This is a genomic window from Paenibacillus hemerocallicola, assembly GCF_006265175.1.
GTDB classification, from domain to species: Bacteria; Bacillota; Bacilli; order Paenibacillales; family NBRC-103111; genus Paenibacillus_AB; species Paenibacillus_AB hemerocallicola.
In genome coordinates this window covers 1-115,343 of sequence record NZ_VDCQ01000008.1, presented here as the reverse complement: position 1 = coordinate 115,343, position 115,343 = coordinate 1, and the positions used below count along the sequence as shown (strand labels likewise).

Annotated in this window: 101 protein-coding genes and 2 pseudogenes (1 of these 103 running past the window's edge); 69 read left to right on the top strand and 34 right to left on the bottom strand. The window is 53.4% G+C overall.

Translation table 11 applies throughout. The features are described 5' to 3' along the window. The 4 genes in view from FE784_RS08125 to FE784_RS08110 are tightly spaced (at most 1 nt apart) and all read left to right on the top strand, a layout consistent with a single transcriptional unit that may run on beyond the window. Positions 1 to 1,111, top strand: partial view of a cyclic di-GMP-binding domain-containing protein, MshE-related gene (locus FE784_RS08125; protein WP_139601638.1) — the 3' end only. The gene continues 1,244 nt to the left of window position 1, outside the view; only the last 1,111 of its 2,355 coding nucleotides appear in the window; its start codon lies off the left edge, out of view; it ends in the stop codon at positions 1,109 to 1,111. Between the two features lies 1 nt (position 1,112). Next, positions 1,113 to 2,795: an ArnT family glycosyltransferase gene (locus FE784_RS08120; protein ID WP_342779081.1), complete on the top strand. Its 1,683-nt coding sequence runs from the start codon at positions 1,113 to 1,115 to the stop codon at positions 2,793 to 2,795. Position 2,796: 1 nt separating this feature from the next. Next, the gene (locus tag FE784_RS08115) at positions 2,797 to 3,789 is read left to right on the top strand and encodes a glycosyltransferase family 2 protein (RefSeq protein WP_139601637.1); all 993 of its coding nucleotides are present in this window, start codon (positions 2,797 to 2,799) and stop codon (positions 3,787 to 3,789) included. Next, a complete protein-coding gene (locus tag FE784_RS08110; protein WP_246131944.1) occupies positions 3,758 to 4,195 on the top strand; it encodes a GtrA family protein in 438 nt (145 codons plus the stop codon). Before FE784_RS08115 ends, FE784_RS08110 begins: the two co-directional genes overlap by 32 nt. 76 nt (positions 4,196 to 4,271) lie before the next feature. Here FE784_RS08110 and FE784_RS08105 read toward each other — a convergent pair whose 3' ends face one another. Both FE784_RS08105 and FE784_RS08100 read right to left on the bottom strand, forming a co-directional pair. Continuing rightward, positions 4,272 to 6,029: an ABC transporter ATP-binding protein gene (locus FE784_RS08105; RefSeq protein WP_139601636.1), complete on the bottom strand. Its 1,758-nt coding sequence runs from the start codon at positions 6,027 to 6,029 to the stop codon at positions 4,272 to 4,274. Continuing rightward, positions 6,026 to 7,780, bottom strand: a complete 1,755-nt coding sequence (locus tag FE784_RS08100; protein WP_139601635.1) for an ABC transporter ATP-binding protein — start codon at positions 7,778 to 7,780, stop codon at positions 6,026 to 6,028. Before FE784_RS08100 ends, FE784_RS08105 begins: the two co-directional genes overlap by 4 nt. Before the next feature lie 248 nt (positions 7,781 to 8,028). Here FE784_RS08100 and FE784_RS08095 point away from each other — a divergent pair, with 248 nt between their 5' ends. From FE784_RS08095 to FE784_RS08075, 5 genes are all read left to right on the top strand, one after another. Beyond that, the gene (locus tag FE784_RS08095; protein WP_139601634.1) at positions 8,029 to 9,849 is read left to right on the top strand and encodes a putative bifunctional diguanylate cyclase/phosphodiesterase; all 1,821 of its coding nucleotides are present in this window, start codon (positions 8,029 to 8,031) and stop codon (positions 9,847 to 9,849) included. Between the two features lie 149 nt (positions 9,850 to 9,998). Then, positions 9,999 to 10,670 carry a GNAT family N-acetyltransferase gene (locus tag FE784_RS08090; protein ID WP_139601633.1) on the top strand — a complete coding sequence of 224 codons (672 nt, stop codon included), beginning with the start codon at positions 9,999 to 10,001 and terminating at the stop codon, positions 10,668 to 10,670. Positions 10,671 to 10,712: 42 nt separating this feature from the next. After that, positions 10,713 to 11,912, top strand: a complete 1,200-nt coding sequence (locus FE784_RS08085) for an acyltransferase domain-containing protein (protein WP_139601632.1) — start codon at positions 10,713 to 10,715, stop codon at positions 11,910 to 11,912. A gap of 72 nt (positions 11,913 to 11,984) precedes the next feature. After that, the gene (locus FE784_RS08080) at positions 11,985 to 12,170 is read left to right on the top strand and encodes a hypothetical protein (protein WP_139601631.1); all 186 of its coding nucleotides are present in this window, start codon (positions 11,985 to 11,987) and stop codon (positions 12,168 to 12,170) included. A gap of 843 nt (positions 12,171 to 13,013) precedes the next feature. Continuing rightward, the gene (locus FE784_RS08075) at positions 13,014 to 13,619 is read left to right on the top strand and encodes an HD-GYP domain-containing protein (protein WP_246131955.1); all 606 of its coding nucleotides are present in this window, start codon (positions 13,014 to 13,016) and stop codon (positions 13,617 to 13,619) included. 146 nt (positions 13,620 to 13,765) lie between these two features. On the opposite strand, the gene FE784_RS08070 is transcribed toward FE784_RS08075, so the two are convergent. Then, positions 13,766 to 14,038 carry a transposase gene (locus FE784_RS08070; protein WP_139601629.1) on the bottom strand — a complete coding sequence of 91 codons (273 nt, stop codon included), beginning with the start codon at positions 14,036 to 14,038 and terminating at the stop codon, positions 13,766 to 13,768. A 249-nt stretch (positions 14,039 to 14,287) separates the two neighbouring features. Between FE784_RS08070 and FE784_RS08065 the strand changes: the two genes are divergently transcribed. Then, the gene (locus FE784_RS08065; RefSeq protein ID WP_139601628.1) at positions 14,288 to 16,087 is read left to right on the top strand and encodes an NHL repeat-containing protein; all 1,800 of its coding nucleotides are present in this window, start codon (positions 14,288 to 14,290) and stop codon (positions 16,085 to 16,087) included. 119 nt (positions 16,088 to 16,206) lie between these two features. On the opposite strand, the gene FE784_RS08060 is transcribed toward FE784_RS08065, so the two are convergent. Then, positions 16,207 to 17,481, bottom strand: a complete 1,275-nt coding sequence (locus tag FE784_RS08060) for an ABC transporter substrate-binding protein (RefSeq protein ID WP_176706047.1) — start codon at positions 17,479 to 17,481, stop codon at positions 16,207 to 16,209. 196 nt (positions 17,482 to 17,677) lie between these two features. After that, positions 17,678 to 19,228 (bottom strand): FAD-dependent oxidoreductase, encoded by a 1,551-nt coding sequence (locus FE784_RS08055; RefSeq protein WP_139601626.1) that lies wholly within the window; start codon positions 19,226 to 19,228, stop codon positions 17,678 to 17,680. A 242-nt stretch (positions 19,229 to 19,470) separates the two neighbouring features. Between FE784_RS08055 and FE784_RS08050 the strand changes: the two genes are divergently transcribed. The 4 genes from FE784_RS08050 to FE784_RS08035 all read left to right on the top strand — a co-directional run bounded on the left by FE784_RS08050 (position 19,471) and on the right by FE784_RS08035 (position 26,065). Then, on the top strand, positions 19,471 to 20,286 hold the full coding sequence (locus FE784_RS08050; protein ID WP_176706046.1) for a helix-turn-helix transcriptional regulator: 816 nt from the start codon (positions 19,471 to 19,473) through the stop codon (positions 20,284 to 20,286). A 406-nt stretch (positions 20,287 to 20,692) separates the two neighbouring features. After that, the gene (locus FE784_RS08045; RefSeq protein WP_139601624.1) at positions 20,693 to 21,988 is read left to right on the top strand and encodes an extracellular solute-binding protein; all 1,296 of its coding nucleotides are present in this window, start codon (positions 20,693 to 20,695) and stop codon (positions 21,986 to 21,988) included. 787 nt (positions 21,989 to 22,775) lie between these two features. Next, complete coding sequence (locus FE784_RS08040; protein ID WP_176706045.1) at positions 22,776 to 24,290, top strand: CAP-associated domain-containing protein; 1,515 nt, start codon at positions 22,776 to 22,778, stop codon at positions 24,288 to 24,290. A 392-nt stretch (positions 24,291 to 24,682) separates the two neighbouring features. Further along, a complete protein-coding gene (locus FE784_RS08035) occupies positions 24,683 to 26,065 on the top strand; it encodes a glycine--tRNA ligase (RefSeq protein ID WP_139601622.1) in 1,383 nt (460 codons plus the stop codon). Between the two features lie 273 nt (positions 26,066 to 26,338). Here FE784_RS08035 and FE784_RS08030 read toward each other — a convergent pair whose 3' ends face one another. Further along, on the bottom strand, positions 26,339 to 27,991 hold the full coding sequence (locus tag FE784_RS08030) for a stalk domain-containing protein (protein WP_139601621.1): 1,653 nt from the start codon (positions 27,989 to 27,991) through the stop codon (positions 26,339 to 26,341). Positions 27,992 to 28,800: 809 nt separating this feature from the next. Between FE784_RS08030 and FE784_RS08025 the strand changes: the two genes are divergently transcribed. Together FE784_RS08025 and FE784_RS08020 are read left to right on the top strand one after the other, a co-directional pair. Continuing rightward, the gene (locus tag FE784_RS08025) at positions 28,801 to 30,279 is read left to right on the top strand and encodes an extracellular solute-binding protein (protein WP_139601620.1); all 1,479 of its coding nucleotides are present in this window, start codon (positions 28,801 to 28,803) and stop codon (positions 30,277 to 30,279) included. Positions 30,280 to 30,315: 36 nt separating this feature from the next. After that, positions 30,316 to 31,857, top strand: coding sequence for a glycoside hydrolase family 3 protein (locus FE784_RS08020; RefSeq protein ID WP_139601619.1), 1,542 nt, complete (start codon positions 30,316 to 30,318; stop codon positions 31,855 to 31,857). Here the strand turns inward: FE784_RS08020 and FE784_RS08015 are convergent. The 4 genes from FE784_RS08015 to FE784_RS08000 all read right to left on the bottom strand — a co-directional run bounded on the left by FE784_RS08015 (position 31,854) and on the right by FE784_RS08000 (position 34,685). After that, positions 31,854 to 32,339: a DinB family protein gene (locus FE784_RS08015; RefSeq protein ID WP_139601618.1), complete on the bottom strand. Its 486-nt coding sequence runs from the start codon at positions 32,337 to 32,339 to the stop codon at positions 31,854 to 31,856. The genes FE784_RS08020 and FE784_RS08015 overlap by 4 nt on opposite strands. 30 nt (positions 32,340 to 32,369) lie before the next feature. Beyond that, entirely contained in the window at positions 32,370 to 33,248 is an 879-nt protein-coding gene (locus FE784_RS08010; RefSeq protein ID WP_139601617.1) for an AraC family transcriptional regulator, read from the bottom strand. A 31-nt stretch (positions 33,249 to 33,279) separates the two neighbouring features. Beyond that, a complete protein-coding gene (locus FE784_RS08005; RefSeq protein WP_139601616.1) occupies positions 33,280 to 33,858 on the bottom strand; it encodes a thymidine kinase in 579 nt (192 codons plus the stop codon). An 83-nt stretch (positions 33,859 to 33,941) separates the two neighbouring features. Continuing rightward, positions 33,942 to 34,685: an EcsC family protein gene (locus FE784_RS08000; protein ID WP_139601705.1), complete on the bottom strand. Its 744-nt coding sequence runs from the start codon at positions 34,683 to 34,685 to the stop codon at positions 33,942 to 33,944. Positions 34,686 to 34,889: 204 nt separating this feature from the next. On the opposite strand from FE784_RS08000, the gene FE784_RS07995 reads away from it, so the two are divergent. Continuing rightward, the gene (locus tag FE784_RS07995; protein WP_139601615.1) at positions 34,890 to 35,255 is read left to right on the top strand and encodes a hypothetical protein; all 366 of its coding nucleotides are present in this window, start codon (positions 34,890 to 34,892) and stop codon (positions 35,253 to 35,255) included. A 46-nt stretch (positions 35,256 to 35,301) separates the two neighbouring features. Here the strand turns inward: FE784_RS07995 and FE784_RS07990 are convergent, their stop codons facing one another. Further along, positions 35,302 to 36,717: an ABC transporter substrate-binding protein gene (locus tag FE784_RS07990; protein ID WP_139601614.1), complete on the bottom strand. Its 1,416-nt coding sequence runs from the start codon at positions 36,715 to 36,717 to the stop codon at positions 35,302 to 35,304. A 173-nt stretch (positions 36,718 to 36,890) separates the two neighbouring features. Between FE784_RS07990 and FE784_RS07985 the strand changes: the two genes are divergently transcribed. Then, entirely contained in the window at positions 36,891 to 37,745 is an 855-nt protein-coding gene (locus tag FE784_RS07985; RefSeq protein ID WP_218103757.1) for a helix-turn-helix transcriptional regulator, read from the top strand. Between the two features lie 60 nt (positions 37,746 to 37,805). On the opposite strand, the gene FE784_RS07980 is transcribed toward FE784_RS07985, so the two are convergent. Genes FE784_RS07980 through FE784_RS07970 form a run of 3 tightly spaced genes read right to left on the bottom strand, consistent with a single transcriptional unit; the run spans position 37,806 to position 40,483 of the window. After that, positions 37,806 to 38,552: an ABC transporter ATP-binding protein gene (locus tag FE784_RS07980; protein ID WP_139601612.1), complete on the bottom strand. Its 747-nt coding sequence runs from the start codon at positions 38,550 to 38,552 to the stop codon at positions 37,806 to 37,808. Continuing rightward, positions 38,552 to 39,370, bottom strand: a complete 819-nt coding sequence (locus FE784_RS07975; protein ID WP_246131943.1) for an ABC transporter permease — start codon at positions 39,368 to 39,370, stop codon at positions 38,552 to 38,554. Before FE784_RS07975 ends, FE784_RS07980 begins: the two co-directional genes overlap by 1 nt. Before the next feature lie 27 nt (positions 39,371 to 39,397). Continuing rightward, a complete protein-coding gene (locus FE784_RS07970) occupies positions 39,398 to 40,483 on the bottom strand; it encodes an ABC transporter substrate-binding protein (protein WP_246131942.1) in 1,086 nt (361 codons plus the stop codon). Positions 40,484 to 40,705: 222 nt separating this feature from the next. Here FE784_RS07970 and FE784_RS07965 point away from each other — a divergent pair, with 222 nt between their 5' ends. Beyond that, a complete protein-coding gene (locus FE784_RS07965) occupies positions 40,706 to 41,209 on the top strand; it encodes a ferritin (protein WP_139601611.1) in 504 nt (167 codons plus the stop codon). 97 nt (positions 41,210 to 41,306) lie between these two features. Here FE784_RS07965 and FE784_RS07960 read toward each other — a convergent pair whose 3' ends face one another. Continuing rightward, positions 41,307 to 42,140: a M23 family metallopeptidase gene (locus tag FE784_RS07960; RefSeq protein WP_176706044.1), complete on the bottom strand. Its 834-nt coding sequence runs from the start codon at positions 42,138 to 42,140 to the stop codon at positions 41,307 to 41,309. A 91-nt stretch (positions 42,141 to 42,231) separates the two neighbouring features. Continuing rightward, entirely contained in the window at positions 42,232 to 43,158 is a 927-nt protein-coding gene (locus tag FE784_RS07955) for a S66 peptidase family protein (protein ID WP_139601609.1), read from the bottom strand. 129 nt (positions 43,159 to 43,287) lie between these two features. Here FE784_RS07955 and FE784_RS07950 point away from each other — a divergent pair, with 129 nt between their 5' ends. From FE784_RS07950 to FE784_RS07900, 11 genes are all read left to right on the top strand, one after another. Then, positions 43,288 to 43,830, top strand: coding sequence for an RNA polymerase sigma factor (locus tag FE784_RS07950; protein WP_342779080.1), 543 nt, complete (start codon positions 43,288 to 43,290; stop codon positions 43,828 to 43,830). Continuing rightward, complete coding sequence (locus tag FE784_RS07945) at positions 43,827 to 44,861, top strand: DUF4871 domain-containing protein (RefSeq protein ID WP_139601608.1); 1,035 nt, start codon at positions 43,827 to 43,829, stop codon at positions 44,859 to 44,861. Before FE784_RS07950 ends, FE784_RS07945 begins: the two co-directional genes overlap by 4 nt. A gap of 117 nt (positions 44,862 to 44,978) precedes the next feature. Further along, complete coding sequence (locus tag FE784_RS07940) at positions 44,979 to 46,220, top strand: class I SAM-dependent methyltransferase (protein ID WP_139601607.1); 1,242 nt, start codon at positions 44,979 to 44,981, stop codon at positions 46,218 to 46,220. A 140-nt stretch (positions 46,221 to 46,360) separates the two neighbouring features. After that, positions 46,361 to 46,615 (top strand): hypothetical protein, encoded by a 255-nt coding sequence (locus FE784_RS07935; RefSeq protein ID WP_139601606.1) that lies wholly within the window; start codon positions 46,361 to 46,363, stop codon positions 46,613 to 46,615. A 255-nt stretch (positions 46,616 to 46,870) separates the two neighbouring features. Beyond that, the gene (locus FE784_RS07930) at positions 46,871 to 47,950 is read left to right on the top strand and encodes a D-alanine--D-alanine ligase (RefSeq protein ID WP_139601605.1); all 1,080 of its coding nucleotides are present in this window, start codon (positions 46,871 to 46,873) and stop codon (positions 47,948 to 47,950) included. After that, positions 47,947 to 49,335, top strand: coding sequence for a UDP-N-acetylmuramoyl-tripeptide--D-alanyl-D-alanine ligase (locus FE784_RS07925; RefSeq protein ID WP_139601604.1), 1,389 nt, complete (start codon positions 47,947 to 47,949; stop codon positions 49,333 to 49,335). The genes FE784_RS07930 and FE784_RS07925 overlap by 4 nt, the downstream gene beginning before the upstream one ends. Further along, positions 49,332 to 50,483, top strand: a complete 1,152-nt coding sequence (alr, locus tag FE784_RS07920; RefSeq protein WP_246131941.1) for an alanine racemase — start codon at positions 49,332 to 49,334, stop codon at positions 50,481 to 50,483. The genes FE784_RS07925 and alr overlap by 4 nt, the downstream gene beginning before the upstream one ends. Positions 50,484 to 50,504: 21 nt before the next feature. Further along, positions 50,505 to 50,600 (top strand): hypothetical protein, encoded by a 96-nt coding sequence (locus FE784_RS42790; protein ID WP_425465534.1) that lies wholly within the window; start codon positions 50,505 to 50,507, stop codon positions 50,598 to 50,600. A 1,002-nt stretch (positions 50,601 to 51,602) separates the two neighbouring features. Then, entirely contained in the window at positions 51,603 to 52,529 is a 927-nt protein-coding gene (locus FE784_RS07910) for an ABC transporter permease (RefSeq protein ID WP_139601699.1), read from the top strand. A gap of 14 nt (positions 52,530 to 52,543) precedes the next feature. Then, the gene (locus FE784_RS07905) at positions 52,544 to 53,428 is read left to right on the top strand and encodes a carbohydrate ABC transporter permease (RefSeq protein ID WP_139601603.1); all 885 of its coding nucleotides are present in this window, start codon (positions 52,544 to 52,546) and stop codon (positions 53,426 to 53,428) included. A 98-nt stretch (positions 53,429 to 53,526) separates the two neighbouring features. Beyond that, positions 53,527 to 55,164, top strand: coding sequence for a type 2 periplasmic-binding domain-containing protein (locus FE784_RS07900; protein ID WP_139601602.1), 1,638 nt, complete (start codon positions 53,527 to 53,529; stop codon positions 55,162 to 55,164). Positions 55,165 to 55,243: 79 nt separating this feature from the next. Here the strand turns inward: FE784_RS07900 and FE784_RS07895 are convergent, their stop codons facing one another. Both FE784_RS07895 and FE784_RS07890 read right to left on the bottom strand, forming a co-directional pair. Further along, positions 55,244 to 56,278: an anthranilate phosphoribosyltransferase gene (locus FE784_RS07895; RefSeq protein ID WP_425465532.1), complete on the bottom strand. Its 1,035-nt coding sequence runs from the start codon at positions 56,276 to 56,278 to the stop codon at positions 55,244 to 55,246. 2 nt (positions 56,279 to 56,280) lie between these two features. Further along, positions 56,281 to 56,907 carry an ANTAR domain-containing response regulator gene (locus FE784_RS07890; protein WP_139601600.1) on the bottom strand — a complete coding sequence of 209 codons (627 nt, stop codon included), beginning with the start codon at positions 56,905 to 56,907 and terminating at the stop codon, positions 56,281 to 56,283. 280 nt (positions 56,908 to 57,187) lie between these two features. Between FE784_RS07890 and FE784_RS41820 the strand changes: the two are divergent. After that, a pseudogene (locus FE784_RS41820) lies at positions 57,188 to 57,514 on the top strand (formate/nitrite transporter family protein); the annotation flags it as partial. A gap of 78 nt (positions 57,515 to 57,592) precedes the next feature. Next, the gene (gene cobA, locus FE784_RS07885) at positions 57,593 to 58,375 is read left to right on the top strand and encodes a uroporphyrinogen-III C-methyltransferase (RefSeq protein ID WP_246131953.1); all 783 of its coding nucleotides are present in this window, start codon (positions 57,593 to 57,595) and stop codon (positions 58,373 to 58,375) included. A 71-nt stretch (positions 58,376 to 58,446) separates the two neighbouring features. Here cobA and FE784_RS07880 read toward each other — a convergent pair whose 3' ends face one another. The 7 genes from FE784_RS07880 to FE784_RS42345 all read right to left on the bottom strand — a co-directional run bounded on the left by FE784_RS07880 (position 58,447) and on the right by FE784_RS42345 (position 64,057). After that, positions 58,447 to 58,893, bottom strand: a complete 447-nt coding sequence (locus FE784_RS07880; protein ID WP_139601598.1) for a carboxymuconolactone decarboxylase family protein — start codon at positions 58,891 to 58,893, stop codon at positions 58,447 to 58,449. An 82-nt stretch (positions 58,894 to 58,975) separates the two neighbouring features. Next, entirely contained in the window at positions 58,976 to 59,857 is an 882-nt protein-coding gene (gene sigJ, locus FE784_RS07875; RefSeq protein WP_176706042.1) for an RNA polymerase sigma factor SigJ, read from the bottom strand. 35 nt (positions 59,858 to 59,892) lie between these two features. After that, positions 59,893 to 61,221, bottom strand: coding sequence for a DUF4129 domain-containing protein (locus FE784_RS07870; RefSeq protein ID WP_139601596.1), 1,329 nt, complete (start codon positions 61,219 to 61,221; stop codon positions 59,893 to 59,895). Positions 61,222 to 61,229: 8 nt separating this feature from the next. Further along, complete coding sequence (locus FE784_RS07865) at positions 61,230 to 62,408, bottom strand: DUF58 domain-containing protein (RefSeq protein WP_176706041.1); 1,179 nt, start codon at positions 62,406 to 62,408, stop codon at positions 61,230 to 61,232. A 7-nt stretch (positions 62,409 to 62,415) separates the two neighbouring features. Continuing rightward, complete coding sequence (locus FE784_RS07860) at positions 62,416 to 63,378, bottom strand: AAA family ATPase (protein WP_139601594.1); 963 nt, start codon at positions 63,376 to 63,378, stop codon at positions 62,416 to 62,418. A 327-nt stretch (positions 63,379 to 63,705) separates the two neighbouring features. Beyond that, complete coding sequence (locus FE784_RS07855) at positions 63,706 to 63,903, bottom strand: DUF4177 domain-containing protein (RefSeq protein ID WP_139601593.1); 198 nt, start codon at positions 63,901 to 63,903, stop codon at positions 63,706 to 63,708. A 28-nt stretch (positions 63,904 to 63,931) separates the two neighbouring features. Then, the gene (locus FE784_RS42345; RefSeq protein ID WP_281287042.1) at positions 63,932 to 64,057 is read right to left on the bottom strand and encodes a hypothetical protein; all 126 of its coding nucleotides are present in this window, start codon (positions 64,055 to 64,057) and stop codon (positions 63,932 to 63,934) included. A 144-nt stretch (positions 64,058 to 64,201) separates the two neighbouring features. On the opposite strand from FE784_RS42345, the gene FE784_RS07845 reads away from it, so the two are divergent. The 3 genes from FE784_RS07845 (at position 64,202) to FE784_RS07835 (ending at position 67,733) form a co-directional block, all read left to right on the top strand. After that, positions 64,202 to 65,083 (top strand): CPBP family intramembrane glutamic endopeptidase, encoded by an 882-nt coding sequence (locus FE784_RS07845; RefSeq protein WP_139601592.1) that lies wholly within the window; start codon positions 64,202 to 64,204, stop codon positions 65,081 to 65,083. A gap of 93 nt (positions 65,084 to 65,176) precedes the next feature. Then, the gene (gene cls, locus FE784_RS07840; protein WP_139601591.1) at positions 65,177 to 66,607 is read left to right on the top strand and encodes a cardiolipin synthase; all 1,431 of its coding nucleotides are present in this window, start codon (positions 65,177 to 65,179) and stop codon (positions 66,605 to 66,607) included. A gap of 115 nt (positions 66,608 to 66,722) precedes the next feature. After that, positions 66,723 to 67,733: a globin-coupled sensor protein gene (locus tag FE784_RS07835; protein ID WP_139601590.1), complete on the top strand. Its 1,011-nt coding sequence runs from the start codon at positions 66,723 to 66,725 to the stop codon at positions 67,731 to 67,733. A gap of 138 nt (positions 67,734 to 67,871) precedes the next feature. On the opposite strand, the gene FE784_RS07830 is transcribed toward FE784_RS07835, so the two are convergent. From FE784_RS07830 to FE784_RS07815, 4 genes are all read right to left on the bottom strand, one after another. After that, the gene (locus tag FE784_RS07830; RefSeq protein WP_139601589.1) at positions 67,872 to 68,762 is read right to left on the bottom strand and encodes a DNA polymerase domain-containing protein; all 891 of its coding nucleotides are present in this window, start codon (positions 68,760 to 68,762) and stop codon (positions 67,872 to 67,874) included. A 35-nt stretch (positions 68,763 to 68,797) separates the two neighbouring features. Further along, positions 68,798 to 69,748 (bottom strand): ATP-dependent DNA ligase, encoded by a 951-nt coding sequence (locus FE784_RS07825; RefSeq protein ID WP_139601588.1) that lies wholly within the window; start codon positions 69,746 to 69,748, stop codon positions 68,798 to 68,800. An 88-nt stretch (positions 69,749 to 69,836) separates the two neighbouring features. Further along, positions 69,837 to 70,121: a helix-turn-helix domain-containing protein gene (locus FE784_RS40715; protein ID WP_281287048.1), complete on the bottom strand. Its 285-nt coding sequence runs from the start codon at positions 70,119 to 70,121 to the stop codon at positions 69,837 to 69,839. A 135-nt stretch (positions 70,122 to 70,256) separates the two neighbouring features. Then, positions 70,257 to 70,592, bottom strand: coding sequence for an AraC family ligand binding domain-containing protein (locus FE784_RS07815; RefSeq protein ID WP_139601586.1), 336 nt, complete (start codon positions 70,590 to 70,592; stop codon positions 70,257 to 70,259). 265 nt (positions 70,593 to 70,857) lie between these two features. Between FE784_RS07815 and FE784_RS07810 the strand changes: the two genes are divergently transcribed. After that, on the top strand, positions 70,858 to 71,691 hold the full coding sequence (locus tag FE784_RS07810; RefSeq protein WP_139601585.1) for an AraC family transcriptional regulator: 834 nt from the start codon (positions 70,858 to 70,860) through the stop codon (positions 71,689 to 71,691). Positions 71,692 to 72,146: 455 nt separating this feature from the next. Here the strand turns inward: FE784_RS07810 and FE784_RS07805 are convergent, their stop codons facing one another. Together FE784_RS07805 and ku are read right to left on the bottom strand one after the other, a co-directional pair. Beyond that, positions 72,147 to 73,496 (bottom strand): ABC transporter substrate-binding protein, encoded by a 1,350-nt coding sequence (locus FE784_RS07805; protein WP_176706039.1) that lies wholly within the window; start codon positions 73,494 to 73,496, stop codon positions 72,147 to 72,149. A 335-nt stretch (positions 73,497 to 73,831) separates the two neighbouring features. Next, a complete protein-coding gene (gene ku / locus FE784_RS07800; RefSeq protein WP_139601583.1) occupies positions 73,832 to 74,680 on the bottom strand; it encodes a non-homologous end joining protein Ku in 849 nt (282 codons plus the stop codon). 168 nt (positions 74,681 to 74,848) lie between these two features. On the opposite strand from ku, the gene FE784_RS40710 reads away from it, so the two are divergent. Further along, positions 74,849 to 75,019 carry a hypothetical protein gene (locus tag FE784_RS40710; protein ID WP_176706031.1) on the top strand — a complete coding sequence of 57 codons (171 nt, stop codon included), beginning with the start codon at positions 74,849 to 74,851 and terminating at the stop codon, positions 75,017 to 75,019. A gap of 19 nt (positions 75,020 to 75,038) precedes the next feature. Continuing rightward, entirely contained in the window at positions 75,039 to 75,242 is a 204-nt protein-coding gene (locus FE784_RS07795; protein ID WP_139601582.1) for an H-type small acid-soluble spore protein, read from the top strand. A 62-nt stretch (positions 75,243 to 75,304) separates the two neighbouring features. On the opposite strand, the gene FE784_RS07790 is transcribed toward FE784_RS07795, so the two are convergent. Together FE784_RS07790 and FE784_RS07785 are read right to left on the bottom strand one after the other, a co-directional pair. Next, complete coding sequence (locus FE784_RS07790; RefSeq protein WP_139601581.1) at positions 75,305 to 76,012, bottom strand: AIM24 family protein; 708 nt, start codon at positions 76,010 to 76,012, stop codon at positions 75,305 to 75,307. 16 nt (positions 76,013 to 76,028) lie between these two features. Beyond that, a complete protein-coding gene (locus tag FE784_RS07785) occupies positions 76,029 to 76,532 on the bottom strand; it encodes a coiled-coil domain-containing protein (RefSeq protein ID WP_139601580.1) in 504 nt (167 codons plus the stop codon). Positions 76,533 to 76,812: 280 nt separating this feature from the next. On the opposite strand from FE784_RS07785, the gene thiL reads away from it, so the two are divergent. The 7 genes from thiL (at position 76,813) to FE784_RS07750 (ending at position 86,074) form a co-directional block, all read left to right on the top strand. Further along, positions 76,813 to 77,865, top strand: coding sequence for a thiamine-phosphate kinase (gene thiL / locus FE784_RS07780; RefSeq protein ID WP_139601698.1), 1,053 nt, complete (start codon positions 76,813 to 76,815; stop codon positions 77,863 to 77,865). Then, on the top strand, positions 77,862 to 78,359 hold the full coding sequence (gene tsaE / locus FE784_RS07775; RefSeq protein ID WP_246131940.1) for a tRNA (adenosine(37)-N6)-threonylcarbamoyltransferase complex ATPase subunit type 1 TsaE: 498 nt from the start codon (positions 77,862 to 77,864) through the stop codon (positions 78,357 to 78,359). Before thiL ends, tsaE begins: the two co-directional genes overlap by 4 nt. Beyond that, the gene (tsaB, locus tag FE784_RS07770; protein ID WP_176706038.1) at positions 78,353 to 79,180 is read left to right on the top strand and encodes a tRNA (adenosine(37)-N6)-threonylcarbamoyltransferase complex dimerization subunit type 1 TsaB; all 828 of its coding nucleotides are present in this window, start codon (positions 78,353 to 78,355) and stop codon (positions 79,178 to 79,180) included. Before tsaE ends, tsaB begins: the two co-directional genes overlap by 7 nt. Beyond that, positions 79,167 to 79,664, top strand: a complete 498-nt coding sequence (rimI, locus tag FE784_RS07765) for a ribosomal protein S18-alanine N-acetyltransferase (protein WP_342779079.1) — start codon at positions 79,167 to 79,169, stop codon at positions 79,662 to 79,664. Before tsaB ends, rimI begins: the two co-directional genes overlap by 14 nt. 4 nt (positions 79,665 to 79,668) lie before the next feature. Next, positions 79,669 to 80,745: a tRNA (adenosine(37)-N6)-threonylcarbamoyltransferase complex transferase subunit TsaD gene (tsaD, locus tag FE784_RS07760; protein ID WP_139601577.1), complete on the top strand. Its 1,077-nt coding sequence runs from the start codon at positions 79,669 to 79,671 to the stop codon at positions 80,743 to 80,745. 916 nt (positions 80,746 to 81,661) lie between these two features. Continuing rightward, complete coding sequence (locus FE784_RS07755; RefSeq protein ID WP_176706037.1) at positions 81,662 to 83,005, top strand: ABC transporter substrate-binding protein; 1,344 nt, start codon at positions 81,662 to 81,664, stop codon at positions 83,003 to 83,005. 759 nt (positions 83,006 to 83,764) lie between these two features. Next, entirely contained in the window at positions 83,765 to 86,074 is a 2,310-nt protein-coding gene (locus FE784_RS07750) for a hypothetical protein (protein WP_139601575.1), read from the top strand. Here FE784_RS07750 and FE784_RS07745 read toward each other — a convergent pair. Continuing rightward, on the bottom strand, positions 86,044 to 88,050 hold the full coding sequence (locus FE784_RS07745; RefSeq protein ID WP_139601574.1) for an ABC-F family ATP-binding cassette domain-containing protein: 2,007 nt from the start codon (positions 88,048 to 88,050) through the stop codon (positions 86,044 to 86,046). The genes FE784_RS07750 and FE784_RS07745 overlap by 31 nt on opposite strands. A 205-nt stretch (positions 88,051 to 88,255) precedes the next feature. Between FE784_RS07745 and FE784_RS07740 the strand changes: the two genes are divergently transcribed. The 24 genes and pseudogenes from FE784_RS07740 (at position 88,256) to FE784_RS07625 (ending at position 115,260) form a co-directional block, all read left to right on the top strand. Continuing rightward, the gene (locus FE784_RS07740) at positions 88,256 to 88,873 is read left to right on the top strand and encodes a 5-formyltetrahydrofolate cyclo-ligase (RefSeq protein WP_139601573.1); all 618 of its coding nucleotides are present in this window, start codon (positions 88,256 to 88,258) and stop codon (positions 88,871 to 88,873) included. Positions 88,874 to 89,170: 297 nt separating this feature from the next. Continuing rightward, positions 89,171 to 89,650 (top strand): cyclic pyranopterin monophosphate synthase MoaC, encoded by a 480-nt coding sequence (moaC, locus tag FE784_RS07735; RefSeq protein WP_281287040.1) that lies wholly within the window; start codon positions 89,171 to 89,173, stop codon positions 89,648 to 89,650. Between the two features lie 98 nt (positions 89,651 to 89,748). Further along, complete coding sequence (locus tag FE784_RS07730) at positions 89,749 to 90,237, top strand: MogA/MoaB family molybdenum cofactor biosynthesis protein (protein ID WP_139601572.1); 489 nt, start codon at positions 89,749 to 89,751, stop codon at positions 90,235 to 90,237. Between the two features lie 3 nt (positions 90,238 to 90,240). Continuing rightward, a complete protein-coding gene (locus tag FE784_RS07725) occupies positions 90,241 to 91,263 on the top strand; it encodes a molybdopterin-binding protein (RefSeq protein WP_139601571.1) in 1,023 nt (340 codons plus the stop codon). A 53-nt stretch (positions 91,264 to 91,316) separates the two neighbouring features. Then, positions 91,317 to 91,601 carry a twin-arginine translocase TatA/TatE family subunit gene (locus tag FE784_RS07720; protein WP_139601570.1) on the top strand — a complete coding sequence of 95 codons (285 nt, stop codon included), beginning with the start codon at positions 91,317 to 91,319 and terminating at the stop codon, positions 91,599 to 91,601. Positions 91,602 to 91,737: 136 nt separating this feature from the next. Continuing rightward, the gene (tatC, locus tag FE784_RS07715; protein WP_139601695.1) at positions 91,738 to 92,496 is read left to right on the top strand and encodes a twin-arginine translocase subunit TatC; all 759 of its coding nucleotides are present in this window, start codon (positions 91,738 to 91,740) and stop codon (positions 92,494 to 92,496) included. A 282-nt stretch (positions 92,497 to 92,778) separates the two neighbouring features. Then, entirely contained in the window at positions 92,779 to 93,060 is a 282-nt protein-coding gene (groES, locus tag FE784_RS07710; RefSeq protein ID WP_139601569.1) for a co-chaperone GroES, read from the top strand. Positions 93,061 to 93,169: 109 nt separating this feature from the next. Beyond that, the gene (gene groL, locus FE784_RS07705) at positions 93,170 to 94,801 is read left to right on the top strand and encodes a chaperonin GroEL (RefSeq protein WP_139601568.1); all 1,632 of its coding nucleotides are present in this window, start codon (positions 93,170 to 93,172) and stop codon (positions 94,799 to 94,801) included. A gap of 1,490 nt (positions 94,802 to 96,291) precedes the next feature. Next, positions 96,292 to 97,059 (top strand): tyrosine-protein phosphatase, encoded by a 768-nt coding sequence (locus FE784_RS07700; protein ID WP_139601567.1) that lies wholly within the window; start codon positions 96,292 to 96,294, stop codon positions 97,057 to 97,059. 101 nt (positions 97,060 to 97,160) lie between these two features. After that, positions 97,161 to 99,554: an S-layer homology domain-containing protein gene (locus tag FE784_RS07695; RefSeq protein WP_176706036.1), complete on the top strand. Its 2,394-nt coding sequence runs from the start codon at positions 97,161 to 97,163 to the stop codon at positions 99,552 to 99,554. 105 nt (positions 99,555 to 99,659) lie between these two features. Then, positions 99,660 to 100,421: a YveK family protein gene (locus FE784_RS07690; RefSeq protein WP_176706035.1), complete on the top strand. Its 762-nt coding sequence runs from the start codon at positions 99,660 to 99,662 to the stop codon at positions 100,419 to 100,421. Further along, positions 100,396 to 101,097 carry a CpsD/CapB family tyrosine-protein kinase gene (locus FE784_RS07685; protein WP_139601565.1) on the top strand — a complete coding sequence of 234 codons (702 nt, stop codon included), beginning with the start codon at positions 100,396 to 100,398 and terminating at the stop codon, positions 101,095 to 101,097. The genes FE784_RS07690 and FE784_RS07685 overlap by 26 nt, the downstream gene beginning before the upstream one ends. A gap of 44 nt (positions 101,098 to 101,141) precedes the next feature. Then, a complete protein-coding gene (locus FE784_RS07680) occupies positions 101,142 to 102,962 on the top strand; it encodes a polysaccharide biosynthesis protein (RefSeq protein WP_139601564.1) in 1,821 nt (606 codons plus the stop codon). 847 nt (positions 102,963 to 103,809) lie between these two features. Beyond that, positions 103,810 to 104,115, top strand: coding sequence for a helix-turn-helix domain-containing protein (locus tag FE784_RS07675; RefSeq protein WP_176706034.1), 306 nt, complete (start codon positions 103,810 to 103,812; stop codon positions 104,113 to 104,115). Positions 104,116 to 104,378: 263 nt separating this feature from the next. Next, complete coding sequence (locus tag FE784_RS07670) at positions 104,379 to 104,864, top strand: transposase (RefSeq protein ID WP_139601562.1); 486 nt, start codon at positions 104,379 to 104,381, stop codon at positions 104,862 to 104,864. Positions 104,865 to 105,059: 195 nt separating this feature from the next. Then, positions 105,060 to 106,283 (top strand): DegT/DnrJ/EryC1/StrS family aminotransferase, encoded by a 1,224-nt coding sequence (locus tag FE784_RS07665; RefSeq protein WP_139601561.1) that lies wholly within the window; start codon positions 105,060 to 105,062, stop codon positions 106,281 to 106,283. Between the two features lie 20 nt (positions 106,284 to 106,303). Further along, entirely contained in the window at positions 106,304 to 106,933 is a 630-nt protein-coding gene (locus FE784_RS07660) for a sugar transferase (protein WP_139601560.1), read from the top strand. 12 nt (positions 106,934 to 106,945) lie between these two features. Then, on the top strand, positions 106,946 to 107,689 hold the full coding sequence (locus tag FE784_RS07655) for a GNAT family N-acetyltransferase (RefSeq protein WP_139601559.1): 744 nt from the start codon (positions 106,946 to 106,948) through the stop codon (positions 107,687 to 107,689). Positions 107,690 to 107,721: 32 nt separating this feature from the next. After that, positions 107,722 to 108,951: a glycosyltransferase family 4 protein gene (locus FE784_RS07650; RefSeq protein WP_139601558.1), complete on the top strand. Its 1,230-nt coding sequence runs from the start codon at positions 107,722 to 107,724 to the stop codon at positions 108,949 to 108,951. A 334-nt stretch (positions 108,952 to 109,285) separates the two neighbouring features. Further along, positions 109,286 to 110,283, top strand: a pseudogene (locus FE784_RS07645) (IS630 family transposase). Positions 110,284 to 110,327: 44 nt separating this feature from the next. Continuing rightward, positions 110,328 to 111,482: a glycosyltransferase family 4 protein gene (locus tag FE784_RS07640; RefSeq protein WP_176706033.1), complete on the top strand. Its 1,155-nt coding sequence runs from the start codon at positions 110,328 to 110,330 to the stop codon at positions 111,480 to 111,482. Between the two features lies 1 nt (position 111,483). Next, positions 111,484 to 112,407, top strand: coding sequence for a glycosyltransferase (locus tag FE784_RS07635; protein WP_139601556.1), 924 nt, complete (start codon positions 111,484 to 111,486; stop codon positions 112,405 to 112,407). A gap of 95 nt (positions 112,408 to 112,502) precedes the next feature. Then, positions 112,503 to 113,606 carry an EpsG family protein gene (locus FE784_RS07630; protein ID WP_176706032.1) on the top strand — a complete coding sequence of 368 codons (1,104 nt, stop codon included), beginning with the start codon at positions 112,503 to 112,505 and terminating at the stop codon, positions 113,604 to 113,606. Positions 113,607 to 113,820: 214 nt separating this feature from the next. Then, on the top strand, positions 113,821 to 115,260 hold the full coding sequence (locus FE784_RS07625; RefSeq protein ID WP_139601554.1) for a lipopolysaccharide biosynthesis protein: 1,440 nt from the start codon (positions 113,821 to 113,823) through the stop codon (positions 115,258 to 115,260). Positions 115,261 to 115,343 lie beyond the last annotated feature (83 nt).

The window sequence follows — 115,343 nt, the reverse complement described above, 5'->3', positions numbered from 1 at the left end:
TCTCGATTATCCGAAAGCGAAGCTCGACGTCCGTCTGTTGATCGAGGAAGACGATGTGGATGCCCAGCGGATATTGAAGGAAATGAAGCTGCCGCCCTATTATACGACGATCGTAGTGCCGAACAGCTTGCCGAAGACGAAGCCGAAGGCGTGCAATTACGGGTTGATCCGCGCGCGCGGCGAATATGTGGTCATTTTCGACGCGGAGGATCGTCCGGACCCGGATCAGCTGAAGAAGGTGCACGCGGCTTTCATGAGAAGCCCGGACAACTGTGCCTGTATCCAGGCGAAGCTGAACTATTTCAATAGCGGACAAAATATGCTGACGCGATGGTTTACGCAAGAATACAGCATGTGGTTCGAGCTGCTGCTCCCCGGCGTCATGCAGTTGGATATCCCGATACCGCTCGGCGGAACCTCCAATCATTTCAAAATGTCGGTTCTTAACGAAATGGGCGCTTGGGACCCGTACAATGTGACGGAAGATGCGGATCTCGGCATCCGGCTGTACAAATCGGGCTACACGACGGCCATCGTCGATTCCCGGACGTGGGAAGAGGCGAACAGCCGCACCGGCAACTGGATCAGGCAGCGCTCGCGTTGGATCAAGGGGTATATGCAGACATGGCTCGTGCATATGCGCAATCCGTTCCGGTTGTATCGGGAGCTCGGTACGAAAGGCTTTCTGGGGTTTCAGGTCATGGTGCTGGCCACTCCGATGCTGCCGCTGCTCAATCCGATTTTCTGGCTTATGCTCGTATTGTGGTACGGCTGGAAGCTGGCTATCATCCCGCAGTTTTTTCCGGGAATCATTTACTACTTTTCCGCCATCGAGTTTTTGCTTGGCAATTTTTTGTTCGTGTTCACGAATATCGCCGGCGTCTACTGGGTCATCCGCGAGCTGGAAATGCAGCGCAAGTACGATCTTTCATACGGGTTGGTCAAATACGCGCTGCTCACCCCCATCTATTGGGCACTGATGAGCATCGCCGCGTTCAAGGCGGCCTGGCAGTTGATCACCAAGCCCTTTTATTGGGAGAAAACGGTTCACGGCCTCGCTTCGGGCCCGACTCCTCACGATACGACCAAGACTGCCGAAGGAGGAATGTGAGGTGGCACAATTGGAAACGGCGTTGTCCGCACCCAACAAGCCGTCCGGTCCCGCCCCTTCCGCTCCCGTTGTGACCAAGCGCAGGCTGCTGCTTGCCGTTTTGTTTTTGTTCGTGTTGGCTGCGGAGTTCGCACTGGGATTTTACTACGCCTACACGCTGGAATATACGCATTCCGATGCGATGAGCCGGGTAGCCAACGCGTTTTACGTGCTCTACAGCCGGGATCCGCATCTGGCGGCGATCGGCTTCGTATGGAACCCGCTGCCGAGCCTCGTGAATCTGGCGGTTCTGCTGCTGTACCCGATCTTCCCGGCAGTGGCTTCATACGGCCTGGCCGGCATTCTGATGAGCTCGCTGTTCGCGGCCGGTACGGCTGTCCTGCTGGCCTCCGAGGGGCTTCGCTACCGGCTGGGGACAGTGACGAGCTTGCTGCTGGCTCTGCTCTACAGCTTGAATCCGTTCGTGTTTCTATTCGGCTCCAACGGACTCAGCGACGCGCCGTTTAATTTCTTCACGATGTGGACGGTCATCGCGTTCGCACGCTGGCTCCATGACGAGAAGCCGTTCGGGATGGTCGCGGCCAGCTTTACGCTGTCGCTGGCGTTCTGGACGCGCTACGAAGCGGTACCGTTCGGCGCGGCGCTGTTTGCCGCCGTCATTGTCGCAACGCTGCTGAAGCAGCGTCGTTCCGTTATAAAGCCGATCGAGCAGCGCCGCTGGAAGTACCAGTGGATTCGCGGGGAAGGCACGCTCGTGCTGATGATGACACCCGTCATCTACTCGGGGCTGCTATGGATTATGTGGAACTATTTGATTATGGGAAATCCGTTTTACTTTTTAAATTCGGAATACTCGAACGTGGCCCAGGCCGGCAGTCTCATGGAGAACGAGGAATACGTCCGCATGCTGGGCAATCCGTGGCTGGCGTTCGTTACGGTCGCGAAGAAAACGGCATATTATGCGATTCCGCTCGGCGTCATCGTGCTGATTCGCCTTTTTTCCGGTCGCTTGTTCAAATGGGACCTGCTTATCCTGATTATGCTGTTCGCCTCCATTCCGGCACTTCAGTACGTCATGCTGCTCAAGGGAACGACATTCGCCTGGTTTCGTTATTTCATGTACGGCTTCCCGATTACGGTAGCATGGCTTCCTTACGAGCTGAGCCAAATGAAACGGAAGGAGGTCGGGAAGCTCCTCGTGTTCGCGGGACTGCTGGGCAGCGCGGTTCTCCTGACCTATGCGATGACGAATCCCAAGATTGCGCCCGACGAGCATACTTACATCACGCTCGGCAGTCATTACGAGGATATGAAGCTGGAACAATCGATAGCCGAATATTTTAACGAAGAGCTGTCGGATGCGGTCGTCATGATGGATTCTTACTCGGCCTACCGAATCATCGTCAAATCCCGCAATCCGCAAAGATTCGTGATCACGAGCGACCGCATATTCCGGGATGCGATGAGCGAGCCGAAAAATTTCGGCATCGAGTACATCCTGATTCCCCGGCCGACGACCGAATCTATAGGGAGCGCGATTATTGTCACTTATCCGAATTTGTATGCGAACGGTGCGGAGTGGTGCGAGTTGTATAAGGATTTCGGCGATGGCGCTTGGAGATTGTACAAAATAACCGACTATGCTTTAAAGCACAAATCCGAAGGAGCGGAAGGAGTGAGCTGAGATGCCGGAAGAAAAGCTGGGCGTGGAGCTGTCCATTGTCATACCCGCATTCAATGAAGAAAGGCAGCTGCCGTATACGTTGGAAACCGTCGCTTATTATGCCGGCAAAGCGAGTCCTCGCTTCGAGATCGTCGTCGTGGACGACGGCTCCTCCGACGCCACCTGGAGCGTGCTGCAGCAATGCGCCAAAACGATCAAAGGGCTGAGGGCGCTTCGGTTAAGCCGCAATTTCGGTAAAGAAACGGCGCTGTGCGCGGGGCTCGAGGCTGTTGCCGGCGCTGCCGTAATCGTCATGGATGCCGATCTGCAGCATCCTCCGGAGCTCATCCCCGCGATGATGGACATTTGGAGAACGGACGCCAAGGCGGATATCGTCGAAGGCTTGAAGCGGCAGCGGGGAACCGAGCAATGGACGAAGCGGATCGGAGCGAGAATGTTCTACAGTGCGTTGACTCGTCTGACCGGACATCAGTTCGAGGGGGCGAGCGATTACAAGCTGCTGGACCGCAAAGTGGTCGAGGCGTGGAAACGTCTGCCGGAACGGACCACTTTTTTCCGGGGCATGATCGTATGGCTCGGCTTCCGGTCCGTAAGCGTCGAATTCGACGTTCCCCCTCGCGCGGGCGGGGAAACGCGATGGAGCTTTATCGGGCTCGCGAAGCTTGCCTTGAATGCGATAATCGCGTATTCCGCGGTTCCTTTGCGCATCGTGGGAGTCGTCGGCTTGCTATTTCTGCTAGGCGCATTCGTGCTGGGCGTCCAAACCGTTTATCACAAATGGATCGGGGAGGCTGTAACCGGATTTACGACGGTCATCCTGTTGCTGCTGATCATCGGCAGTGCGGTCATGATTTCGCTGGGCACGATCGGCGAATATATCGCCGCCATCTACAACGAGGTGAAGGGCCGGCCGCGTTATTTAATCCGGGAACAAGTGACCTACGAAGCGGAGGAGAATCAGCTTGCGGCTTATATCGGCAGCCATGCGCAGTAAATTGCTGAAGTACGGGATCGTCGGAATGTTCGGCGCGTTTATTCACTTTATCGCTTTAATCTTGTTGGTCGAAGCTGCGGGAATCGCTCCCGTACCCGCCTCGATCGCCGGATTCGTCCTGACCGTGATAGCCCAGTACGGCTTGAACCGGAGGTGGACCTTTCGCTCGAACGCCCGCCGATCTACCGAATTTCTCCGATACGCGATCGTATCGGTATCCGGATTGCTGTTGAACGCGCTCGTCATGTACGTCTGTATCGAATGGTTATCCTTGCACTATGTCATCGGGCAGGCGCTTGTCATGACGATTATTCCATTGTCGAATTATTGGTGGAATCGGGCTTGGACATTTCGGATCGGCGACGCGGTAGAGGTTATGACGCCCCGAACCGATGCGAAATCGTGATCGGAACTTGTATAGACAGAACGGGGCCAAGTTTCCGCAGGCGGAAACTTGCCCCGTTCTTTGCTATCCCCAATCTTTAGTCCAGCTCGCGGTTCCACAGCCGGCGCATCTCCTCGCTGTCTGCCAGCAGCTCCTGCAGCGTCCCCTCGGCCACAAGCCTTCCGTCCTTCAGCACGAGAATGCGGTCGGCGTAGGCAAGCGCGGCTTTGCGATGCGAGACGACGAGACAGGTGGCCGAGCGGCGCTCGAACAGCCGCTCCCACAGCTTCCGCTCCGTCTCTACGTCGAGCGCGCTCGACAAGTCGTCGAAGACGAGCAGCTCGGCGCCCCGGGCGAACATGCGGGCAGCCGCCGTCCGCTGCGCCTGTCCGCCGGACAGCTTGACGCCGCGCGGGCCTATGACGGTGTCGAGACCTGCCGGAAGCCCGGCGATATCGGGCTCGAGTACGGCGGCGCGGATCGCCGCTTCGAGAGCGTCCGGATCGTCGGTAGCGCCGAGCAAAATGTTGCGCTTCAGCGTGTCGCTGTACAGTCGCGGCACCTGCGGCGTGTAGGCGCTGCGCGGCGGCACGAAGAAGCTGCCGGGATCTTCGACGGTGCGGCCGTTCCAGCGGACAACGCCGCTCTCCTTGGGCAGCAGCCCGAGCAGTGTGCGCACGAGCGTCGTCTTGCCCGAGCCGATGCGACCGGTGACGACCGTGAACGAGTGGCGGGGCAGACGCAAGTTGATGCCCTCGATGCCACGCCCCGTTTCCGGGTATCGGTAGGCAAGATCCGTTACTTCAAGCACGTCGAGACGGTCCTCCGCCGTCTTAACCGGAGTGGCCGGCTCGGGGAGAGGTCCGCGCAAATAGAGCGGATTCGGTTCGACGAGCAGCTCCGGCGGCGCGTTCTGCAGCAAGCTTTCCATCCGCTGCTTGGCCACCTCGGTTTGTTTGAAATAGGTCAGAAATTTGCCGAAGTTTTGGATAAACTGCGTGACGAACGTCAAGTAGTAGACGAACAGCGCGAAGTCGCCGACGGTAAAGCTGCCTTCCCGCATCGCCTGGGCGCCGAGCAGCAGGATGAGGCCGGTGCCGAGGTTGACGGTGTTGGAAAACACCGAGTCTAGCGTCTGATTCAGCAGCTTGTCTTTCAGCATCGCACTGCGCCGCTGGTCGTTCAGCGACTTGAACCGCCCGATGACGCGGTCCTCCGCCCCGGCGACCTGAATCGCCTGCACGGCGCCGAACATTTCGCTGATCGCCTCCGTCACTTGGCCGGTCGCTTCCCGGCTCGCCGCCCGGTATTTTTGCAGCCGCGCGGTCGACAGCTGGGCCAGCGTCACGACAAGAACGAGCGGTACGAAGACGAGCAGCGTCAGCTGCGTGTCGATACGCATCAAAATCGCGAACGAGACGATGGCGAATACCGTCATGCCGAGCGCGTCGACGGACCAGCTGATCGCTTCCTCGGTCTGCTCCACGTCGTCCCGGAAGTTGCTGATCGCTTCGCCGGGAGATACCGGAATCGCCTTCGCGCCCGGCTCCTTCAAAATATGGTGCAGCATGTTCCGTCGGAGCAGTCCCCCGATGCGCATCCGGAAATGGACGTCGGTGATGAAGCCGAAGACGATAAGAACGGCACGAACGGCCGTCGATGCGAGCAGAAGCGCGATAATCGTCCATATGCCGAACGAAGCCGCCGCTGAATCGGTCATAACGTCGAAGAACGCTTTCGTCACAAGCCCGGGCAGGATGGGAGCGAGATAAATAAGCGTCCACATCGTCGCATTGGCCGTATACCAGAGCGGACGATAGCGGATCAGACGCCATAACAGCTGAAAGGTCGTCATGCGAGCACCTCCTCCATGCCGACCTCGAGCATCCGGCTGAAGCGGGATTCCGGATCGGCGGCGAGCGTTTCGCGGTTGCCGAACTCGGCGATTCGACCGTTGTCGAGAATGAGAATGCAGTCGGCCCGTTGGACGGTGGCGAGCCGGTGGGCGATTATGATGCATGTTCTGCCGTGCAGCAGCTTCGTTACCGCCGCCTCCAAACGCTGCTCTGTGGCCGGATCAAGCCGTGATGACGCTTCGTCGAGAATGACGAGCCCAGGGTCGGTCAAGAAGACGCGAGCGAATGCCAGCAGCTGCGCTTCTCCGGCCGACAGTCCTCCTCCGCCCGACTCCAGCTTCGAATCGAGACCGTCCGGCAAAGAGCGGAACCAGCTATCGAGGCCAAGCTCGCCGAGTACCCGGACGATGCGCTCATCGGAAATGGCCGAATCGTAGAAAGTCAAATTATCGCGAACCGTACCCTGGAAAATTTCAATGCTTTGCGTTACCATGCCGACGCGTCTGCGCAAATCGTAAAGCTTGGCGTCGCGGATCGGCACATCCCCGAGGCGAATAACGCCAGATTGCGGGTCGTAGAAGCGGAGCATGAGCCGGGCCAGCGTCGTTTTGCCGCTCCCGGTCCGCCCGAGCAAGCCGAGCACCTGCCCCGGCTCGAGGCGGAAATCGATGCCGTCCAGCGTAGCCTTGCCGCTCTCGTACGCAAACGTCACGTCGTCGAGCGTTACGGGCAGCGGGCCGGCGGGCAGCGGCGTTCCGGCGCCGTCGCGGATCGCCGGCTCCGTATCGAGCAGTTGGCGGATGCGGACGATGCTGGCGTCCGCTTTTTGCAAATCTTCCATTTGCGTGCGGATTTTCTCGATCGGCTTGGCCATCAGCTCGGTATAATAGAAGATCATGTAGACGGTACCGATCGTAATGGAACCATTCCTCCATAAATAAGCGCTGAGCGCAAAGGCTACCGCATTGCCGATGGCGAAGACGACGAGCGTCGTAATCCACATCGCCGCCCAGCCGAGAAAGGCGCGGATGCGGACCGGCAGCCATACCCGCAGCAGCGAAAAAAATTTGTGCATGACGAAATCGCTGGCGCCATTGGCCCGGGTGTCCTCGGTCCCTTCCAGGTGCTCGCTCAGGAAGCCGTAGAAATCGGCGCTGATTTGGCGGAGCTTGCCCCAATGGGGGATGGCGAACTTGCGGATATACTGGATCGCGTAGATGGCCAACACGACGAAGACGGACATGCCCGCTCCGACGATCCAGCCTTCGCGGAACAGCAGGATGAGAATGCCGACGACAAGCAGCAGGTTACTGGCGAGCGTAATGACGAAATTCGAGAAAAAGTTGGCAAGCGCGTTAATGTCCCCGTCCACCCGCTCGATAATCGAGCCGGTCGTATGCGACTTGTGGAAAGTCATATCGAGGCGCAGACAATGCTCGGCGACGTCTCCCCGAAGCTTGTTGGTGGCAATCCATCCGACGTTCTCGCTGATGTAGGTGGCCGCTACGGTGACGAGCTGCTGCAGCAGGGACACGCCGATGAACAGGGCGGCGGCGATCCACAGCGCCTCGTTCGTCTCCGCTTGCTGGGCGGAATCGATAAAGTAGCGGATCAGCTGCGGATTGACGAGCTGCATCGCCAAGCCGGCGACGAGCAGAACGGCGAGTCCCATGATGGAAGAACGCTGCGAGCGCAAATAATGCCGCAGCAGGCCGACGTATTGTCGCAAAGGGATTTTGAATGCGGTCATAAGCGTATAATCGGTTCTCCTTTCCTTTCTTGCTACCCGTGCCGTAAACCATGATAGTACTGTAGAAGATTCGGTCAGGCGAGTCAACCGCTTTTTCGGAAATCGTTATGTAAACGGCTGCGGCGAGGGATGTTTTTTGCAAAAAGGTGTGCAAGCCGTGTCGAAAATGGCAGGGGAACGATAAAGCGTGTCGAAATAACACGGTAGGACTTAATGACCAGAGACTATCACGAAAACGGAGATCGCAGATGGAGCAGCTTCAAAGTCAATACATGATCGGCTTGTTGGCGCTATCTTGCGCAGTCGCCATCCTCGGCGTTCTGGGATGCATTCTGGCTGTCGCCATATCCGACAAGAGGCTGGCGACGAAATCGGCGCAGCGGACGGAAAGCGAGCAGCATTTCCAATCGCTGTTCGACAACAATTCCGATGCCGTATTCTCGCTGGATGCGAGCGGTAACGTCATAGGGGCCAATCCCGCCGTCGCCCTCCTTACGGGCCGTCCGTCCGCGGCTTTTCTGAACCGCACGCTCGCCGAGGCCGCCCAGCTCGATAAGGGTCAGGCTCAATCGCTGCTGGGACGAACGCTCAAAGGATATCCGCAAAGGTTCGAAGTCGTCTTTGAACGATCCGAGGGGCGCAAAGCGGAGCTTTCGTTCCATCTCGTGCCGATTTCCGCAAGCAAACGCGTGATCGGAGCTTACTGCTTGGCCAGGGACATGACGGAGAGCAAGCAGGCGGAACGCCGCATGCATCATTTGGCTTATTATGACGAGCTGACGGAGCTGCCGAACCGGAGAAGCTTTATGGACGCTCTGGAGACGGGGTTGACGGCGCCGAAGGACGAGGCCGGCATTCTTGCGTTATTTTGCCTCAATCTGGACCGGTTCAAATCATTCTCCCATCTGGTAGGACACTCGGTCGGGGACAAGCTGCTTTTGTCATTCGCGGGCAGCTTTCGCGAGGCCGTCCAAGGGCTTGGGGGAGGCGATACGCTCGTATCCCGTCTGGGCGGAGACGAGTTTGCTTGCCTGATCCGTTTGCGGGACGAGGGAGAAGCGCAGGCTGCCGCCAAGCGGCTTATCCGGCTGGACCGGCCCTTCGTCATAGACGAGCGGGAATTTCATTTGTCCGCGAGTCTCGGGTACGCGCTGTATCCGTTGCATGGCGAGGAAGCCGAATCGCTGCTGAAGAAGGCGCAGACGGCACTCGACCATGCCAAGAAGCGAGGCGGCAATCACGAGCAAGTATACGATGCGGCGATGGAAGCGGCGATCCACCGCAAGCTGGAAATCGAGAACGGACTTCGCAAAGCGATAGAACGGGGGGAATTGACGGTACATTACCAGCCGCAGGTCGAGCTGAACAGCGGCGACCTGATCGGGGCGGAGGCGCTCGTTCGGTGGGCTCATCCCGAGGAAGGACTTATCCCGCCGGGGGTATTTATTCCGATCGCGGAGGAAACCGGCTTGATCAAGCCGATCGGGGAGTGGGTGCTCCGGGAGGCGTGCCGCCAAGCCAAGGCGTGGCAGGATGCGGGGTTTCCCCGGATTACGGTGTCCGTCAATTTGTCCAACCGGCAGTTCGAGGAGCAGCACTTGCCGGAGACGGTCGGGGCCGTCCTGACGGAATACGGGCTCGAGCCCGGCTGCCTGGAGCTGGAAATTACGGAAAGCATGGCGATGGACGTTATGCGTACGATTCCGGCGCTGACGAACTTGAAGGGGCTCGGCATCCAGATCAGCATCGACGATTTCGGCACCGGCTACAGCTCGCTTAGCTATTTGAAACGATTTCCGATCGACAAAATCAAAATCGACAAATCGTTCGTCAGCGACCTAGCCGATCCGGACGAGAACGATACCGCTATCGTATCGGCGATCGTGGCGGTCGCGCATCATTTGAAGCTGAAGGTGATCGCCGAAGGGGTCGAGACGGCGGATCAGCTCGAATATTTGCGCAAGCAAAAATGCGATCAGCTGCAAGGCTATTACTTCAGTCCGCCGGTCCCGGCCGTCGATTTCGAACGATTGATGCACCGCTTCTTCAGCCGCTCTGCCACTGTGTAGAGCGGTTCTTGCTCGTCTTCCAAGACAAGCTTCGTGCGGGTTCGGACAGGCTGGCCGCTCCCGGAGCGGCCAGGTTTCTTACCTCCGGACCGGTTTTCTGCTACAATGGACCGTAATAGGACTTTTTCGCGAAGAAAGGTGGAGTGGGCTTGGATTTCGTTCGAATTACGAGCATAAATGATCGTTATTTCCGGCAAATGCATGAATGGATGGGACAAATATTTCCTCCCGAGGAGGTGCTCGCCTTCGACTTGTGGGCCGAACCGCTCAAGGACGAAGGCTTGCGCGTCGTTGTCGCCGTTCACGAAAACAACGTCGTCGGGGCGACGGAGTACCGATATTACCACGACATGGGCGTAGCGATGACCGATTTTACGATCATAGGCCGGGAAGGGCTCGGCGTCGGCCGGTTTCTGGCGCAGGAGAGGCAGAAGGATTTGTTCCGGTGGGTCGAGCGAAGCGGCGGTACGCTGTCCGGGATGTTCGCGGAAATATACAATCCGTACCTTGTGGAAGAGCACGCCTTCGGCGGCATCAAGCCGATGGATCCGTACGTGAGGCGGGAGGTGCTGTCCCATCTCGGATACCGACGGCTCGATTTCCCGTATGTGCACCCTTCCTGGGAGCTGAACGGAGAAGCGGTCAGCGGATTGGATCTGTGCTTCCTGGCGTATGACGAAACGATCCGGGAGCTGCCTGCGGCGCTTGTCGTCCGCTTCCTGCAAACGTACTATTCGATCCAGGAGCGCAAGCCGGAGTCGTGGTACGAGATGATTCGCCGATTGGAATCGACCGATACGATACGGCTGCTGCCGATATAATCCGGCGGACCGACTAGTTTTTACCGAAAGCGGGGGAACGCTTTGGCTGGGGATAGATGGGAAGGGTGGCCGTCGTCAAGGGACGGCGGCATCGATTTTTTGCAGCAGGAGTATGTCGAATGGGCTTGCGGCGCGATTCGATTGCCGGGCGAGATCGGGGAGGCCATCATGCGGGGAGCGGCGGTCATACGTCAGAGCGAGGACTTGTCGCAGCTGGCGCGGGAGTTCCATCGGGAGCTGTTTATCGACAAGACCGCTCCGGGCGAAACGAACAAACGGCTGCTCGCCTCGGGTCCGCAGTCGGGCATCGTCGCGGCCGTCGTCTATTTGGGAGCGCTGCCTCAAATGAGAGACGGCTACGAGTCGAAGCGCATTCCGAAGCGGGTGCTGGTCGATACGCTCGACGACATGGCGATCTGGATGCGGCATTATCGCAATCGGAACGGAGAGTGGGGTCTCGGACAAGTCAGCTGGCTCATTCATCATGTTACCGGCAAGCTGTTCCGGCTCGGACGTTTGCAGTTCGCGTTTACGTCTTATAATAAGCCGTTCAAGGCGTTTCGGCATCGGGTGTCGGGCCGCGTCGCGGTTTTGTGCGACTCCGGGGCACGCTATAGGGCGGATGGCCAAGCGGACGGTACGAACGGCATTTTCGATGACGGAGCAGGCTGGACCACGGTTCTGGACTATGACGGAACGGCATATATCGGGCATCCGGTTACCTCGAAGGGCGCAGTGTCGCTGTCCCGCGTGTCGCTTCCGGTCGGCGATTGGGAGCTTGTTCTCGAGAAAGGGGATCCGGTTCTGGACGTTCACATCCCCGAAGGCGGCAAAATGACGCACGAGCTGTGCCGCGATTCTTACGGGCAAGCGGTGGCGTTCACGGCGGAGCATTTTCCCGAGATGCCGTTCAAAGCGTTCGTATGCTCCTCGTGGCTGCTAGCCCCGCAGTTCCCGCTGCTGCTTCCGGCGGAAGCCAACATTGTCCGTTTCCAGCGGGATTATTACGCAACTCCGGTCAAGTCCGACGAAGATCAGACGCTGGAGCGGGTATTCGGGTTCGGGACGAAGCTCGCCGATCTGCCGGGCCTCCCGAGAGAAACTTCGCTTCAGCGGATCGTGTACGACCATCTCGCGTCGGGAGGACATATCCACGGAGCGGCCGGATTTTTGTTGAAGGACGATTGGAACGTCGGGACAACGATAGCCCCGGAGACCGATCCGACCGTTGGCGGCACATAACGCGGCGCGGTTTGGCGCATCCTATGGTGGGATTTCGCAGTCTATGCACACTTTAGGAGGTTAAACCAGCCCATGTCGAACAAATATAACAACAACAAGCACGATGCGGCGCCGGAAGACAATCAGACGCCGGACACGAGCTCGCACGGCGAATTGCGCAGCGGCCGTCTCAGCATGATCAAGAACAGCAATCCCGACAAAGAAGGGCCCGAGAACGAGTATTTGACCGACGTGATGGACAGCCGGGACGCCGACTGAAGATCCGGGCATAAGAGGCGGCCGTCGTCTCAGACGCCGCAACAACCGAGACCGCTTGTGCAGCGTCATGGCTGCCGGCGGTTTTTTTATCGATTCGCATGTGGTCGACCGACCGCCGTCATGCAGCGAAACACCGCGCGCTGGGAGCTGCGCGCGGTGCGAAAGAAGAAAAGGCTTAACCTCGTTAAAGCGTTAAGCGGAGTGCGAGTTTCTGGACCAAGAAAAACTCCTCTAAATCGCGGTCGCTCATTTTTGAAATTCGTCGATTGACGTTTTTTTAATGACGGCATATTTTCGCGTGCAGAAGTCCATCTATCGTATGACCGGTGAAAGCTTGTCGCCTTTGGCGGCGCTCGCGGGACCGCGAGTCTATCAATAGCGGAACTGGCGTATGTTATTGCCCCAATTACCGCTGCCGATAGCAAAATAACGGAAATCCGCTCCCCTATTCCGCTGTTCATTGCCCATTTGCCCCCTAAAGATCGAAGTAACGGAAATCTCTTCCGTTAAATGCAGGAGTGCAGCGAAATTCGGGACAATAACGGAAATGCGCTCCTCTACTGCGGCACCATCCTGCACACGCAAAATCAAAAGCCCTTGCTGTGGTTGTATGCGGATTATGCCGGCTCCGTTTTTTTCTGTCCGTGCGATGCAAACGAAACGGATACTCCTATATCCTATACGATACCGCGCTCCGGCATAGGAGCAGCTTCCTAATGCGGGCAAAGCGGAAATGAGAGAATCCGGTGATATGTATTTCGGATAAAACCGCGCATAATGAAGGAAGCTCAACAAGAGGGGAACCCGGAAAAAGTTCAGCGGGAGTGAACGTTCTTGAGTTCCATGATCGGGAAAAAGCGGAGCGCTTTGAATGAACGGGTCCAAGATTTTGCGGGCAATGACTGCTGTTTCCCGCTTCTGAGGCGAATGATGAGGCATCACAGACATACTTACGAGCATTCGCTCAGGGTAGCGGGACTGGCCCTCAAGCTGTGCGAGGCGATGGATTATGCCGCGGCCGAACGGGATGTTGTACTGCGGTCCTCCTTGCTTCACGATATCGGCAAGCTGTCGGTGCCTATCGGACTGCTGGACAAGTCCGAAGCTTTATCGCAGACGGAGTGGGACATCATAAAGGACCATTGCCGAAACGGAGATACTTTGCTGCGTGCATGGGGAATGGCCGGGCTGGTGGACTGCGATATGGTTTTGTATCACCATGAGAACGTGGACGGCAGCGGCTACGGGGGAGTGAGGGAGTCGAAGCTGTCGAAGTCGGTCAAGCTGCTGCGGGTCGTCGACAGTTACGATGCGATGACGGTCAACCGGAGCTACAATCGCGCGAGAACGCACGAGGAGGCGCTCGACGAGTTGTACCGGTGCAGCGGGCGGTGTTACGATCGGAATGTCGTGGACACCTTTTACCGCGTCATGTCGGAATGCTGCTGAGCGGGTGTGCGGAATGGATCTCGGAGTATGCGTATCTTTTCGTGGCGGCGTCTATTCGGAAATGGACCGGTTGAAGCGACACGTTCGGCTCAAGGCAAAAAAGGGACTATCCCTAAGGTCGATTTTGACCGGGACAGCCCCTTCTTCTATTTGTCCCCGCGGTCCACATGCTTGCGCGGGGAGTTTTGGCCGCTTTGCTCGTTTTTGTCGGCCAAATTCAGATGGTCGTGCTCCGTTTCGCCGGTTGTGCCGTCCACGTTGTAGCGGACCAGCTTCCAGGCGGTCGTGCCGAGCTGGGGATCGGCGGGGAATACGTCGCCCTTGCTCATAAATTCCTCGCGGCCCCATTCGTTCGAGTAGACGCCTTCGACCTCGACGGGCTCACCGGACAGCGGCTCCATACGATCATGTTCGCTCATCGGAAGTATCCTCCTTGGGAGTGCGTGTTTTGCGCGAAGGACACGCAATCCGTTCGCAAAGTTTACTATGTCCAGTTATGGTCAAATTATGTTCGATTGCCAGTACATTTAGACCATATAAAGTCACGGCGGGTGCAAAAAATGGCCGGAGAAACGGTATCGATTGTCTTGCGAAATCGTTTCCATATTCCGTAAAATACGGAAGAAGACGCTGGCGCATATACCGTATTTACTGTGGGAGGATGCAGAATGGATATTCGAGCCGAGCAAGCGATGTATTCGGAGGCGGCGGAGCCTTGCCGCAATTTCAACATTTTGGGCGTAGTCTCGCTCATCGATCCGAAGGACGGGCGCGAGAAGCTGGTCCTATCGAATTTTGCCGCGGGATCCGTCGGCAATCTGATCTTTATCGATACGAAGACGCATGAAGGAGAAACGATTCCGCTGCCCGGCGATTCCGGAGCTTGGGCCATTTTGCCGCTCGGCGACAAGCTGCTAGTCGGGACTTGCCCCGACTACGGTTATTTGCACTGTCTCGATTTGCGCAAGCGCGTATGGGCGAGGCCGCTGCGGATCGAATCGGAGAAATACATCTGGAATTTCGCTCTCGGTTCCGATGGAATGGTGTATGGAGGCACTTATCCCGGCTGCGTCCTGCTGCGTTACGATCCCGACAAGCACGCGCTCGCGAATGTCGGCCGCGTGTCGGAGCATGCGAAGAACATGTACAGCCGTCGCGTATACGGCGAGTCGCCCGGACGGATTATCGTCGGCGGAGGAATGGATACGCCTTTTCTGCGGGTATGGGATATCGGGTCGGAGACATTCGGCGAATTCGGATCGGCAGGGGAAACGGTCAAACAAATAACCGAAACGTTTATTTGCACCGTTCAAGGAGATCGTCTCCGTTTCTACGATACTGCGACGCTCGAGCCGGTCGAGGGCGGATTGGCCGAGACATGGTCGGCTATGCTCGAGAACAAGGAAATCGCGGTGAACGACCGCTTGCGGGTAGGGTACATATCATTGGCAGACGGCTCCAGGGCCGGCGTGAAAGGGCAGGACTACTTCATTCAGCGGCCCGGCGACAACGGACGGCCCGAATTCCGGCCGATTCCCGTGCTTGCGCCGGCCACGCGCATCCACACGGTCATTTCGGACGGGGAAGGCGTACTGTGGGGCTCGAGCGGCTTCGGGCAGACGATATTCCGCTACGATCCCCGTGACGGTTCTTATTGGAACTCCGGGGCGGTGTGCAATGCCGGCGGCGAAGTATACGGGATGGCGTACGTCGGCGAGGAGCTGTTCATGGCCGCTTACGCCGGCGGCGATCATATCGTGTACCGGCCTTCCGACCCGTGGGACCAATACGGCAACGTCAATCCGAGGACGCTTCGTCCGGTCGGACCCGAATTGATCCGGCCGCACGGGAAGACGGTCGTCGGCCCGGACGGCGGCATATGGACCGGCTGGATGGCCAAGTACGGCGTGTACGGGGGCGGATTGTCCCGCATCGACGCGATCACGAAAGAAGTAACTTCTTGGTACGATCCGGTCCCCGGGCAAGAAATCGGCGGACTGACGGCTGATGCCGAACGGCTGTATTTCACGACAGGCACCGGCGGCAACGGGTTGAAGGCGCGGGACGAGCCCGGTCATTTTGCCGTATGGGAGCCGGAAGGCCGGATATCGTTTCTGCATCGGTTCGATTCCGGGGAGAGAGGGGGAGTCCTTCTGGCGGCCGCATCCTACGTATGGATACGGGTAGGAAGCGAGATTGCGGTGTTCGATCCGCGAACGCTTGCATTCGTTCAAAGGATTCCTCTCGGCGAAGGCTGCGGCTGCATCATTGCCGACGGCCCGGACCGGATCGCCGCGTTCGGTCAGAAGACGCTTTTCTCGATAGACGCGAAACGGATGACGGCCGAGCCTCTGGGGGCGCTTCCGGGGAACGTCTCCACTGCGGCGAGAACGCCGGACGGAACGTTATATTTCAATTGCTACGGTACGAAGCTGTATAAATGGAGCGCCGCGAGTAGCGGTCGTTAAGAGACAGGGCCGCCAGCCTGCCGTCTTCTGCAATGCAATCCCCAATAAAACATCGAGGACTGCCCGTCAAGGGCGGTCCTCGAACTTTTCGCGGAGTTGCCAGGGGGCGGACTGTCCGGCTACTTCCGCTTTTCCTCGATCTTTTTATTGGCGCTTTCTTCCGCTTCGCGTAGTGCCGTATTCGCGTCTTTCGTCCCCTTGTAGTAGTTGGGGAGCAGCTCCGTGTATATGACCGTTTTGGCGATGTCGTCATATTTCGTCGTTTTGAAGGGCTTTCCGACCTTATCCTTGAAAAAGGCATTCAGATTTTTGCCTTCGACGCCCTCCAGATCTTTGCCGTATTGCTTGGCGGCGGAATCGCTGTTGATGATCGGCACCTGCCCCTGCCTCGATTTGATCGTCTGCACCTCTTCGGACATCATGTAGGCGATGACCTGGAACGTTTCCTCCATATTTTTGCCTTTGGGCGGCATCGCGTAAAACGGCGAAATCATCTGCGTGCCTTCGCTTGAATTGCCGCTGAAGGAGGGAAGGGACACGACATCCCAGTCGAGGCCGTTTTTCGCCGCCTCCGGCAAAGCGCTCAGTATGTTGGGACCGGAATACATCGCGACATCCTGATTTTTCTCGAAGGAGCCCCCGACCTCGTTGCCGGGTATGAAGAAGAAGCCTCCCATCGTTTCCAGCCACCGTTTCCAGCCGGGACCGTTGACGACCGTTTTGAACGTCGCGGGATCGACGAGCGGCTGCATCAGCTGGTTTTTCCATGTCAAATTTTGCAGCTGGAATTGAAACCCTTTATATTTCACGGTACCGTCCTGGCGAGTCAATTTTTTGGCCAGCTCGTACGTTTCCTCCCAAGTCATGCCGTCTTTCGGGTACGGAACGCCGAATTTGTTGAAAATGTTTTTGTTGTAGTACAAAACGTTGCTGCTTAACGTGTACGGCATGAACAAAATCTCGGCTTTGTCGGAATACGCCTGAACCGACTCCAATACATTCGGAAGAAACCGGTTCATATCGAAATTTTGCTTTTTGATAAAAGGCGTCAGGTCGGACAACAGGTCCACATCCCGGAAATCCCACAGCGAGCCGATCGTAAACGAAATCAGATCGGGCACGCTGCCTGCGGGCGCCAGATGCTCGGGCTTCAAGGTGGCGCTGTAATAGACGGGATTGACCGTAATATGGGGGAACTTCTTCTGGATGATCGAGGTTTCCAGCTCCATGACCGCCGGTTTTAAATTGGTATAGTAGTTTAAGGTGAACGGCTTGGGCGGTTCGTTTTTCGGCTCCGCCGATTTTACCGGAGATTCCGACTGTCCGCCGCCATTGCTGCAGGCAGAGACGATCAAGAGGATGCAAACGGCCGCGAGCATGTTTCTTTTTTTCATAGGCAGCCCCTTCCTAAAGTTGATGAATCGATAAAACATCCGGCGAATAAGTCTACTCCGGGTCCGGAAGATGCCTCCGATCGCCGTTGTTCTCAGATTATTGGATTCAATAAGCTCTTATTCGGTTGAAAATCCGACAACAAATACGAGCGTCGTTCGCTTCTGCGACATCCTTCCAGACCCTACCCTTACTTTATCACCGGGCTTCCAATACTTGGCCATCCTGCAGCAATCTTTGTTTGAGCTTCCCGTAAGGCACTTCCTGGATCGCGGTTCCCGCCTCGAGGGCCATAGCCGCCGCGGTAGCCGCGGACTGGCCGAGAATCATGAAGACGGGCTCCATGCGAATCGAGCCGTAAGCGATATGGGAGGCGGACAAACAAACCGGAACGAGCAGATTGGTACATTCCTCTCCCTTCGGTACAATGGAACGGTACGAAATCGGGTAAGGCCCCGGGACGGGTATTTCTACGTTTCCCTCGTTCACGCATATGCCCTCGAGAACAAGACGTCGGCAGTTGTGGGAATCCATCGTATACGAAGCCATGCCGATCGAGTCTTCCGCGGCGACGAGATGTCTGCAATGCTTCTCGTTCATGACCACTTCGGAAATCATCCGTCGGCCTTCCCGCACGTACAGCTGATGGGGCCAGTTGGCGGTTCCCGCAAATTCGTCGGCGGCAAGGCCCCACTGCCTGCGTTCTTCGCGCAGCTCGCCCGGAATGCTGTCATCGTTGGCGAGAAAATAAAACAGACCCATATTGTAACGGACATGGCTTTGAAAGAGGCGTTCCCGCGTCGCATAGTCACCCTCCGGCCAAGCGTAGTTCGCACCGATATGGTCCGTGCTGAATGCGCCGAAATTGTTCGTATCCGTCTTGCCGTTCGGGATTCTGGAATTTTTCTGGCGGAAGTCCCAGACGCCGGCCCGGATATAGCGGGCCAGCAGCTCGAACGCTTTCGGATCGTAGCCGGGAGGCTCGGGGATCGGTACCCGATTCTCGGGAACGTTGGTCAGGCATATACGGAAGTTGTAAGCTTGGATGGAGCGATCCCCTTGTCCTTGCGTGCCCGGATCCGCATCCGCAACGCCCGGCAGAAGACCGCTGTCCGGCTTTCCTGCGACAACGTAAGGATCGACCGCGGCGTTGAACATATGATGGTGCGATCCGAACTGAATGCCGTTGCGAGTTTCGCGGTACGTGGCATTCGACTCTCTTCCGACGTGGAACGATACGCCTGCGCGGGCCATCAGATCACCTTCGTAAGATGCATCGATAAACATCGAAGCGCGAAAGACGTTGCCGTTCTCCATCGTGATTTGAGTTATTTTCCCCGATGCGGTTTCCACTTTGGCGAGATGCTGTCCGTAGTATACGGGAACCTCCGCCTTTTCCAGCCATTCCTTGTAAATGTGTCGCGCCGCGCTCGGCTCGAAATACCAGACGCAGCCGTCTTCTTCCGTTGTTTGATAATAGGTGCCCAGGTCCCGGTAAAACTCTTTGGCGATACCCCCGACCGCCTCTTTTCTCCCGTGGTCGGTGCTGCCCAGCCCGCTGGCGGCGATTCCGCCTATATGCGGGCCGAATTCGGCAATCGCCGCGCGCAGACCCATCCGGCTCGCTTGAACGGCTGCCGCGATTCCGGCCGCCGTGCCGCCGTAAATGCACATGTCGGTTTCCACCACAAGCGGATTGTCTGTCGGCGGGCTTGGAATATAGTACTTGAGCCGGCTAAAGTCAGCCATTCGATCAACTCCCTTTTCCCCTTGAATGCTGTTGATAAAGCGCTTTCACAAATAGTATATCGGCATCGCATCCACGTAAAAATGCATATAATTATAAAAATTTATACATTATTACAACCGTCGTCGGGGTGCTTTCCAATCATCGGAAAGTTGAATATACTTGGATGAATGAGGCTCGTTATCGTTCCGTTGAAATGGAAGACGCCGGCATGCGGCTTATTGAAAAGGGAGGGAGTTCGAGCATGTCCCTTGCTTATCCGATTTCGCTCAAGGGTACGTACTATTGGAAGGACAAACCGAAGTTCCTTGCGCATATGGAACGCTCCCCCGTGTGGACGATGATGGCTGTCGAGGAAGGGCTGTTCCGCTACCGGATCGGAGACGTGCAAGGGGAAGCTTCTTCCGGCGATATAGTGCTATGCCCGCCATCGATGGAGTTTCACCGCGAAATGCTTACTCCCTTGTCCTTCTTCTATATCAAATTCACCTTTCAGGAGCAGACCCAATCGGAGGAAGAACGGATCGTCAAGCTGCTGCACAACTTGTTCCGCTACAAATTTACGACTCCCGAGCAGGACCGGCTGTTTAACAATTACCGACATTTGCTCGGTTTTTTCATGATCGACGAAGGAGTCGGCAGCAGAGGGATCGCGCATTATGTCAATGACGTGTGGATGTTATTTTATATAGAAGCGGAATCTCTTTCCCGGTATGGAGATCTTGTAAACGACCCGCTGATGAAGGATGCGAAAGATTGGATCGACCGTCATGCATGCGGGAACATTCAAATGCGGGATATCGCTAACATATTCAACATGCATCCCGTCCAATTCACCCGCCGATTCCAGACCGTATTCGGGCTGCTGCCTTCCCGTTACCTGTTCTCGGTCCGCATGGAAAAGGCCAAGCTGCTGCTCGTGCAGACGGATTATACGATCGACCATATTGCCCGGCTATGCGGTTATGACAACGGTTATTATTTCAGCCGCATGTTTACGAAGTACGGCAAGATGAATCCTTCGAAGTTCCGCAAAATTCATTCGATGCAGCTGCTTTGAGCCGGCCCTGCGCGCCATACGGATGTTTTGAAATTTTAATCGAATATACAAAATTTGTCTTATAAAACGTTCTTATTTGGCGTGAATTTATAGGCAAATAAATTTATAATTTTCACTACATAAACCTATAACATACCTGTATTTTTCGAGCTTGACCCGTATCGTCGGACAGTTTTCCGACGAATGCAAAAAACGTTTGAAAGCGTTTTAATTAGAAGGCGCTTGCTTGTCCGATCAAGCGAGTGCAGGGAAAGGAGGGAGCCTGCTCATAATTGGGAGTTGCCTTTCTGTATCAACGGTTCCGCTTAATGGCGGAAGATAACGAACAACCGGCAATCGTTATCCGCCTGCTCGACTTAGTACAAGCCGCCGTACCCAATACGAAACGAAGAAGAGGGGATCATTCATGCTGAAAAAAATGGCTTTGCTCGGACTGACGGGCATGCTGCTGCTATCCGCTTGCGGCGGAACGAAACCGGGAGCAGGAGCCGAGGAGCCCGTCCAGCCGCAGCAGAAAAAAGAACCGGTCACGCTCTATTTCTATAATGTCGGCTCCAACTTCAACGCAGAGGGTTACTTCGAAGAGAAGTTCGGCAAGCAGATCAAGGAAAAGTTCCCCCATATTACGCCTGTGCTCATACCGACGACTACGGGAACGCTGGATAAATTGATCGCTTCCAACCAGCAGGTCGACGTCATATTCGGATCGGTGGGCCTTTCCTACACCAGCGTCTTCCAGAACAATATGCAGGTCGATATCGAACCGCTGGCGAAAAAATTTAAGACCGACATGAGCCGGTTCGAGCCGCAAACGCTCGAAATGATCCGCCAAATGAGCGACGGCAAGCTGTATGCGCTTCCCTTCGACAACCAGGCCGCCGTCATTTACTATAACAAGAACCTGTTCGACAAATTCGGCGTTGCCTACCCGAAAGACGGCATCACATGGGACGAATTGTACGACCTGTCGGTCAAGCTGACCCGCAATGAAGGAGGCACGCAATACTACGGCTTCACCATCTCGCCGAACCACTACTTCCTGCGCAACCAAATGTCGCTCAACTTCGTCGATCCGAAGACGCAGCAAGTGTCTCTTACGACGGACAACGTGAAAAAATTGATGGACAATATCACCCGATTTTATCAGATTCCGGGCTTTAATCCGGACAAGACGAAGATGGGCAGTCTGGTCAAAATGTTTTTCCAGGATCAAGTAACGGCGATGTGGTCGCCGGTCGCGGGACTGCATGTCGAGAAGGATCTGGCGCCGCTCAATTGGGATATCGTCACGTTCCCGACGATGAACGGCCTCGGTCCGCAGCCGTATCCTACCTTCATGTATTTGAACGTCGGCAGCAAGTACAAGGACGACGCTTATCAGGTCATGGACTATTTGTCCACGGAAGAGTTTCTGACCGAGAAGGCCAGGGCGGCAACGTTCATTCCGGCCTTGAACAGCACGAGCATCCCGAAAGTATTCGGCCAGGACGCGCCGTTGTATAAAGGCCGCAACCTCAATGCGATTCCGCTGAAAAACATGGCGAAGCCATCGCCCCAGAGCAAGTACTACTCTGCGGCAACGACGCAGCTCGGCACCAACGCCTTGCAGGGCATTCTGTTCGGAGGCAAGGATGTCAACACCGCGCTCCGGGAGGCGGAGGAAGCCGTCAAGAAAACGATCGAGGCGGACAAAAACAAATAGCAGGTCGCTATGGAACGCGGCCCGGCAGTGCTCTCATTGGCGGAACAAGGAGTCGGCAAGGCGTATCGACAAGAAGAGCAGCGGCAAGAGAGCAACGGCAAGAGAGCAACGACAAGAAGAGCAGCGGCAAGAGAGCAACGTCAAGAAGAGTAGCGGCAAGAGAGCAACGACAAGAAGAGCAACTGCGATGACTAGCAGTTGCAGAGCCACACCGGTGGCGCCCCCTGATGGGCGATGCCGGTGTTTTTGCTTCACAGCATCATTCGTGTGCAGAGGGGGGATGTACCGCCTGATCGGCGAAGGCAGGCGGCCTTTACCGATGACTTGCAGGATCGCAAATCCAAGAAATAGCGGAACTGGAGTACGCTATTGGCTCGAGTCCCTCTATCGATTGCAAAATAAAGGAAAACCGTTCCGCTATTCCGCTGTTCACTGTCATTTCCACCCCGAATGACCGATATAGCGGAAGCCTGTGCCGTTATCTTCAAGAGTGTAATAGAGTTTGGGACAATAACGGAATATAATTCCTCTATTGACGCACAACGTCATGTCACGCCCATCAAAACGCCCCCCAGGTTGTATGCGGATTATGGGGTCATAGTTTTTTTCACGCTATACCGCACTACTGAACCAAAGTACATAAATTGTGAATTCCATTGTTGTTGCTTGGGTAAAGGCGCTCTTATCCGGGATGGTCCGTCTAAGGCGGCGCCTGGCGAAAAAGGAGTTTGAGCCGTCCGTGTCGAAGACGTTAAACGGTTGGTTACCGCCGGAAGGGGGAATAATCGTGGGATTCATATATGGATGGAAGGCTGTCGGGAAGCGGACATTCGCCGCACTGCTCGCTTCCGCGCTGCTGCTCGGTCCGGCTGCGGTCGGTACGCAGACCGTCGGCGCGGCGGAGCGAAGCGGAGGACCGCTATCGGTCGCCGTGGCGGAGCCTGTGAAGGCATTATCGGATATTGCCGGACATTGGGGAAGGGATACGATCGAATGGGCCGTCTCGCAGCACATCGTCGACGGCTTCGCCGACGGGACGTTCCAACCGGACAAGCGGGTGAGCGAAGCCGAATTTTTGACGATGCTGCTGAGGGCATACGTAGGGGATACGATCGCGGCGCAAGGGCCGAATGCTCCTTGGTATGCCAAATATTACGCGTTTGCCGCGGAAATGCGCTGGCCGGTCGATCAGAGCCAGGCCGACGCTCCCTATAAGCGAGGGCAGGTTGCCAGACTGCTGGCCGCCTCGCAGGGACAGGAGCTGGACGTGGACGCTTCGGTCCGTTATTTGCTGGACAACGGATTGGCGCAGGGCAGAACGTCCGGCGGCACGACGGCGGGCTTCGGCACCGGGGAAACTTTGACGAGAGCGGAAGCGGTGCAGTTTATCCGCAATTTGAAAGGAAAGGCGCAATTCGTTACGGGCTTGTCGGCCCCGGTCCGGACGTTTGCCGTGCGCGGCGTGTCGCTGGGCGATTCGGAAGCTTCGGTGCAGGCCAAGCTGGGAGCTCCCGCGCGCAAAGATCCGAGCGAGTACGGCTTCGAATGGCACATCTACAATCAGGAATATGCGAGCTATGCGCAAATCGGCATTCAGGACGGCAAGGTGGTCGGATTGTATACGAATTCCGCGGACTGGACGACGCGCCAGGCGGGAATCGGTGCCGGATCGAAAGCGGCCGACGTAGTAAAGGCGCTCGGCAAGCCGCTCGATTCGATCACGAAGGGCTTTACGAAATATTTGCTCAACAACCCGGGCAAAGAGGACGGCGTGTATGAAATCGACGAAGGCTATGTGACGTTTTTCTACGATACGCATGAGTCGAGCGCCGTGGAAGCGATCCAGATCATAGCCAAAAGCTCCGAGGAAGCGAAGAGCGACTATTACGGCACCGTGAGCGACGCGCTCCGCACCGCATTCGAGAGGGAAGTGTTCGACTTGGCCAATGCGGCGAGGGCGAAGCGGGGATTGCCGGCATTCCACTGGGACGATAAGGCGGCCGGCACGGCGCGCAAGCACAGCGAGGATATGGCGAAGAACGGATATTTCGACCATACGAGTCCGACCGGGCAAAAGCTCAAGGACCGGTTCAATGCCGACGATATCGATTACAGGCTCGGCGCCGAAAATATCGCGGCCGGGCAGCCGAACGCCATCGTCGCCCATTCGGGCTGGCTGAACTCGGGCACCGGACACCGCGAAAGCTTGCTCGGCGCTACGACAAGACTCGGGGTCGGCGTCTATTTCGGAGGGAAAATGCGGGCGTATTATACGCAAAATTTTTACACCCCGGGAAAGTAGGAAGCGTACGGGTTAACGTCCGCATTGATTTTTATCCGCAAGTTGGGTACAATGATGTGCAAAGCATAAACGCGGCCGTGAAGGATAAACAGTACCTGCTGCCACTTTCGCACAAGCGACCCGGGGACGGTGAAAGCCCGGGGGAAGAAGCGGGGAAAAGGCGATCCGGAGCCGCATATGAACAAAGGGGACGCGCATTCGCGATTCGAATGTGTCTCGGGCGTACCGATTCCATCGGACGGCCGGGCGTCGCGTCAACTAGGGTGGAACCGCGGGTGCGCTATTTCAAGCTCTCGTCCCTAGGCATAAGCTTATGCCATGGGAGAGGGCTTTTTCGTTTTGCCTTTACCTGCTCATGGCGCAACTTCCAATACGCAAGGAGAGAAGCGAAAATGAGTGTGAACATGGATCAAGTGGTGGCGCTGGCCAAGCACAGGGGCTTTGTATTTCCGGGCTCGGAGGTGTATGGCGGCTTGGCGAACACGTGGGATTACGGTCCTCTCGGCGTCGAGCTGAAAAATAACGTGAAGCGCGCATGGTGGAGAAAATTCATCCAGGAATCTCCGTACAACGTCGGTCTGGACGCGGCGATTTTGATGAACCCGCAGGCGTGGGTCGCTTCCGGCCACGTCGGCAATTTCAACGACCCGATGATCGACTGCAAGCAGTGCAAGGCGCGCCATCGCGCCGATAAGCTGATCGAGGGCGCCCTGTCCGAGAAAAACATCGAGATGATCGTCGACGGCTTGTCGTTCGATCAGATGCGCGCCTTGATCGAAGAGCATCAGATTGCATGTCCGGATTGCGGCAGCCGGGAATTTACCGACATCCGCCAGTTCAATCTGATGTTCAAGACGTTCCAAGGCGTCACCGAGTCGAGCTCGAACCAAATTTATTTGCGTCCGGAGACGGCGCAGGGGATCTTCGTCAACTTCAAAAACGTCCAGCGCACGATGCGCAAAAAAATGCCGTTCGGCATCGGCCAAATCGGCAAAAGCTTCCGCAACGAAATTACGCCGGGCAACTTCACATTCCGGACACGCGAATTCGAGCAGATGGAGCTGGAATTTTTCTGCAAGCCGGGCGAGGATTTGAAATGGTTCGAATATTGGCGCTCGTACTGCTTCGAGTGGCTGAAGGCGCTCGGTCTCAAGGAAGACAACATCCGTCTCCGCGACCATTCTGACGACGAGCTGTCCCACTACAGCAACGCTACGACGGATATCGAATTCAAGTTCCCGTTCGGCTGGGGCGAGCTGTGGGGTATCGCGGACCGCACCGACTATGACCTGAAGCAGCATATGGAGCATTCCGGCGAAGATTTCCATTATATCGACCAAGAGACGAACGAGCGCTACGTCCCGTACTGTATCGAGCCTTCGCTCGGCGCGGACCGGGTGACGCTTGCGTTTCTGATCGACGCGTTCGAGGAGCAGAAGCTCGAGGGAGACGACAGCCGCACGGTGCTTCACCTGCACCCGGCGCTTGCGCCGTTCAAGGCGGCCGTATTCCCGTTGTCGAAGAAGCTGTCCGACGGCGCGGGCAAAGTGTTCGCCGATCTGGCGAAGCATTTCATGGTCGATTACGACGAATCAGGTTCGATCGGCAAACGATACCGCCGTCACGACGAGATCGGCACCCCGTTCTGCATCACGTACGACTTCGAATCGGAGCAGGACGGCCAGGTGACGGTGCGCGACCGCGACACGATGGAACAGACGCGCATGCCGATCGCGGAACTGAAGGCGTTTTTGGAAGAACGGATCGTTTTTTAAGCTTCGAATACGGCGAAAAAATGAAGAAAGACACCCGGATTGCGCTTTATGCGATCCGGGTGTTTTGCGTTGGAGGCGAGGCGGTAAGATCGGGACGACTCACGAGAAATAAGGCCGGAACGAGCGTTATTTGGCGAAAACCGCCCCCATGAAAGGGAATAGCGCTGATTTCAGCATTATGAACCGGACGGGAGGGGGAATGCCCACTGCAAGGTCGGATTCCTCGCGAGCAAGCCAAGGGATGCGGGCGTTTACAGTCTACGAGGCACCGTTCTAGTACGTAATATTCACCATACGCGTGGCGTCCGTATAAATCACCTTCGCGCCCAGAACCTCGGCCAGCAGCCGCACCGGCACCATCGTAAAGTCTCCGATCAGCCGAGCCGGGCTGTCGGTTGTGCGGGATACGCCGTTCACTTCGACCTCGTTTTTCGTCGTATGCAGCGTAACCTTCTGTTTGCCTTTCGTGTACACGGCCGCTCGTTGCTCGGCGTTCCACTCGACGCTTGCTCCGAGCGCCGAGGCGAGGTCGCGGATGTACAGGTAGGACGAGCCGTCCACGATAACCGGCTTCAGTCTCATCGGGAAGCTGGCGCCGTCGACCGAATAGGTGGTGCCGTCCAGTCCGAAGGTCGCGGTCCGCGGCACCGGAGCCGACGAGACGAAGCGCTTGATGTAATCGGCGGAGCTTTCATGCAGCTTCGTCCTGCCGGTGCCCGGAATCGGCTCCGTCGTAAACTCCCATTCCTTCACTTCCGTAATGTTGCTGCCGTCGCTCAGCGTCGCCTGCAGGCTTATCATGACACGGTATGTCGAGTCCGGCTGCAGTGGATTGCGCGGGATGAGCATGACCGCGTTCGTCAGGCTGTCGTCATTGGCCGGCGTGTTGTACAGAAATTCGACGGACTTGCCGCCGTTGTCCGTCAGGTCGGCCCCCAGCAGCTTGACCTGCCCCACCTCGGAGCCGGAATATTGCGCCATGATCGGATATCCGACCGGGTATGCATGTCCCGAATGGATGCGGATCGGATCGGGCGTCTCATGGCCGTCGAACGAGGTCGGCACGTAACGGTCTCCGTTAACCGGCGAGACCACGAGCTTCGGGGTCGGATCGTCTTCCATGCCGAACTTGATAATCGTATAATCGCCAACCTTGCCGACGCCGATTTCTTGAATATACGGGTCCAGGAACGGCGTGCGATGATAAGGCGCGTCGAATAGGGCGTCGATCGTTTCCGGGAGCGTACCGCTATTGTAGGCGGCATCCTCGCCTAAGTTCGTGCCGTACCCGTAGTAGGAGCCGCGCTCTGACGGGTTTTTCCCGGTATAGCCGGGCTTGTCCGCGTTTTCCGAGTGGAGGCTTTCCGTGCTATCTTCGCTTTGCTGAACTTTATTCGTATCCAAATAGCTCGCGTGGGCCGTCGCGCTCGCATTGAGCCGTTCGTTCAATTTGACTCGCGGAAGTCCGTGCAGCGTCCGGATGTCGTTGATGGCGTCAAGTCCCAGCAGCTGATCGAGAGTGGGGGAAGCGAATTGCTTGATCGCGTCCTTCGCCACTACGAAGGACCATGACTTCTCGACCGGCTCGAAGCCGCTATACGTAATGGTCATGCGTACGGTATGCGCGCCCGGCTCTAAATCTTTGACCGGCGTATACACGTATGCTTCCAGCGCTTTATCGTAAGAAGCGGCCACCTTCTCGCCGTCCACAACCATCGAATAGGAGTCGGGCGCGTTCGGCATATCGGTACTGAAATAAAAGAGGACGGCCGGTTTCGTGATGCCGACGGTTTCCTGGGGAGCGCCCCGGGAGCTGTAGGAGGAGGCGATCGCTTTGTCTCCGGACAGCGTTAGACTGGAAAAAGATAAGAAAAACGTCAAAGCGAGCAGCAGCAACGGTTTGATAGATCGGTTCAAAGTCAGCAAGCGTCAATCCCTCTTTCGTTCCTAAGTTCGGGGCAAATAGTCGTCTCTATCAGCATAGCGGAAATTACCGTCATTCGGTAGAGGGGAAAAAACGGGTACCGGGACTGAGAATATTCAGTCCGGTACCCGGTATAGGCGATGCTACTCGTCTTGATCCGAATGCTTGCAGTCAAGCCAGGGGGAGGCGCTGTACAAGCTGCCGTTCCGGTAAGCGTATAGGCGATTCGATTCGGGGCATCGGCGGGCAGGTTCAATTTAAAGTCGTAGGACAGCACTCCTTGTTTAACCCGATCATGGGCCGAAGTTTGGATGGTTTGGGCTGCAACGGTAGTACCGTTCTGCGAAACGGCTTCGATCCGCAAATTACCGTCGCGCGGCGGAGCTCCCGCTTCGAGCTCTCCTTTGATCATACCGTTGGGCTGATATGCAGCGAGGTCGAGGATTGCTCGAACCCAGGGTTTGCAACCGTTCCAGTGGAATATAGTCGATCGTCTCTTCGGCTTGCGCTCGCGGTGCCGAAAAAGTCAGATCGGGCAGGGCGATCGCTGCGCTCAGCAACGCTAACGAACTTTTTTCCAGTTCAATCCGATTCCTTCTTAATTATATCGCCTAGAGTTACTTGGAATTCATATGTAGGCGATTTAATTCTGATGCTTATAGCCTAAAACCGAATAAATGCGCTGTTAATACTCGAAATGGGGTTAATTCAAAGGTTTTTTATCCTACAAAAGTATTTCTAGGCTATATTATCAGGCGATCCTATGTTATGATACAAATCATGAAATACCGAGATGGAAGGGGCTGCGGCTATGGTGCGACCTACCCGGGATCTATTGACGGAGCGGATCCGGCTGCTGCTGGACGAGTTACGGAGCCAAATAAGGGAAGGACAATTGCAAGCCGGCGACTACTTGCCTTCCGAGGTGGAGTTGGGAAAGGCGTTCCAGCTTAGCAAGGAATCCGTAAGGCGGGCACTCGACGAGCTGGTGGAGGAAGGGCTCGTCCGCAAAATACGCCGCGTAGGCAACCAAGTGACGGCCAACGGGGGGAGATCGATCGGACCGGAGCATGCGACCGGCGGTATGTCAGCCGTTGCTTCTGTCCGGGATGACGGCGGCGTTACGTCCGAACATCTGAACGGATCGGGAGCGTCGGTCGGGGGAGGCGGGATTACGATCAGGCTGGCCCACTATCCGAAAATGGAGGAGGAAACGATGTTATCGTCGCTGGTAGCGGATTTCGAACGGGAATATCCCGGTATTCGGGTCCGACTGCTGCCCGCTTCCTTTCCGTACGAATATGCCGAGCACGGGTTGGCCGATGCGTTTACGATCAGCGCATGGGACGCGCTGAAGCTGAAGGATCGCGATCCGCTGCTCGGTCTGATGGGGCCGCCGCCGTTCGGGGAGACGATTCATCCGGTACTCGGAAAGCCGTTCCGGGACAGAGCGGGGCGAACTGCCGCCGCTCCGTTCGTGTTCTCTCCCGTCATGCTTTGTTACAACCGGGACCATTTGCAGGCTTGCGGCATCGAGGAGCCGAATGACGGCTGGACGTGGTATACGCTGCTGAAAAATGCCCGATTGTTGGCCAGACGCCTCGACGTATGGGGATTTGCCGTACATATCCAATCGCTCAATCGCTGGCCCGTATTTTTGCTGCAGAACGGCTTCCGCTTTCGGCCGGCGGACGATACCCGGGCTTCCGAGGATCCGGCATTGTGGGAAAGCCTGCGCGTCGCGCGCGACCTGATCCATCAGCAGCGCCGGTCCCAACCGTTGCTGACGGAAAACGACGCCGATATCGAGCGGTGGTTCAAAGAGGGCAAAGCTTCGATGATCATGACGACCTATTACGGAATGAACCGGCTGCGCGACGCCGAAATCCGTTACGGGGTCGCGGCTCTGCCTTCTCTGCGGACATCCGATACGCTTCTGCTCGTGACGGGGCTCGCCGTCAATCGGAATACCCCGCACCCCGAAGCGGCGGGAGAGCTGATCCGTTATTTATGCGGCGAGAAGGCGCAGAGCCGCATACGGCGCCAAACGGTCACTCTTCCGATTCATCCGCGCGCCTTGGCGCTGCGGAACGGACTGCTGGGAAACCGGCCGGAAGGAGAAGGGGCGTTCGCGGACTGCTGGCCGCGCTGCCGGCTGTACGACGACTTGAATCTGGGAGCCGGTGTGCTGGAAGCGATCCGCGAGGAGCTGAAAGGGTACTGGTCGCGTCTGGAGGATGAAGCGGAGGCGAGCGAACGGCTGGAGCCGCTGTTCGGCCCGTATTCTTGAACGGACTACAACGAGAATGGAAATGGAGCGATAGCATTGAGCGAGATAATGGAGAAAATCCGGCGAATGACGATTGAGGAGCAAGTCGGGCAGTTGTTTACGTTTTACAATACGGGGCTGCAATTTTCCGATTTTGCCAAACGAATGATCGCCGATTACAAAGCCGGGGGCATGTTCCTCGATATGGGCAGTCTCGATCATCCGGAGCAGGTGCATTGGTTGACTTCCGACATGCAGGCCGCTTCCTTGAATGAAGGCAGCGGCATTCCGCTGTTTATTTCGGCCGATTTCGTGGCGGGGGCGGGCTGCAAGCTGAAGAACGGCGGAGCGGTCCATTTTCCGAAAAACAAAGCGGTAGGCGCGGCCGGGGACGAAGCGCTGGCCTACGAATCGGGACGCGTGACGGCGGAGGAGTCGCTGGTCATGGGCGTCAATTTCAACTACAGCCCTGTCGTCGATATTAACAACAACCCGCTCAATCCGGTTATCGGCACGCATTCGTTCGGGGAAGATCGGGACGAGGTGTCGGCGATGGGCTGCGCGGTCATACGCGGGTATCAGGACCATGGCATGATCGCGACGGCCAAACATTTTCCCGGACATGGCGACACCCAGGTGGACTCCCACTTCGATCTGCCCGTGCTGCCGTTCGACCGGGCGCGTCTCGATAGCTTCGAGCTCGTTCCGTTCCGCAAATCGATCGAAGCCGGCGTTGATGCCGTCATGGTCGGTCATATCGCGGTGCCTGCGCTCGATGACTCGGGAATGCCGGCGTCGCTGTCCTATAAGATGACGACCGGGCTGCTCCGCGAGGAGCTCGGGTTCGAAGGGCTTATCGTTACCGACGGCTTGTCGATGAAAGGGGTCACCTCGAAATTTACCCAAGCCGAGGCTTGCGTACTGGCGCTGAAGGCCGGAGCGGATATTTTGCTCGCCCATGCCCGCAATGTCGAGGAGGCGGGGCCGATGGTTGAGGCGGTGCTGACGGCCGTCCGCAGCGGAGAGCTGACTGCGGAACGAATCGTGCAATCGGTCGAGCGGGTCATGAGCATGAAGGCGAAATACAGACTGCTTCCCGAGACGTTCCGTATCCGGGAATTCGACAGTCATGCGGTGAACAGGCAGGAGTCGGAAGCGGTCAGCGCTCGGTTGGCCCGCAAGGCGGCGCTCGGCGTAAACGGGTTCGCGCCGTTGAAGGGGAGCGGAATAGAGGAGCCTCGGCGCTGGACGCTTCTATGGGACCGGCAGGTGGAGCGGTTCGCGGAGCTGGTCCGGGAGACCGGCATCCTGACGGCAGAGAGGAAGCTGGACTCTTACGCGGACGTAAAGGCCAGCCTCGAAGGCGGCACGCCGTCAGGGCCGGTAATCGTAGCGTTGACGCATAACAAGCGGATGGACGCCGATGTGCTGCAGGCGCTGAACAAGGCTGCGGCCGAGCATCCGGGAGATATCGTTTTGGTGCATTTCGGATCGTCTTACGACTTGGAGCATACTCCCGACGTTCCGGCATTGCTGTTGTACGATCGCGCGCCTTCCTTGCAGCAGGCCGCGGCCGAGAAGCTGTTCGGTTCGTATTAATACAAAATGAAAAACTGAATGTCGTGGCCTAGCTGCTTCAAATAGCTGTACAGCTGGGAGCGGTGATGATAGACGTGGGTTGTCGTCTCGATCAGCCACTTCGCTTGCGCGGTGGGCTCTTCCTTGTAGAACGCCTTCGTCTCCTTGTTCAAGAAGGCGTCATCATCCAGCGATTCGAAGTAAGTTTTTAGCTCTCCGAACAGCCGTTCCATCGCGGCCGCGAGCTGCATCGGATCGCGAACGCCGTCTACGACGGCCTCGGCCTTGCGGACATCCTCCATTTCTTTTTCCTGCATAATGACCAGATCGCTCGCCGGAATCGTGACGAGATGATGCGCCAGCTCGAGCAACGTGCGCATATTGTCGCGCGGACGGTAATCCCATTGCTCCGGCTTGACGAGCTCCAGCAGGCGTCGCGTCGTGACGACGCCATGCTCCAACTCGTGCAGCAAATGATCGCGGACGGCGGATACTTGTGACATGTTCAACACTCGCTTTCGTATCGAATAGTACTAATATATCCGGTTTCCCCCGCGATCGTATTGAACATTTCGGACATGTCCCCGCATCGCCCGAACCGCTTCCGTCGGCGGTTGCCCGTATAGCGATTTGAAGTCGCGGATGAAATGCGCTTGATCCGCATAGCCGAAGGCGGCGGCAGTATCTGCCCAATCGCTGTCATCGGAGCCCCTGCTTACGGAAGCCAATATCGTTTGAAACCGGACGATACGGCCGAACGGCTTCGGGCCGAGGCCTGTCCATTTGACGAACAAACGGTGAAGTTGCCGTTCGCTGATGCCGCCGCGAGCGGACAGCTCGGACACCGGCATCGATCCTCCCGAACGGAGCAGCTCGTACAGGGCATTGCCGAAGCTCGGGTCGCAATCGAGCGGCTGGAGCGATCCGGCCATGTTCAACAGGTGCCGCTCGGCGATTGCGGTCTGTTCCTCGAACGAACGGCAGCGGGAAAGCCTTTCTGCAAGCTCCGAAGAAGCGGTTCCCGAGATGTCTTCCAGCGGAAGCAGCCGGTCCGTAAATTCGGCGGCGGGAATGCGCAGCAACCGATAAAGACCTCCGGGAAAAAAACGGATGCCGAAATAACGGACGCGCCTGCATGAAGACAATGCGTCGAAGGGCGTCCCGAACGCTCCGCACAGCGAGCTCCGCACGATCCGCCCGTCCGGAAGCCACTCGAACAGCATGTCCATGCAGCCGTCCGGCACGACTCTATGGCCGGTTCCCGAGCCGCTGCCGGGACGCTGCTCCATGCCCCAGAAGCAGACGATATAAGGGGAGAGCGGCGGAGAGGGCGGCGCCTCCAGGTAAGACGCCGCGGCTCTGCCGGCGTCCCGGGGCTGCGTCGGTCGGTATAAAGGATAAAGTTCCGGCATCGGCGATCCTCCTTTCACCCGGAAGACGGATTTACCCGTGCTGCGCTTCTTTGCGGGCTTGCCCGTAGCATTTGCGGCATACCGGCAAATAGCTTTCGTTGCCGCCGATCATGATTTGTTCGCCCTCGAAGACGGGAATTCCGTCCTTGCAGCGCATATTCATCGTCGCTTTGCGCTCGCAGCGCCAGCATACCGTCTTCACTTCCTCGATTTTGTCCGCAAGCGCCATCAGATGGTAGCTGCCCTCGAACAGCTTGCCTTGAAAATCGGCTCTCAGGCCGTACGCTATGACCGGGATATTCAACTCGTCCACGATATCGCATAGCGCCTTGACCTGATTCTCGTTCAAAAACTGGGCTTCGTCGACCAGGATGCAATCCGGCCGTTCCCGTTCCGCTATTTTGAACATGTCGAGCTTTGCGGTCACGATAACCGCTTCCTTCCGTATGCCGATCCGCGAGGTGATGGCGCCAACGCCATACCGGTCGTCGATAGCCGGAGTGAAAAGCAGCGCCTGCTTGCCTTGTTCTTCGTAGTTGTGGGCGGTGCGAAGCACTTCGATCGATTTGCCGCTGTTCATCGCTCCGTACCGGAAATACAGTTTCGCCAAGATGTCCGCAATCCTCTCTGTCGTATAGTCGTAATAACCAGCATAACGGAAATCGGCTTGGAACGGTAGGGGGAATGAGCCCGCTATGCTCCTCCGGGAGCGCCGAGCAGCCTGAGCCGGAATGAGTTGATAGCCGCTTCGCCCAATTCCTCCAGAAGGCCGTAATTGGCCCAAGCGCCTACAATAGCCCCTATGCCGGGTACGAGCTGCAGCATTTTGCGGAAATCGATGGCATCGCGGTATTCCTGCTGCAGCTTCTCCCACTCGATCGTCTGCAGCGCGAGCTCTCCGGGAGGATACAGCTCGGCTGTGGCATCCCAGCTCTGTATGGTGCGATACACCCCCGTCTTGTGGTCCCGGCCCGAGAACGCGAGCTGGAACACATACAGCAGGAATAGCCGTTCCCGGTAATCGCGGGTCGAATAGCCGTACAGATGGGCGAGCTCGAACAAGCATTTCATCTTGATCGCGATCAGCGCGGGAAAATCGACGAGTCCGAGGGCGAAGCCCCCGGCGCCGGTCCCCGCTCCTTCGGCTGCGGCGATTTTTTTGTACGTATTGACGAGCGCCGCGGCTTTTTCGTCCCGTTCCTGCAGCGTCAGCCCGGCTTGCGGAAGTCCTTTCGGAACGTAATCGAGCGTGAACAGCACCGTATGGAATATTCCTTTGACGGCGGAAGTAAGGGCGGCGTGCACTTTCGCGGGAATTTTCTCATTGATTTTCGTTTGTACCGTTTTGGACGTACGCTCCAACAGTCCGGGAGGCTTCAGCAGCCGACGCTCCCACTCGGCGAGCCTAAAGCGAATCGAATCTTCATAGGCGTTCATGGTCATGGGTCAAGCCTCGCTTTCATTCCGATCGGGATCGGGATCGGATCGGGTTTCATTCTCTATGTTATCCCATACGCAGCACAAACGGATCGGTCTCACCCAATTATCGGAATGGAGGTGGGAAAAAAAGGTATTGACTTTTCATGGCGGGCGGATGAAACTATACTTATGAGGAATGCGGACAACAAGGGGGAATAGGCGTTGCACACCCATTTACTGACGAATGAAGAGCTTAGCCTGCTGCTTTCTCCCAAGCAAGCAAAAGGGCCGGAAGAGGCTTCTGCCGCCAATAAGACGTCCGACGACAGGGCTAAGGAGCTGGAGCGCCGCGTAGAACGTTTGGAGGCGGTCCTGGCCGAGACGATGAAGCGGATCGTCTTTCTGGAGGATCAGTTGTCGGTGAGGCAGTCTGCCGCGGCATTGGCTGCGCCGGAGCTGTCGGAAGGCTGGAAGGATCCGGCTGTGTCCGTGCCGACTTCTCAGCCGGCTGTCAAGGAAGCCCCGGTGACGCTGTCGCGGATGGAGACGTACAAGCGGGACAAAAAAAGGTCGCTGTTCAGAAAATAAGCTCAACCGGACCAACGCCGGTTGAGCTTTATTTAGTTTGATCGCGTCAATTGCCCGACAGCTTCGTCTGTATTTCTTTGTTGGCCGCTTCCTCCGCCTCGCGAAGAGCCGTATTGATATCTTTCGTTTTTAAGGAGACGGCGTTGAACGCGGTCGTCAAATGTTTGGCGCCGATCGATACGAAGTCCGAAGGCGTGGACGGAGAAGCGAATTTGGCCGGCAGGAAGCTGTTGAAATTTTTAGTCTTCAAATAAGGAATATCCTGTCCGAACTCCTTCATCGCGTCACGGCTTTTCAATGCCGGGAACAGTCCGTTGCGGGCCAAATGACGCTGGAATTCGTCCGAGGTCAAGTAGGAGACGACTTCGAACGCCGCTTCCTTCTTTTTGCTCATTTTCGTAATGTAGAAGTAAGTCGGGTAAGGCTGCGGTCCGATGCCCGGTTTGTCTTTCCATTCGGGGAACGAGACGACGTCCCAGTTGAAATTGTCCTTGAACCTTGCCGGGCCGAGCGCGGCCAGACCGAGGTAGATGGCTATCGTCTTTTCCTGATCGAACTTGTTCACTTGGACAGAATAGCTTACCGTCTTGCTGTCGACCTCATTGCCGGGAAGATGGTAAAACCGCGTCCACATGTCGAACAGCTTCTTGAACTCGTCTGTCGCGAACGGCACCTTGTTCTGCTTATCCGTATACGGAATGGACAACTGGTTGACGAGCATATTGTGCGACATCGAGAGCGTGAAGCCTTGATATTTGACGTTGCCGTCCGTCCGGGCCATTTTCCTGGACAGATCGTAGACGTCGTCCCAGGTCATGCCATCCTTCGGGTAAGGCACTCCGAACTTATCGAACAAATCTTTGTTATAGAACGTCGTAATCGTATTGTTGAACACCGGCAAGCCGTAAATGCCGCCGCTTGCGAGCATTCTCTGAATATCGACCGTAGTCGGCTCCAGCCGTCCGAGATCGTATTTGTTCGTCTTGATCAGCTCGGAGATGTCGTACTGCAATTGAACGTCCGTCAGAAAGTTCGTCTGGCCGCTCGACAAGTAGACGATGTCCAGCGTTTCCCCGGAAGTGATCAGCTTCTCCATCGAGGTGCCGGTCACCCGGGGAATGAATCTCGGCGTAACGTGAGGGAATTTCTCTTTGATTTTATTGCCGAACATCTTCGTGAAGCCGTCGGCGTCGAAGTCTCCCGATTCCGAGTAAAACGTAAGCTCTACCGGCTCCTTGCTCTTCTCGGCCGGTTTGCTCTCTCCTTCGGTCTTGCCCGTTCCGCTTCCCGGGCTGTTTCCCGAGCAGGCCGATACGAGCGCCGCGAGCAGGCTGACCGCTGCCAGCTTCTTCATCCTGTGTCCCGATGACTTCGGGTTATCTGTAGTCCCGTATATGACCGCTCCGTCCCCCGTCTCCATGCTCGGGCTTGCTTTCCTGCCGATACCCCTTTTATTCGCCATTCCGCAACCTCCCCGTCATTTGAGTGCGACCCGGAATTCCCTGTAAGCGCTTTTACCTTTGTCTGTGCCGGCACCCGCTTACTCCGAGAGTAACACAATCGAATGAATGAAAGTTGCGATTCGTTATGGTAAAATGTCAGTAAATTACTTACGTGTCCATAGGAGGAACTATGTTGATATTCGAACATTGCTCTTATTTGGAACGCAGCCCGATCAAGCTCGACATGTTCTATGACGTTTCCCGCAATTTCAAGCAGCTGTTCCATTTCCATCCCGGTATCGAGATCATTTTCGTTCATGCCGGCGCAGGACGGCTCATCGTCGAACAATCCGTGCACGACATCGGACCGGGCACCCTGCTGTTTATTAAGCCTTACCAGCCTCACTTTTTGCAAATGGATATAAGCTCGGACCAGCCTTACGTACGGTCGCTGATGAAGTACGAGCCGATGTTTTTCTCGGAGTATTTGAAAGCGTTTCCTTCGCTGCATCAGTTCCATCAGCATCTGTGCAACGATCCGTCCAGCGCGCAGGTCGTGCACGTTCCCCATCCGGAGAGGCTCGAGCGGTTTCTTCAGGAAAATTACGAGCGGCTGGAGCGCCATCCGCTGCGCAATCGGATGGAGGACAACGCGTTGTTCCTCGTTTCATTGCTCCATTATTTGCATCCGCTGTGGAAAACGGATACCGTATCGAAGCCCCGGGCGTTGGATTCCGTCCCCGCCGTGGCGAAGATGATGGTATGGATCAACGAAAATTACGACCAAGATTTCCAACTGGAGGCGCTGGCCCAAGCGGTCCATTTGTCGCCGAACCATATCTCGCAGCTGTTCCGCAAAGCGACGGGGAAGACGATAATCGAATTTTTGACCGACCGGCGCATGAAGCAGGCTTGCATTCTGCTGAAGACGACTACCGGCTCCGTCCAGGAAATCGGCGAGAAATCGGGCTGGCCCAACTTCAACTACTTCTGCAGCATTTTCAAAAAACGAATGGGCATGACCCCGAAGCAATACCGCTATCATTGAAAAAAAAGCCCAACCGGGGCCTCCTTAAAGGGGCTGTCGGTTGGGCTTGCTGTTTCACGATCAAATGGTGTAGGTGCCGATGTCCAAGTGGCCCATAATCTGCTCGCGCAGCTTGACGAATTCCGCGCTGTTCCGGTTGCGGGGTCTCGGCATGTCCGCATGGACCTTGCTAATAATCCGCCCGGGACGGGGGCTCATGACATAGATCGTGTCGGCCAAATAAACAGCCTCGTCGATGTCGTGGGTGATGAGCAGCACCGTTTTCCCCGAACCGCGCCACAGCTTGATCAGTTCGTTCTGCATCGTCAGCCGGGTAATCGCGTCCAGCGCCCCGTACGGCTCGTCGAGCAGCAATACTTCGGGGTTCATGACGAGCGCGCGGGCGATCGAGGCCCGCTGCTTCATGCCGCCGGACAATTGGGCCGGGTAATAGTTCTGAAAGCCGCTTAAGCCGACCTTGTCGAGCACTTCGCCGACGCGTTCGCGGCGTTCCTTGGCCGGGACCTTGGCCAGCTCGAGTCCGAAGCCCACGTTCTCCTCCACGGTGCGCCACGGGTACAGGGCATGCTCCTGAAAGATGAGCACCCGCTGCGGGTCGGGCTTGCCGATCGGATTGCCGTTGGCGAGCACCTTGCCGTCGCTCGCGGTCTCGAGTCCCGCGATCATGCGGAGCACGGTGCTTTTGCCGCAGCCGGACGGTCCGACGATGGCGGCGAATTCGCCCTTCTCGATCGTGAAATCGATATCGGACAGCACTTCTAGCTGACCGAATCGCTTCGTTACGTGTTCGATCCGGATGGTTTGCATTATTGATCGCCTCCCATTACGTAGCGGTAACGAAGCAGTCTGCGCTTCAGCTTCTCCAATACGAAATTGTCAATGATGGAGGCGATCGTGCCGATCACGACAATGCTCAGCATGACGCCGGCCATATCGGCGACTTCGCCCCGCCAGCTCGAGTAATACCCGAGACCGGACGTGGCCCCGCCGACCATTTCCGCCGCGATCAGAGAGCGCCAGGCGTTGCCGAAGGCGACTTGGGCGCCGGTAATGAAGGACGGAAACGATTCCGGCGCGAATACTTTGATCAATTGCTGACGCTTCGAAGCGCCGAACACCTTGGCCAGCTCCAGATGCGTCCTGTTGACGCCCTCGGTGGCGTTCAGCACGGACAGCGCCATAGGGAAGAAGCTGGCGATCGTAATGACGGTAACAATCGTCGCGTTGCCGTAACCAAGCAGGATCACGAAGAAGGGTACCCACGTTATCGGCGGTATGGATTGAAGAATCGAAATAAGCCCGCGCAAATAGACGGCAAAGCTGCGGGAAACCCCGGCCAGCAAGCCGAGAATGGCTCCGAGCGCACAGGCGAGCGGGTAGCCCAGCGCCAGACGGACCAGACTGTCTTTCACGCCGTTCATGAAGTCGGCGTCGGAGAAGCTGCGGACGAGCCTTCCGAGCACTTCGGGCACGCCGGGGAGCAGAAACGGTTTGTTCAATATCCACGAATAGATCTGCCATACGGCAAGAAGGCTGCCTATCGCAGCGAGATAAGGCAGCACCTTGCGTATGGACCTGATTTTCGATTTCGTGGACCGGTTCGGTTTATCGGTTGTCGAGTTCACCGGGCGAGTCTCCTTACTGTCGGTAGCTTATTTTTTGGCTTGCTGCTCTTTTTGCCAAGTCAAATCGAGAATGTCTTCCACTTTGACCGGTTTGTCCAGAGCTTTTTGGGCAATCATAATGTCGGAGATTTCCTGCATCCGTTTAATTTGATCCGGAGTGATTTCCCAGTTGAACGTTTGCGATTGGATCGATTCCTTGATGACGGTCGTCGCTTTCACTTCGCCGTTTTGCGTTTTGAACGATTCGCCTTCGATGAAGCGCTTCGTAATGAATTCGGCCGATTTTTGCGGATCCTTCTGCAGCATGCCGATTGCTTCCTTCTGCGCGTCGAGCATCCGGTTGACGGCATCGCGGTCTTTCTTCAGCACGTCGTCAGTCGTAATGACGACCATGCAAGGGAACGGCCATACTTTGCCGATTTCATAAATTTGCGTAACCGGGGAAGTCAGCTGGGCCATGCGCGAGTAAGGCTCGAACACGAAAGCCGCGTCAACCGCGCCGCCGGCCAGGGATTGAATCGCTTGAGCCGGTTCGGCATATACCATCTGCAAATCTTTGTTGGTCAGCTTCGCTTGCGCCAGCGTAACGCCGTTCAAGACGATATCGGCGGTGCTGCCTTGTTTTTGCGAGGCCAGCTTTTTGCCCTTCAGGTCTTCGATCGTTTTAATGCCGCTGTCGTTGCGGACGAGGATGCTGTGAAAGCCGAGCTGGGCGCCGCCTACCACTTTCAGGCCGGCTCCTTTGGAAGCCCAGGTGACCGCGTTCGTAAATCCGAGCACGCCTGCGTCCACTTGATTGCCGACCATTGCTTTGATCAGGTCGGTGCCGCTCTCGAACGGCTGCATTTTGACGTTGAGTCCATGCTTCTCGTACAGCTTGGCATCAAAGGCGAGCATCGCTTGCGCATCGTCCATTACGTTCAAATAACCTACGGTCAGCGATTTGACTTCCTTCTTCGGGTCGGCCGCTTGCCCGCCGGCGCCTTGCGTCTTGTTGCCTTCCGCGCCTTGCTTTGCGCCGCCGCATGCGGTAACGAACAGCATCATGGCCGCGATGGCCAAAATGGCCCAAAAACGAGCGGGCTTGGCGTTTCTTTTGTTTGGTTGATCCATCGTTTCGATATCCCCTTCGTTCTTCAATTCCTACTATTTTAATAGGTTTTATTATAAAAATTTACTGCTGTTCCGTCAAGAACAATTTTCGCCATCTTCGCAGCCAAAGGGGAGGCGAGCAGGGAAAGGTGTCCGGCAGCGATTTGAAACGACACTTCTTTTCCCTATATAATGGGAAGCAATAACGATTGCAAAACAACAAACAAGAGGAGATGGACCGATATGTTGAGTCCGGCATTGTTGGACAAGCTGAACGACCAGATGAACTACGAATTTTATTCTTCCCAAGTTTACTTGGCTATGGCCGCTTATTGCTCGGCTGAAAGCTTCGACGGGTTTGCCAACTTCTTCATCGTGCAGGCCGAGGAAGAAAAGTTTCATGCGATGAAAATTTTCCACTTTATCAATACGCTCGGCAGACGCGCGATCGTCAGCGGCATGAAAGATCCGTCCAACGAGTACGGCTCGCTGCTCGACGCTTTCGAGCAAGCTTACGAGCATGAGCAAACCGTGACGAAACGCATTTACGATTTGTCCGACGTGGCCTGGAACGAACGTGAGCATGCGACGATCAACTTCCTGAAATGGTTCATCGACGAGCAGGTCGAGGAAGAAGCGACCTTCGACAGCATCATCCAGAAGCTGCGCCGGATCGATAACGACAGCAACGCGTTTTATATGCTGGACGCGGAGCTGGCGAAGCGCACGTTTACGCCGGAAGCATAGACGGCAGGACGTTGCGGGAAAAAGGGGAAGAAGCTTTGCTCGTCAGCGAGCAAAGCTTCTTCCCCTTTGGCATTGTTTGCGGTCCGAACGGCCGAGGCTACTGCTGCAGCTCCCACCAGTTCAAGTAAGCGTAAGGATCGACCGTTTTCCACGGCGATACGTTCGTTTTGTATATGCCGAAGTGAAGATGGGTATCGAACATCCCTTCCGTTCCTTCCGGCCCGTATCCCGTATTGCCGACATAGCCGATCAATTGCCCTTTCTTCACGGTGCCGCCCATTTTCATGCCTTGGGCGTAACCGGAGAGGTGAGCATAATAAAACGTTGTGGAATCGTCTACCTTGACGGTCAGGCGCCATCCCCCGTATTGGTTCCAGCCGTAGTTGACGATCGTTCCGTCAAGGACGCTGTACACGGGCGTTCCTTTCGCCGCGAATATATCGACGCCTTCGTGCGCTCTTATTTCCTCGCCGCTGGGCGACCATGTGCGGACTTCCGCATAATTGTTCGTATAGGGCTGATAAGTACCCGGCTTTAGCGGAAACGTCCCGTTCCGGTAATTGGCCGGTCTGACCGGGATATGGAGCTTGTCGCCCACATTCAGTATGTTCGGGTTGGCGATATGCGGGTTCGCTTGGATTAAAGAAGATGTAGTAATGCCGAATTTGACGGAAATTTTCCAAAACGTATCGTTTGGCTGCACGTAATAAGTATTCGGATCGTCGGGAATTTGAATGACTTGACCCGGATAAAGCATCGAGGCGACGGACGGATTAAGGTTCGTCAACTGCTGGACGGTTATGCTGTTAGCGGTTGCAATTTTCCACAGTGTGTCCCCTTGCTTGACGGTATAGGGGGCCGCGTGGACCGTCGAGCCGATAAGCGATAGCCCGAGCAGCGCGCAGGTGAAAAGACTGAACGTTTTCTTCACTAAGCTGGTCACTCCTTATAGGACAGATAACTCCATCTTATAAGAAGGCCGGCATCTTTTTATAGTAGTAAGTATTGCCAATCGCTTCGGATCAAACGACCGATACGGTCGGCTCCAGCACGGTCAGCGTGTTTTGGACCGTGTTCAAATTTATTCTCGCTCCGATCGGGACGGCCGCTTTGAACCTGCCATGGGCGGTTGCCAGTCCCGCCATTAACGGTTTTCCTATCGGAACAAGCACGTCTTGGATGAGGTCCCGGTACGTCTCGCCGTAAGCGGGCGGACAGTTCGTGCATTCCCCCATGACGATGCCGAGGCAATCGTTCAATTTCCCGGACAGCCTCAGCCGGTTCAGCATCCGGTATACTTTGTTGATCGGCTCGTGGGTTTCCTCGAGGACAATGATCCGCCCCCGCGTAGGAATGTCGAACGGCGTGCCGATTGCATCCGTGAACGAGGTCAGGTTGCCGCCGACGAGCGGCCCCGTCACATTCCCGGCAACCAGACTTGCAAGCGGCATGCCCGGAGGATTCTCGATCACTCTCGTCGAGGTGATCGTCGAGGTGGCAGTAAAAAATTGGTTGTAGTCGTAGGCAGGCGTTGAGGTATTGAAATTGAGCAGCATCAGGCTTTGGAAGCTGATCAAATCGGCGTATTGGTACAACGCGTTAAGGAGCACCGTAATATCGCTGTAGCCCGATACGATTTTCGGATTGTCCGAAATGACGGCGAAATCGAGGTAGGGCAAAATGCCGGCCACGCCGACCCCGCCCCGTGTCGGCAATATCATTCTGACGTTCCGGTTGCGGAACATATTCATCAAGTCTTCCGCGCGCTCCCTGTCGCTTCCGGCCAAAAAGCCGGTAGAGTCGTATACGTGGCGGCCCAGCACGACTTTAAACCCGAGCTTTTGCAGCGTGGTCACTCCTGTTCGGATCGTGCTTTCTTCGAGCGGGGAGCCGAGCGTCACGATTCCTATCGTATCGCCTTGCCTCAAAATCGGCGGCCTGACTGCCATGGCCGTGTCCCCCAATGCGTTCGATTTTCATTTTGCTACTATATGCCGGCACGAGGAGCAATAGAACTTTCACCGGCGATGGAACTTTGCGGCCGATGCGGTGTCTATTTGGGTAGAGGTGAATGCAGGTTGAGCCATGACTATATGCGGCATGTCGTGCAAAGCGGCGATCCGGAAGCGCTGTTGAACGATCTGATGCAAACGTATGGGGAAGACGTATGGAAGTACGCCTGCTTCCTGACCAAACGCAGAGAGGCGGCCGACGATATCGCGCAGGACGTGTTCTGGAAAGCTTACCGGCATTTGCCGTCCTTTCGCGGGGAATGCTCGGTCAAGACGTGGCTGCTCCGCATAACGCGCCGTACCGCGCTCAATTATTTGCGATCCGCGTTCGTGCGCAAGGTGATGCTGGCCGGCTTGTTCGTGCCTTCCGGCTCGCACCGTTCCGCGGAGCACGCGGCGATGGACCGCCAGGCCGAGCGGGATGTGTGGGAGATCGTGCTCGGACTCCCCGGCAAATACCGCGAGGTGATCGTGCTGGATGCGCATTATGAGCTATCTTACAAAGAAATGGCGGACCTGCTCGGCATATCGGAGGGAACGGTCAAATCGCGGCTTCACCGGGCCAGAGCGAAGGTCGAACGGAAGCTGAAGGAGGATGAGGGCGAATGACGGAGGCTGGGCGGAGCGACAAGCCGGATTGGTATCGGGAATTGAAGCAATCGCCTTATCCCGAGAGCGGGATGAGCGGGGAGGCGGGGGAGCGAGTCGTCGGACGTCTGTCCGCGGGCGGCGGGATTCGGCGCACAAGGAAGAAGATGTCTGCGGGAGCGGCGCTCTCGCTGGCCGGCATCTTATCGATGCTCGCGATCGCCTGGATCATGGACTGGCCGGACATATACGGGACGGGTGACCGCTCTGCGAAGGGAGGGGATGGTATCGGGGCGGCGGCAACCGGTAACGAAAAAGGGAATGGCAAGGAATGGAATACACGAAACCTTTACACCGACAATAACGTCAAAATATTGGAGGCTGTTCCTGGAGGCGATTATGCCGCCGGATCGCCTGCCGGCTGCTGGTGGAATTTGTATGCTCCATTCGACCAGCTGAAGGACCGTACCATCCGGATAGAGGGGGTGCATCGCGAAAGCGGATACCGGCTCTCCGAGCTGGCGGAAACGAAAATTTCCGCAGTCGGAGCCGCCTACGGCTACAAGGCCGCAGGCGAGCAAGCGAGCGGCGAGATGACCCGCATTGCTACCCGTTTCGGCTTGCCGCTGCAAGGAGTATGGACGTTCGTCGTTTATTTGGACGGGGAACGGTATGCCGATGTCGTATTTGACGTTCCCGACGCTTCATGGGAGATCGGCCCGACGTTCAAGAGCGGCGCGTACGAGCTTAGGGGCGTGAAAGGGCGTCTCGGGCTTATCGATGCCGGCTTTAGGGCGGGAAAGCCGAACAAGTATATGTGGCATTTCTGGGGCAGGGAAGAACAGTTGGCCGGCGCGTTGAAGATCGAAGCGGTACGCCAGGGCTCCGACCGGATCGAGAATGTATTTGCCGCCGAACGGCCAGGCACTCCCTTGAACGGTGCGGATGCCGCGATTCCTTCCATGATGGCGCTGCCCGAGCCGGGCATGTGGCGTCTCATGGCTTTCGTCGACGGCACGCTTTGGGGCAGCATAGTGGTGAACGTGAAGTAGCCGGCTGCTAATGTTGCGATCGATTCCGGACTTCTACCGGATCGGCTCTGCTGTATTTCGTCTGCGATAATGAAGTATAATGAATCCCGAGCATAAACTTGACTTTGGGGGACCAGTATGGAATCGTTGACGGAAGTGTTGCGAGGGGCGGTAACGGCAGGCTCGTGGACGCAGGCTGTGCTCAGCCAGCCCAGGAAAGGGAGCGGGGCGGCCGCGGACAAGGTGAAAATCAAGCCGGTGCTGCTGAAAAGCGGGCTCCACTATCAGTTCGCCCACTACGCCGGAACTAAAGTGCAGCATGAGAATATAGCCCCGGAACAAGCCGCCGCGCGTACGGAGCAGCTGCTCCTCGAGCAATACAGGCAGGCGCTGCTGCAGACGAGCGAAGCCGACTATCATATCCTGTTCAACAAAAAGGGCGAAGCGGCCGTTCTGAAGAAAAAAGCGACGAAGCCGAGCGTCGAGCTGTCCCACAACCGGAAGAAACGGTACGTGCTGGAGGAAGGGACCCCGGTCCCGTTCCTGGTCGAGCTCGGCGTGATGAACGGGCAGGGCAAGGTGCTCGCGGCAAAATACGACAAGTTCCGGCAAATCAACCGGTTTCTGGAGATGATCGACGACGTCGCGCCCCATCTTCCGCAAACCCGGACGGTCCGCATCGTCGATTTCGGCTGCGGCAAATCGTACTTGACGTTCGCGTTGTACCACTACTTGAACGAAATCCGCAAGCTGGATTTGCAGGTAGTCGGTCTCGACCTGAAGGAAGACGTCATCCGCCATTGCAACGATCTGGCCGCAAGGCTGGGGTATGATCGTCTGCGCTTTCTCGTGGGCGATATAAGCCGGTATGACGAGCAGGACGAGGTAGATATGGTCGTCACGCTGCATGCGTGCGATACGGCTACGGACGCCGCCATAGAGAAGGCGGTAAGATGGGGAGCGGGAGTCATTCTTTCCGTTCCCTGCTGCCAGCACGAGCTGTTCGGTCAAATCCGCAATGAGGCGATGTCGCCCCTGCTCAAGCACGGCATTTTAAAGGAGCGCTTCGCATCGCTTATTACCGATGCGGCACGGGCGCAGCTGTTGGAGCTGCTGGGCTACAAGACGCAGGTGCTGGAATTTATCGACATGGAGCATACGCCGAAAAATTTGCTCATCCGCGCCGTCAAAGAACATAACAAGGGGCACATCGATAACGCGAAGGAACGGGCGGGGGCAACCGGAAGTCCGGCATCCGCCGAAGCGGCCGCCTATCGCGGATTCGCCGAAATGCTGGGCATTACTCCTTATTTGGAGCGGGCGCTGGCGGACAAGCTCGCACCGTCGTTTACACCCCCAAAGCGCGATGCCGGCCTTTGATGCCTGCACGCGTACTTTCGGGGCAGCTGCAATTCGATACGTAAAGAACGCTCGGAAGAACTGCCGGCGGCTATGCCGCCAAATCGGAGGGACAGTGGGTTCCCGCGCTACCAACAAAGGAATCTATGGAGGATTACGGAGTGGAAATGAAACCAACGAACGGCACGGAAAATCGGAGAACGACGTGGAAATGGACCCGTTTCCTGCAACCGCTGCTCATTGCGGCATGTTTGTTTTTGTGGCTCGTCCTGACCCCGATGGGTCAGCTCATTCATACGCTCGTCTGGTGGAAAACGCTGACCGTGCAGGAAGCGAACACCTATATCGCGATGTTCTCGATCGCGGCTGCGCTCGTCACTTTATTGATCAACCGGCGGCCGAAGGCGGACGGATGAAGGCGAGTTGGCGTATCGGATAAAACGACGAAGAAAACCGGACTCTGGCAGTCCGGTTTTCTTCGTATGGGACGGATTCGGCAATGGCGAAACAAATTCATAGTCGGATACCTCTGGCTCGACCGCAGGCGAGAATCTAAAGTTTTTCTTACCGAGCATTACGGAATTCGTAAGATCTTCTTTAGATTTGCGCCTCCAATTTCTTAAGGATTGCTCTTCATACTGGACATATTCCAGAGGACAGGCGGGAGAGCGATGAGAACAAACGTATATGTCATGTATGGGGGACAATCGCCGGAGCACGACGTGTCGTTGAAGACGGCGCTCGCGGTTATGAACCGGCTCGACCGGGACCGTTATCGCGTGTACCCGATCTACGTGGAGCCGGATGGCGCTTGGCGCGGGGGGAATGAGCTTGCGGAATGCTTGGACGATGTAGAGTCGCTCCGCCTCTCGAGCGGGGAGAGGTCGTCCATGGGCGGCATCCTGAAGCAATGGTACCAGGAAGACCGGAGCAATCATGTCGTATTCCCGGTTCTTCACGGTCCGAACGGCGAAGACGGCACTTTGCAGGGAATGCTGGAAATGCTGAACATTCCTTACGTAGGCAATGGCGTGCTTGCTTCCGCAGCCGGCATGGACAAAATCATGACGAAGCGGATCATGGAGCAGGCGGGCATTCCGCAAACCCCGTATACCGCATTTACCTTATATGAGTGGAACAAAGAAGCGGATCGTCTAATCCATACGATCGGATCGTCAATCGGATATCCCTGCTATGTGAAGCCCGCCAATATGGGCTCGAGCGTAGGCATAAGCCGCTGCGGAGACCGCGAGGAGCTGGAAGCTTCCATACGCGAGGCGTTCCGGTACGACCGCAAAATCGCGGTGGAGAAGGAGATTCCGGGCAGGGAAGTCCAAGTGGCGATCCTCGGCAACGACGAGCCGGTCTGTTCCGTCGCGGGAGAGTTCGAGCGGGAGCGCCATTTTTTCAGCTATGAGCGCAAATACTCGAGCGGCGTATTGACGAAGCGCATTCCCGCACGCTTGGACGACGAGGTGTACGGGCGCTTGCGGACGATGGCGCTTCAGGCGTTCCGGGCGTTGGACGGAGCGGGCTTGATGCGCGTCGACTTTTTCGTAACCGACAGCAATGAAATTATCCTGAACGAGGTGAACACGCTGCCCGGCTTTACGGAGAACAGCATGTTCCCGGCGCTGCTGACCTACGGCGGCCGACGTACATTTGCCCAATTGCTGGACGAACTGATCGGGCTTGCACTCGAGCGTTACAGGGAGAAGCGGGTTTGGCGGGACGGGAGGGCGGGAGCATGATTACGCGCACTTTGTCGCAACTGGCGGCTATGGCCGGAGCCGATCCGGTCGCCGATAGGCCCGAGCTGGTCGTGAAGGGAGTGTGCACGGATACGCGGAATATCGTCCCCGGCTCCTTATTCGTCCCCATAAAAGGACCTCGCTTCGACGGTCATCATTATGTCGCCGAAGCGTTGGACCGCGGCGCCGCCGCCGCACTGTGGGGCAGAGGGGAGCCGGGCCGTCCGGACCATCCGGCTGTTATGCAGGTGGACGACCCTTTGCTTGCTTTGCAGCGAGTGGCGCGGCAATACAGGCGTCAGTTGGCCGCGAAAGTAATCGGCATTACCGGCAGCAACGGAAAAACGTCGACCAAGGATATGCTGGCCGCGCTGTTGTCGACTATGTACCGGACGCATAAAACGAGCGGGAACCTGAACAATCATTTGGGCGTGCCGCTTACGCTGCTCGGCATGGAAGAGGATACGGAAATGGCGGTCGTGGAAATGGGCATGTCCGGCTTGGGCGAAATCGAAGCGCTGTCGACCATGGCCGGTCCGGATGCGGCGATTGTCACGAGCGTAAGCGAAGTGCACCTCGGGGATTTGGGCACAAGGGATCGGATTTTGCAGGCGAAGCTGGAAATCGTGAAAGGGATGCGCCCCGGCGGTCTGCTCGCCTATTGCGGCGATTATCCGCAGCTTGCGGAGGGAATAGCGCGGACCGGCTATCGCGGCGTACGCCAGTCATACGGGGTCGAGGAAAGCAACAGGCTCCATCCGGTCCGCTGGAGCGCCGATGACGACGGATTTGCTTTTCAGCTGGATGAGGAGGATCCCGAACCGTTCGCCGCTCCGATCCACGGCAGGCATCAAATGGTCAACGCGCTCGGCGCGATCGCGGTCGCCCGGCACTTCGGGGTGCCGGATCGGCTTATCCGGGAAGGGCTGCGGGGCGCGGCGCTAAGCGGGATGCGAAATGAGATCGTCCGTGCCGGGAGCTGCCTGATCGTCAACGATGCCTACAAATCGAATCCGAGCAGCGTCAGGGCCGCGCTGCAGACGTTGTACGATTTCCGCAAGCCGAAGCGCCGGATCGCGGTGCTGGGCGATATGGTGGAGCTGGGGGACGAATCGGAGCAGCTGCACCGCGGAATCGGCGGCGAGCTCGACCCCGGGCGGATCGATTTGGTCGTCACCGTCGGGGCGTCGGCCGCCCGAATCGCCGAAGCGGCGGCTCCCCGGTTCGCCGCAGGCCGCGTGGTCGTCTGCGCGGACAAAGCGGAGGCTTTGGATCGGCTAATGGAGGAGAGCTTGGACGACGCGATCGTACTGATCAAAGGGTCCAGAGTGCTGGGGCTGGAGCGGATCGTGGAGACGCTCCGCCGCAGGGAGGAGGGGCTATGATGAGTGCCGTCTCGGCTTCTTGTGTCCACTATACGGCGGAGCCTTCGACGTGGTCGGAAATTCGCCTCGACAGGCTGAAGGACAATATTCGCGAAATCCGGCATCGAATACCCGCGGGCTGCGCTTTTATGGCCGTTCTGAAAGCCGACGGCTACGGCCACGGCCTGCTCCAAACCGCGCGGGCCGCATTGGCGGGAGGGGCGGACGCAGTGGCCGTCGGCACGCTGCGCGAAGCGCTGCTGCTGCGGAAAGGCTCGATCGGCGGTCCCATTCTGGCCTTGACGCCGTGCGATCCGAGCGAGGCCGATATCGCGGCGGAGAACGGCATCTCCTTGCCGGTTTTTCAAGAGGAATGGTTTAAGGAGATGAGGCGCTGCAAAACGACTCGGAAACGGCTCCGCGTCCATTTGAAGATCGACACCGGCATGGGACGTTTCGGCGTCCGCGACGAGAACGAGCTGGAGCGCATCATACCGCTGCTTCGTGCGAACGACATTGTCGTGGAAGGCGTCTACACTCATTTGGCGACGGCCAATCAGGCGGACGAGAGCTTCGTCCGGGAGCAGCTTCGCCGTTTTAGAGAGATGCATCGCCGGCTGCGGGAGGCGGGCTTCGTCCATCCGATCGCGCATTGCGCCAACAGCGCGGCGGCGTTGCGCTTTCCCGAGCTTGCTCTGGACATGGTGCGGGTCGGCGCATCCCTGTTCGGGATCGTGCCTGTGGACGGCGATGCGGCGAAGACGATCGACATTCGGCTGATGCAGACGTTCTCGGTGCATTCGCGGATCGTTCATGTCAAACGGCTTCGGAAAGGGGAAAGCGTCGGGTACGACAAAACTTACACAGCGCCCGAGGATGAGTGGATCGCCACTTTGCCGATAGGCTATGCCGACGGCTTGTCCCGAGCGTGCAAAGGCATGTCCCTGCTCGTCGACGGGCAATGGGCGCCGATTGCCGGCAACGTGTGCATGAACCAGGTGATGGTCCGCCTGCCGGCGTATTATCCGAACGGCACTCGCGTCACGCTGCTCGGAGAGAACGGCGGACAGACGATTTCGCTGGAACGGATGGCCGAGGCGATCGGAACGATTCCCCAAGAAGTGTTGACCTTGCTCGGCGCGCGCATTCCGAGAGTGTATACGGAGTAATCCGGGCCGTATAGCGCAACGATTTCGCTGGAACGGATGGCCGAGGCGATCGGAACGATTCCCCAGGAAGTGTTGACCTTGCTCGGCGCGCGCATTCCGAGAGTATACACGGAGTAATCCGGGCCGTATAGCGCAAGTGTCTGCGCACCCTTTCCTATCGAAACAGAATCCCGTTTGCGGCCTAAGGTCGTGGCGGGATTTTTTTGTTCGAAGCATCATTCGCGTACAGAGATTCGCGTACAGAAGTGCATGTGCATGTCCCGCACGCAAGATCGGTGAGAGCTAGCCGCCTTTGCCTGCGCAGCGGGACCGACTCCAATCCCTCAAATAGCGGAACTGGCGTATGTTATTTAGCCCGGTCCAGGTGTCGATGGCAATATAACGGAAAACCTTGCCGCTATTCCGCTGTTCACGGTCATGTTCACCTTCAAAGATCGAGAATAGCGGAAGCTTGTTCCGTTAACCTCAAGAATATTGCGGAATTCGGGACAATAACGGAACTCGGTTCCTCTAATTACGGCCACAGGATGCATCGCTTTAACAAAAGGTCTTCAGGTTGTACGCGAAGGATGCTGTCGCATTTTTTTAATCGTTAAAGAAAGTTTAGCTTCGCTAAAGTATTAAAGCGAATGAGACTTTCTTTACCAAGAAAAACAACCGCTAAATCGAGGTCGCTCATCTTCGAATTACGCCGATAGACGTTTTTCTTATAGCCGCTGTTCGCCAGCTCGGCCATTGTTGTTGCCGCAAGTCGGACGCCATGCCTTTACCGTTTATTTACGTGCAGCTAATATTCCGATAACGAACCGGCGGTAAGCTTGAACTACGCTTTCGGAACGAGACGACGCAAGACGCATCCATGAATGAAAAGCGACCCGATGAACGATCAAGGTGTCCCGAGCAATAGGGACGTGAAGCTTTTGCGACAATTCATATATACGATTGGGTGGAGACTCTGAGAAAACCCGAAAGTAACCAATGCGATGTTTCCGTGCGGAAACAGCTTGTTTGCTTTTGGTTTCCCGGGGTCTTATTTTGTTTGTCCGGCAAGCGGCTTGATCTCGATCTCGACAGGGGGAAATAGGATTGGAACATGTACAAGCCCGGGCGACGGCCGCGATGACGGGGCGACGGAAGCGGCAGGGCCGAGCGATACGGGCGATCCTCCGACATTGGCAGCTGTATGTGCTCATTGCGCCGGTATTGGTTTACTTTATCGTGTTTCATTACATGCCGATGTACGGCGTGCAGATCGCCTTTAAAGATTTTATCGCCACGAAAGGAATATGGGGAAGCCCTTGGGCCGGCTTCAAGCATTTCGAGCGATTTTTCGACAGCTACTTTTTTTGGCGGCTGCTGAAGAATACGCTCGGCATCAGTCTGTACGAGCTGGCGGTCGGATTTCCGATCCCGATCGTGCTTGCCCTGATGATCAACGAGGTGAGGCACGACAAGTACAAAAAGTTCGTGCAGACGGTCACTTATGCCCCGCACTTCCTGTCTACGGTCGTGCTTGTCGGCATCGTCATCATGTTTTTGTCCCCGACGAGCGGCATCGTCAACACGATCATCAAAGCGTTCGGCGGCGAGCCCATATTCTTCATGACGAGGCCGGAGTGGTTCAAGACGATCTACGTCCTGTCCGGCGTCTGGCAGCAGATGGGGTGGAGCTCGATCATTTATTTGGCCGCGTTGGCCGGCATCGATCCCGGTCTTCACGAAGCGGCCAAAGTCGACGGTGCTACCCGGCTGCAGCGCATTTGGCATATTAATTTGCCGGGCATTATGCCGACCGTCGTCATTTTGCTCATCCTGAACATCGGCAGTCTGATGGGCGTCGGCTTCGAGAAAGTGTTCCTGATGCAAAATTCGCTGAACAACGAAAGCTCGGACGTCATCTCCACCTATGTGTACCGGAGCGGCTTGCTGGGCGCGCAGTACAGTTTCGCTGCGGCGGTCGGATTGTTCAACTCGGTCGTGAACTTAATATTGCTGCTGACGGTGAATCGGATCGCGAGGGCGGTCAATCAAGCCAGCTTATGGTGAAAAGGAGGGGTTCCATGGAAACCCGCAGCTTGGGGGACAAATGGTTCGAGGCGGTCATTTACGCGCTGCTTGCCATGGTTGCCGTGCTGGTGCTGTATCCGCTCGTATTCGTACTGAGCGCCTCGATCAGCGACCCGGCGTCCGTTCTGAACGGGGACATGTGGCTGTGGCCGATGGACCTCAGCTTCGTCGGATACAAGAAGGTATTGGAAAATAGCGATCTGCTGAACAGCTATCTGAACACGATTATTTACACCGTCGTCGGCACCGCGATCAATCTGGTTATGACGGTCCTGGCGGCTTACCCGCTATCGCAAAAAAGCTTCTACGGACGCAATGTCATTACCGCGATCATGGTGTTTACGATGTTTTTCAGCGGCGGACTCGTCCCCGCTTATATGCTGGTCAAACAGCTCGGGATGCTTAATTCGATGTGGGCGCTCATCGTTCCGGGTGCGGTGTCCGTCTGGAATATCGTCATTATGCGCACCTTCTTCCAAACCAGCATTCCCGGCGAAATTCAGGAAGCGGCGGCGATCGACGGCTGCTCCGACTGGAAGACGCTGTGGCGTATCGTGCTGCCGCTGTCGATGCCTATTCTCGCGGTCATGGTGCTGTTCTATGCGGTGGGTCATTGGAATGCATACTTCAACGCTCTTATTTATTTGACGGACCGGGAGCATTATCCGCTGCAGCTTATTTTGCGGGAAATTCTGATCAAGGACGAGATGGAGGGAATGGTCAACGTGGGAGACGGCTCTCATGCCAAGACGATCATGGATCAGGAAGCGGTCAAATATGCGGTCGTCGTTATAGCCAATCTGCCCATTTTGCTGCTGTATCCGTTTCTTCAGAAATATTTCGTCAGAGGCATCATGATCGGAGCGCTCAAAGGGTGACGGTTTACGAAACGGGCGCTGGTACGGATCCGGCTTTAAAGGGAGTCGTTCCCTTTTGGCATATAGAGGAAAGACTTTCAATGGGAGGAACCACACAGATGAAATGGACGAAATTATCGGTATTAACGGTGTCTTCTGTCATCGCCGTAAGCTTGGCGGCCGGCTGCAGCAATACGAAGGAAGCGGATGGGGGAGCGAATCAAGGGACGGAGAAGGAAGCCGCGGGGCAAAACGTCAATAAGGCGGGCATGCCGATCGTCAAGCAGCCGGTCGAGCTGACGTTTTTCACCGGACTCGCCGACACGAACGGCAGCAACAGCTTCGAAGAGAGGCTGGTGTGGAAGGAATACGCCAAAATGTCCAACGTCAAAGTCAATTTTCAGTTCGTTCCGTTCGGCAGCTTGACGGAGAAACGCAATTTGGCGCTTGCCAACGGCGACTATCCGGACGCGCTGTATTCCGCCCGGGTGCCGGCCTCCGATCTGATGAAATACGGCAGCCAAGGCGTGTTCGTCAAGCTGAACGATTATATCAACGACTATGCGCCCAACCTGAAGAAGCTGATGGACAAATATCCGGATCTGCGCAAAGCACTGACGATGCCGGACGGCAATATATACTCGTTCCCGTCGTTCTACAGCCCGGAATTTTTGCCGATGCTGATCGGTACGCCGCTGTGGGTCAAGCAGGAGTGGCTGGACAAGCTGAACATGAAGGAGCCTCAAACGACCGAGGAGCTGTACAAGTATTTGAAGGCGGTCAAATCGACCGATCTGAACGGCAACGGCCAAGCCGACGAAATTCCGTACAGCGGAACGGGCATCGGCCCTCTCATCGATCAGATCAAAGGGGCTTGGGGCATAGGCAACCGCGGACTCGGCCACAAGTTCGTCGATGTCGATCCGAAAACGAACGAGCTGCGCTTTTTCCGTCTGACCCAGAACAACAAGGAAATGCTGCAATACGTCAACAAGCTGTATGCGGAGGGCTTGATCGACAAGGACATTTTCACCCAGAACGGCAACGCCTTATACGCCAAAGGCGCGAAAAACGTGCTCGGCTCGACGATCAATCCGAACCCGAAAACCCAGTTCAACGGCGACGGATACTTCGGACTCGGCGCGCTGAAAGGGCCGAACGGGGATCAAATGTACACGCACATCAAAGTGCCGATGGTATGGCCGGGCGCGTTCGTCATTACGAATAAAAACAAAAATATCGAAGCGACGATTCGTTGGATGGACCATTTCTACAGCGACGAGGGCGCGCAGTTTTACTTCATGGGCACGGAGGGCACGAGCTACACGAAAACGGCCGACGGCAAGCTCGAATATATCGACGAGATCAAGAAAAATCCGGCCGGCCTGACGATGGACCAAGCCTTGACCAAGTATGTGACATGGATGGGCGGAAGCTACCCCGGTTATGTGCAGGAGAAATATTTCAAAGGGTCGGAGACGCTGCCGGAATCGGTGGAAGCCGGCAAGAAGGCGCAGCCTTACGCGCTCAAGGAGCTGTGGTACAACTTCAACTTCACCGACGCCGAGAGCGAGTACATGAGCGCGAAAGGCTCGGATATTCATACCTACATCGGCGAGATGGAATCGAAATTCATTACCGGAGCGGCCTCCTTCGACGAGTGGGACAAATACGTGACGACGGTCAAAAATATGGGCGTCGACCAATATTTGAAGACGTACAAGGCAGCCTACGACCGTTACAGCAAAAGCAAGTAAAGCAGGCAGGAATGCGGCCTTTTTCGCGATAGAGCGAGAAGGGCCGCTTGTTTATATCGGCAGAAAGGTTGGCGCCTCGCTAGGGCCGTACCTTCGCGGGAGAGAGCGCTTCCCGCCATTTCGCATAGACGTCCCATGCTTGCCCGCCGTCAAGAAGCGACTTGCACGTGTAAAGCCCTTCTTCGACGGAACTCACCCGGTCGGCTATATGCAGCCTGACAGCTCCGTTCAGCAGCACTTGATTGTAGTAGGCCAGATCGGCTTCTCCGCGCAGAACGGCTTCCGTCACGCGCAGCTGCTCGCCCGCCGTCCATTCCGTTTCGGGAAGCGGCGTGTCCAGACCGAGCGTCTCCGGATCGATAACATGGAGCTGGAATTGTCCGTCTTCGACCTTGTACGTCCGCGTAGGCCGGTCTATGAACAAATCCTCCGAGCCTTCCGGGCCTTGCACGATCAAGGCTTTGCGGTATTCGAGCTTTACGAGCAGCCGGGCAAGCCGGTCGAACACCGTGTTGTGGTATACGCCGAAAACGGTATAGGGCGAATGCGCATAATTGATCAGCTTCTCCGCCGTATTGAGCGCCGTCCGCATGCCGAGCTCTTCGCGGATGGAGCGCAGCCGCTTGAGCGGCGGGCACCACTGCTCGGCAGGTACGTAGAGTACGCCCGTTTCGCGTGCGGCATGCAGCGCCTGTTCATGGGAAAGGAGCTCCGCGTCAATGCCGGCTTCTCCCAGAAGATCGTGCAGCGTAACTCCCCATTTGGGCGGAAGGGAGGCCATGCCGTGCAGCGCAGCCGGAAGTCCGGCCGAGGCGAGCAGAAAGGCGGTCGCGAACGTTGCGATGAAGGACGACTTTCTGCCGTCATAGGGGCCTGCGCAGTCGATACCGTTCGGGACCGGCGTGCGGTGCGCATATTTGCGGCAGACGGCTACGAACGCCTCCAGCTCTTCCACACTTTCCAACTTGACCCGCTCGGCTATGAAGAACGCTCCGATCTGGGCCGGCGTCGCTTGCAGAGTCATGATCGCTTCGGCGGCCGCAAGCGACTCCTCGTATGTCAGATCGCGGGCTCCCCTTTTGCCGCGAGCAACTTCCTTCAGCAGGTTGATCATCGCTATTTCGCCCCCTTTTGTTTTTGCTCCTGAAGAAGCCGGTACACGTTGACGATCGAAGTGGCGACATCGACCAGGCGCTTTCGTTCATTCATGGCCTGCTTGCGGAGCAGGTCGTAAGCTTCCGACTCCGATATATGCTTGATTTCGCACAAGATTCCTTTCGCCATGTCGATCCATTTGCGTTCCTCGATCCGGGAGAGCAGCTGCGTACGCTCATTTTGCCATTGCTGCCGCTCGAAGCACTGCTTGGCCCCGAAATGCAGCGCCCAGTGCACCTCCTGCGCTCCCATCAAGGGAGTAAGGATGCCGTCGATCATGACGTTGTCTTCGCAGGCGTCAACGGATAACGTCGCCGTGGAGTCGCTGCACCACCAGAGGAGGGGGACGAGCTTCCAGCTCAGCAGCGACGTTCCCCACGATCGGATGTCCGAGACGGGCAGATGCAGGACGGTGGCATCGGAATCCCGGATTAACGATTTCGCCTGTATTTCGTTATACGCTATCGCAACGGAATATCCGCACGACCGGAGAACCGATTCGGGAAGCGGGTTATCGCATGGCTGCGCTGATTTTCGTTCCGATTCGGACCGCGTCGCTTGATCGTGTATAACCAACAAAGACCGCATGGGGAGTAGCTCCTTTCCGGTAACGTGAAAATGGGAAATGGTAAGGCGGGGTGTCTTGTGTATGACATTCGAGTGTGATGTAAACTTTTATAACACATAAAAGGCGTTTTTGTCGATAATCACATTTAAAAAGATTTTTGTGTAATGAATATTGACATCTGTGAAAATGCTGTTGTATAGTTTGGGTAACAACTTTATTTCTCGCGAATACAACGATGTATTCGGAAGAAGCGGCAATGAGGCCTGTCTTCACTCTTGTGGGTAAGTAGTTTATTTTCCCATGGAGCGAGACGGGCTTTTTCTTGTATCGTTATACGGGAAGACGGGAGCGGGTCCAATTACGTCGACACATTGGGGGGAGAACCGGATGAACGAACTCAAACCGGCGAATAGGCTGAATGCGACGATCGAGGCGGGAGCGGTCAAAGCGGGGCTTAGCGCCCAGCGAACGGTCGTTCGGGGCTTACAGGCCGGAGCTGTTCTCGCTTGCGCCACGACGCTCGCCTTTACGGCTGCGTCGCAGACGAAGCCGGGTATAACCGGTGCCGTCATTTTTCCGGTAGGCTTCGTCATGATCGTGCTGCTCGGCTTGGAGCTCGTAACCGGCAGCTTCGCCCGTTATCAAGCAGCCGTCGGAACGATCCTCGGAAGCGGGCGTCGAAGCGGTGCCCGCAGACCAAAGTGCATGAGGCCGGGAACGGTTTACCTCATAGGCGCGGGGCCGGGAGACCCCGAATTGATCACGGTAAAGGGGCTCCGGCGAATTGGGGAGGCTGACGTCATCTTGTATGACCGGCTCGCGGGCGAGGAGCTGCTCGCTTATGCGAAGCCGGATGCCGTCAAATTGTATTGCGGCAAATCGCCGGGATGCCATGCGATGACCCAGGAGTGGATCCACGATACGCTCATCGAATATGCGCTGTCCGGAAAGACGGTAGTGCGGCTAAAGGGAGGTGACCCTCTGGTATTCGGCCGCGGAGGAGAAGAGGCGCTTGCATTGGCGGAGCGGGGAATTGCATGCGAGGTAATACCGGGCATCACTTCGGCGATCGGAGCTGCCGCCTCGACATATATTCCTTTGACGCATCGGGGGGTCAGCGCTTCGTTTGCAGTCGTGACCGGAAGCCGCTGCCGCGATAACGGGCCTCCCGTTCGCTGGGATTTGCTGGCGCATAGCGTGGATACGCTTGTCGTCTACATGGGAATCGGCCGGCTCGAGGCAATACGGGAAGAGTTGCTGAAGTACGGCAAAGCCGGCTCGACTCCCGTCGCCTTGATCGAACGGGGAACGACGGAGAGCGAGCGTATCGTGATCGGGACGCTCGATGACATCGGCAGGCTCGCCGAAGCGGAGACGGTAGACAACCCGGCTCTGATCGTCATAGGGGAAACGGTCCGGGTCCGGGAACAGCTGCAGCGGATTATGGCGAATGTGCGGCAAGGCGACTATACGGCTAATGCTATATAATGAAACGATAAAACCTCCAGACCACTTATGAAAAGTGGTGATGGAGGTTTGTTTATGAGCTGATTCCGGCTTTACGAATCCTGTTTGGGCATTAAGCGCGTGGAGACGGCGATCCGGTTCCAGGCGTTGATGACTACGATTTGCATAATGATCTCCGCCGTTTGCTTCTCGTCGAAGAAAGCGCGGACTTCCTCATAGACGTCGTCGGGAACGTGGGTATCCGCCACCAGCGTGACCGATTCGGTCAACGCCAGTACGGCCCGCTCCTCGGGCGTGAAGAAAGGAGCCTCCCGCCAGGCGTTCAACGCATAGATGCGCTGCTCCGTTTCTCCGAGCTCGCGGGCATCCTTCGTGTGCATATTGATGCAGAAGGCGCAGGCGTTGATTTGCGAAGCGCGTATTTTGATCAGCTCTCTGAGCGGCTTCGGAATGCTCGAGCCTTCCGTGGACTTCTCTAGGCCGAGCATGGCCTCGTACGCCTCGGGGTTCACTTTGTTCATCAAAAACCGGTTTTTCATATCTGGTTCCTCCTGTCCCATTCCGGGTTATTTGTCTTCAACCATAAGACAAGGTGACAGGAAGTTTTGTGACACTTCGGCTTTAAACATTTTTGTATTTGCGGATTAATTTGTCCGGATTGTTCACCGCATAGATTTTGACGATTTTGCCGGATGCCTGATCCAGCTCGAAGCACCATACCGCCTGCGGCAAATGAATCCGCGTGAGCGCCATTGCGGTCTCGCCGTTGACCGATACCGGGGCCACTCCATGGGAGAACGTCTCTTTGGCGGCAATGCCTCGGATGAAAGCTCCGACTCGCCCGATCCCTGCGATCGGCCGCAGCGCCGATTTGACTTTGCCTCCTCCGTCCGTCACGATGACGACCTGATCGGCTAGCAGATTGATCGCTTCCGGGATGTTTCCTTGCCGCAAGGCGGCAACGAATTGCAGCACGATCGCTTGCTTCCGTTCGTCAGGCAACGCCTCGGTATAACCGGCATCGCTCATTTTGCGGCGCGATCGGCTCAATATTTTCCGGCAATTGTCGGGGGATTTGTCGATCATGTCGCCGATTTCCTCGTACTCGTAGCCATACGCCTCCCGCAGGACGAAGACGACCCTCTCGAGCGGAGAAAGCCGCTCCAGCATGACCAGATAAGCATACCCGATATCTTCCTCCAGCTCGATCCGTCCGCCGGGCTCGCTGCCGCTCCCGCTATCGCCGTACAAAGGCTCGGGGAGCCAAGGTCCGGGGTAAGTTTCTTTTCTCCGCGAGGCCGATTGGAGAATATTCAGGCATCGGTTCGTTACGGACCTGCCCAGGAATGCCTTCATATTGTCGATGCTGTCCGGATCTGCGGCATGGAGCGATACGAATACGTCCTGAACGACATCCTCCGCCTCCGTAACCGTCCCGAGCAGTCTGTACGCGATGGAAAATAGCAGCTTCCGGTACGTTTGGTAAGCCAGTTCCACATTCATGTCCATTATGCCTCCGAGCTATTTCTCTTACTGACTCACTTTCGTCCGGTCCCGCCGGAACGGAACAAGGCTTTCGCCTTGGCCGCCTGCTCGTCGGTTACGTCCTTGCCGCCGTAGCGGGCGTCCTCGTACAGACGGATGACGCCCGTCTCGTCTTGATCGAGCGGAGTGCGCCGATCCATCTCCTCGCCGGTTTCGCGCGGCGTTCGCGTCACGTCGTGCTCGTAGCCGCCGGCGATCCGGCCGAGCAGCAGGCGGCGGTACGCTTCGCGGATGCGCTCGCGGTTGTCGGCCAACTCGTCCCAGCCAGGCTCCTTGCGGAACATGTCGCCGATCCGCCGCTTCCACTGCCGGGCCCGCTCGAGCGCCCATTCCCGACCGTCCAGCAGCGATTGCTTTTCGTCGACGTAGCCCGTCTGCGGCGCTTGCTCCAGACGTTCCCCGTACCAGCCCATGAACCGTTTCAGCCAGCGCTTGACGTATTTGCCGAGGACGTATAGGAGCCCGACCGTGACGGCCAGCAGCAGCAGAACGCCGACCCAATATAGGACTTTCTCCATAAGCTGAGCGAATGCAGACGGTTCTCCCTGGGGCAACATATCGCCCGTCAACGGATCCTTGGGAGGAGGCGTGGACTCGGCATCATCAAAGACGAACAGTCCCATCAGCTTGCGCAGCAGGCCGACCGCCCCGAAGAACAGGAAGGAAGCCGCTTGCTCCGCGGCGGCGGTGATGGCCCGGAATGCGGCGATCAGGACGATGACGATGAACACGGCCAGCACGAGAGCGCGATTGCGCCATTTCGTTTCATGGGCGACGATCGGCTTGCTCTCGACCTGTTTGCCGAGCGACTCGCTCTCCAGCGTCGCTCTGTTGCCCCGATACAGCGTAAGAGCCAACGCCGCGATGCCCATTCCGGTAACCCATGGGGAGTAATGCTTGGTCGCCAAAAACAAAGGAAAAAGAAACGAGGCCAGGAAGTAGCAGATCATCCCGATCCAAAGGAGTCCGGTCGGAAAGGAATCGTCCCAGCCCCACAGCCGGTTTTGCCGGCCGCGGCTCCATGCGGTCAACCACAGGGCGAAATTGAGCGCGCTGTCGAATACCGGACCGGCCAGAAGCCAGACACATATTCCGGGGAGCGCGACTGCGGCTAGCAGCGATTGCCACTGCCTCACGCCCGGGAAGGCGTAGTGAAAAGCATAGCCGAGCATATAGAAACCGAACCAAATCGCAAGCCAGAGCGGAAAAGCCAAAGACATATGCGGAACGGCAATATAGAGGGCAACGAGTACCGGAAAATAAAGCAGCAGCTCCGCCAAGCCTTGGAGCGAGGCGAATGCAAGAGGTTTCCCAAGCTTCATGGCGGACGTCACGCTCCTTTCGTTTCCGACTCGTCATGCCCGGGGTTCAAGCTTTCCTCGTTGGAAGCAGCCGGTTGTACCGAGTCGGCGTACGAGGGAAGCGGGTCGTCGGTAAGCGGCACGATTTGCACGGCATTGCCGTTCAGCCGAAGCCGCTCGAACTGCCGTTCCATTTTATCGCTCACAAAAGAAGTAAGGAAAATAAAATCGGTATTGGACGTGCCCTCCACGAAGTCGTATTCCAGAAACTCGGAGAACCGTTCGGTGCACTCGATCCGCAGCATCGCCATCGTTTCGTACAAGTCGGTCAAATGGGCGTCTCCGCCGGACGGCGCGATGCGCACCGATTGCTTGGGCCGGTCGACGACAGGGCCGTTGCAGCTGAAGCCCGTATCGATTCCGCGCGCCAAGCACGATTCGGCGATCGCGGCCGCGTAGGCGATACCCTTCTCGATTCGCTCGGGAATCGTCACCGCGCCCCACATCGTTTCGGTAATCTCGAAGTTGAGGACGATCATGATCCGGTGGTCCGCCGTGAAATCGCGCCGATGCACCTGAAGCGCGCCGGCGCGCGCGGTGGCGCTCCAATTGATCATATTCATCGTATCGCCGTACCGGTATTGACGGACGCCCGCGATCCGGAACGGATCGTCGACGATCCAGCGTTGCACCGATATATCGCCTTGCCAGCTATGCGAGGGCAGCGGTATATCTCCGAGCGGAATTCGTTCCGGATAGACGAGCAGACGCGTTTGCCGGTCGAATTGGAACGTCCGGTACGATACGAACAGCCCGAACAGATCGCCGCAGGTCATCGCGGCCGACTGCAGGTCGTAGCAGCCCCGCTTCATGCACTGCACCCGATGCTTTCGCGTAATTTGCGTATAAGGCATGAGGCTGAACAGGCTACGGTGGTTTTGGAATAGATCGCCGCTGGAGATGTCCAGATTGGACTGGCTGTGAAAGCGCAGGCCGGACTGCATGAGCGATTCGAGCCGTAGCCACGGCAGCGGCATCATTTTGCGATTGGCGATAACCTCGACCAGCTGCACTTCCTCGCCCTGAAAGCAGGCGGGCACGTCAAAATGCCGTCTGTAGCTTACTCCCCTCAATCCGAACCATTGATAGGCCTTGCCCTGCAGCAGCAGCACGACCGCCGTCACGATTAATAGCCAATGTACGCTCATGCCCGGCCTATCCGTTCTTCGCGACGGTTTCCGTCGGCACGGGCATCTCGCGCAGGAGCTGGTCCACAACCGCTTCGGCGGCATTCTCCTTGAGCCGGGTGGCGTGCTTGAGCAGCAGCCGATGGGCGAGTACCGGCTTCGCCATCGCCTTGATGTCGTCGGGGAGGACATAGTCGCGCCCTTGAAGAATGGCGTGCACCTGAACGGCCTTCAGCAGCGATTGGCTGCCGCGAGGGCTTGCCCCCAGCGCGACGTCCGGATGGCTGCGAGTCCGTTCCACGAGTTGCACGACGTAGTCGAGGAGATCGTCATGGACGTTTACTTGCGAATAAGCCTTTTGAGCCGCAATCAGCTCTTCGGCGTCGGCTACGCTTTCCAACGTATCCAGCGGATTATCGTGCTTGAACCGCTTCAAAATGTCCACGCCATGCTCCCGAGAGGGGTAGCCCATGCGAACCTTCAATAGAAATCGGTCGAGCTGCGCCTCCGGCAAAGGAAACGTCCCCTGGTTTTCCACCGGATTTTGCGTCGCGATGACCATAAACGGCCTGCTCAGCGTGCGGGTTTCTCCGTCAATGCTCACCTGCCGTTCCTCCATGCATTCGAGCAAGCTCGATTGGGTGCGCGGGGTGGCGCGATTAATTTCGTCCGCAAGCAATATATTCGTGAAGACGGGGCCGGGCCGAAACTGAAACTCGCCTTCCTTCTGGTTGTAATAGTTAATGCCGCTCAAGTCGGAAGGAAGCAGGTCGGGCGTAAACTGGATGCGCTTGCACGAGCAGCGCAGCGATTTGGCCATCGCCTTGGCCAGCATCGTTTTGCCCGTACCGGGGACGTCTTCGAGCAGCACGTGTCCGGAGGCGATCAAGGCGATGAGCAGATGATCGATGACGCTTTCCTTGCCTACGATGACTTTGCTGATATTGTTCTTAACATTTTGCGCCAGCAGGCGAATGCCGGATAATGGCATGAATTTATCACGCTCCCATAGTGTGGCGATTTAAAGTCGGGAATTTTTTATAACAGGAGGTTAATGAAGAGCCGGCCGCGCCCGCTCAAATGGCTTCCCTCCCGGCTGCAAATGGGAAACATGCAGTTATTTTCGGGAAAACAGCGCATTTGTCGCCCGATAGCTGGAAAAAGTCCAGTTATTTCTCCCGAATAGGCGCGTTCGCCACCATGGCGAGGGAATAACTGCAGGATTTCCAGTTAAACGTTGCTTCCGCCCCTCGTTGCCGCCTTTACATGTAGGTTTTCCATCTATTTGTCCGGTTGACCTGACTTTTCCCGAATGTCGCTACGATCGCTTTCTTTTGAAAACGACGATGACGTCCCTGGACTGCCCTTGGGAGATCGCGGTATCGAAGCAGGAGACGAGCTCCCACCCTTGGCTGCCGTATCGATTCAGCTCGGACTCGAACTCATCCGGATCGACTTTTCCGCCGAGGAAGCCGCCCGTTCTGTATTTGAACGTCTTGTATTCCCAATGATCCATGTTATCGCCCTCCAAGCTATGTGATGGTTTAATGGAAAACCTTGCTCAGCTCGGTCGAAGGAGTCGGAGCCATGTTGTATGGAACACCGTCTATTCGCTCCCACCGCCCTTCCCAGGACAGCGTATCCTTGTATTCATAGTCGGGAACCTTCATCGGGAAACACCTGCTTTCTCGGCTCTTTTCCCTATATTAACATAAACGGATGGAAGTGCATAAATGGAAGGCGCAGTCCGGACATTTGTTTTTCCCCCTGACCCATGTACAATGGAAAAAGATTGAAATCGGAGGTGGACAGCGGTGAAGACGACGCAGCATATTGTAATCGCGGGGGCGAAAATCGTCCTCGCGTTCCTCGTAGCTTTCGTACTGACGCTGGTGGCGATGATTCCGGTCGTCACGATTCTCGGCATGATGGGGTCGGGGGAATGGACGCTTCAACGATTGCTTGGCGATCCCGCGTTTGTCTATGGCTCGATGATCGCGCAGGCTGTCGGGTTTATGGCGGCGGTACCGATCATGTACGCATGGTTCGAGCGGAAAGCGGGATGGGCGGTCGGCTGGAAACAGAGCGGGGCGATCCGTGATTTGTTCAAAGGGGCGGGCATAGGCATCGCGATGATGACGGCGATTTTTTTAGTGATGCTGGCCATCGGGGCCGTTCACATAAGCGGCATCCGGACCGATCCGGCGGTCTGGTCGGATTTGGCCGTATATTTGCTGTTCTTCGCCCTGGTGTCGCTTAATGAAGAGTTGTTCAGCCGAGGCTACGTTCAGGGACTCGTCCGTTACCGGTTCGGACCGGCGGCCGCCGTCTTATGCTCCTCCCTTTTCTTTGCTTTGCTGCATGCGTTCAATCCGGGGGCTCTGGAGCATCCTCTCCCGCTGCTTAATATTTTCGCCGCAGGCTTGCTGCTCGGAGTGTGCCGGGAAGTATCCGGGGGGCTGTGGCTGCCGATCGGACTGCACTGGACGTGGAATTATGTGCAAGGCAACGTATTCGGCTACGAGGTGTCCGGCACTTCGGTAGCTTCTCTGCTGGAGATCGAGGCGAGCGGGCCGGCGGCATGGTCGGGGGGCTCGTTCGGAGCCGAAGGCAGTCTGATCGCGACCGTCGTTATGGGCGTCGGCGTGTGGCTGCTGTGGACCAAGGGCAGCCGGTCAAGGGCCGAACGTCTCTGAAGGGAGGACGAATAACGGCGTGCAAGCCGGTACATGCTAGAAAGTGCGCATCCGGCAATGCATCCGTACGTATGTCCGAGGAGGTGAACCCCCATGATGTGGTTAAGCATTGCGCTCGGACTGATCCTTTTTCAAATCGCCACGATACTGGTGTCGGAATTCCGCAATCCGGCCAAAGCGGTAGCTTGGCTGTCCATTCTGTTCATTTTCCCGATTATAGGCTTCGTTATGTATTACTTTCTGGCCAAGGAATATACGCAGCGGAAAAAAATGCGGCGCAAGGACCGGAGAGTCGTCGAAGAAATCGGCCGCGCGCTTCGGATGAAGGCGAGAAAGGCCGACCCCGGCGACGCGATCCGCCGCTGCGACATTTTCCGAGAGCATCGGCTGCTCGGCTTGCTGAGCAACATCCCGGGTTCGCCTATGATGGCCTGCAACAAGGTAGAGGTGTACAACAATGCGGACGATACATATACCGCCATGTTACGGGCGATGGAGAACGCCCGATCGTTCATTCATATCGAATCGTATATCGTGCGAAACGACTCCATCGGCGAACGATTCAAGAAGATGATGATCCGCAAGGCGGCCGAGGGCGTGTCAATCCGACTGATGTTCGACGGCGTGGGCAGCTATCAGCTGAGCGGCCGGTACGTGGAGGAGCTGAAGCGGGCCGGCGTGGAGGTGCACAGCTTTCTGCCTCCGCTGATCGCCTTTTTCGATAAACGGATCAACTACCGGAACCACCGGAAAATCGTCGTCGTCGACGGCAAAATCGGTTTCCTGGGGGGCATCAATATCGGGGACGAATATTTGGGAGCCGACCCGGTGCTGGGGTACTGGCGCGATTCGCATATGCGGCTCGAGGGAGACAGCGTCTACTATTTACAGCATACGTTTGCCGCCGATTGGGCATTCGCGAGCGGGAAGCAGCTCATAGACCCGAAATATTTTCCCGAGCACGATTGCAGCGGCGAAGAGACGGTTCAACTGATCGCAAGCGGTCCGGATGCGCCGTGGGATACGGTACTGGAAGTGTTTTTCGGAGCGATGGCGGTCGCCCGCAGGCGTATTTACATAACGACGCCTTATTTTATTCCCGATCCCAGCATCGGCATGGCGCTCAAGACCGCCGCCGTAAGCGGCGTCGATGTGCGCATTATTTTGCCGGGAGTCCCCGACGCGAGAATCGTGCACTGGGCTTCGCTGTCATACGTGCAGGAGCTTATGCAAGCCGGCGTCCGTTTTTATCAATATCAGAAAGGCTTCGTGCATGCGAAGACGCTGATTATCGACCGTATTTTGGCGACGGTCGGTACGGCGAATATGGATATGCGCAGCTTTTTCAACAATTTCGAGATTATGGCGGTTTTGTACGACCGGAGCACCATTTTGCGGGTTGAGCAGGACTTTATGGCGGATATGAAAAACAGCAAGGAAATCAACCCGGACGAGTTCGAGAAGCGTTCGAAATACCAACGGGCCAAAGAGGCGGCCGCGCGAATGCTGGCCCCGTTGTTCTGAACGGTACAGGCGGAGCAAAAATGTCGGATGTGCCGTCCCGAACTGGAAGGATAAGTATGCCCCCGTGTCGAATTATGACGGCTGAGGCTGGCTTACATCATCAGGGGGGATTTCGTTGATCACATTGTCTGGAGATAGAAGGAAGCAAATCGATTTTATCGGGTTAACCGAAACCGATCTTTACATTTTGCAATCCCATAAGCCGTTATTCGAGCAGGTGGTAGACCGGCTTGTCGACGAACTATACGAACGGATTTCGGAGCAGCCCGAGCTGCTTGACATTATCCGGACCCACAGCACGCTGGACCGGTTGAAGGAAACCCAGCGCTGGTATTTTCTATCCATCGCTTCGGGCGTGCTTGACGACGAATATATTCGCAGACGGATTATCGTCGGTGAAGTTCATTCCAAAATCGGGCTGACGACGGATTGGTATTTGGGCACATACATGCTTTATTTGAATTTGGCGACGGCCCATTTCCAGCAAGCGCTGCCCGAGGAATGGCAGAAGGTCGTGTTCGCCGTTTCCAAAATGTTCAACCTGGATTCCCAGCTCGTGCTGGAGGCTTACGAACGGGACGAGAAGAAAAAGGTGGAGCAGTTGGTCGAGCAGCAGCAGGACATTCTTCAGGGGATTGCGGTAGCGGTGCAGGAGCTTGCGGCCATGATGGTAGAGCTCGGTGAGAGCAGTATGGCCGTCGCCGAAACGGCCGACCGTACGGCGCAATCCCAGGAAAATGCGAATGAGCTCGTGAAGCAGTTGACCGGCGAGATCGGCCAAATTCACGACATGGGCGAGCTGATGCAGGAAATATCCGACCAGACTCATCTGCTCGGCTTGAACGCGGCGATCGAGGCGGCGCGTGCGGGAGAGAACGGAAGAGGCTTCGAGGTGGTAGCCAACGAGGTGCGCAAGCTGGCGACGCGATCGAAGGAAGCGCTTGTTCAAATCGAAAGCAAGCTGAAAGGAATCGGCAAGAAGCTGGAGCGCGTCCGGACGGAATCGGAGCAGACGGCTTCCCATGCCAGAACGCAGGCCAGCAGCTCCAAGGAGCTGTCGTCGTTCGTCAGCATGATCGAGCGGGTAACGTCGGAGCTGGAAAGCTTGAAGAAGACGGCGGATTGAACAGCGAATTTATATAAAAAAAGGCGGTACCTTGCGGCAAACGAACATAGCCGAGCCCGGGTACGGCCTTCTTTGCGTTCTACAACGTTCACGGCATAAATCGTTCGCATCGTTAATCGTTAACATCAGATAATCAGATCAGGTCCCCCCGATAATCGACAGCACATGATCCAGGGATTGGGGCGGCGATTTCTCGATCAGGTCGCCCTTTGCGCGAAGTCTTTCCTCCATGTTGAGCAGATGAAAATCGCGCGGATCGACGTTCGCCTCGACCTCGCTCCATTCGAGCGGAGCGGAGACCGAAGCGGCTTCGCGGGCTCTGGGCGTATAGGGACTCGACAGCGTTTTGCCGTACCAGTGCTGCAAATAGTCCACGTAGATCAAATCGCCGCGGTTCTTCTTCAGCCGCTCGATCGTGAACAGCTTCGGGTAGGTTTGCGTCAAATATTTGCCGAGGAAATGGCCGATACCGCGAAGCTGCTCGAACGTATACGGCTTGGCGAGAGGGACGTACAGCTGTACGCCGGTCGCTCCCGACGTTTTCGGTACGGCGCGAATATTCATTTTGTCGAGAGCTTCGCCGATCAGATGCACCGCCTTCATAATGCGCGGCTCATGGTCGAGCGACGGATCGATATCGATCAGCCATTCGGCGGGAAGCGTGGAGCCGATGCGATGGAACGAAGGGTGGAATTCAAGGCAAGCCAAATTGCCGAGCCACAGCAGCGTCGGAATGGAATCGAGATGCACGTAATCGATACCGTCCAGCGGAGCCAGACGTACGAATGCGGGCAAAGGTTCCGGATTGTTTTTCTGATAAAACGATTTGCCGTGGATGCCGTTCGGAAACCGGATCGTCGTCAAGTGCCGGTCGCGGCAATATTTCAGCAAATACGGAGCAAGTGCCAGCAGCTTCTCCAAATAGATCAGCTTCGTTATGCCCCGTTCGGGCCATAGCAGCTTCTCCGGATTCGTTATCGTGATTTCATGGCCCTCTACAGTCACGGAACCCTTTACCGCTGTCGCCATTTCCTCTACTCCTCTCCTGTCGCCCTCGACTATAGTCAGCTTTGCCTGAACGTACATACCGAAATAGGGTTATCCACCTCGGCAAACGATTGGATGCTCGGGTGGCGCAGCACCCCGTCCGGCGTCCATTCCAGAAACTGCACCTTCACGACGAGCTCCGGCCGGATCCAGACGGCGTCTTTGCTCCGCTCGAATTCATTGCGAAACGGCCGATCCTTCACGCGCATTTGTCCGGCTAACCGGGTAAGCCGCTCCCATTCCGCTTGGGTGACTTTACCGGTCCCGGCATGGCCGATATACAAGAAAGTGCCGTCATCGTCGTATAAGCCGAGCAGCAGCGCATTGACGATTTTATCGCGGAAGGTGACTCCTCCCACAACCGCATATAGGTCGTGAAACAGCTTCAGCTTCTGCCACCGCCCGTCCTTGCCGTCCATCGCATAGGCGCTCGTCAAATCTTTGCAAACGATGCCTTCCATGCTATGGCTCCGCATGACGCCGAGCAGCGCGTTGCCGTCGGCGACGTTCGGGACTATTTGCACGCGGTCTCCGGGGACGATCATTCGCTCCAGAATCGATTGCCGCTCCGCCAGCGGTTTGCCGTTTACCCATTCGCCGTCGCAATAGACGATGTCGAAGATCATGTAGGTGACGGGAACGCGGGCAACAGCTTGTGCGATCTTGGATTCGGTACGGAGACGATCCCTTTTCATAATTTCGTGGAAGGACGGCTTGCGGCCGTCAAGCGCGATCATCTCCCCGTCGAGAATTACCGATCGAGCGCGGCAATATGCGCGGACATCGAGAAATTCGGGATACTGCTGCGTACGGTCATTCCGTCTCCGATTCCACAGGCGGGTATCCGTTCCATCGAAGTAGGTCAGCATCCGCACGCCGTCCCATTTGATCTGCGACACCCAGTTCGGCCCGGCGGGAACCTTATCCGTGCGGACCGGTTCGAACGGTATGATCGGCTTCAAATCCATTGGCATCCTCCGGGCGTATCTTTTATTCAAAGTATGCCCGATTAGCGGATTTTTAAAGGCTGCCGTGTCCGAAAAGCCGTCCGAGCCATTAGCCCCGTTTCAAATATTCGGACGGGTTATGTCCGGTCATTTTTTTATACAGCCTGCTGAAATAGTTCATGTCGTTAAAGCCGACCTGCAGAGCCGCTTCCGTAACGTTGCAGTTTCCATATTGCAGCAAATCGCGCGCCTTTTTGATTTTAATTTCGTTCTGATATTGGATGATCGTTATGCCGGTCACTTTCTTGAAAATCAGTTGGAAGTGCGAGGTGCTGTAGCCTATCATTTGGCAAATTTCATCGACGGAGTAGTTTTTGCTGTAGTTTTCCGCAATCAGATTAACAATAGTGTCGACTGCCTGATAATGACGGGGATGGCGGATCGTTTGTTCCGCATGCCGAAGCAGTAGGCAAATGATATCGATAATACGGCTTTGGCATTTCAGAAGATAGCCGGGTTTTCTGGCTGTTCATTCCCGGTGCAGGTCCTGGAACAAAGAGGAAGCATGCGAATAAACCGACCCGGTGATGACGTTGCCGATACGATGGTACTGTTGCTCGCTGGCTGTGTCCGGAAATATCGCATCGAATTGAACGACATAAAATGACCATGGATCGTCAATCAAGCTGAAGCCCGTACGCGGCGTATGCTTGGGAAAAAACAGGACATCCCCTTTGTTCACCTGGCAAGGTTTGCCGCTGATCGTATACATGGCTTGGCCGCCCGTCGAGAAAGCGATGGTGTGATGCTTGGATGTGGCGTTATCGACTTTCCATTGGGGGGTCGGGGTGCCTGTAAAGGACAAATGAAATGTCCGTAACCCAAAGGTTCAATTCATTATAGGGTTCTGGCATATACACCTCCTGGCTGCGAGCCCGGCTTGAGAAGCCGCAACAGATCAAGCGTATTAAACGGATTGCGATGCAGTCAAGGTCAAACGGAATACTTGCGGAAAATAAGAGGATTGTACGAAAACACCACGTTTTTTTCGATGTCCTTTCCGATCCGGATCTCCTACAATACAGATAGAAACATATTCCGGTAAAACAGCGAGGAAAGGTGGCGGGTCTGTGGACTATGACCTGTTAAACGGATTCAGTCCGAAACTGCTGGACGTCGTAGTACGGGATGCCCCTTACTGGCATACATTTGAATGTCAAAGTCTCAGAGAATCCACCCGACTGCATGTTCTGGCATACGTTTATGCGGGCAGCGGGAGCTTGCGACTGGGCGAGAGGCAGTGGGAGTTGAAGCCGGGGATGATTTTTCAGGTGTGGCCGGGAGAACGAATGCTGATCAAGACGAAATGGAGCGAGCCCGTTTGCTTTTACTCGGTTCATTACATGTATGGCGTGCTGCATTGGAAGGGGTGCACGGCCGAGTGGAGGGAGTCCAACGGACCTTTGCCGCTCGGAATAGTGCTGCCCGACATCGGAGGCCCGGATGCGCGCGAAGCGTTCGAACGATTGTATCGCATTTGGCAAGACAAGGATGGCGGGAATGAATGGGAGGCACGTATCGAATTTCTGAGCACCGTGCGACTGGTCGCAGCAGGAGGACGTCGGAAGCGCGCTGCCGATGAGGCGGCGGGTGCGGCAGCCGTACGCGAGGCGATTGCGTATATGAAGTCGCATTATCGGAAAGAGTTGTCCCGAAATGCGGTCGCGCAGGAGGTTGCCCTTTCTCCCGCCTATTTTTCCAGCTTGTTCAAGAGCCATACCGGCTATACGCCCATTCAATATATTCATCGTCTGCGGCTCGACCGGGCCAAGCAGCTGTTGCGAGAGGGCGAGATGCCGATTCGGCAGGTGGCGGAGGAGGTCGGCTTTGCCGATTCCTTCTACTTCACGCGATTGTTTACCAAGGAGACTGGCATGTCGCCGCGCGAATATCGCCATGCTTAGCGTAACGGGGTCGCCGGGTCAATCAAGAAATCTACGACGGATTCATTCCCGTACAGTGTCCAGAAGCGCATGTACCAGCTTGATCGATCGGTGAAGGTTATTCGCCTTTTCAGGGCTTGCGGGACTGCTGCTCCAGCAAATAGCGGAACTGGCGTATGCTATGGACCGGGTTACCGATGACGATCGGAAAATAACGGAAAGCCGTTCCGCTATTCCGCAGTCCACGATCATTTTCACCCCAGAAGCTCGAGATAACGGAGGTCTGTTCCGTTATCTTCAAGAGTGTAGCATTTATGGGGACAATAGAGGAATACAGTTCCTTTATCTACGGAAGTATGTTGTACCCGCTTCATCGAGAGATCTTCAGGCCGTATGCGACTAGGCTGTCGGTCAAAAACAAGGCTGTCCTCCGTATGCCGGGAACAGCCTTGTTTTCATGGAAAGCGAAAAGTCCGTTATTTTTTGCCCTCGGCCTCCAATTTCTCGGCAATTTTCTTATTGGCCGCCTCCGCCTGCTCGCGAAGCGCGGTATTGGCGTCTTTCTTTCCCGACATCGTATCGCTGAAAGCCGTCCCTATTCCGTTCATGGCATCGCTCGTAAGCGGAGAAAACGTGATGGATTTGGCCATGTTTACCGGCTGCATCACTTGTCTGTTCTTTCCTTGCAAAGCCGGCACTTCGGCTCCCATCTGTTCGCGGAACTTTTTATCCGTCAAAACAGATGAAATCGCATACTTTCTCGCGCGCAGCAACTGCACTTCCTCCGATAGCATCTCGGATATGGCCAGAAATGCGGCATCCCGTTTCGGGCTGTATGCCACGGGAGCCAGCACGATCGGAACCGGGGCAAAGTTGACCCCCGGACGATCGGCGAGCTGCGGCGACGTTACCACGTCCCAATTGAGATCGGAAGGAAAGCGTTGGTAATACTCCGGATAGCTGAGAATCATGGATAGTCTTCGTTCTTTAATAAATAGATTCATGGATACGGCTTCCGTGTTGATTCCGTTGCCCGGCACTTGAAAAATCGGGTGCAGCTGATCGAACAACCGTTTCCAATCTCCATTCTCGTAAGTGACTTTATTCGTCGCGAGGTTAATCGGCTCAATCGAAAGCTGGTTGCTTCTTAAAATATTCGCCCAGCCTTGCTGATTGCCAAATCCGATATACTGTACTCCGCCATCCTGTCGGGTAGTACGGCGTACGATGTCTGCCGTTTCGTTCCAGGTCATATTGTCTTTCGGATACGGCACGCCGAATTTATCGAACAAGTCTTTATTGTAGAACAGGACAAGCGAATTCATCTGATAAGGCAAGCCGACCAGCTGATTGTTTCCCGCCTTGGTCAGCAAGTCCAGGGAGCTAGGTTCGACATGGCTTAAATCGAGCTTATATTTTTTAATAAGGTCGGAGATGTCGGAGCTTAATCCGAGGTCCACGAAGTTAAACGTCTGAACCGGCGAGATCTGGATAATATCGATCGGCGTTTTGGACGCTACGATCGTCTGGATCGTTTCCTTTGTCGTCGAACCGAAGATCGGCTTGAAGGAGAAATTCGGATATTTCTTTTGCATATATTGGCCGAAATCATTCATAAAGCCTTCCTGGCTTAGATCGGACATAAGCGTGGAGTAAGAAGTGAAGAACGTTAACTCTACAGGCGCTTTCGTTACGTCCTGCAATTTGGAGGAGGCCCCTCCTCCGTCGTCAGCTCCTTTTCCATCGCTTCCGCCAGAGCAAGCGGAAACCGTCAACGCAAGCAGCAGCGTTGCAAGGGGCCGCCGTATCCGTTGTTTGTTATTCATCTTAACATCCCCCATACTTTTTTTCAGACAAGGTGCAGCGCTTTCCCGTTCGAAGAAGTGAAATGCTGTGATTCAAGTGATACGCACCCCCTCCAGTTCTGTATAACTGCCACGATCGTGGTCTGTGCAAACCGAATTGAAAGGGTTTACATATACAAATCATACGGATGGGAATGGGGAACGTACATAGAGGAAAGATAGTTAAATATGGATAAACGATCGGATGTGCATTCGCATGCTTCCGCGTCACGCTTCTCGGACGGCTGCGAATCAAAAAAGCCGAATATGCTTGAGGGCACATCGGCTCGTCCGAACGACTTATTCGGTTCTAAACGCTAAGAAACGGTTTCCTTCGCCTTTTTCCTGCCTTTGGGCTTCGGGGCCGCGGCCGGTTCGGCCGCTTCGGTCGGGACGCTGGAAGGCTTGGCGGCCTCGAGACTCGCCTGCAGGGCGGCCATCAAATCGATGACATTCGTCTTCGGCGCTTCCGGAGCTACCCTGATTTCTTCTCCGGCCACTTTTTGTTGGATCATGTTCATGACCTTGTCGCGGTAATCGTCCTTGTACTTGCCCGGCTCGAAAGGCGTCGACAGCTGTTCGATCAGCATCTTCGCCATCGTCAGCTCCTTGTCGTTGACGGCGGGATTTTCCGGCAAGTTCGGCACTTGGGTGATGGAGCGGATTTCGTCCGGGTAGAAAATCGTCTCCATCGCGATGCAGTCCTCGATAACGCGGATGGCCGCCATGCTGCTTTTGGAACGGATCGACACTTTGGCTATGCCGATTTTGCCTGATTGGCGCATTGCCTCGAGCAGGAGGCTGTAGGCGTTCGAGCCGGTTTCGCCGGGAGCGAGATAATACGTTTTTTGAAAATAGATCGGATCGATTTCCTTCAAGTCGACGAAATCCAAAATTTTGATTTCCTTGCTTGCCTCGGACAGCGCGTCCAGCTCTTCCTTCTCGAACAAGACGAAGCGGCCCGGCTCGTATTCGTAGCCCCGGGATATTTGCTCCCACTCCACGGCCTGCTCGCAATGCTGGCAAGTCCGGACGTACGACAGCGGCGTTCCGCAAGCTTTATGAATATATTTCATGCTGATGTCTTTGTCTTCCGTGGCCGAGAACATTTTGACGGGTACATGCACAAGCCCGAAGCTGATCGCGCCTTTCCATACGGTATGCATCGCCGGTTCCTCCCTTAGCGGTTGACTTTACTTTACTTCTCAGTGTTCTCCAAAAGACACGGTTCTACACCTGCAATCGCATCGATTGACGTATAAACGCCGGATATCGTATGCACGCAACCGAATAGGGCATTCTAATCGGGAAATAAGCAGGAGAGGGGGGAGAGCGTGGACGGGCAGCTGCTGAACGATTCCGACAAGGAAGGACGCGACGAGTACTTCATGGACATCGACCGGATGATCAACGAAGGCTTGGGCGGCGGAAACGTGACGATGCATAACGGCTTGATCGAAGAGACGGCGGTAGATACGATGGGCGACGACGAATCGAATTTGTAAGGAAAAGGAGTGTTGTTGCATGGACTACGATCGCGCGCAGCATATCATTTTGTCCAACGACAAAATTGAAGTGACGTGGCAGGGCGAATCGGTATGGATCGACAGCGTGGACAAATACAGCGGAGTCGCTACCGTTCATCCGGAGAACGATCCCCGCGTATCCAAAAACGTGCCGATCACGGAGCTGCGGGAGCATGGAGCGGCATTCGAACAAAAGTCTTGAGCCGCGGCATTTTGCCAATACGAAAGCCTCGAAATTCCCGGGCGGGATTCCGAGGCTTTTTCTCATTTAAACCAGACTCCGCCGAACGGTACGATTTCCCTCAGCAGCCGCTTGGCCAGACTGTCCTGGCTGACGAACTGCTCCAGCCGGGCGTCCGGCCGTCCGACTTGCAGCAGCGCGCTGCCCGTGCCCGTCATTTTCCATTGAAAGCTCATATGCTGGCTCGCCAAATGGTTGCCGTATACGCTTAGCTCGATGGACGAGCTTTGCGGATAGGCGATCAGCGAGCGGGTATCGATATACGAAGCTTGGGCGGGATCGAGCTTCCATTCGCGAATCGGGCCGGCGGAAATGATGCCGATCGTGCCGGTTCCGGAAAATTTCATGCGCATGACGTCTTTGGTGGCGATCATGTTTTTGAAGCTTTGCATGACGCTCTTCATCTCGATGCCTTCCGTATAGAAGAGCAAATGGCGGAATTCGAACAACAAATCCTCGTTTCCCGCCAGCGACAGGCAGTGCAGCGAATAGCCGCCGGGCAGCGCCAGCAGCAGGCGGGACGGCCCGGTCAGTCTGGAGCGGATGAGCTTCTTCTTGCGGTACATGCCTTGCAAATTCATCAGCTTGTCCTCGCGGCGGGCCGATTCTCCCTGGAAGGCGACGATTTGACCCGGATGCAGCACGTGTACGGTGTCTTCCCGCTCCAGCAGAAGCTCGGCGTACGATTGTTGATGAATGCCGCCCGCTGCCGTGTCGGAACGGATTTCCATGAGCCTCCACCTTTCATCAGGAATGTTTGCTGCGCAGCAGCAGCCGGAACAGCCGGGACGACAAGAAATACAATCCGACGAGGCCTGCCGCCGTCCAGATGAGCATCCATGTGCGCCGGGACCGGTCGTTTCTCGCGCTCTCCGCATCCTGCAGTCCGTTTACCGCTTGCGCCAGCTGCTCGTTTTGTTTGGCGAGCCGCTCGTTTTCTTCGCGCAGACGCTGCTCGGCCTGACGGTACTGCTCGATCGTCTCCCGGGATTGTCGCGCCGCCTCGTCGAACTGCTTCGTGGCATCCTTCAGCTGCTGCTTGGTCGTATCGTATTGCTCCCGCAAGCTGTCCACTTGGTCCGGCAGCTCGAACCACTGCTTCACCTTGTCCATTACGCCGGCCTGCGCGGCAGACGGGCTCGCGCCGATCAGTGTCGTCGCCAGGGCGATCGACAGCGCGAGCCGGCGGGGAAACGTGCGGAGAGACCGGAAACCGGGCTTGTATGCAGGTCGAGGGGAACGTCGCATCATGTCGAAACACCTCCGAATTCGCGTATAGGCTTGGTCCGTTTATTGCTTCTATAATAGATACGAAAAAGCTGTCGATTCGTTTCTTTGCTCCATGCTTCTATTGTAGCGCAATATGGGACGTCAGGCATCGGTAAAATCGCGCCGTGTTTCGAGCATGCGGCGGGTTATGTCGAAAAATCGCGCCCATGCGGCAAAAGGCGCGCTCTTCGCGTTGTTGCGGCGCTCCGGTCGTACCGATATAATAGGTACAAGTTGAAACGGGAGGCGTCTTGTGGCTGGCATGGACGAGTTTGCTTTGATCCGGATGCTTAACCGGTCTCGCTCGACCGTTGTGTCCGATCACCCGGAATCCGGCGTGTCGGTCGGCATCGGCGACGACGCGGCCGTATTGCGGCCGACCGGCGGGAAAGAATTGGTCGTCTCGTGCGACACGATGGTCGAGTCCGTGCATTTCAAGCCGGAGACGATGACTTATGAGGATATCGGCTATAAAGCGATGGCATCGAGCTTGAGCGATATTGCCGCCATGGGAGCGGAGCCGAGGTGGGCGCTCGTCGCGCTGGCCGCTCCGCGCTCGTCTTCGCCGGAGCGGCTGCGGGAGCTGTACGACGGTCTATACGCATGCGCGGAGCGATACGGAACCTCCATAGTCGGAGGGGATACTGCATCATCGCCGTCAGGCTTGACCGTGACCGTCACGGTTATTGGCGAAGCCGGGGCCGGCGGGTCATTGCTCCGTTCGGCGGCAAAAGCCGGAGATGCGGTGTTCATCACCGGTCCGTTGGGCGGCTCGGCGGCCGGGCTTCGCTTTTTGCTGGAAAGAGGCGGGCTGGCGGGGCCGCTTGAGGAGCTGCCGGAACGGATCCGGCCGCTGGCGCGGGCTCACCGGCTCCCGGAGCCGAGAATCGACGCAGGCCGTCTGCTTGCCAGGGCGAAGCCCGGCATGTGCGGCGCATTGAACGATATTAGCGACGGCTTGGCGAGCGAAGCGTGGGAAATTGCCGAAGCTTCGGGCGTGCAGGTGACTTTGTACGGCGACCGCATACCGGTGTCCGACGAGCTCCGCGATTATGCCGCGGCTTCTGCGCATGATCCGCTGGATTGGGCGCTGTACGGCGGCGAAGACTACGAGCTTGTCGGCACGGTGCGGCAAGAGTATGCAGCCGAGCTGGCGAGCACGTTCGAACGGGCGGGCAAACGGATTTGGTTCGTAGGGGAAGTCGATTCCGCAGTGACGGGGAGCGCCGACGGCAAGGTTGGCGTAACGCTCGTACGAGCCGGCGCGGATGCGGGAGTGCCGGTCGGCAAGAGAGGCTATAATCATTTTGCGTGAGAAAGGGGGAGACGGCTACGGAAACGTATACTTTCGCCTCGAGCGGCGAAGAGCAAACGGCCCGTCTGGCCGAAGCGCTGGCCGCCAAGATGGGTGCGGGTACGGTGCTGGCTCTGGACGGCGACCTGGGAGCCGGCAAGACCCGATTTTCGCAGTCGGTAGCTCGCGCGCTGGGAGTGAAGGGCGTCGTGAACAGTCCGACGTTTACGATCATCAAGGAATACGAGGGAGACCGTCTTCCTTTTTACCATATGGACGTATACCGGATTTCGGAGAACGAGGCCGAGGAACTCGGACTCGACGATTATTTTTACGGTGCCGGAGTCACGCTGGTGGAGTGGGCGGAGTTAATCCGCGGATTGCTGCCGCCGGACCATCTTGCCGTCCGGATTCGGCACGCCGGTGAGCGGGAGCGGGAAATCGAACTGACGCCGCATGGCGAACGTTATGCGGAATGGTGCAGGCAGTTGAAGGAGAACGGAACGATATGTTGAGGAATGGACAAAGGAATGAACGAATCGGCAAGCTTCTTGCCATCGATACGTCGACAAGCGTGCTGACGGTGGCGTTATCCGTGGACGGCAAGATCGTCTCCGAACGCAGCTCGCAGGCGGAGCGCAATCATTCGATCAAGCTGTTGCCGGAAATCGACGACATGCTGAAGGATGCCGGAGCGCTGCCTTCCGATTTGGACGCCGTCGCCGTCGGGACGGGACCGGGCTCGTATACCGGAGTGCGGATCGGCGTAACGGTTGCGAAGACGTTCGCGTGGTCGCTCGGCATTCCGGTCATAGGGGTGTCCGGATTGGAAGCATTGGCGCTCGGGGATGCACATACATTGGAACGGGAGCATCCTTCGTCAAATGCGCCGCGCTGGTACGTTCCGCTCCTGGACGCCCGCCGCAAGCAAGCCTTTTGCGCCGTATTCGCCTCCGGACCGAACGGTTGGCAAAGAGTGGCGGAAGACGGAATACGCGTCGTGGAGAATTGGCTCGAACCGCTCGGCGAGCTTCTGGCCCGCAGCCGGGAACAAGGCGCCGGACCTGAGGGTATCTTGTTCGGCGGCGAGACGGCGGGATTCCGCGAGACGATACTGGCATGGAGCGAAAGCGGCCGCGGAACGGCGGCGACGGATATTCGGGACAGCGGGATCAGCGCTGCCGAAATTGCCGAGCTCGCTTGGCGTCGTATCGGAAGCGGCGCGGAGGCGGACGACACGCATGCGCTCGTGCCGAATTATACGCAGCTCGCGGAAGCGGAAGTCAAGCTGCTGCAAAAGGAAAACGGGGGAGGCGAGCCGTTTGGAGCAAGCTGAGAGGGTCGAAGGCAAAACGCTCCAGTTCCGTTCGATGCGCGTCGAGGATATCGATACGATTTGCGCGATCGAACAGGAGGCGTTTACGACGCCGTGGTCGGCCGGAGCGTTCCACAACGAGCTGACCAACAACCATTTCGCCCACTATCTCGTGATGGAGCTGGACGGGGAAATCGTAGGTTACGGCGGCATGTGGATGATCGTGGATGAAGCGCATATTACGAACATTGCCGTCCGCGCGCCATACCGGGGGCGGAAGCTGGGCGAGCGGCTGCTTACCCAGCTGCAATCCGCCGCGATCTTCCTCGGGGCCGAGCGGATCACGCTGGAGGTGCGCACCTCGAACACCGTCGCGCAGCGGCTGTATGCGAAGCTCGGGTTTATTCCCGCCGGCTTGCGCAAAGGGTATTATACCGACAACGGAGAAGACGCCATCATCATGTGGGCGCATTTGCGCCGCATGGCGGAGGAAGGAGAACAGTAAACGAATGCCGACGCAACGAAAGGAACGAACAGAGCATCGGCCGGGCTTGATCCTCGCCGTGGAAACGAGCTGCGACGAAACGTCCGTCGCTGTCGTGGAGAACGGGACGATCATCCGGTCCAATGTCGTATCGAGCCAAATCGACACGCACAAACGGTACGGCGGCGTCGTTCCCGAGATCGCTTCCCGCCAGCACGTGGAAAGCGTCACTTTGATTCTGGAGGAAGCGGTGCAGGCCGCGGGCATCCGGCTCGCCGACTTGTCCGCTGTCGCGGTCACGCAGGGTCCGGGGCTCGTCGGCTCGCTGCTCGTCGGCGTCGTGGCGGCCAAAACGCTCGCTTGCGCGCTGCAAATCCCGCTCATCGGCGTACATCATATCGCCGGTCATATATATGCCAACGAGCTCGTCCATCAGCTTGAATATCCGCTTGTGTCGCTCGTCGTATCGGGCGGCCATACGGAGCTCGTGCATGTTCCGTCGCCCGGCGTGTTCCGCATTATCGGGCAGACGAGAGACGACGCCGCAGGAGAAGCCTACGACAAAGTGGCCCGGGCCATGGGGCTTCCGTATCCGGGAGGACCGCACGTGGACCGGCTCGCCCATGAAGCCGACGAGGGCGTTCCGCTGCCGCGCGTCTGGCTGGAGCCGGATTCTTACGATTTCAGCTTCAGCGGTCTGAAATCGGCCGTGCTGGCCGTATTGAACCAGGCCAAAATGCGCGGAGAGGTCGTGCAGCCGATGCGCATATCCAAAGGGTTTCAGGATTCTGTCGTAGAGGTGCTGGTCGAGAAGGCGATCCGCGCTTCGAAGGCGTTCGGAGCGAAGCAGTTGATGCTAGCCGGCGGCGTCGCCGCGAACAAAGGGCTGCGGGAGGCGCTTGCCGATAGATGCGCGCGCGAAGAGCTGCCGCTTCTTGTGCCGCCGCTGTCGCTGTGCACCGATAATGCCGCGATGATCGCGGCCGCCGCTTTTTTGAAGTGGGAGCGAGGCGAGCTTTCGTCGCTCGACCTGAAGGCCGAGGCGCTGCTGTCGCTGGAGCAATGGTCGGTGAAAGAGCCGGCGGAGCATGCGGGACGCTGAATGCATTTATATAAGCAGGCTGGAAGAACTGTGTGAATCGGACACGGTTCTTTTTTTGTTGCTTATAAAATGGATGAGCCCGTCGTCTGCGGTTAAAGTGTGGATTTGTTGCGAGTGCGTCCGTTCTTGGTTCTTGAAGGATTCCAATTTCCCGCAGCGGGATGACTGGTGGAACATGATGTCCCGCAAAGTCGCGGTCGCGGAACAAAAAGTTCCGTTATGGTGAGCAGGAAGCGGGTTCATGCGGTCAAACGGAACATCTAGTTCCGCTATTCGCTAAAAACAGGCCGGCAGTCGCGTCTCGGAACTTGATAAAGGAACTAATTGTTCCTTTTGGTCCTTTTGCGGCGTCATTTCCGATATTAGCGGAACTTTTTGTTCCGTTAGCTGCGGATTGGTTCGTTCCTTTGTTCTTTTGAACTTTTTCGCTGAGGTGTTTGCCGGTACTTTTCGAGAGTTGTGCGCAGAATTAATAATTCAAGTTGCTCTCTCCTCTGATTCAGAAGGAGAGGTTAATATTCCACTTTTATAATTGTATTTCATAATATGAAATATTATTGCGTTTATTGACTTGTAAATATATAATGTGATTATTAATATCTTATATTGAAAAAGGTGATAGGACTTGGGCATAAAAACGATGCCAAGCAATGCGAAACTACGGTGAAGAGATATTGGGGGGACACGGAGCGCATACCCGACGTCGAGTACGCATAGGAGAGAACGGCTCAGGAGAAAACGATTCAGGAGAGATCGCCGCTGGTGAGACGGAGACAATGCCGCTGGTGAGATTAGGTGTTCAGGAGGAAGCAAGTCGTACCACTTTTGTAACCGCTATCATTTTGGCGGGCATTCTGGAACGACAATGTCAAACCGCTGCAAACGCGGCGGATTCATGATTATGGAGGGGACGTTTATGGCCAAAAGATGGTTGGTTTACACGATGGCGGCGGCTTTAACGGCGGTGCTTGCCGCCTGCGGGAGCAGTCAAGCCGGGGACAAAACGAATGATTCCGCAAAAAGCGGGGAAGCGAAAAGCGAGGCTTCGGCGGCGGATGCGATCGCCAAGGCTGCGAAGGATCCGGTTGAATTGACCGTATATTTCAATGACGGCAGCTATACGCTCGAACGGTTTATGGAAACGTACGGCAATGCGATCCGGAAAAAGTATCCGAATTTTACGTTCCGGGTTCTCGTGCCGGGCAAAGGCGTCACCTTGAAAGACTTGGTCGCGCAGGGGCAGACGATCGACCTGATGCAGACGCACCGCGCCAACATTTATGAAATGCTCATCGATCTCAATCTGCAGAACGACGTCTCCGACTTGGTCCAAAAATACAACTACAATCTAGGCCAAATCGAGACGGTCGTGCTCGACGAGATGCGCCAGCTGGCTAACGGCGGCATATACGGCTTGCCCAACGGTTCATCGCTAGTCGGGTTGATGTACAACAAAGACCTGTTCGATAAATTCGGTGTCGCCTACCCAAAAGACGGCATGAGCTGGGACGATGCGTTCGAGCTATCGAAGAAAATGTCGCGGGCGGAGGGCGGCGTCAACTACCAGGGACTGATCGTCATCGGGCGGCATTATCATTTGATGAACCAGCTTTCGCAAGGGTACGTGGACCCGGCTACCAATAAAGCTACACTTAATAACGACAATTGGAAAAAGCTGTTCGACAATTTCTCCCGGGCATTCAATGTCGACGGAAACCCGTATGTGCCGATCGCCCAGGCGAACAACGTGTTCTGGAAGGAGGGAAGGGCGGCAATGCTCGTCAGCATGTTCGTCTCGGGAGCCGAGTATGTGCGGAATACGAATATCCGGTGGGATATGGCACCGCTCCCGATGCTGAAAGAGCGGCCGGGCGTCGGTTCGGGTCTGCTCAACTATTATTTTAACGTGACGAGTATAAGCAAGCATCGGGATCAGGCTTTTCTAGCCGCTACGGTGTTGGCCTCGGAGGAGTACCAGAAGGAACAGACGCTCAAGGGCGACGGTCCGGCGTTAAAGGGCGATAAATACCGCGACAGCATGGGAAAAGGGGTCCGGCAATTTGCCGACAAAAATTTGAAGAACCTGATCCCGGTCCAGCCCGCTCCCTCCTATAAAGTGAACAAATACCAAAGCGTCGTCGACAAGGTGCTGGATACCGCCTTCGATGAGGTAGCAGCGGGCAAGAAGGATGCCAACACCGCACTGAGGGATGCCGAGGAGCTCGCGAACAAGAAAATTGCCGAATTGAACGGAAAATAATCAGGCTGTTGAGAAAGTCACGCTTAAAGATGCCGACAAGACAATAGGTAAGACGAGGGGTGTGGATAAAGTTATCCACACCCCTTGTGTATAATGTGCACAAGATGTGCAAACGCAACGGGGACAACGAATGTAAGGGAGGAGCTATTGGAATAAGTTTTTCAAAGATGAATTGTGGATAATGGGGATAACATTGTGGATGGAAAAGAAAAAACCGTCAAATCAGGCGCTCTTCCCCTCATTTCTTGTGGATAACGTTGTGAATTATTTTTTTCTGTAAAAATGGCCGAACTGGGCAATTCTAGAAACGAGTAGTTGAAGGCTATACAACTTCAGAGACTTTTACTTGTTGGATGGGCGAATTCCGCGAATAGTGAACCAATTTTCATTGTTAGTGAATTTGAGGATTTGAGTTCACTAGTTACTTTTGATTCACTGTTCCCCTTCTGCCGAAAAAAGCCCAAAATAGCGCAACGAGATTCATTAATAAGCAAATTAGGCTCATTATTCGTCAGCTCGTGCCAGCGTTTCGCAAATTCGTACCGCCAGCATTTCGCGCGTCTGTGCGGCTCGATCGATAGGTCCGCGATATGGCTTTCAATTATACATTCGTTACCGGGGAGGTGTTGCGGACTGAGGAAGACACAAGTAAACAGGGGATCGTACGTTCGCTTTCTGTGCATGATCGCTTGTTGTCTGGCAATTGCTTTAACAGTCGGACTGATGCTAATGGCACACCACGGGCAGCGTGGCTCTGTAATGAAGCTTCACAGAGGAATGAATCACGCATATAGCGCGGTTGAAGGGAGTGAACCGAGAAAAAGCGGCGGGAAAGTTACGATCGTTTCGATTCCGGGCTGGTCGTTTCCGGACTGGGACGAGAATTTGCTGAACCAACTTCCGAATATAGACGGCCTCATAAGGAAAGGCGCAATAGGCGCGATGAACGTCCGCACTCCGGAGAAGGGACTGGAGGACAGCTATGCCACCATGGGGGCGGGGGCGCCGGCCTTTAGCAGCGCAGCCTATTCGGCATGGAATGGGGGCGACGGAGCGGGCCTTGAGCTGTATCGGAGACTGACCGGTCTGGAGCCGGGCGAGGCGGGGGTCGTCGTGCCGGAGATCGCAGCGATCCGTCGTCGAAATAACAACCGCTCGCAGCATTCGTATCCCGGGCTGCTCGGGGAACTGCTGCGCCGGAACGGGGTGGCGGCGGGAGTGTTTGGAAATAGCGACAACGAGCAGGGGAAAAAGCGTTTCGCGCCGTTGCTGATTATGGATGAGGGGGGGCGGGTGCAGAAAGGCGGCGTTGGCGACAATATGCTTATTTCCGAGCCTGGCGCTCCCTACGCCGCAAGAACGAATACGCCGGAGCTGCTGCGGGGCTGGGATTCCGTGAAAGGGCCGGCCGTAGTCGTGCTGGAGTGGGGCGATTTGTTGCGATTTCAAGCGGAAGAATCGCGATATGATACCTTGCAGGCGGAAAGGGACAAGCTGGAAGTTTTGCGCAGTCTGGACGGATTGGTGGGCGAGGTTTTGCGTAGGCAGCAAAACGGCGATTCCATATGGCTGATTTCTCCGCTGGTAAGCACCGCGGCGGCCAGGAATAAAATGCATCTCGCACCGGTCGTCCAATACGGGCCGGGAATATCTGCGGGGCTGCTTACTTCTCCCAGTACACGCAGGGCGGGAATCGTCACGGCGGCGGATTTCGCGCCGTCCTTGCTCGCATCGTTCGGGATCGAGGCTCCGAATGACATGGTGGGCCGGGCAGCGACAATAGTCCGGTATCCGGACTCCTTATCCGTTCTATTGAAAGAACTCGGCACGATAAGCGAAATTTACCGGATTCGTCCCCGGGTGCTTATCCCCTTTGTGTCCGTGGAAGCCGTCGTCCTGCTGGCGGCTTTGGTTGCGATTTGGTTCAAGCTCGGAAGAACGCTGCGATGGATCGAGACGCTGCTGCTCCTGCTGTTGGCGGCTCCTCTTTCACTGCTCCTGATCGGGTGGATGAACGCGGTTTATCCGCTTTCCGGTTCCGTTCAAGTAGCTTTATTCATAGTGCTGTCGGCGATACTCGGCAGTTTGTTCTCGTATGGCCGATCCGCACTATACGCGGCCGGTTTGTTAAGCGGAGTTACGACGATGGCGCTGCTGCTCGACGGCGTGCTGGGTGCGGAAGGCATGAAACGTTCGGTGCTGGGGTATGATCCTATGATCGGGGCTCGTTATTATGGGATGGGCAACGAGTATATGGGCGTTGTGGTCGGCGCCGCCACGCTGGCTTTCGTCGCCGTGATGGAGCGCCGTCGTCGCCGCGACGCTTTCCGCCCTCGCCCTGCCGAGCCCGCAGCCTTGCCCGCCGCCGCGTCCGCTCCGGCTCCGGCCAAGGCGCCGCCGCCGCTCTCGCGCGCCGCCACGTTCGCGCGCCGCCGCCGCTCCGCCGGCCTCGCCGCCGCTGTCGCGGCCGCCGCGTTCGGCGCCGTCGCGCTCTACCTCGCCGCCCCGCGGCTCGGCACGAACGCCGGCGGCGCCATCACCGCGGCCGTCGCCTTCGGCCTCGCGTGGCTGCGCAGCTTCGCCCGCGGCGCCTTCCGCCGGCTCGGCCCGCTGCCGCTCGCGCTCGTCTGCGCCGGGCTTGTCGCCGCCGCTCTGGCCGCGCTCTGGCTGCTCAACGCCGCCGTCCCGGCGGACGCTTCGCGGCAGAGCCACATCGGCCGCGCGATGGCGCTGCTCGGCGACGGACGGACGGATCTGATCGCGGCCACGATCGTGCGCAAGCTGCAGATGAACGCCCATCTGATCGGCGTATCCGTCTGGACGAAGGTGCTGGCTGCCGGCCTGCTTGTCATGGCAGTCGCCGTTTTGCGTCCGCGAGGAGCATTCCGGCGCTGGGAAGCGTTGTATCCGCACTATATGAGCGGCTTTATCGCGATTGCGGTGGGGGCGGTTGCGGCGCTCGCCTTCAACGATTCGGGCATCGTCGCGGCCGCCACGATGATCGTGTATGCGGCGGTGCCGATGCTGCTGCTGCGCATTCAGGAGGACAGCTCTTCCCATTCCGCATAAAGGCGTTCCAGCTCCGACTTCTTGATCACCAGGTCGTCGTTTACTTTCTGCACGGCGACGTAATCGTTATAGACGCCGGGGTCGAGCAGCGCCGCCTCCAGTGCGGCCGTCTCGTCCTCCAAGGCGGAAATCGCCTGCTCCAGCTGCTCGATTTTGCGCTGGCGCCCGCGCTCTTCGCGCTTCTGCTGCTTCTCCGCCTCATAGTCCTTCGGCTTCGCTCCGTTCGAAGCGTCGCCGTCGCTCACGGCTTCCCGGTTGGCCGCGCCGGGCGCAGCAGCGCCCGCTACGCCGCCGCCGGCTTTGGCCGCCGCCGACTTGCCCGTCGCCGCTTCCGCCGTCCGCTCCGCCTCGATCGCGGCCAGCTCGCGTTTTTTCTCGACATAATCGTCATAGTTGCCCAAATAATCGTCAATGCCGCCCGCATGCAGCTCGAGCATCCGATCGGCCATTTTGTTCAGGAAATAGCGGTCATGGGAAATGAAGAGCAGGGTGCCTTCGTAGTCGAGCAAAGCCGCCTCGAGCACTTCCTTGCTGAACAGATCGAGATGGTTGGTCGGCTCGTCGAGAATAAGCATGTTCGCCTGCTTCAGCATCAGCTTGGCCAGCGAGACGCGCGCTTTTTCGCCGCCGCTCAGCGACATTACTTTTTTCAGCACGTCCTCGCCGCTGAACAGGAAGCTGCCCAGCACCGTGCGGATTCGCACTTCCTCCAGATGGGGGTAGTCCCCCCACAGCTCCTCGAGTACCGTGTTGTTCGGGTTCAGCCCTTGCTGCTCCTGATCATAATAACCGATCGAGACGTTCGTCCCCCATTCGAACATGCCGGCATCCTGCCGCTTTTGTCCGGTCAAAATTTTCAGCAGCGTCGATTTGCCGATGCCGTTCGGTCCGATCAAGGCCGCCATATCGCCGCGCCGCAGCTCGAACGAGGCGTTTCCGAACAACCGCCGCGTCCCGTCGTAGGAGGCGGAGAGGTGCTGAGCCCGCAGCACGTCCTTGCCCGACTGCCGCTCCGTCTCGAAACGGAACGAAGCTTTTTTCAGCTCTCCGGCGGGCCTGTCCAGCCGATCCATTTTCTCGAGCGCCTTGCGGCGGCTTTGGGCGCGTTTAGTTGTCGAGGCGCGGACGATATTGCGTTGGACGAAGTCCTCCATTTTGGAGATCTCGTCCTGCTGCTTCTCGTAATGCCTCAGCTCGATTTCGTACTCCGCCGCTTTCAGCTCCATATACCGCGTGTAGTTCCCGGTATACCTTTTGCAGCGCGTGCGTTCGATTTCGTAGATCACATTCGCCATCGCATCCAGAAAAAAACGGTCATGGGATACGACGAGCACGGCACCGGAGTAGCCGCGCAAATAATCCTCCAGCCACGTGAGCGTTTGGATATCCAGATAGTTGGTCGGTTCGTCCAGCATGAGGAGATCGGGCTCCTGCAGCAACAGCCTTGCCAGCGCCAGCCGGGTCTTCTGTCCGCCGCTCAGCGTACGGACGACCGTGGCGGGATCGAACGAGCCGAACCCCATGCCGTGCAGCACGCTTCTTACGCGCGCTTCTATGCGGAAGCCGCCTTGCTCGCGAAACAGGTCCGATTTGACCGAATACTTGTGCAGAACGTCTTCATACGCTTTCGCGTCCGCGGCCAGAGCGGGGTCGGACATTCGCGCCTCCAGCTCTCGCAGCTCGCGTTCGGCCTCCAGCAGGTCGGCGAACACGCCCATCATTTCATCCCAAATCGAGCGGTCCGACTGCAGTCCGCTGTTTTGCGCCAAATAGCCGATTCGCGTTTCCTTCGCACGGAAAATCTCGCCTTCGTCGGCGGACATTTCTCCCGCAACAATTTTGAGCAGCGTCGATTTGCCCGCGCCGTTGACGCCGACGAGACCGATCCGGTCGCGCTCCTGGATTTGCATCGATATGTTCGACAGCGCGGTAGTCGTGCCGTAATGTTTGCCCAGTCCGTTCACTTGCAACAGCATCGTTAGTCTTCCTCCGAATATAGCATGTTCTAAGATCAGTTTACCGATGGGGCGTTCGTTTGTAAAATGACAGTTTGTTTTTAGCGAAAGCCGTCCGGCGAGCGGAGCGGATGGAATGCGCCTAAGCTTCTTTTTCTTCCCGCCGGATGTATGATACACTGAGGGTAATCAGATTGAATCCAGCAGCGAGAAGGAAGGAACCAGGATGGCCGTAAAAGCTCTCAAGGCGCAGCTGCGCAAGCAAGCGGAGGCGGTAAGAGCCTCGTTGTCCGAGACCGAACGGGCCGAGAATTCGGCGCTTATTTGCAAGAAGGCGGTCCGTTTCCTGGAAGATCGGCTGTCTTTCGCCCGGGGCCGGTCCTGTACGCTTTTCAGCTACGTGCCGTTCCGGACGGAGCTGGACGTTACGCCGGTGATGGAATGGTGCTGGGAACTCGGGGGAACGGTTGTCGTACCGAAAGTAATCCGCGACAAGAAGCTGATGTCGCTGCACGTCATTCGCGGCAATGAGGATTTGGAGACGGGAAAATGGGGCATTCGCGAACCGCTCATGTCCGCTCCGGTATGGAGACGGGCCGCGGATATCGACGTGATGCTCGTACCCGGTCTGGCTTTCGATAGCATGGGAGGCCGTCTCGGCTATGGCGGAGGGTACTATGACGCCTTCATCCGGAGATGCAGGGAAAACGTCGGCAAGGAGCCTTTCAAGCTGGCGCTCGCCTTCGACGCCCAGATCGTCCCCGAGGTGCCGATGGACAATCACGATTTCCGGGTGGACGCCGTCCTAACGGAGAATCGCCAATGGATACTGCCGCAGGCTTAAGCCAATACCGAACATCTACGATCGCTGCTTCCGACATCGCTCCGCTTTGCAACTTCCGTAAGTCAGAATGAATTAATAAAACTTTCAATCGTCTTTTTCTCGTTCAAAAAAGGACATACGGCCCCGAGTGTCGAATGTGAAGGAATCGGTACAAGACGGCTCGGCCGTACGCCGATTTGCATCCCGAATTCAAGCTGCAGCAAAGAAACATGCGACGAAATGGATCGTTTCGTTCCACAGCTGCTTCTTTTGCATAGCAGTTTCCATACATTCGCTTAACGGGGAGGAGGGGCGAGGGTGACCGATTCATCCGGACTCACGCATTTCAACAGCGAAGGGCGAGCCCGCATGGTGGACGTGTCGGAGAAAACGGAGACACGCCGAACGGCGACCGCCCGGACGACCGTCGCCATGCTTCCTTCCACGCTCGATGTCATCAAGCAGGGCAAGGTGGGGAAGGGCGACGTTTTGGCAGTCGCGCAAGTGGCCGGCATTATGGCCGCCAAGAAAACGTCGGAATGGATTCCGATGTGCCATCCGCTGCCGCTGACCGGAATCGACATCCGGTTCTCCGATAACGGTTCCGACGAGCTATATATTGAAGGAACGGTCAAGACGACCGGACTGACCGGCGTCGAGATGGAGGCGCTGACGGCCGTTTCGGCCGCGGCTCTAACGGTATACGACATGTGCAAGGCGCTGGAGAAGGGGATCAGCATCGGGCCGACCGTGCTTTTGGCCAAGACGGGCGGCAAGAGCGGCGACTATTCGCGATAGCGCCGAAGGGGCCGAATTGGCGGAGACGACAGAATAAGCCGCGGCTTCGCATCGAACACAAGAATCACCGGACTTCTGGACAAGGGAGGGAAACGCTGATGCGCTGGAAAGTTGGCCTTTTAACGGCAAGCGATCAAGGTTCTCGCGGCGAACGTGAAGACACCAGTGCTCAGGTGATTCGCGAACTCGTGGAGGAAGAGCTGCAGGGGGATATCATCGAATATCGGATCGTCCCCGACGAGACGGATGAAATTATTGCTGCGCTCATCGAAATGACCGATTACTACAAGGCGGATCTGATTTTGACGACAGGCGGCATCGGCATGGCGCCGCGGGACGTAACGCCGGAAGCGACTTTGGAAGTGATCGACCGGGCGGCGCCGGGGTTTGCCGAGGCGATGCGGGCCGCCCTCATGCAGAGGACGGGACACGGCATGCTGACCCGGGGCGTAGCCGGCATACGCGGTCAGACGCTGCTGTTGAATCTTCCGGGAGATCCGAAGGGCGTGCACGAATGTTTGGCCGCCGTCATGGATCAGCTGCCCGTCGCATTGACCTTGATCAAGGGCAAAGGAGGCGGAGCGTAAGCCATGGGTCAATCGAGCGTGCTCCGGGAAGTGAAAGTGGAGGAAGCGATCGGGCTTCCGCTGGCCCACGACTTGACCCGAATCGTTCCCGGCGAATTCAAGGGAAGGGCGTTTCGCAAAGGCCACGTCATTCGCGAGGAGGATATCCCGGAGCTGAGGCGGATCGGCAAGGAGCACATTTATGTGCTCGAGCTGGGCGACGATGATGTACATGAAGACGAAGCGGCTATCCGGATGGCAAAGGCCGTATTCGGCTCGAACGTGGCGACGGGCGAGCCGAGCGAAGGCAAAGTAATGCTCAGGGCGGCTATCCGCGGGTTGGCCGCCATAGACAAAGCCTTCATCGACGAAGTCAATGCCATCGATCAGTTGGCCATGGCCACGCTCCCATCTTACACCGTCGTGGAGGAAGGGCAGTCGCTTGCGGGGATGCGCGTTATCCTGCTGATCATTTCCAAGGCCAAGATCGAAGCGGTCGAGCGGATGGCCCGACAATGGCGCGAAGGTCATATGGGAGAAGGGCCCATTTCCGTGAAACCTTTTCGAACATTGCGGGCGGGGGTCATTACGACCGGCAGCGAAGTGTATAATGGACTCGTCGAAGACAAATTCGGACCTGTCGTCCGGTCCAAGCTGGAGTCGTTCGGCTCCGTCGTGACCGAACAGCGGTTCAGCACAGACGGCATCGAGGAGATCGTGCGGGAAATCCGCTATTTCGAGCAGAGTCAAGTCGATCTTATTCTGGTCACGGGAGGAATGTCCGTCGATCCGGACGACCGCACGCCGGGGGCTATCAAGCAAGCCGGTGCGCATATCGTCAGCCATGGCACTCCGATGCTTCCAGGCTCCATGCTTCTGATGGCCTATTTGGGAGAAATCCCGATTCTCGGGCTGCCGGGCAGTGTCATGCACGACAAATTCACCGTCTTCGATGTGTTACTGCCGCGAATATGCGCGAATGAACGGATCGAGCGCAGCCATATTGCCGAGCTCGGATACGGAGGGTTGTTCGCAGACAGAGGATAACGTTCAGGCTGGTAAGAGTTTCCTATACCCATAATCGACAGGAGGAATTGACGATGCCTAATATCGGGGCGACTGGATTCATTCTCATTATTTTGGTGGCATTGCTGTTATTCGGACCGAGCAAGCTGCCGGAACTGGGCCGCGCGTTCGGCCGTACGCTTCGCGAGTTCAAGAACGGGGCGAAAGAAATACTCGAGGACGATTCCGATCGCAAGGAAGTGCAGAAGGCGGAATCCTCGCGAATCGAAGCAAGCAAGCCGGAATACCGGACTGCTACGGCGGAGACCGCTCCGGCAGCGCAAACGGCTCAAAGCGGCGAGAAACGATTGCCGGAGTGAGACGATCCGGTTGGCAACGTTCCGGAACATGCCCCATGAGAGAAAAAGCTTAGCGGCATAATTAAGCTTTATGGGGAAGCTCCGGAAGCATGTGGAAGCATATCGCTATCTGATCGGTGAGGTTGGTGAAGTTTTGATGCAGGAAAATACGGCATCGCTGGTAGAACATCTGACCGAGCTCCGCAAACGGCTGATTTGGGTCGTCGCCATTTTAGTGCTGGCCATGATCGGCGGCTTCTTCGCGGCCAAACCGATTATCCTTTATTTGATGCATACGGAGCCGGCTTCAAGCATCGTTACTTTGAATACGTTCTCACCGTGGGATGCTATTCGATTGTACATGCAGTTTTCCTTTGCCATCGGTCTGGTGGTGACATTGCCGTTCGCCTTGACGCAAATATGGCTGTTCGTGAAGCCGGGCTTGATGGAGCATGAGCAGAAAGCGACGCTCCGCTATATTCCGGGAGCCGTCTTCCTGTTCCTGCTCGGGCTTTCATTCGCTTATTTCATCATTTTCCCGATGGCGTTTTATTTTACATCGAATGTGACCCAGAGCTTGAGCTTGACCGAGACGTACGGAGCCGCGCAATATTTTACGTTCATGTTCAACATCTTGCTGCCGATGGCGATTTTGTTCGAGCTTCCGGTCGTCGTCATGTTTTTGACGAAGCTGAGAATTCTTAATCCGGCCCGTCTGAAGAAGCTGCGCCGCTATGCCTATCTGCTATTAATTGTGATAGCAACGATAGTAACCCCACCGGATTTCATATCCGACATTCTTGTCGCCATCCCGATGATCGTTTTGTACGAGATCAGCATCATGCTGTCCGCCAGAGTGTACAAAGATCAGCAGGAGCGGGACAAGCAGTGGCTCGAAGAAACGGAGGGCGCCTGAAGAGTTTGCCCGGAAACCAAGGTCTGCGTCGACTCGAACGCGGACCTTTTTTGTCGAAAGATCGCGATGCCGGTTGCCTCCGCATAGAACCGTGTCGAATGGGGACAATAGGCAAGGTGTGGAAAAAACGGCATTGATTAAAATTTTGAAAAAAGCATCAAAAATACTTGCAAAGCGGAATCGAAATGTTTAAGATAAGAATTGTCGTTAGCACTAACAGCGAGCGAGTGCTAACAAACCCTCTATACACCAAATCACTTTATCAAAGGAGGCAGTTTTCTCATGATCAAACCGTTGGGCGATCGCGTAGTTCTTGAACCTATTGCCAAGGAGGAGACTACGGCTAGCGGCATCGTCTTGCCGGATACGGCAAAAGAAAAGCCGCAAGAAGGCAAAATCGTTGCTGTAGGCAGCGGCCACGTGAAAGACGGACAACGCATCGCGCTGGAAGTAAAAGAAGGCGACCGCGTTCTGTTCTCCAAATATGCCGGAACCGAAGTGAAATTCGAGGGCAAAGAACTGCTCATTTTGCGCGAAAGCGACATCCTGGCCGTCCTGTCGTAAGAAATTCCGTTTTCTTTACGATGGCCGGACGACCGGTAACCTATACTTAGGCAAGTTTTGGCAGTCCCATAGGATTTACGAAAAAACAAATTCGGGAGGTATCCGATAAATGGCGAAGGACATTAAATTCAGTGAAGACGCTCGCAGAGCGATGCTCCGTGGGGTCGACGCTTTGGCGAATGCGGTAAAAGTAACGCTCGGACCGAAAGGCCGCAACGTAGTACTCGAGAAGAAATTCGGAAGCCCGCTCATCACGAATGACGGCGTAACGATTGCCAAAGAAATCGAGCTCGAAGACGCATTCGAGAACATGGGCGCTCAGCTCGTGAAAGAAGTAGCTACGAAAACGAACGACGTAGCCGGCGACGGCACGACGACCGCTACCGTTTTGGCTCAAGCGATGATTCGCGAAGGCTTGAAAAACGTAACGGCCGGCGCTAACCCGATGGTAATCCGCAAGGGCATCGAGAAAGCCGTAAAAGCAGCCGTAGAAGAGCTGCAAAAAATCGCCAAGCCGATCGAAGGCAAACAATCGATCGCACAAGTTGCCGCCATCTCCGCAGCCGACGAAGAGCTCGGCCAATTGATCGCCGAAGCGATGGAGAAAGTGGGCAACGACGGCGTAGTAACCGTTGAAGAATCCAAAGGCTTCGTAACCGAGCTGGAAGTCGTAGAAGGCATGCAGTTCGATCGCGGCTACCTGTCCGCTTACATGGTCAACGATACGGACAAAATGGAAGCCGTTCTGGACAATCCGTACATCTTGATCACCGACAAGAAAATCTCCAGCATCCAAGAGATTTTGCCGGTACTCGAGAAAGTCGTTCAATCCGGACGCCAGCTGCTGATCATCGCAGAAGACGTAGACGGCGAAGCGTTGGCTACTCTCGTACTCAACAAGCTGCGCGGCACGTTCACTTGCGTTGCCGTTAAAGCTCCTGGCTTTGGCGACCGCCGCAAAGCTATGCTTGGCGACATCGCGGCTCTTACGGGCGGCCAAGTGATTACCGAAGAGCTCGGCCTCGAACTGAAATCGACTACCGTCGAAGCTTTGGGCAGCGCGCGTCAAGTTCGCATCTCCAAAGAAAACACGATCGTCGTAGACGGCGCAGGCGACAAGAAAGACATCGGCACGCGCATTACGCAAATCCGCGCTCAATTGGAAGAAACAACTTCCGATTTCGACAAAGAGAAGCTGCAAGAGCGTCTGGCCAAACTGGCCGGCGGCGTAGCGGTCATCAAAGTCGGCGCTGCGACGGAAACCGAATTGAAAGAGCGCAAGCTGCGCATCGAAGACGCCCTGAACTCCACGCGTGCTGCTGTGGAAGAAGGCATCGTATCCGGTGGCGGTACGGCACTCGTGAACGTATATGGCGCAGTATCGGCCGTTAACGCAACAGGCGACGAGCAAACGGGCGTCAACATCGTGCTCCGCGCTCTGGAAGAGCCGATCCGCATTATCTCGACGAACGCAGGCCAAGAAGGCTCCGTCATCGTAGAGCGCATCAAAAAAGAAGAAGCCGGCATCGGCTACAACGCGGCAACCGGCGAATGGGTCAACATGTTCCAAGCGGGCATCGTAGACCCTACCAAGGTAACCCGTTCGGCTCTGCAAAACGCGGCATCCGTAGCGGCCATGTTCCTGACGACCGAAGCGGTCATCGCCGACAAACCGGAAAAAGACAAAGGTCCTGCTATGCCTGACATGGGCGGCATGGGTGGCATGGGCGGCATGATGTAAGTTTTGCCGTAGCTTACAAAAAAGGCATCTCTGGATTCGAGAGAATTTCGAGATGCCTTTTTTTACTATTTCAAAAACTGTGAGCTTATAACGATTTGCCATGCCTCTGCAGTTCGCTAGATGGCAACCAAAGATGAGGAACCGGGTATGGAGAAGTCAATTATCATACTCAGCACGAAATTACACATTCCGCACTCGCGGCGCGAAATGATTGTGGATCGTCCGAAGCTCATGGAGGAATTGAATCCTCGATCCACGATTCGATAGCCTGCATGCTTGAATATTTACCTTGCATATATATCTTTTCGTAGCCAGCCGATTCGAATTGCCGTTTTCTACGGCGAGGTTGCAGGCTAAAGGCCATATGCATGTAATCAACTTGTAGGACTTGCGGTTTCAGCTCGATGAGGGAATCCTCTATTTTAAGGACTGTATGAATTGCCTATCACCAGTGACGATGCGACCATGCTCGTTAGTCGCACGGAAGGCTGGGTGGAGCGGGCTGCATCTCGCCGCTCTTTCTCTGAAACGAAGCGAAGATCCGTCAGTTTTTAATCGCAACTTCAGTGGTCATCACCTGGATATTGCCCGATATTTGCTGGAAGAGCTTCTTAAGAGACAGTCCGATGAGTAAGCGACTGCTTGTTGCAAACTTCGATATTAGGTCGTATGAACGGTTCGCTCTCCGAAGCAATTACAGGTTGCAGGAACGGTCAGAAGCAACTGGTGCGGCAAAAAAAAGCATCTCGGCACATTGAAGTTAAATCGGTCGTTGCTTCGCGATGGATCGGCATGTTGCCGGATCGGATCTTGGAGCGAGGCCCGGGATTCTATCCAGGATAAATTGTCTGATCCGGATTGGAAGCGGTGGGCCAGCCCAATCTTTTTGTACCATAGGCAGCACAGTTTTATCCGCAAATCGTTACCCGTTTCTTTGCTCTATGTCAAGAAGCTTGCTGCAACTTATGAATGCCCGTGGGGACGTTGCTTTGTTGTCGCCACCTTTATTGATAGAGCTGGAAATTAAGATATTGCGGATGGTCGAAGAGGGATTAATCAACAGGCAAATTGCCGAAAGGATTAAGGTAACCGGCGAGACGTGAAGATGAATATGAAACTATATACAGGAAGCTTGAATTGAACAGCAGAATGCAGACGCTGAAGCGAGGGAAGAAGCTGTAACTTCTGTAACAGAATATGGGTGGCGTTCCATAATGAGCATCGGCTACGGCTGTATACCAGCCTCATACCTCCCCATACGGGGAGTGGTTTTTTTGTCGAAATAGTCGTAAAGTAGGAATGGGGAGGAGTAAAAAATGATTCTATGAGTGTACGGAATCTCTTTTTAGTCTGATTCCTTGTGCATGGGAAAATATTAGTGTCCTTACTGAATTTATAGGTGTTTTTATACTTACCAACCTTGTATAGATGTAGTATAATAGCTTCAGACTGGTTGAAGAAAAACCTACATAAATCGAGGAGTTGCAACAATGATAGACATTCATTCGCATATTCTTCCCGGGTTGGACGACGGTTCCCGCGATCTGGAGGAGTCGCTCGCCATGGCCAAGGAAGCGGTGCGCGAAGGAATCGATACTATTGTAGCTACGCCTCATCACGCCAATGGGAAGTATTGGAACGACTCGACTCAGGTTCGCAGCGCCGTCAGCTTGTTTAGAGAGGCGCTTGAGAAGCATAATATTCCTCTTGATGTTCTCGAAGGCCAAGAAATACGCGTCTATCAGGAACTGTTGGAGGATATTCAGTCGGGCTCGTCGATTATGCTAGCAGGCTCCTCATACATATTGCTAGAGTTTCCGTCATCCAGAATCCCCGATACAATCGAAGATGTAATGCATGAACTGAGATTGCTGGGAATTACCCCCGTCATCGCTCATCCGGAACGGAATGCGGAGATCGCCCAGTGCCCGGACAAGCTCCTCCGACTGATTCAGCTCGGGGCGCTCAGCCAAGTTACGTCGCATTCTATTAACGGTCTGTTCGGCAAGTCTATTCAAGAGTGCGCCGTGAATCTATGCAGACGGAATTTGGTGCATTTTGTCTCGTCCGACGCTCACAATATGTCAAACAGGGCATTCGGTCTCGGAGCCGCTTATGACGCTGCCGCCGGACTATTGGGACATGAGTATGTTACATATTATCAAGCGAATGCGGAGTCTCTGATTCGATCTCAGTCGATCGAAATATGGGAGCCTTCTTCGTCTAAATCTAGAAAATGGTATCAGTTCTGGAAGTGAATGTAGACAAAGCTTTTCAGGGCGTGTTAAACTTTACCAGTCATGGTTTTATTATTATTTTACTATACACTACTATACGAAAACTATTCAGAGGTGAAACGATGAAGAAGAAACTATTAACCACATCCATTGCAACCACTCTTGTCCTGGGCAGCATCGCGGGCTTGCCGCTTTCTACGAACGGCGTAGCCCAGAAGCTTGGGATCACTGGAGTAGCCCATGCAAGCGCTTTGGATGACTCTGGAATTACCGCAAGAATGAAGGCGATTTATGGTCAGCTATCGGATGATGAGAAGGGTGCGATTAGTGCGGCGCGTACCAAGCTTCGGGAGCAATCGAGTGCGGTTGAAACTGTGATTCGCGATGAGATTTGGAGCAAGATTCAAACTAAAATTACCGAAAAGGGTGGAACGTACCCGGCACTCACCGAGACAAACGTGGTGAACTTGTTCAAAGCTGCGGTCTTCCCTTACGACGAGAACTTCGCCGGATTGGCCGGTGCAATTGCCGATACAACTAACCGGTCCGTCATGAGCGACTTGGCTAAACTCGCGGGCGTTACGACCTCCAATAATGACTTGGCAGATGCCAAGGCGTTTGGTGAAGCGGTGGAAGCCGAGTTGGAAACGTATTTTAAAGCTAATTCCAACACATTGGTGGCTCTTTATCTCAATAATAATATAGACGGTGTTAAGAGTGCATTGGGAACCGTTATCGGAAATGTGATCGCAAAATCGGATTTGAAGGTTAGTCAGGCGTTGTCCGGTTTGGGCATTGACGGAACGACCATTGTTAATGCATATGGAAAAGTAAACGATATAGTGGATGTGAACAATGCTGCACTCAAAGCTTTGACATCGGCATATGCCAGAACAAAGACGACTTTCGCGCAGACGGCTGTATCCGGTAATTGGAGAATTGTCACGCCGTCCCTGAAAGTATTCGATTTTACAAGCGCTGGCATTCCTCTAACTTGGACGATTGCTCAAAATAGTGAGGTCAGTGTCGTAGACAATAAGTTTAAACTTTCCGATTATATCGGGTATTCGTTTTCCAAGAGTTATGAAGTTACAGCTTCCTTAAATAATAACGTTTTATTTAAAGGACCGGTCACGCTTTCGTATACGGCGCCTAATACTGGAAATCCTGTAATGGGCGGCGGAGGCGGCGGAGGTGGCACGCAACCTGGAATCAAAGCTCCTGACCAAGTTAAAGCTGAGCAGAAACTGTCGGAGGTTTCCGGCAAGCTCGGAGATTTGTTAAAGAACAACCAAGGCAACGGCCTTGCGCAAGCAACCGATGCAATCGAACAGGCTATTCGCGAAGCTGCAAGGGTTGACGCCTCGAGCAGCGTGAAGGTTGAAGGCGGAGTTGCCAAAGCAACGCTTGATGCATCTAAGTTTGAAGATGCATTTAAAGCAATTGGCAATATTGCCAAAAAGGCAAAAGAAGCATTGGAGAAAAATGCCCCAGGAGCGTCTGTACCAAAGGTTATAGCAACTTTGGACTTGGGGACTGTTGATGCCAAGACAGCCGAAATTCCGTTGTCGAAGGAATTGATCGATAAAGCAAAGGCAAATGGCATCGATGTACTTGCCGTTAAGATCAACGGCGTTACATTGGCTATCGACCTGAGCCAGTTGGGATCTAACACGACCATTACGATTAAGAGCTCTGCAAGCACTCTTCCGAATGCGGCTTCCGAACAGTTTGATCTGACCTTCACTACGGCTAATGGGGAAATCAAAACGTTCAACGAACCAGTGGAAGTCAGACTGCCGGTGAAAGACGTAACGGGCAAAGATACAGAGTTGCTTGTATTCTCAAAGGTAGAAGATAACGGATCGTTGACTCCTAAGGGCGGCGAATACAACGGAGAGACCAAAGAGTTTGTCGTAATGAACAAATCGTTCTCCAAGTATGTCATCGTCGAAAACAAAATCTCCTTCGGTGACGTAGCTTCGGTAAAAGATTGGGCTGGCCGCCAAATTCAAGTCGCCGCTGCGAAAGGCATACTCGATGGTCGTGCAGCGAATCAATTCGTACCGAACGATAGTGTCACTCGTGCGGAATTTGCCAAGATGATAGTCAAGACATTTGGTCTGGAAGACGCTTCGGCGAAAGAAAGCTTCGGAGACGTGCTCGATACTGACTGGTTCCAGCCATACGTTGCGGCAGCGGTTAAAGCAGGAATCGTAAACGGTCGCTCGGATACCAGCTTCGAGCCGAATGCAACCGTAACCCGCGCGGAGATGGCTACGATGGCATCGCGTGCATTGAACAAAATTCTTGAGTATAAGCCAATTGCGACTGTAGAAGTTGCTCTGAAAGGATTCACGGATTCCGGTAGCATCCACTCGACGCTGCAAGATGGTGTAGCACTGGCCGCGGAGCAAGGTATCGTAGTCGGAGAAGAGAACAACAAATTCAATCCGAATGCAGATTCGACTCGTGCGCAAGCAGCCGTCGTCATTTATCGTTTACTAAATAAATAAACTACATGACCCCCGGTGCAATCCTCCTCTCTATCCCAACGGGAGGGGGATTGTATCTTTTCTGTTGGGCTACCCGCATTTTGAACTGTGGACGGAGGAGAATTAATGGAATTGGATCTTAGGGGTTACGTGAAGATCATTAAGAAAAGAATATGGCTTCTCCTGGCCATCGTGCTTTTCTCCAGCGTAGCTTCGGGAGTAGTCAGCTTCTTTTTCTTGACCCCTATCTATGAAGCATCAACGAAATTGATCGTGAATAAACCGGCTGAAGCCGTGGGACAACAGCTTAACATAAATGATGTCACCTTTAATATTCAGGTCATCAATACGTACAAAGAAGTAATTAAAACCCACTATATCATGGGGATTGTAGCAGCCGAATATCCTCAGTTCGGACTGACATCTAGTGAGTTGATTGAAAAAGTCAAGGTCAGCTCGGTCAATAATACCCAAGTTATGACACTGGTGGCGCAGGATAAAGATTATGTAAAGGCTGCAAACATCGTAAACGCGGTATCCAAAGTATTTCAACGAGAAATTCCTAAGGTCATGAAGGTCGATAACGTATCCATTCTAAATGAAGCATCTGTAAATGTTCAGCCAGCTCCGGTTAAGCCTAACCCGGTACTTAATGTAGCAATCAGTTTTGTCGTATCCATGATGGCTGCCGTAGGCTTGATCCTCTTGCTTGAATATTTAGACGATACGATCCGCACGGAAGCTGACGTTGAACAGTATCTCGGACTTCCTACCTTGTCAGCCATCATGAAGATCAAGGACGAGGATTTGGCCAAAAGTTCGCGAAAGACCGAAAGTATTGCTAAAGTGGGGGACAAAAAACATGTCAATGCAACAACCAGCAACTAATAAGCGCCCCATTATTACGGATGTCAATCCCAAATCGCCAATTTCGGAAGCGTACCGTACCCTCAGAACCAATATTGATTTTTCGGCTGTCGATGAACAGTTGCAAGTTATTATGTTGACTTCAGCGGGACCCGGGGAGGGGAAATCGACAACAGCGACGAATATGGCGGTAACGTATGCACAGTCGGAGAAGAAAGTGCTCATTATGGATGCCGACCTTCGTAAGCCGACTATGCATCATACCTTTTCCATTTCGAATAGGCGGGGCTTAACGAACATGCTGACTGGACAAGCCTCGCTGGACGAGGTTATATCTGAGTCGCACATCCCAAATTTGCATGTTATGCCTTCCGGCCCCATTCCTCCTAATCCGTCTGAAATGCTGTCGTCAAAGAGATTGGTTGCGCTACTTGATGAATTGAGACAAAAGTACGATTTGATTGTCATCGATACTCCGCCAACACTAGCCGTAACAGATGCGCAGATTATCGCTTCACGGTGCGATGGAGTTGTGCTAGTCCTTAATTCCGGAGAGGTCAAGCGTGAAATGGCGATGAAGGCGAAGGCGAATCTGGATCATGTGAAGGCGAGAATTCTCGGCGTTGTACTGAATAATATCGATCGTAAGAATGGCGAAGCCTATTATTACTATTATTACGGCGAGTCGAAGGCATAAATTCATAAACACCTATTAATACTAGGGCTTTTGGGGGATGCGGCATGCTTCAATCACGTCGGAAAATGCTCCTTATCTTGTTGGATATCGCGATAGTAGCGGTATCGATTTATACATCGTATTATATTCGATTCGATGGGAGCATTACGTTCGAGTACAGTAGACAGGTATGGAGCTATATGGCGATTTCTGCATGTTTAGGTACGATTTGTGCGGTGGTTTTTAAGCTTTACAACAGAATATGGCAGTATGCCAGCGTTGGAGAAATCGTCTCGATACTTAAGGCTGTGACTGTGGCTTGCACCGCATCCTATTTGCTTACTTGGGGTATAAGTGGAAAGACTGTTCCACTTTCCGTTGTATTGCGGACTTATGAAACAATTCTGCTCCTTATGGGTGGATCCCGGTTCATGTGGAGAATGATTCGGGACAATTATTACAAGAAGAAGGAACACCAGGGACGTGCGATGATCATCGGCGCAGGGGATTGCGGTAGTTTCATTGCGAAGGAATTGAAACATAACCCGGCTTCGACGCTTTACCCGGTAGCGTTTATCGACGACAATCCTTTTAAGATCAAACAACAAATATATGGGATTCCTGTTGTTGGCGGTAGAGAAAAAATACTTGAAGCTATAGAGGAGCATAAAATTACAGAAATTATTTTAGCTATCCCTTCAGTTCCGCAAGAGGAAGTTTCCAAAATAATAGACATATGTAAGCGGACAGAGGTGCAACTGAAGATTATTCCGAGGCTGGATGATGTGATTCATGGGAAGGTCACATTGAATGAAATTCGTAACGTAGAAGTAGAGGATCTGTTGGGGAGAGATCCTGTTCGTGTCGATCTTCAAGGGATCGCTGATTATGTTTCGAATAAAGTCGTGTTGATTACTGGGGCTGGCGGCTCGATCGGATCCGAACTATGCAGACAAATTGCCCCGTATCAGCCAGAGAAGCTTCTGCTTCTTGGTCATGGAGAGAATAGCATTTATAACATCGAAAACGAACTCAGGAGGACGTATCCTAAGGTTAAGATAGAGAGCATTATCGCGGACGTGCAGGATAAGGCAAGAATATATAAAGTATTCGAGGAATTTCAGCCCAAAGTAGTCTTTCATGCGGCAGCCCATAAGCATGTCCCATTAATGGAGAAGAATCCTTCAGAGGCTATTAAAAATAACGTATTTGGTACTCGAAATGTTGCAGATGCCGCCGATCTTTACGGAGCAGAACGTTTTGTCCTCATATCGACCGACAAGGCCGTCAATCCGACAAGCATTATGGGAGCTACCAAGAGAATAGCCGAGATGTACATCCAGAGCTTGGGGCGCAGCAGTAGGACTAAATTTGCCGCAGTCCGTTTCGGTAATGTATTAGGCAGCAGGGGCAGTGTAATCCCGTTCTTTAAAGAACAAATCGCACGTGGTGGTCCTGTCACGGTAACCCATCCGGAGATGATTCGGTACTTTATGACGATTCCGGAAGCATCGCAGCTGGTAATTCAAGCTGGCGCTTACGCTCAGGGAGGGGAAGTATTCATCCTCGATATGGGAAAACCGGTCAAAATAATGGATTTGGCACGTGATCTAATCAGACTCTCAGGACTCAGACCGGAAATGGATATCAAGATAGAATACACTGGTATTCGACCGGGTGAAAAGCTTTACGAGGAACTTCTGACAGATGAAGAGGGCTTGACTAGCACATTACATAATCGAATATTTATCGGGAAACCAACGAATATTAGTCGGGCGGACATCGAGATGGAGATTAGAAGGTTAGAGAAGGTGCTCGGGGAGAACGGGGAAATAATCAAGGATGTGGTTAAGCATGTTGTCCCCGGATTTGTAAATGTTTCTTGAAATAAGATGCCACCTAAAAAGGTGGTCTTTTGATAATTTGATAGTTAAGAGAAATCTTTTTGATTCAAGAATTACATAAGGAGTCTCGACCAAACTGTGGGATTACTTACATGCAAACAAAGCGATGCTCAAAGGGATTTTCCGACCGTAGATAACCGACGATTTAATACATAGTAGGAAAAATACTTCCGGAGTTGAAAATATTATTCTCACGGTGGCTTTAACAAAACCTTTTGAAAAAGGATAAGTTGGATCTCTTAAATGAGGTGCAGAAGCCTCCAAAATGGCGATCTGTCAAATGGAGTGAAAGGTCTAGGACATATATCTGGATTTTCAATTAGTATCAGCCATATTTGAGTGTCGTTGGGTGATAATATCATACAAATGGACAAACTTTGTTTAAAACAGATGATAGAACACATTGATATCGGTAAAGGGGAGCAGATATCGGTGTAAAACGGAGGTATTTAGACGATGTATATAGCTATCAAATATTAGATGTAAAAAAAAGACGAGTGAGTATGAGTTGCGAAATAAATGAATTAATCATCGGCTAAAGCCGGTATAAGGTTTATGCAGCAACTCTTTTCCTTCGCGTTTATCTACCGCCTTTATTTTTCTAATTTTATTTCGGAGTGATTCTTATTGAACATAGGATGCGTAGAAAGTAGGAGACAAGAAAATCATTTATTTATTAAAATAAATCTCCTAAAGAATGGTTTATGGGTATTGTGAGTTTTGAAGGAAAGAGAGATGGAAAGCTATAAAGATTGAACTTAAGTAATTTATTTCCAACCCATCGAAATCGACGGTGAGTAGAATGGAATATACAGAAGCATTTACAAGTATGGAAGTAATGATGAAGCAAGAGAAAAATCGGCGAATATTCGAGCGCTATCAGACGATTTATTTGTATTTGAAAGGCATAAATGTACGACAAGTCTCTGAGATCATTGGTCGAACAGAACGAACCGCTTACAAGTATATTCGTGCCTATCGCGAAGCTGGAGTAGCCGGGCTACAAAGGATCTATTATACTGGGGCCCCCGAGCGACTGACAAAGAAGCAGCAGGAGAAACTTAAACAAACCATCGTGACCTCTGTTCGGCGTGAAGTTGGTTTACTGCCAAATACAGCTGGACTTTGTCTCTAATCGGCGAATTCATCACGCGAGAGTTCGGAACGTGGTATTTCGAAAATGGCACACCGGCTTGGATTGAGTTAGACCAAGTTACGTATATCCTTGCTGCGGCAAATGAACTCAAGCGGAAGCAGTCTGTCGAAGTGACCTTTCCTGATTTGAAAAAAGATTAATGAACGAGCAGATCTCCCATCTGCTATTTGTAGATGCATCGATGATCCGCGATTACCAAGCACTTCAGCATATGTGGTTTCTGAAAGTCAAGCAACGAATCATTGAGAACAGGTAAACATCGCGGCATTAAATTGCTGGTCACGCTGAATTATACTACTGGCCACATCCTTTGGAAGGAGGACGACAACTATACGGCCGAAACGTTTTTTGTCTTTCTTAAAACGGTCGTTGAAGCGTATCCGCAAGGAAAGAGCTTGATCGTGCTTGATAATGCTCGCATCCATTTTGCTAAGCTGCCCCATCCTTTTTTGGAACATCATCGGGAGCGCCTTAGCCCGAAAACCTACTGGAAGGACTTTGGAATTTGTTTGAAGGCTGATGTCGTTAACAATGTTTTTTATCATACTATCGCTGAGATTCGCACGAAGGTTACAGCTTTTATGCAACACGTAGCTCTCGACACGCAATGGATCATTGATCGTCTTTGTCTTCGTTTGGAAAGCGGTAAACTAACTGAATATTTTTTGTTCAACTTATATAACAAAAAAAGAAAAAACATTTTGGGGGTAGAAAAAGGTGTCGATTGAGAGCATATCCCCGAATACTGGACAATATAGGATAAAAGGTGAGTTATCATGCGAACCAAAACCTGGAACATATCCAATGAATCTTGAGAAAGTCAAGATGAAATTCCAAAACAGGAACGAAATCCAGACCGGACCTAACAGAGAAAGCCGGGTGGCTGAAGGAAGCCAAAACAACAAAAGCGAGGGAAAATTACAATGCTTAAAGCTGAATACAGAAATATCCCTTTTTCTCCTCCGGATATTACAGATGTTGAGATTGAAGAAGTTGTAAAAGCAATGAAGTCCGGCTGGATTACAACCGGACCAAAAACAAAAGAGTTTGAACAAAGAATAGCTGATTATGTTGGTACAACTAGGGCAGTTTGCTTAAATTCTGCAACAGCAGCAATGGAACTCACACTTCGCATTTTAGGAGTAGGACCTGGTGATGAAGTTATTACTTCGGCATATACATATACAGCATCTGCTTCGATTATAGATCATGTTGGAGCAAAAATTGTACTCGTTGATACAGCACTAGATTCATTCGAGATGGATTATTTAAAACTGGCTGATGCAATTACTGAGAAGACCAAAGCGATTATCCCTGTTGATATAGCAGGAAAGATGTGTGATTATGATACCATATACAAAATAATAGAGAGCAAGAAAAAGCTGTTTAAGGCTAATAACCAACTTCAATGGTTATTTAATAGAGTAATTGTAATGACTGATGCGGCACACGCTTTCGGGGCTGAGAGGAATGGAATGAAGTGTGGGCAAGTTGGAGATTTTACTTGTTTCTCATTTCATGCAGTAAAGAATCTGACAACTGCTGAAGGTGGTGCAGTCGTTTGGCGAAATGATCTAGGTTTAGATAATGACTGGCTTTATAAGCAATTTATGTTATACAGCCTTCATGGTCAGACTAAGGATGCATTGGCAAAAACAAAAAATGGTGCATGGGAGTATGACATTGTTTATCCCGCTTACAAGTGCAATATGACCGACATCATGGCCGGATTCGGTTTAATACAACTTAATAGGTATGACGATTTGTTGAAGAAACGTAAAGAAATTATTGAAATGTATGATAAAGCTCTTTCGCCATTGGGAATTCAAAGTTTGCAGCATTATGGAGAAAACTTTACTTCCTCTGGTCATCTTTACTTAGCGAGGATACCAGGTATTGGTGAAACAGAGAGAAATAAAATAATTGTTAAAATGGCTGCGGCAGGTATTGCGTGTAACGTCCACTATAAACCGTTACCTATGTTTACGGCATATAAGAATTTAGGATTTGATATCAATGATTATCTTAATGCTTATAAGCAGTATTTTAATGAGATTACATTGCCACTCCATACTTTGTTGAGTTTTGAGGATGTGGAGTATGTGAGTGAGAGTTTCAAAAAGATTTTAAGCGAAGTTAAGTGCTGATTTTCAACTGAGGTGACAGAATGTATAAGAACTTCTTTAAAAGAGTATTTGATGTATTATTAGCAGTAATAGCATTGCCATTTTGGTTTATTATTTTAACTATTCTTGGTCCGATTATATACTTTCAAGACAAAGGATCAATTTTTTATAATGCTCCACGGCTTGGGAAGAATGGAAAGGTATTTACAATGTATAAATTTCGTTCTATGAAAACAAATGCCCCCGACCTGAGAAATGAAGATGGTTCAACTTTTAACGCTGAAGATGATCCTAGATTAACTAAAATAGGTAAATTTATTCGTAAAACAAGTTTAGACGAGACACCACAACTGTTAAATATTATAAAAAGCGATATGAGTATTATCGGTCCTAGACCTGACCTCCCAGAACATCTCCAACATTATGAGCAAAATGAACAGCGAAAGCTTGAGATTAGACCAGGTGTTACTGGGTATAATCAAGCATACTTTAGGAACACCATACCCTGGAAAGAAAGAATCCAAAATGATATTTACTACATTGACCACCTATCTTGGTGGTTTGACATTAAAATATTCTTTAAAACAGTTGTATCCGTTTTGAAGCGTGAAGATGTTTTTGTAACTGGTAAAAGTAATGAAACTAATAAAATACAGAAAAGGAATGTATAGATAGGGGTATTTATGAAAGAGAATAGTAAAGAAAAAGCAGTGACATTCCAAGACTTGAAATGGGATACGGATTTTTTTGGTGTTACTAGTGCTAAAGCCGTTTTGCATAGGGCACTTACATTAAGTGAATGGGATGAATTGAGAAATAGATTAAGAGATTACCAATTTATTTCAATCGAAAATAGAAATTCAGAACCCGTTAATGCACAGTTAATAGGTAAAGGTACTACGGCTTTTTTGGCAGATGTGAATATTCAGTTTGTGAAGAAATTAAAATTTGTTCATGAAGTGCCAAGAAATATCACTATTCATCAATCGCTAGAGAAAAATAATCTAATCACAGAATTGGCAGATTTTCAGTTTTCGAAATTTACAGAGGATCTTGAATTAGCTAAACGTGGCGGTGATCAGGTATACCGTCATTGGATAATAAATTCTTTTGATAATCCGGATAAGTTTTATGCTCTATCTAGGGATGACAATAATGAGATAAATGGTTTTCTGTTACACTCTTATGATGGTGATACCTGTGTAATAGAGCTAATAGCAGTAGCACAAGCAGTAACTAAAAATGGTGTCGGTACAAGCTTATTTAAAGCAGTTGAAAATGCAACATATCTACGTGGCTTCAGTGAAATAAGAGTCGGAACACAAGTGCGGAATATGAGTGCAATCAACTTTTATCATAAAGTTGGTTGTAAACAGGCAGGGTGCCATCAAGTATATCATTACTGGGTTGAAAATGATGACGGGTAAGTTTGTTCATAATTTAATGGGGGTTGCTAGATATGAAGACAGTGTGGTTAGTTAATCCATATGGTCCAATTGAAGGGGAAAATTGGAGAGCATATAGTTTTAATCAATTTGGAAAGTTTCTTTCAAATCAAGGTTTTAAAGTTGTTTGGTGGACATCTAACTTTGCACACCATTTCAAAGAATTTAGATCTGAAGGGTCGAAAGACATTACTGTAAATGATAATTTCATTATTAGACTTGTTCAAACAACTTCATATAAGAAGAATTTTAGTTTTGGGAGATTCAGGAAAGATATAGTTTTTGCAAAGAATGCATACAAAGAATTTAAGGTGGGTAGGCGCCCAGATATTATAATTAGCGCAGATAATCCACTAACAATGAAATATCCGTCATTTAAGTTTGCTAAAGATCATAATATACCTATTATTTATGATCAAATGGATTTATGGCCAGAATTTATTGAGAATGTAGCCGGAAATGGCATGAGTAAATTATTGCATATTTTATTTAAACCTGTTTATAAACAGCGAAAGAAAAACTATCAGCAATTGGATGGCGTTATTGCTTTGGGGAAAAATTATTTAGAAAAGGCAAAAGAAATAGAACAATCATTAGAAAATAAACCTCAAGCATTAATTTACAATGGAATAGATGTAATGAAGTTTCGCGAAAAACTTGTAAATAGTATTAAAATCGGAAGTATTCCACAAAAAGGAGAAAAGGACATTTGGTGTGTTTTTGCAGGAACATTAGGACCATCTTATGATATTGAAACTATTATTAAATGTGCAAAGCGTTTATCTAAAGACGGAAATAATCATGTAAGATTTATAGTTGCCGGGAGTGGTCCTTTAGAAGATATAGTGGTGAGAGCTGATAGTGAATTAATAAATTTTAACTACATTGGAAAACTCCTTCCGGATGAACTAATTCCTATATACGGCAAATGTGATATTGGACTTGCTACATATAGTTCTATGTCAAATGTAGATATGCCAGACAAGTTCTATGATTATACAGCTGCCGGACTTGCTATAATAAATTCTCTCAATGGAGAAATTTTTGAACATATCGAAGAACAAAAGATTGGTTACAATTACCTCCCAGGTAATTTGGATGATTTTTATAGGGTAATACAAAATCTGTCTGATGAAGAACAATTAGGACAATGTAAAAAAAGATCGTTTGAGTTAGCTATAAAATTTGATGAAAATATACAAAATGAAAAATTGCTGAAACTTATAAATTTAATAACCAAATAGGAAAATGTATTCTCGTGACAGTTAAGTTTTTTGAAATCTAGAATGGGTGGTACAAAGAAAGTTTTCTACTTTTAGAGATCAAGCGGAGTCTTAGGTTTTTGGGGCTTCACACCGATGGGTCTTATATTATTTCTGTTTTACGCCCTAATGCTCTATCAGTCTAATATTGAAATAATATCTATGATAATAGTGATTCAAAATGATGTAATGATGATGAAGAATAATGAGACTATATAAATTGAACTCATGAACTCACTACCGACCAAACCGGGTAATAGATAGAGAAAGCACCGGAAAGGCGGGTTGAACAATGACACATCAATAAGAAATATCCATGATACAGAGAGCCATGCGAGAAAACCATAACACACGACTATACGAACGTTATTTGGCCGTCCGACTTCACTTGGAGGGACGGACGTTTACGGCTATCGCAGACATATTAGGGCGCACGTATCAAACCGTCAGCACGTATTGGCAAGACTACCAAGAGAGCGGGATCGCCGGTCTTGAACTGGATCATGCACCAGGAGGACCCAAGAAGTTGAGCGAGGAACAAGAACAAACCCTTGCGGACACCATCCCCATAAACGTCCTGTAGATGTCAGATTCGAAGCCCGACATACCTGGACCTTGAAGCTCATCGCCAGTTGGATCGAAAGCGAGTTTGGTCAGACCTATTCCGAACGCGGCGTTTCCAAGCTGCTCGAACGCTTGGGATTCAGTTATACCATTAGCTAAGGCCGATACCGACGAACAAGCGCAATTTCGTAATGAGACGCTGCCAGGCTTGAAAGAACAGCTTGCGAACGGGAGCATTCAACACCTCTTGTTTGAGGACGAGTCTATGATTCGCGCTTATCTGGCCCTGCAGTATAACTGGTTCTTAACAGGATAACAACGCAAGATTCGAACGTATGGCCGGTATGAAGGCGCCAAACTATTTGCAGCCATCAACTATGAAACGGGTTTCGTCACGCACCGCGAAGAGGAAACGTACGACACGGCGGCGTTTGAACGCTTCCTAACGATATCTTGAAACAATACCCGGATGGGAACATTGTCATGGTGTTGGATAACTACCGCATTCACCACGCCGAAAAGCTACAATCGTTTTTGAAAAAGAACCCACGCCTTCAATTGGTTTTTCTACCCAAGTATAGCCCGGAGCTCAATCCGGTTGAAGGGCTGTGGAAATGGCTAAAACGTGATGTGGTCAACAATGTTTTCTTCAGCAAGTTTTACCACATCCGTACACACGTCGCTGCTTTCATGAAACGAATCAATCGACATCCATTGGAGGTTATTGATCGTCTCCTCACTTGGGTATGACATTCTTCAGTTCATCTTATATATGTTTTAAGAGGAGTAATTATATGATCAATGTCAAAGTAATAAATAAAGCAAGAGGTTTTTGGATAAACCTATTCGATTACAATTTTGAAACAATCAGATTTCATTATAAATCAAGTGAATTATTTGAGGTATCAAGTAAAACTAGATTTATAATTAACAAAGTTATTAATTATAGAGTATTTGATTTTATAGGTTTATTTCTTAGAAAAAAAGTTAAAGGAAGTAATCGAAGTGATGTTTATTTTAGTTATAATAGATTTTTAAAGTCGGATAAGCCGTATTTCATTGGGTTAGAAAATCCAACAGCGTTGGTCCATTATAGTGACACAAGAATGACAACTTTCATTAGTAAACTTCGGTTAAAAAGATGCCTCGGTGATTTGAATCTAAAAGGGGTAATTTGCCTATCAAAAGCTTGTTACACTACAATAGGAAATTACTATGATCTTCCCAAGACACTCAATATATATCAAATATATCCATTTGTTCAAGAAAGTGACATAAACGAAGATCAAATATCTAAGAAAAGCAAAAATAATGTATTGGAATGTTTGTATGTTTCTTCAAATTTCGAACTAAAAGGAGGAGATGATATTCTTGAAGCTTTTGGGGAACTTAAAAGATATGGGTATACAAATGTGCATTTAACAATTATAACTAAGCTAGATGGCTTGACCCAGAAGCAGCAAAATATTATTAAAAATAATAGTAATATATTAAGTTATGATTTTACATTCTCAAAAAATGAATTATATGAATTCTATAAGAAGGCAAATGTTTTATTAAATCCTACGAGAATGGATAGTTTCTCTCTAGTTACATTGGAAGCGATGAAGAATGGATGTACAATAATTGGCACTGATATCTATGCCATAAAAGAAATGGTAGAGGATGGTGTCAATGGTTTTTTAACAGAACCACGATACAAATATTGGAATAGTGAAAATATGGTAGATCATTATATTAAAATGCATTCTGATAAGACATTTAATTCAAAGTATATTGATGAAAATATTATTCAATTTTTATATAACAAAATTGTTTTTTTATATAATGATAGAAAGGTTCTTGAGGAGTTTTCAATAAATGCATTTAAAAAATCAACAACAGGCGAATTTGCAAATAAAAATATTGCACTAAAATGGGAAAAAATTATTAATCAAATAGGAGTTTAAAATGATAGGAATAGTAATATTGAATTTTAATAACTGGGATGAGACATATAAATGTATCCTGAGTATTTTTAGTGGCGAGCCTTCTTTGAATTACCATATATATTTAGTTGATAATTCTTCAAGTGTTCCGATTTCAGATGAATTGCGCCAAATGTTGGATCATCCCAAAATTACTTTCTTACTGGCAGAAAGTAACAAGGGATATTCTGCTGGTAATAATATTGGTATTAAGAGAGCCTTGGATGACCAATGTGAGGAAATATTAATTACTAATAATGATATTATTTTTATGACGGATAGTATTTCAAATCTAAAGCAGTATCTTCAAGCCAATGAAAATGTGGGTATTGTTGGACCAAAAGTATATTTACCGGATAAATCAGTACAAGTGATCAACTACGGTATTAAAATGGGCAAGAAAGAAAAATATATGTACTTTCTAAAAAATACACCACTTAGATTTGTAGTGAAAAACTTTGTTAAAAGGTTTAACGTTTTGGATAATGATTTGTCAGAACCATTTAAGGTATATGCTGTATCTGGGTGTTGTTTTATGATTAGTAAACAATGTGCGAGAAAAATAACTCCATTTGATGAAGGTACTTTTTTATTTGAGGAAGAAAATATCCTTGGATTCAAGATGGAGAAATTAGGTTATGAAACAGTTTATTGTACTTATAGTGAAGTAATTCATGCACATGGTCAAAGTACTAAAAACATGAAGGCTTTTTCATATTCTTGTTTTGTGGAAAGTGAGTTATATTATTTCAAGAAATATCTTAATAGTACTATAGTACAATATGTTCCTTTATATATAATTAGAACCTTTAAATTTTTATTATATTGTTTTATCGAAGAAGATTACCGGCAAAATATTTCGCTATATTTTACTAAGACTCTCAGGATGTTAAAAAGGAGACGGTGATATAGAGGGGGATTATTAAAGTGTGAGTTAAAAAAATGTTTTTGAAGGGTCAAAGTTATATTCACATATTGCCATTTGTGGGAGATACAGAAAATATGCAATATTTAATAGCCAGCCTATTAGGAATCATCGGTTTAACTATAAAAAAATCAAAAGTAGTATTTGGTGTTTTATTCATCTTTATGTGGATTTTATTTGGCTGGAATACGGGGAATGCCGATTACTTTGGTTATGAGCAAACATATTATTCTCTTGAATCATATAATGGATTTAATGTTTATTTCGCAGAATATGAAATTGGGTACCGTTTTGTTTACAAGTTGGCTCATGCTTTTGGGATGAATTATAATACATTTCTCATAGTATATTCATTAATTGGGCTTATGCTTATTAGTAATACGATACTTAAATATTCTGCCAAGCCGAGTTATGTAATGGCTTTATATTTAATATATCCATTTTTAATGGATATTGTACAAATTCGTAATTTTATGTCTATGGCGATAATAATATTTGCCGCACGTTATTTATTTTCCTCAAGGAAAGGGGATCTATTCCGCTATGTATTATTTGTTTTATTAGCTGCATCATTTCAAGTCGTTGGTTTATTCTATTTGATATTATTACTTGCCAAAGTGAGAGCTCGGATTAAACTTGTTAAATGGATTAGTTTAATTACAATTTTTTTAGTATTGTTTCTTATTTTACTGATGAGCGGTATTGCAATACCAATATTAGGAGGTATGGCTTACCTTGGTACTAAGACAAGTATTACAACACAGATAGGATATTTATTTTATTTTATAATTGGCTTTCTTCTTGTACGCTTTTCTTATAAGAAAGTGAGGACCTTGGAAGATTCAAGCAGTAGCGGAAAACATGTAGTTGATTATTCTAAAATGAACATGGCGAACATTATTTTGAATATAAATATAATAATACTTTGTGTATATCCTTTAGTGTTCTTTTCAACAGAATTTATGAGGCTATATAGAAATATACTTCTACTTAACTATATACTATTTTCTCATATAGTAGTGTCTGGGTTTGCAAGTCGGTTAAATATGACGGTTTTTAAGATTACAACGATTATTTTTGTTGTTTTATCCGAGTGGTTATTTGCTTACTATGCTAGTAAAGATATTGTTTTCTATCCGATTTTTGAGAAAAATAAGATATTTGATTTACTTGGGCTTTAGAATAGTCTTATTATCCTTCAGAAGAAATTTATAAAGGGTCTAATCGCTACTTATGGAGTTGATCTTGTCTGTCATCCATTTATTGGTAAAATATTTGAATTGATCTGTTAAGTTAACATAGAGAAACGGATCAAAAAATGATGCTTCGATAACAAATTAATCAAAAAGTCGTTAATAGTAAAGTTAACAATAAGTATGGATTTGGAGAATTTTAATGGAAGAAAAAAGGGTTACTAAATTAATTAACAATATGATTTACGCTTTTACAGCACAAGGAATTTCGTTTGTTCTCAGTATCATAATGTCACTAGTCATACCCAAATTATTGGGTGTTGAAGAGTATAGCTATTGGCAGCTCTTCATTTTTTATTCGAGTTATATTGGCTTCTTGCATTTTGGTCTCAATGATGGGATTTATTTGCGTATTGGCGGTGTTGAATATGAGAAGCTTAATCATAGGTCTATTGGATCTCAGTTTTGGCTCATTTTTATATTTCATTGTATGCTTGCCCTCATTGTTATAGTATGTAGTTCGGTATTTGTGAACGATTGGAATCGACGTGTTGTATATATATCTACTGCAATTTCTCTTCCTCTTTCGAATGCGATTGGATTCATTGGGTTTATATTTCAAGCGGTTAATAAAACGAAGATTTTCTCGACAACCGTTATTATAGATAAATTATGGTTTATCGCAGTTGTTATTGTACTTATAATATTAAATTCTGACAGTTTTATCTGGTTTATTATATTCTCAATAATTGGGAACTTATTCGCTTTACTATATTGTTTATTGAACGGGCACAAGTTTATTTTTATTAAAATAGAATCCATTAAACAGACTTTGAAAGAGATGACTATCAATGTATCTGTTGGTATAAGTTTAATGTTTTCAAATATAGCTAGTTTACTTATTCTTGGTATTGGTCGATTTATTGTAGATAAAAAATGGGGGATAGAAGTTTTTGGGAAATTCTCGTTTTCATTGACATTAGCTACTTTCTTGCTTGCTTTTATTGCCCAAGTAAGTATGGTTTTATTTCCAGCACTTCGTCAGACAGATGAAGTACAGCAGAAAAAGTTCTTTTTGATGTCTCGCGATTTATTGGGAATTGTATTAGCTGGATTTCTTCTTGCCTATATGCCCATGAATTATTTATTGGGAATATGGTTGCCACAGTATAAAGAGAGTTTACAATATTTAATTCTATTACTTCCGTTATGTATTTATGAAGGGAAAATGAACATGCTCTGTAGTACATATTTTAAAGTTCTTCGTAAGGAAAAACTACTCTTGAAAATTAACCTTATTTCTTTATTGCTAAGTGTAATGCTTAGCATAATAGGAGGGTATCTATTTAATAGTATTTATGCTCTTATAATTTTAATTGTATTTGCAGTGGCTTTGAGGAGTATTATTTCTGAGTATTGCTTGTCAAAAATGTTGGGGGGGGGGGGATTGAAAAGCACAGTGGCGGAATCGTTACTAGTGATTATATTTATGTCGAGTACATGGTTTGTTGGGCCGTTTGGAGGATTTATACTGTATTTACTATCTTTCTGTACATATTTGATACTCTCTAGAAAGAAACTAGAGGGTGTAATGGTTCAAACAAGAAAATACTTTTCAAAACGAACTTCATCCCAAATTTAGGAAGTTCGTTTTTCTGAAAAATATGAATAGTACTCCAAATCTTTATAATGCTCCCATAGGTTGAGACACGGGAGGTTAAAAAA

What these genes read in the sequence shown, in the direction of transcription:
- FE784_RS08115 (WP_139601637.1), top strand. Translation starts at nt 2,797, where the DNA reads ATGCCGGAAGAAAAGCTGGGCGTGGAGCTGTCCATTGTCATACCCGCA.
- FE784_RS08105 (WP_139601636.1), bottom strand. Translation starts at nt 6,029, where the DNA reads ATGACGACCTTTCAGCTGTTATGGCGTCTGATCCGCTATCGTCCGCTC.
- FE784_RS08100 (WP_139601635.1), bottom strand. Translation starts at nt 7,780, where the DNA reads ATGACCGCATTCAAAATCCCTTTGCGACAATACGTCGGCCTGCTGCGG.
- FE784_RS08095 (WP_139601634.1), top strand. Translation starts at nt 8,029, where the DNA reads ATGGAGCAGCTTCAAAGTCAATACATGATCGGCTTGTTGGCGCTATCT.
- FE784_RS08080 (WP_139601631.1), top strand. Translation starts at nt 11,985, where the DNA reads ATGTCGAACAAATATAACAACAACAAGCACGATGCGGCGCCGGAAGAC.
- FE784_RS08075 (WP_246131955.1), top strand. Translation starts at nt 13,014, where the DNA reads ATGATCGGGAAAAAGCGGAGCGCTTTGAATGAACGGGTCCAAGATTTT.
- FE784_RS08070 (WP_139601629.1), bottom strand. Translation starts at nt 14,038, where the DNA reads ATGAGCGAACATGATCGTATGGAGCCGCTGTCCGGTGAGCCCGTCGAG.
- FE784_RS08065 (WP_139601628.1), top strand. Translation starts at nt 14,288, where the DNA reads ATGGATATTCGAGCCGAGCAAGCGATGTATTCGGAGGCGGCGGAGCCT.
- FE784_RS08060 (WP_176706047.1), bottom strand. Translation starts at nt 17,481, where the DNA reads ATGAAAAAAAGAAACATGCTCGCGGCCGTTTGCATCCTCTTGATCGTC.
- FE784_RS08055 (WP_139601626.1), bottom strand. Translation starts at nt 19,228, where the DNA reads ATGGCTGACTTTAGCCGGCTCAAGTACTATATTCCAAGCCCGCCGACA.
- FE784_RS08050 (WP_176706046.1), top strand. Translation starts at nt 19,471, where the DNA reads ATGTCCCTTGCTTATCCGATTTCGCTCAAGGGTACGTACTATTGGAAG.
- FE784_RS08045 (WP_139601624.1), top strand. Translation starts at nt 20,693, where the DNA reads ATGCTGAAAAAAATGGCTTTGCTCGGACTGACGGGCATGCTGCTGCTA.
- FE784_RS08035 (WP_139601622.1), top strand. Translation starts at nt 24,683, where the DNA reads ATGAGTGTGAACATGGATCAAGTGGTGGCGCTGGCCAAGCACAGGGGC.
- FE784_RS08025 (WP_139601620.1), top strand. Translation starts at nt 28,801, where the DNA reads ATGGTGCGACCTACCCGGGATCTATTGACGGAGCGGATCCGGCTGCTG.
- FE784_RS08015 (WP_139601618.1), bottom strand. Translation starts at nt 32,339, where the DNA reads ATGTCACAAGTATCCGCCGTCCGCGATCATTTGCTGCACGAGTTGGAG.
- FE784_RS08010 (WP_139601617.1), bottom strand. Translation starts at nt 33,248, where the DNA reads ATGCCGGAACTTTATCCTTTATACCGACCGACGCAGCCCCGGGACGCC.
- FE784_RS08000 (WP_139601705.1), bottom strand. Translation starts at nt 34,685, where the DNA reads ATGAACGCCTATGAAGATTCGATTCGCTTTAGGCTCGCCGAGTGGGAG.
- FE784_RS07990 (WP_139601614.1), bottom strand. Translation starts at nt 36,717, where the DNA reads ATGGCGAATAAAAGGGGTATCGGCAGGAAAGCAAGCCCGAGCATGGAG.
- FE784_RS07980 (WP_139601612.1), bottom strand. Translation starts at nt 38,552, where the DNA reads ATGCAAACCATCCGGATCGAACACGTAACGAAGCGATTCGGTCAGCTA.
- FE784_RS07970 (WP_246131942.1), bottom strand. Translation starts at nt 40,483, where the DNA reads ATGGATCAACCAAACAAAAGAAACGCCAAGCCCGCTCGTTTTTGGGCC.
- FE784_RS07965 (WP_139601611.1), top strand. Translation starts at nt 40,706, where the DNA reads ATGTTGAGTCCGGCATTGTTGGACAAGCTGAACGACCAGATGAACTAC.
- FE784_RS07955 (WP_139601609.1), bottom strand. Translation starts at nt 43,158, where the DNA reads ATGGCAGTCAGGCCGCCGATTTTGAGGCAAGGCGATACGATAGGAATC.
- FE784_RS07945 (WP_139601608.1), top strand. Translation starts at nt 43,827, where the DNA reads ATGACGGAGGCTGGGCGGAGCGACAAGCCGGATTGGTATCGGGAATTG.
- FE784_RS07940 (WP_139601607.1), top strand. Translation starts at nt 44,979, where the DNA reads ATGGAATCGTTGACGGAAGTGTTGCGAGGGGCGGTAACGGCAGGCTCG.
- FE784_RS07930 (WP_139601605.1), top strand. Translation starts at nt 46,871, where the DNA reads ATGAGAACAAACGTATATGTCATGTATGGGGGACAATCGCCGGAGCAC.
- FE784_RS07925 (WP_139601604.1), top strand. Translation starts at nt 47,947, where the DNA reads ATGATTACGCGCACTTTGTCGCAACTGGCGGCTATGGCCGGAGCCGAT.
- alr (WP_246131941.1), top strand. Translation starts at nt 49,332, where the DNA reads ATGATGAGTGCCGTCTCGGCTTCTTGTGTCCACTATACGGCGGAGCCT.
- FE784_RS07910 (WP_139601699.1), top strand. Translation starts at nt 51,603, where the DNA reads ATGACGGGGCGACGGAAGCGGCAGGGCCGAGCGATACGGGCGATCCTC.
- FE784_RS07905 (WP_139601603.1), top strand. Translation starts at nt 52,544, where the DNA reads ATGGAAACCCGCAGCTTGGGGGACAAATGGTTCGAGGCGGTCATTTAC.
- FE784_RS07900 (WP_139601602.1), top strand. Translation starts at nt 53,527, where the DNA reads ATGAAATGGACGAAATTATCGGTATTAACGGTGTCTTCTGTCATCGCC.
- FE784_RS07895 (WP_425465532.1), bottom strand. Translation starts at nt 56,278, where the DNA reads ATGATCAACCTGCTGAAGGAAGTTGCTCGCGGCAAAAGGGGAGCCCGC.
- FE784_RS07890 (WP_139601600.1), bottom strand. Translation starts at nt 56,907, where the DNA reads ATGCGGTCTTTGTTGGTTATACACGATCAAGCGACGCGGTCCGAATCG.
- cobA (WP_246131953.1), top strand. Translation starts at nt 57,593, where the DNA reads ATGAGGCCGGGAACGGTTTACCTCATAGGCGCGGGGCCGGGAGACCCC.
- FE784_RS07880 (WP_139601598.1), bottom strand. Translation starts at nt 58,893, where the DNA reads ATGAAAAACCGGTTTTTGATGAACAAAGTGAACCCCGAGGCGTACGAG.
- sigJ (WP_176706042.1), bottom strand. Translation starts at nt 59,857, where the DNA reads ATGAATGTGGAACTGGCTTACCAAACGTACCGGAAGCTGCTATTTTCC.
- FE784_RS07870 (WP_139601596.1), bottom strand. Translation starts at nt 61,221, where the DNA reads ATGAAGCTTGGGAAACCTCTTGCATTCGCCTCGCTCCAAGGCTTGGCG.
- FE784_RS07865 (WP_176706041.1), bottom strand. Translation starts at nt 62,408, where the DNA reads ATGAGCGTACATTGGCTATTAATCGTGACGGCGGTCGTGCTGCTGCTG.
- FE784_RS07860 (WP_139601594.1), bottom strand. Translation starts at nt 63,378, where the DNA reads ATGCCATTATCCGGCATTCGCCTGCTGGCGCAAAATGTTAAGAACAAT.
- FE784_RS07855 (WP_139601593.1), bottom strand. Translation starts at nt 63,903, where the DNA reads ATGGATCATTGGGAATACAAGACGTTCAAATACAGAACGGGCGGCTTC.
- FE784_RS42345 (WP_281287042.1), bottom strand. Translation starts at nt 64,057, where the DNA reads ATGAAGGTTCCCGACTATGAATACAAGGATACGCTGTCCTGGGAAGGG.
- cls (WP_139601591.1), top strand. Translation starts at nt 65,177, where the DNA reads ATGATGTGGTTAAGCATTGCGCTCGGACTGATCCTTTTTCAAATCGCC.
- FE784_RS07830 (WP_139601589.1), bottom strand. Translation starts at nt 68,762, where the DNA reads ATGGCGACAGCGGTAAAGGGTTCCGTGACTGTAGAGGGCCATGAAATC.
- FE784_RS07825 (WP_139601588.1), bottom strand. Translation starts at nt 69,748, where the DNA reads ATGGATTTGAAGCCGATCATACCGTTCGAACCGGTCCGCACGGATAAG.
- FE784_RS07805 (WP_176706039.1), bottom strand. Translation starts at nt 73,496, where the DNA reads ATGAATAACAAACAACGGATACGGCGGCCCCTTGCAACGCTGCTGCTT.
- ku (WP_139601583.1), bottom strand. Translation starts at nt 74,680, where the DNA reads ATGCATACCGTATGGAAAGGCGCGATCAGCTTCGGGCTTGTGCATGTA.
- FE784_RS07795 (WP_139601582.1), top strand. Translation starts at nt 75,039, where the DNA reads ATGGACTACGATCGCGCGCAGCATATCATTTTGTCCAACGACAAAATT.
- FE784_RS07790 (WP_139601581.1), bottom strand. Translation starts at nt 76,012, where the DNA reads ATGGAAATCCGTTCCGACACGGCAGCGGGCGGCATTCATCAACAATCG.
- FE784_RS07785 (WP_139601580.1), bottom strand. Translation starts at nt 76,532, where the DNA reads ATGATGCGACGTTCCCCTCGACCTGCATACAAGCCCGGTTTCCGGTCT.
- thiL (WP_139601698.1), top strand. Translation starts at nt 76,813, where the DNA reads ATGGACGAGTTTGCTTTGATCCGGATGCTTAACCGGTCTCGCTCGACC.
- tsaB (WP_176706038.1), top strand. Translation starts at nt 78,353, where the DNA reads ATGTTGAGGAATGGACAAAGGAATGAACGAATCGGCAAGCTTCTTGCC.
- tsaD (WP_139601577.1), top strand. Translation starts at nt 79,669, where the DNA reads ATGCCGACGCAACGAAAGGAACGAACAGAGCATCGGCCGGGCTTGATC.
- FE784_RS07755 (WP_176706037.1), top strand. Translation starts at nt 81,662, where the DNA reads ATGGCCAAAAGATGGTTGGTTTACACGATGGCGGCGGCTTTAACGGCG.
- FE784_RS07750 (WP_139601575.1), top strand. Translation starts at nt 83,765, where the DNA reads ATGAAGCTTCACAGAGGAATGAATCACGCATATAGCGCGGTTGAAGGG.
- FE784_RS07745 (WP_139601574.1), bottom strand. Translation starts at nt 88,050, where the DNA reads ATGCTGTTGCAAGTGAACGGACTGGGCAAACATTACGGCACGACTACC.
- FE784_RS07740 (WP_139601573.1), top strand. Translation starts at nt 88,256, where the DNA reads ATGGCCGTAAAAGCTCTCAAGGCGCAGCTGCGCAAGCAAGCGGAGGCG.
- FE784_RS07730 (WP_139601572.1), top strand. Translation starts at nt 89,749, where the DNA reads ATGCGCTGGAAAGTTGGCCTTTTAACGGCAAGCGATCAAGGTTCTCGC.
- FE784_RS07725 (WP_139601571.1), top strand. Translation starts at nt 90,241, where the DNA reads ATGGGTCAATCGAGCGTGCTCCGGGAAGTGAAAGTGGAGGAAGCGATC.
- FE784_RS07720 (WP_139601570.1), top strand. Translation starts at nt 91,317, where the DNA reads ATGCCTAATATCGGGGCGACTGGATTCATTCTCATTATTTTGGTGGCA.
- tatC (WP_139601695.1), top strand. Translation starts at nt 91,738, where the DNA reads ATGCAGGAAAATACGGCATCGCTGGTAGAACATCTGACCGAGCTCCGC.
- groES (WP_139601569.1), top strand. Translation starts at nt 92,779, where the DNA reads ATGATCAAACCGTTGGGCGATCGCGTAGTTCTTGAACCTATTGCCAAG.
- groL (WP_139601568.1), top strand. Translation starts at nt 93,170, where the DNA reads ATGGCGAAGGACATTAAATTCAGTGAAGACGCTCGCAGAGCGATGCTC.
- FE784_RS07700 (WP_139601567.1), top strand. Translation starts at nt 96,292, where the DNA reads ATGATAGACATTCATTCGCATATTCTTCCCGGGTTGGACGACGGTTCC.
- FE784_RS07695 (WP_176706036.1), top strand. Translation starts at nt 97,161, where the DNA reads ATGAAGAAGAAACTATTAACCACATCCATTGCAACCACTCTTGTCCTG.
- FE784_RS07690 (WP_176706035.1), top strand. Translation starts at nt 99,660, where the DNA reads ATGGAATTGGATCTTAGGGGTTACGTGAAGATCATTAAGAAAAGAATA.
- FE784_RS07685 (WP_139601565.1), top strand. Translation starts at nt 100,396, where the DNA reads ATGTCAATGCAACAACCAGCAACTAATAAGCGCCCCATTATTACGGAT.
- FE784_RS07680 (WP_139601564.1), top strand. Translation starts at nt 101,142, where the DNA reads ATGCTTCAATCACGTCGGAAAATGCTCCTTATCTTGTTGGATATCGCG.
- FE784_RS07675 (WP_176706034.1), top strand. Translation starts at nt 103,810, where the DNA reads ATGGAAGTAATGATGAAGCAAGAGAAAAATCGGCGAATATTCGAGCGC.
- FE784_RS07665 (WP_139601561.1), top strand. Translation starts at nt 105,060, where the DNA reads ATGCTTAAAGCTGAATACAGAAATATCCCTTTTTCTCCTCCGGATATT.
- FE784_RS07660 (WP_139601560.1), top strand. Translation starts at nt 106,304, where the DNA reads ATGTATAAGAACTTCTTTAAAAGAGTATTTGATGTATTATTAGCAGTA.
- FE784_RS07655 (WP_139601559.1), top strand. Translation starts at nt 106,946, where the DNA reads ATGAAAGAGAATAGTAAAGAAAAAGCAGTGACATTCCAAGACTTGAAA.
- FE784_RS07650 (WP_139601558.1), top strand. Translation starts at nt 107,722, where the DNA reads ATGAAGACAGTGTGGTTAGTTAATCCATATGGTCCAATTGAAGGGGAA.
- FE784_RS07640 (WP_176706033.1), top strand. Translation starts at nt 110,328, where the DNA reads ATGATCAATGTCAAAGTAATAAATAAAGCAAGAGGTTTTTGGATAAAC.
- FE784_RS07635 (WP_139601556.1), top strand. Translation starts at nt 111,484, where the DNA reads ATGATAGGAATAGTAATATTGAATTTTAATAACTGGGATGAGACATAT.
- FE784_RS07630 (WP_176706032.1), top strand. Translation starts at nt 112,503, where the DNA reads ATGCAATATTTAATAGCCAGCCTATTAGGAATCATCGGTTTAACTATA.
- FE784_RS07625 (WP_139601554.1), top strand. Translation starts at nt 113,821, where the DNA reads ATGGAAGAAAAAAGGGTTACTAAATTAATTAACAATATGATTTACGCT.